The following is a 94,901-nucleotide window of genomic DNA, read 5'->3' on the forward strand; positions in this document are numbered from 1 at the left end:
TGGTGACCTACTGATTACAAGTCAGTTGCTCTACCTACTGAGCTAAGTCGGCACACTAAATTCTTTATGCTTTTGTTCGTGTTGCTACTCCCTGTTAAAGAGTGTTGACACCAACAAATCAAATTGTGGTGCCCGGAGGCGGAATCGAACCACCGACACGAGGATTTTCAATCCTCTGCTCTACCGACTGAGCTATCCGGGCAACGGAGCGCTATTAAACGGATTTTCTTCATAACCGTCAACACCTTTTTTGAAAATAATTAAAAAAAACGTTCGTTAGTTGTTTTTTTATTCAAAAGTGAGGCTTACGTTTTACCTTGGTTAAAATCTTTCTTGAATTTTGTTACTTTTTCTAAGTATCGGCGCGACTCTTTGTTTGGGTGCTTTTTAGTAAGTGCCCAGTATGCTTGGCTAGGTTGCAGCGAGTTTAGGTCTCGCATTGCTCGTTTTCTATCCTTACTGAAGGTATTGAGTACGCCACCCGTGCCGCCGTTGTATGCTGAAATCATGCTGTACTCGAGCGTTGTCGGGTGTTTTACATCTTTCAAATAACGATTTTTGAGTATGTAAAAGTATGCGGTGCCAGCATCAATGTTGTTTTCTGGATTGAATAAATACTCGGGGCTGGGCTCTCCAGGCTTGTTCTTTACTAGCTTAAACACATCTCGACCTGCGGTTTTAGGCACCACCTGCATAAGACCGTATGCATTCGCCCAACTCACCGCGTAGGGGTTGAAACTACTCTCTGTTTTGATAATCGCGTAGATCAAGTCTTCAGGAATGTCGTAACGCTGAGATGCTCGTCGAACGATATCGGCGTATTGATAACTACGCTGACTGGCGTGATCGGCCACCATTGGGATCTCAACGTAATAGGCTTTTTTAAAGTCGACTTCTTTGGTTTTTAGGTTATTAGCGATCAGGTAATCAGCGAACTGGTTAGCGCGCCAAGACCATTGGATAGGCTTTTTTTCTTGGTCTACAACTTGGTTGTAGAGGAAAGGCCTGCCTTCTAATTTGATGCTTTTGGAAGAGAATAGGTCGACATGCGCTGGATCATCTGGCGTCAAAAGCGTTGTCATGATTGCGTTTTTGAGGTGTTTTTTAGGTTCAGTCGAGGAGACCGTTTCTACCGTTATGAGGCCTTCGCTAAAGTTTACTTCTGAACGGCTCAGGTAATTATCTATGTATTTCACATAGTTACTCTTACCTGCCATTTTTACTTCACTACTGCCCCAGCGTTTTTGGATATTGCCAGAAAAGCTATTAATCAAAGCATCTAGTGCTCCGGTGTCTTTTTCAAACTGACCAGGTAGCTCTGCCAAGTTGCTTACGAATCGGTTGGTCGGTTCGTAATTAACATCATAAATGCTTTCGACAAATTCACGGCTGCAGCCCGTTAATAACATGGCTGTTAGGAAGTAACTTAGCTTTTTCATAGTTCCTCATACAAAAATGACATCGCAGCGTTAACCATGATGTCATTAAAATTTGCTTTAATAAATGTCTTATTCGCTTGGTGGAGTATAGCCATCAATTACGACATCTTTACCTTCGAAAAGGAAGTTAACCATCTCAGTTTCAAGAAGTTTACGATGCTCAGGATCCATCATGTTTAGCTTCTTTTCATTGATAAGCATAGTTTGCTTACTTTGCCATTGTCCCCAAGCTTCTTTAGACACGTTGTCAAAGATACGCTTACCTAAGTCACCTGGGTAAAGTTGAAAATCTAGGCCTTCAGCATCTTTTTGAAGGCGAGCACAAAATACAGTGCGGCTCATAGTGGTTCCTCTTATCGCGTTCGTTGATTCAAACGTCGTCGTTCAGTTCAAAGGGTAGGCTCTCAATAAGCTGCTTTACAGGAGCGGCTAGGCCAATTTCTTCCGGTTTTGATAAGTTATACCAGAGACCTTTAGTCCCTTCCATTATCAAATCTGGTTGTTTATCTAATTTCACTAATACTGGCGTGATATCTAAGTGGTAGTGACTGAAAGTGTGTCTAAACGCAATCATGGTCTTGATCGAATTGGTTTGAGTGTCTTTGATCGAGCGAAGATCTAGTTGATGTTCGATCTCTGCGTTTTCATTTTGAGGGAAACAAAACAACCCGCCCCAGATACCAGATTGAGGGCGCTGTTCGAGCCATACTTGGTTATCGTGATACAGAATCACAAACCATGTTTCTTTTACTGGCTTTTCTTTCTTGGGCTTTTTGCCTGGGAAGTCGAGCTGTCTATCGAGCTTCTTGGCCTCACACATGCTTTCAATCGGGCACAAGGTGCACTTAGGCTTGCTACGGGTACAAACCATCGCACCCATGTCCATCATTGCTTGATTGTACTTATCGACATCTTTGTTCGGAGTATGAGCTTCGGCATGTTCCCATAGCTGGTTCTCGACTTTCTTTTGCCCCGGCCAACCTTCAACGGCAAAACTTCTCGCTAGCGTTCGTTTTACATTGCCATCAAGAATCGCATGAGGAAGCTTATGAACCGATGATAAGACGGCTGCTGCTGTTGAGCGACCAATCCCCGGTAGCGCGTTCATCTCTTCGATAGACAGCGGAAATTCACCACCATATTGCTCAGCAACGATCTTGGCTGCTTTATGTAGATTGCGAGCTCGTGCGTAATAACCAAGCCCTGTCCATAAGTGGAGGACCTCATCTTGTTCGGCGTTCGCTAGGTCGATAACCGTTGGAAAGCGTTCTAAGAAGCGTTGGTAGTATGGAATCACCGTAGCAACCTGAGTCTGCTGAAGCATGATTTCAGATAGCCAAACGGTGTAGGCGGTTTTGTTTTGTTGCCAAGGCAATTCTTTACGCCCGTAGGCGTCATACCACTTTAATATGGCGGTTGCGAAAGGAGTCACGACATGCTCTATGCTTTGCTATTATTAGAAGCGAAATTGCACCACACTTAACGTTGGATGTAAAACAGACAAATTGTGTGGGAATTTATCCACGGAAAGACTTGCACCGGAGGCAATTCTTTGGATAATCCCCGCTTTGATTAATCAATGTGCAGGCAAAAATCAATGAGTGAAGTGACCACTAACGAATATACTGAAGACGGCAAACTGGTTCGTAAGATCCGTAGTTTTGTTCGCCGCGAAGGCCGCTTAACAAAAGGCCAAGAGAACGCGATGAATGAATGTTGGCCAACAATGGGTATCGACTACAACCCAGAGCTTCTTAACTGGAAAGAAGTATTTGGCAACGATAACCCGGTTGTACTAGAGATTGGCTTCGGTATGGGTGCATCACTGGTTGAAATGGCAAAGAACGCACCTGAGAAAAACTTCTTAGGTATTGAAGTTCATAGCCCAGGTGTTGGTGCGTGTTTAGGTACCGCTCGCGATGCTGGTGTAACTAACCTGCGTGTAATGTGTCACGATGCAGTAGAAGTATTCGAACACATGATTCCAGATAGCAGCCTGCATACACTGCAACTGTTCTTCCCTGACCCATGGCACAAAGCTCGCCACCATAAACGTCGTATCGTTAAGGCTGAGTTTGCAGAGATGGTTCGCGGTAAGCTTCAACTTGATACTGGTATTTTCCACATGGCAACAGACTGGGAAAACTACGCAGAACATATGATTGAAGTGATGAACGTAGCTCCAGGCTTCGAGAACATCGCTGAAGATGGTGATTACATCCCTCGTCCGGATGAGCGCCCGCTAACTAAGTTTGAAGCTCGTGGCCACCGTTTAGGTCATGGTGTTTGGGACATTAAGTTCAAGCGTACTAAGTAACTCCGAATCAAATTAAGTGAAGGGCAATCCGACTTAGGATTTAACCCCTACACTTTATGGGATTGATTAAAGCCAACATTATTGTAATGTTGGCTTTTTTGTCCTTAGGCTTTTATTTCAGTAAAGGCTTAAGGACAGAAAGTAATACCAATCACAGTAAGTAAGTGATCAGAAATAGCGTAGGAAAAAGGCTTGAGAACAAGGCAGCATTTTTCGATAAGTAGTTACTCTACAATCAAAAATTCTAACGCAGTTATCGAGCATTTTAACAAGCTAGAGTGAGCAGTTATTTACTACGATTGGTATATGTTACACCCCTACAAAAATAACAATATAGAAGTAAGCGCACATGAAACCAACTCAAGCTATTTTGGCCGAGATCTTAGACGAAGTTCGTCCTTTAATTGGACAGGGAAAGGTCGCTGATTATATCCCTGCACTGGCTCGCGTATCGAACCAGAAACTGGCGATCGCGGTATACACCAATGAAGGTGAGGTGATTAAAGCCGGTGATGCTGAAGAAGCATTTTCTGTGCAATCTATCTCTAAAGCCTTGAGCCTTACGTTAGCTATGGTGCTATACAAGCCTGAAGAGATTTGGCAACGTGTTGGCAAAGAGCCTTCTGGTCAAGCCTTTAACTCGATGATTCAGCTTGAGATGGAGCAGGGGATTCCCCGTAACCCGTTTATCAACGCGGGGGCTATTGTCGTCGCGGATCTATTACAAAGCCGCCTGTCAGCACCGAGACATCGCTTGTTGGAGTTTGTGCGCCAGTTGTCGGGCGACACTCATATCGTGTATGACAAGATAGTAGCGGCGTCAGAAATGATGCACAGCGACCGTAATGCGGCTATCGCTTACTTGATGCGTTCATTTGGTAACTTTGAAAATGATGTTATCCCTGTTCTGAATAACTATTTTCATGCCTGTGCGCTTAAAATGACGTGTGTTGATTTGGCAAAAACCTTTAGCTACTTGGCAAACAAAGGCATGTCGGTTCAAACCAAGAAAGAGATCATCACGCCAGTTCAAACCAAGCAGTTGAATGCTTTGCTTGCCACATGTGGTTTGTATGATGGTGCGGGGGAGTTTGCCTACCGTGTTGGTATGCCTGGAAAATCGGGCGTTGGTGGCGGTATTATTGCTATCGTTCCTGGTGAAATGACGATTGCCGTGTGGTCTCCAGAGCTTGATCTTTCTGGTAACTCTTTAGCGGGCACTAAAGCACTAGAGCTGCTTTCAGAGCGTATCGGTCGTTCTATTTTCTAAGAGAAAGGTGTGAGATTCGAGCACGGACTTCGTCCTATAGAACGCTTCGCCCGAGAGGGGGGGGGCTATAAAACAAAAAGGGTTGACCCTAAAGCCAACCCTTCCGCAATGCTTCTCGAATCTCTAACTATTCGTCTTCTTCTGCCATAAAGGCTTCCAGCAAATCGTTGAGGAATAGCTTCCCTTTTTCAGTGATCTGCCAGTGAGTGTTGGTTTCATTCAAGTAGCCTAGCTCTTTTGCCCATTCAATCGTTTCTTGAATCGAGTCGAAGCCAAGCCCAGTCGTATCGATGAAATCTTGCTTTGGACATGCTTCCATTAACCTAAAGCGGTTCATGAAGAACTCAAAAGGGCGATCTTCATTCGGCACTTCAAACTCGTCTGATAGATAAGGTTTCACCATGTTCTGGTATGCCGCTAGGTAGCCTCTAGGATGCTTAACCTTAGTGGTGCGAACAATGCGTCCATCTGCAAAGCTCAGCTTGCCATGAGAGCCACAGCCAATACCTAAGTAATCACCAAAGCGCCAGTAGTTGAGGTTATGTTGGCACTGATATCCCGGCTTGCTGTAGCCTGAGATTTCGTACTGTACATACCCTGCGTCTGCGAGCTTCTTATGGCCTAGGTCGAAGATATCCCAAAGGTCATCATCGTCAGGTAGCTTTGGCGTTTTGTAATAGAACATGGTGTTAGGTTCTATTGTTAGCTGATACCAAGATAAGTGCGGAGGATCGAGTTCGATCGCTTTGTCTAAATCAGCCAACGCTTGATCAATACTCTGATCGGGTAAGCCGTGCATTAAGTCTAAGTTGAAACTATTCAATCCAATCTTATGTGCTAAGTGAGCTGCGTTGACCGCTTCATCTTGACCATGAATACGCCCAAGCCTTTCCAGTTTCTCTTGCTCAAAACTTTGCACACCCACCGAGATTCGACTCACCCCTGCCTTTTGGTAACCCGCAAAACGCTCAGCTTCGATAGTTCCCGGGTTAGCTTCCATGGTGATTTCTATTTCAGGTTTGAACGGGATGCGCTGTTCAATACCTTCTAACAATCTACCAATTCCTTCAGGAGAAAACAGGCTTGGGGTACCGCCACCAATAAAGATCGAATGCAGTGGGCGAGGTGCGCCATTGAGCTGATATTTCTCAATGTCTGTATCGAGATCCTCAAGCAGTGCATTTATGTACTCTTTTTCAGGGATCTCGGCTTTCAGAGCGTGAGAGTTAAAATCACAATACGGACACTTTTGTACACACCATGGGATGTGTACATAGAGGCTAAGTGCGGGTGGTATTAGCGCTGCGTCGTGCATTACAGAGCTTGCTCCTTGAGAGTCTTAAATAATGACGCGAGGGCTTTACCACGGTGTGACAGTTGCTTCTTACGTGACGATTCAAGCTCTGCTGAGGCGCAGTTATCTTCTGGTACAAAGAACACAGGATCGTAGCCAAAGCCATTCTCACCGTGTTCTTCAGTAAGAATACGACCTTCCCATTTACCGTGACACACTAGAGGTGTTGGGTCATTCTCGTGACGCATTAGCACCAACACACAGTGGAAACGCGCAGTACGCTTTTCAGTTTCGACACCTTGCATCGCGTTTAGCAATTTTTCGATGTTCTGCTTATCGGTTGCCCCTTCACCTGAGTAACGCGCAGAGTAGATGCCCGGAGCACCATTTAAGTAATCAACTTCTAAACCTGAGTCGTCAGCAATGGCTGGCAGCCCTGTTTCTTTCGCTGCATGGCGAGCTTTGATGATGGCATTTTCAATGAAAGTCGTTCCTGTTTCAGCGACTTCTGAAACGTTAAATTCACTTTGCGCGACAACGTCAAAACCAAACTCAGACAGAATATCTGCCATCTCGCGAACTTTACCTTGGTTGCCTGTTGCTAAAACAATCTTACTCATGGGAATGTAGCTCTAAATAAGTTAATAAATGAAAAGTAAGGTTTGAGCTTACTCTTCTATATAGAATTTTTGCGTGAAACGCAGTGGACCAGTGCCTTTTAGGCCTGCGTTCACATCGATGTCGAAGGTGATGTTTTCTTCGTGAGTTACGGGGAACTCAGCAAGGTAATAAATCGCATCGCCTTCTTTGATTTCTCGAAACTTCAAAGTACGGGTGTTTCCAACGAGGTTCTTCGCTGTTCCCGTAATTTTAGCCGTTGTCGCAGGCTTGCCTAGAGAAGCCTTGTCTAACACGCTGATGTTGAGGATTGCTGAGTATCCATTTCGCTTAAGTTTGTATTGTTTAGCGACTTGCGAAGTTAAGAACGTGGAATTAAAAGCCGAGTAATGAACCTCGACATCCTTAATGTTCTTAAATTGCCCTGCTGAGCTTGGTAAGGCAACAAGAGCGGTGAGTAGTGCTGTTATCCATAAACGCATAATGACTCCAATAAATAGCAAAAAGCCATCATAGGATGGCTTTGACTTCAGTTGGGATTTGGCTTGGCGAGCATATTCGAACTTGCTTGTGCCTACCGAGCTCTCCCTTTTCTATCTTAATTTGCCCTTTTGCGACCTTAAACTGTTTCGCAAGGTATTTCGCTAAATGGGCATTGGCTTTGCCATCTACCGGTGGTGCAGTAATGGCAATTTTCAGTTCCTCACCGTGCAAGCCGACAATTTTGTCTCGGCTTGCTTTGGGTTGGATATAGAGCCTAAGAAGAATATCGTCTTCCTCGGCCCAAACCGCTTTTGGCATCGTCAAAGTACCTGATGTTTGTACTTGAATTATAGCTGATACCAAATAGGACCAATCATGTCGCCCATTAGGAAGTTCGCAAATTGCAGAACAATGAACAGAACCAGTACGCTTAGGTCGAAACCACCCATGTCCGGAAGGATACGGCGGATAGGTACTAGCATTGGTTCAGTCAGTTGATGGAACACGTACTCTATTGGGCTGCGACCTTGGCTTACCCAGCTTAGGATTGCACGGATAAGTAGAACCCAGAAGATCAAACCACCAGCCGCTTTGAGCAGAGACAGTGCACCAAAGATTAGGAAGCTAATATCGAAAACGGCAGCGCCGCCAGAGATAATCAGGTTTAGAGCAACGAACTTAAGTACACACAGCACATAAGCGAAAACAACGGTCGCCAGATCAAGGCTGCCGATTGATGGAATAACTCGGCGTAGTGGGGCAACAACCGGTTGTGTCGCTTTTACGATGAATTGTGAGAATGGGTTGTAGAAATCTGCACGTGATGCTTGTAGCCAGATACGCAAGATCACAACCATGATGTAAAGATCAAAAACGGTCGAGATCAGAAAGCTCATCGAGTTCATATTGTTTCCTTTTTCGGATTTACTTGCCGCTTAGATATAACCAGAGCGGCAAAATGCTTAAAACAGTTTTTCCATATCTTCAGCTCGAGCAACCGCCGCTTGCATGGCTTTTGCTACGATGTCTGATAGTTGATGTTCGTTAAACGTGCGCAGTGCTTCTGCGGTCGTGCCGCCTTTTGATGTCACTTGTTCACGCAGTGTTGATAATTCAGTATCTGGGTTTGCTACGACCATCTCTGCCGCGCCTAATGCAGACTGTTGCACTAGCTTACGAGCGGTTTCTTGATCAAAACCTTGGTTGATTGCTTCAGCTTGCATCGCTTCCATAAACAGGAAGAAGTAAGCCGGAGCGCTACCCGCCGCCGCAATGATATTGTTGATTCCAGACTCTTGTTCAACCCAGCTTACTTCACCAACAGCTTGCATCAGCTGAGAAGCAAAGTCTTTATCATCTTGGCTAACGGTTGAATCGGCATAAAGACCACTCATTCCTTTACCAAGCAGTGATGGCGTGTTTGGCATCACACGAACAAGGTTCAGCTGGCAGTTTAACATCTCATTGAGTCGATTCGCATTAATACCCGCGGCAATTGAGATAACCAGTTTGTTGCTGAAGTCGATATCTTGTAAGGGTTTACATACATCAGCCATCATTTGTGGCTTCACGGATAACACCACAACGTCTGCTTGCTCTGCTGCTGCAATATTATCGCTGGTGGTATTGATGCCGTATTCTTGTTCTAACGGCAGCCTTCTGGTTTCTGAAGGTGCTGTCGCAGTAATCCTTTGCGCTGGGTAACCACTCGCAACTAAGCCCGCTACAATTGAGCGAACCATGTTTCCCGCCCCAATAAAGGCGATGTTCTTATGTTCCATATATAAAATCCTGAGCGTGTCGCTGCGCGGATAAGGCGAAGCGGTATCAATACTTGTACTTGTCGTTACTTACTACGGCTATTTCGCGTAATCACGAGCGCCGAAAATAGCCGTTCCAATACGAACCATTGTGCTACCAGCCTCAACTGCTGCATCCATATCACCACTCATCCCCATCGAAAGGGTATCAATGTCTGAATACTTCGCGGCTAGCTTGTTTTTAAGCTCTGCCAGTTGAGAAAATGCATTAAGCTGAGATTGATAGTCAGATACGTTTGCAGGAATCGACATCAATCCTCTTAAGGTGAGGTTGGGTAGCGATGAAATCAACTCCGCGAGTGCAAAAACTGTCTCTTCTGAGGTTCCAGATTTGGACTCTTCACCACTGGTGTTTACCTGAATCAACACTTGCAAAGGTGGAAGTTCGCTTGGTCGTTGATCATTAAGCCTTTGTGCGATCTTATCGCGATCGACAGAATGCACCCATTGGAAGCTTTCCGCGATTGGGCGGGTTTTATTGGATTGAATTGGACCAATAAAATGCCACTCTAAATTTAGGTTAGAATGTTGTTTTGAGAAGTGTTTTACTTTATCTACACCTTCTTGAACATAGTTTTCACCAAAGGCAACTTGGCCTCCGAGTGCGGCTTCTAGAATCGCATCAATAGGTTTAGTTTTGCTGACGGCTAAAAGTTGCACGGACTCTGGAGCTCGTCCGCACTTTTGCTCAGCACTACGAATCTGTGAGGTGATTTGTTCGATATTTTGTTGAATACTACTCATAGCTGACTTTACTTAAGGGAAAATAAATGGATATCACTGAGTTACTAGATTTTAGTGTAAAGCATAACGCGTCAGATCTACATCTTTCTGCGGGTGTATCTCCAATGGTACGTATAGATGGTGAAGTAAGGAAGCTTGGAATCCCAGCTTTGAGTCATGCTGATGTGCATCGTTTGGTTTTTGAGATCATGAGCGATTCACAACGCGGCGAGTTTGAAGAAAAATTGGAAGTCGACTTCTCTTTTGAATTACCCAATGTTGGTCGCTTCCGTGTTAATGCGTTTAACCAAGCTCGTGGCTGCTCAGCGGTCTTTCGAACTATTCCCGTCGAGATCCCGACTTTAGATCAATTAGGTGCTCCTGAAATATTCGAAAGGATTGCTAACTACGAAAAAGGCTTAGTGCTCGTCACTGGTCCAACTGGCTCAGGTAAATCAACAACTCTTGCGGCGATGGTTGATTACGTAAATCGAAATCACAATAAGCATATTCTGACGATTGAAGACCCGATTGAATTCGTTCACACCAATAATAAATGCCTAGTCAACCAGCGTGAAGTTCACCGTGATACTCATAGCTTTAAAGCGGCACTGCGCAGTGCGTTACGTGAAGACCCAGACGTGATTCTGGTTGGGGAGCTTCGTGACCAAGAGACGATCAGCTTAGCGCTAACCGCAGCAGAAACAGGTCACTTGGTCTTTGGTACTCTGCACACCAGTTCTGCGGCAAAAACTATCGACCGTATTATCGATGTGTTCCCGGGTAGCGACAAAGATATGGTTCGTTCGATGTTGTCTGAATCACTACGCTCGGTGATTGCCCAGAAGCTGCTAAAGCGTGTTGGTGGTGGTCGTGTGGCGTGTCATGAAATCATGATGGCAACACCGGCGATCAGAAACTTGATTCGTGAAGATAAGGTTGCGCAGATGTACTCGATCATTCAAACGGGCGCAGCGCACGGCATGCAGACCATGGAACAAAATGCGAAGCAGCTGATGGCACAAGGCTTGGTTGATTCGGAAGAGGTCGAGAAAAAGATCGAAATTGAAACCTCAATGTTTTAATCAAGGTGGACACAATGGAATTGAATCAAATCCTTGAGGGAATGCTTTCTCAAAAGGCATCGGATCTTTATATCACGGTCGATGCGCCAATCCTGTTTCGTGTGGATGGTGAATTACGCCCCCAAGGAGAGAAGCTGAATGCGGCTCAAGTTGCTCAATTACTTGATGCGATGATGGAACAAGACCGACGTGATGAATATCAGCAAACGCGTGAGGCTAATTTTGCGATTGTGCGTGACTTTGGTCGTTTTCGTGTCAGTGCATTCTTTCAGCGAGAGCTGCCTGGAGCGGTCATTCGACGTATCGAGACTAACATCCCAACCTTTGAGCAACTAAAGCTTCCTGATGTACTACAAGACCTTTCAATCGCTAAGCGCGGACTTGTGCTGGTGGTTGGTTCAACAGGTTCTGGTAAATCGACCTCGATGGCTGCAATGACAGGCTATCGTAACACCAATCGCTCGGGGCATATTTTGACGGTTGAAGATCCGATTGAATTCGTACACGAACATAAAAAGTGCATCGTGACGCAACGTGAGGTTGGGCTCGACACCGAGAGTTACGAAGTTGCACTTAAGAACTCGTTACGCCAAGCACCAGATATGATTTTGATTGGCGAAATCCGGAGCCGTGAAACCATGGAATACGCGATGACCTTTGCTGAAACGGGTCATTTGTGTATGGCAACCTTGCACGCCAATAACGCTAACCAAGCGTTAGAACGTATTCTCCACTTGGTGCCGAAAGAACAGAAAGAGCAGTTCTTGTTTGACTTATCGATGAACTTACGTGGTGTCGTCGCTCAGCAACTCATTCGCGATAAGAATGGCAGCGGGCGTCATGGGGTATTCGAGATTCTGCTGAATAGCCCTCGTGTGTCTGACTTGATTCGTCGTGGTGAACTACACGAACTGAAAGCAACCATGGCTAAATCGAAAGAAATTGGTATGCAGACTTTTGACCAAGCTTTGTATGATTTAGTGATAGCAGGCAAGATCAGTGAAGAGGATGCGTTCCACAGTGCCGATTCTGCTAATGACTTGCGCTTAATGCTCAAAACCAGACGTGGTGATGATGACTACGGAACTGGGGTGTTGGCTGGTGTTAAAATTGATATGGGTTAGAAGCTACAGGCTTTAACGAAGAACGCCTGAGTTTAAAAACTCAGGCGTTTGAAGATACTTAATTATTATTCAGCGAACCGTGTTCTCGACGGCTGTCATCGTAATATTTGTTGCCGCTAGTGAAGCTAGAATTGGTTTTACCATCATTCATATACCCAGCACTGCTAGACCCTGTTGAGCTGCATGCTGAAATGGTTAGAGCGGCGAAGATTGCTAGAAAAATTTTCATGTGAACTCCCACTTACCTATTAATGAATTGCTTCGACATTACGTCGTAATATCATTATAGGATCACAACGGAGTTTAATCTTTGAGCTCTTAATTTTCGTTATGAATATTGTGCTTCAAACCAGCTCTCTAAAATGACGACTGCAGACTGGTTATCAACATTGCCTTTGCTTAGCGCTTTATAACCACCCATTTCAAAAAGGTCGGCTCTTGCTTCTGTGGTCGATAGTCTTTCATCATGTAGTTCAACATCGACACCAAAACGTCCTTTAAGACGGTTAGCGAACTTCTTTGCTCTGGGTGTGATGGTTGCTAAGTCTTTACCATGAAGGTCGGTAGGAAGGCCGACTACAATCAAGTTCGGTTGCCACTCCTTTATTTGCTTTTCGATGTCGTCCCAATTTGGGATACCATCTTTGGCTTTAAAAGCTTTTAGAGGACTTGCGGTGCCCGTGATTTCTTGTCCTATCGCACTGCCGATACTTTTTGTACCGTAGTCAAATGCCATAATTGTTCGTGACATGGGGTTTCCAAATTTATCTGTGTTTGAGAGTGGTTGCTGATTTGAGCTAGGCGTGACCAGCGTCTGCTGAAAGCTGAGCCGCATTTATGCCTAACATCTGTACAGCGACTTTCCAGCGGTCAGAAATCGGTGTATCGAAGATGACCTTCGGATCGGCTTCAACGGTTAACCATGAGTTCTCGGTCAGTTCGGTTTCCAGTTGTCCCGGTTCCCATCCTGCATAACCAAGTGCGACTAGATAATTCATCGGCTCATCTTCTGTGCCCAACACCATCAAGATATCTTTTGAGGTTGTTACCGAGATTTGGTCTGTCATGTTGATGCTGGATTGATAGCTGCCTTTAGGTTTGTGCAAAATAAACCCACGGTCTTCTGCGACCGGCCCACCGTTTAATACCGGCTTATCAAGACTTGCTTGATTGGATTTCGGCTGTTCAGAATCAACCTCAACTTGTTTAAGCATGCTGCCAACAGTGACATCGATAGGGGCGTTGATCATTAAGCCCATCGCACCTTCGTCGTTATGTTCACAAAGGTAAATTACCGAATTTTGAAAGTAGGGGTCTTTCATTCCGGGCATAGCAACCAGAAAGTGGTTCGTTAAATTCATAGAGCCTCCTGCCAGTGTGTTCCCAGTAAAGGAAAAAGAGCGGCGTGAAGCCGCTCATTGATTCTGTGCCGTTTGCGAATAGCTAAGGCTTTCTTTAGTTTAGGCTATTTAGCGTTAACGCGACGCTCGATTGCGTCCATTAATTTACCTGTTACCGAAATATCAAAAGCAGCTTCAATTTCACGGATACAAGTGGGGCTAGTCACGTTGATTTCTGTCAGCTTGTCACCGATAACATCAAGTCCGACAAAGATTAAGCCTTTTTCTTTTAGTGAAGGAGCTACTGCTCGTGCGATAGCCCAGTCTGTTTCACTCAACGGACGAGCTTCCCCTGTACCACCAGCAGCTAGGTTGCCTCGAGTTTCCCCTTTAGCCGGGATACGTGCTAGGCAGTAAGGCATTGGCTCACCGTCAACCACAAGAATACGCTTATCACCATTGCTGATGTCAGGAACAAAAGTCTGTGCCATTGCGTAGTTTTGACCGTGGTTCGTCAATGTTTCAATGATCACTGATACGTTTGGATCGCCTTCCTTCACGCGGAAGATTGACGCACCACCCATACCATCAAGTGGTTTAAGGATCACATCACCGTGCTTCTCACGGAACTCTTTAATCTTTTCCGCTTTACGAGTCACGATGGTTGTCGGTGTTAGTTCTGGGAACCAAGCCGTGAACAACTTCTCGTTACAGTCGCGAAGGCTTTGTGGTTTGTTTACGATCAGTGCGCCGTTCTCTTCAGCACGCTCAAGAATGTAAGTCGCGTAAATGTACTCAGTATCAAATGGAGGATCTTTACGCATTAATACTGCATCTAAATCAGATAGCGCGATTGTCTGTTCTGACTTGAATTCGTACCAACCGTTTGGATCTTCTTTTAATTCTACAACCTTAGTGTCAGCAATGGCTACGCCTTGATCTAAGTGTAGATCATCCATTTCCATGTAATGGATTTCGTAACCACGACGTTGAGCTTCAAGCATCATGGCAAAGCTAGAGTCTTTTTTGATGTTAATGGATGAAATTGGATCCATTACGATGCCAAGTTTGATCATTTTTTTCTCCTAGCCTAGATCGCCAAAACGGACTTGTAAGGCAGTAATTGCGGTTAGAGCTGCTGTCTCAGTACGAAGTACACGTGGGCCGAGTAGCGTCTCTTCAAATTTGTATTGTTCTGTCATGCCGATTTCTTCAGCTGACAAGCCACCTTCAGGACCAATCAATAGGCGCACCTTGCTGATAGGTTCTGGAAGGGTGTTAATTGAGTACTTTGCACGAGGGTGTAGGTTTAGTTTTAGTGCTTCGCTTGGTTCGCTGCACCACTCTTCAAGCTGCATAATTGGGCGAATGACTGGAACCGTATTGCGGCCACACTGTTCACACGCCGCGATAGCAATCTTTTGCCACTGTGCGAGTTTTTTCTCGAAGCGTTTTGTATCAAGCTTAACGCCACAGCGCTCTGAAATTAGAGGGGTAATGGTGTTCACACCAAGCTCAACCGATTTCTGAATCGTGAACTCCATTTTGTCGCCACGTGAAATCACTTGGCCTAAATGTAAGTCTAACGGAGATTCGCTGCTGCGCTCGATGCGTTCAGAAACATTAACGGTGACATTTTTCTTTGATACTTCGGCTATCGTCGCAGGGAATTCAGCGCCACTGCCATCAAATAGAAGAACATCTTGGCCTTCTTTCATGCGAAGGACACGACCAACATGACCCGCGGCATCTTCGCCTAAAGCGAGTGAACCTAACTGATGAATGCGTTCTGGGTGATGGATACGAGGGATTCTCATGCTGGTAAACCTATAAATATGTTCATTTGGGTGTTTTGTCTCTGCCTAACATGGATGCTTTTAGTTGAAAAAACAAGGGTAGAGCAAGAGTTTCAGGGGCAATTCTGAAACTCTTGTTTGAGATAGTAAGGAATGTTGATTGTACGAGCGAGCTTATTTACAAGCAGGGTAAACAAATGGGTTGTGATTACCTTGGATGGCATAGATTCGTTCATCACGAGTACATTCCCACTTGTCGACAGGAAATTGCTTGTTCCACGCCATCATCAGGTTGGTTTGTTGTTTAGATAGCTTGAAACCATATTCTTGGCTCATGTAAAGATAGGTACGCGCGATAGAGCCTTTTGCTCTGTCTGGCGGCATAACTTTACGCTGCTTAAAGTTGACCTGCATTTCACACTGGCCATAGCTCACGCCATCCATGCCATTCCACTGACTGAAATTGTAGTTGGAGCGATCACCGTTAACCTCACCAATGGCCGGAGTTAGGTTGTGAAGATCGGCTTCCATGGATTTGAACACTTTGTCATTGCGAGTGCAGTTCTTGCGCCCACCATCTTGCCAGCACTGACGCTGATGGCCAAATTGCCAAGCTGGAACCACATGTTCCCACTCAATTCGACTCGCTCGCTTTTGTTGTTTTCGGACTTGATAACCACAGCCATCAAGGTCGGGAATGCCTTTCTTTTTGTCCTTCCATGTAATGTCACAGCCGCAATAAAATGAAGTCGGATGGTCGAGATAAATCTTCACCGCTTCTCTTTTTGCTTTGGAAAATGAGCTCGGTGGTGCGGCGAGAACGCTTTGGGTTACCAGTAGGCCAAATACTATTGTTAAGTAAAAAGACACAGGTAGGCCAAATGCTTTGAAGGTGAGTTTTTGCATAGAAAAAGACTGATAAAAGTATGATAAACATCAGTCTAGCACTCAAATGTTAGATCTCTCTATTAGATTTGTTCTACCGAGCACATCAGCTTGTCACTAGCTTAGCTGAGTTCCCGTAAAAGCTAAGGTTTGCTGGCAAAGTTGGCAGCGGTAGGTCGATTGATTCCGAAGTACTTTGTTGTGTCGCCTGATTGATAATGGGTAAGTGGTGCACTCACATCGATATTCAAAAGTTTTCCCTTGAACTGACGCGATTTGAAAGCTGTGAGTTGTTCTGGCTGGCACGTTGAATACTTTTTCCATCACGTATTTCCACTCGTTTCCGTGAGGCCTAACACGCCCGAAAACCTGATGCGTGATCAGGTGTGCGAGCTCATGCGGCACAACCTCGTTGATGAAGGCGTCTTCATTTTCAGCGAATAGTATGTGATTGAGCTTAATTTCGTTGAGCTGAAGGTAGGCCTTTCCCGCCGCTTTGCCTCTTAACTTGAAGGTGATAATTGGGTGAGGGAATTCACGAGAGAAATGTTGATTTGCGATAGCGAGGCACTCAGCCAGTTTCTTATTTGCTCGATGTTGTTGCGGGGTGTAAGACAAACGTTGTTAACTCCAAATAAAAGGCCTCAGCGTTTAAGCTAAGGCCTCATCATAACATTGCTCGTTAATATGGCGATTATTTATAGATGGTGATTCTTCTTGATGATCTCGTGATAAGCATGCCATGTACCATAGCCAAGTAGCGGCATGGTGACGATCATTCCGATGCCGTAGGTAGCAAACCCCACCAGAATACCGGCACAAATAATACTCGCCCATACCACCATCGCAGGGATGTTCGATTTAACGGCATTAAAGCTAGTGAAAATCGCACTCATCACATCAACGCGTCTCTCCATCATTAACGGAATTGAAAATGCTGAGATGCTAAATATGAGGCTTGCGATAACAAAACCAATCACAGAGCCTGTGATTAAGAAGGGCGCAAATTCAGCCAGTGGTGCGCCTTGCACCGAAGGGTAGAGTGCGTGCAATAACGCAGCGATACGCATCCAGAATATCATCGCAACCATCAATACAATCGCAAAGGCCCACTGGTGTGTGGAGTTGCGAGTGATGGCTTTCATCGAGTGCAGTAGGCTTGCGTTGTGGCCTTTTTCTCTTTCCCAAGCTGCGTCATACAAGCCCAGAGCAAGAAACGGCCCTATTAGCATATACACTATCAAGCTTGGCATCACGACCAAGTGTGTTCCTTGCCATTGGACAAGTTGAACAATGGCGATTGCCGCTCCCATAAAGCACAAACCGTAGAATGCGCTGATTAATGGCATTCTTACTAAGTCATGCAGAGCAAGCGATAACCAATGAAAGGGTGCGGAAATACTGATTTGGTTGCAAGGAATGGTACGAGCGTAATCCTTATCGCTGACCTTGTGTTTTTTATCGTTCAGTTCGGATGGGTGCGCGGTACGAGGCATAGATCCCCCTAGTTAAATAACGTCCTAGTTATAATTCCATAAGGCTCATCGGTGTGGCTTGTGTGAGAGTTATGGTGTTGAGCTAAATTGCTCTTTGTCATCCCAGTTTTTGTTCTAGCGTGCATTTAACGAGCGTTATCAGACTGAATTAATTTAAGTTAAATGTGAGCTTGATCGCTTAGGAGTTACCTTAACTATTGTCAGTAGTGTTAGAAAACACAAATTATCAGCGGTTTTTTATACTAAGTGGTTAACGGTAAAGAAGGGCATTAGAGAAGGGGATGGCGAGTGAAAGTTTGGTAAGTACATAAAAATAAAGCCCTTACTAAGAAGTAAGGGCTTTAAAGAAACAAATCGCAGTGGCTAAATTATTTTAGACCAGCGAAGTCCGCAAGGATTGTTGCTTTGTCAGTCGCTTCCCAAGGGAACTCTTCACGACCGAAGTGACCGTATGCAGCAGTCTGCTTGTAGATAGGCTGAAGAAGGTTCAGCATTTCTTGAAGACCGTATGGACGTAGGTCGAAGTTTTGACGAACTGCTTCGATGATGATTTCGTGAGCTACTTTTTCAGTACCAAACGTTTCAACCATGATAGATGTTGGGTCAGCAACACCGATAGCGTAAGACAGTTGAATCTCACAACGGTCAGCCATGCCAGCAGCAACGATGTTTTTCGCAACGTAACGAGCCGCGTAAGCAGCAGAACGGTCAACTTTTGATGGATCTTTACCAGAGAATGCGCCGCCACCGTGACGAGCTGCGCCGCCGTAGGTATCAACGATGATCTTACGACCTGTTAGACCACAGTCACCCATTGGGCCACCGATTACGAAACGGCCTGTTGGGTTGATGAAGAAGTTAGTGTCTTTGTTGATCCACTCAGCAGGTAGTACTGGCTTGATGATCTCTTCCATTACTGCTTCACGTAGGTCAGGTGTTGTTACTGAATCGCAGTGTTGAGTCGAAAGAACAACAGCGTCGATACCAACGATCTTACCTTGGTCATATTGGAATGTTACTTGTGATTTCGCATCTGGGCGAAGGAAGTCAAGCTTACCGCTCTTACGTACTTCAGCTTGCTTCTTAACAAGAAGGTGAGAGTAAGTAATTGGAGCCGGCATTAGGATTGGTGTTTCGTTAGTCGCGTAACCAAACATGATGCCTTGGTCGCCTGCGCCTTGCTCTTTAGGGTCTTCTTTATCAACACCTTGGTTGATGTCTGGAGACTGCTTACCAATTGTGTTTAGAACAGCACAAGAGTCAGCGTCAAAGCCCATATCAGAATGAACGTAACCAATTTCACGTACTGTTTCACGAGTGATTTCTTCGATATCAACCCATGCAGACGTTGTTACTTCACCGCCAACCATAACCATGCCGGTTTTAACGTAAGTCTCACAAGCAACACGTGCTTTTGGATCTTGTTCCAAGATGGCATCAAGAACAGCATCAGAGATTTGGTCTGCAATTTTATCTGGATGGCCTTCTGAAACAGATTCAGAAGTGAATAGGTGCTTAGCCATGAGAGCTCCACTTTTAGTTTTTGGTGTAAATAGTTTATGGCGTCGCAAGCTAGGAAGCGCCGCCATTAAATACAGTATATTTTGTAGGTGTTTCTACATCTAGACGGCTATTCTAAATTCCAGCGGTCGAATTACAAGCTCTTTTTTATGATATGTCATAACTAATCGTTTGCGTATCGATCGAGATAAGCCACTGCCAAGTGATGTAAATGTTCGAAAATTGCGAAAAATGACCGTTAAAATGCCAGTAAAACGTTTGCAGTCGCAATAGTCGTTTGAGAGAATACCCGCGCTAATAAAAATGAAAACTTTAGCAATTATCTCTTTTTTAAATCGCTTATGTACTCAGGAGCAGACATGCCTTCTCGTAAAGATCTAGCCAATGCAATCCGCGCACTTAGCATGGACGGTGTTCAACAAGCAAATTCAGGCCACCCAGGCGCACCTATGGGTATGGCTGACATCGCTGAAGTTCTTTGGCGTGGCCACTTGAACCACAACCCAGCAAACCCAGAGTGGGCTGACCGCGACCGTTTTATCTTGTCTAACGGCCATGGTTCAATGTTGATTTACTCTCTGCTTCACCTTGCAGGTTACGAGCTTTCAATTGAAGACCTGAAAAACTTCCGTCAACTGCACTCTAAGACTCCAGGTCACCCAGAGTACGGTTACGCTCCTGGTATCGAGACAACGACTGGTCCTCTAGGTCAAGGCATCACGAACGCTGTTGGTATGGCAATGGCTGAGAAAGCGCTTGCTGCTCAGTTCAACAAAGAAGGCCACGACATCGTAGACCACTACACTTATGCATTCATGGGTGATGGCTGTCTGATGGAAGGTATCTCTCACGAAGCATGTTCGCTAGCAGGTACGCTTGGTCTTGGTAAGCTGGTTGCTTTCTGGGATGACAACGGTATCTCTATCGATGGTGAAGTGGAAGGTTGGTTCTCTGACGATACTCCTAAGCGTTTTGAAGCTTACGGCTGGCATGTAATCCCAGCGGTAGATGGTCACGACTCTGACGCTATCAACGCAGCGATTGAAGCGGCTAAAGCAGACCCTCGTCCAACTCTTATCTGTACTAAAACTATCATCGGTTTTGGTTCTCCAAACAAAGCAGGTACGCACGACTGTCACGGTGCTCCACTAGGCGCTGATGAAATCACAGCAACTAAAGCGGCACTGGGTTGGGAACACGGTCCTTTCGAAATCCCAGCGGATATCGCAGCTGAGTGGAATGCAAAAGAAGCAGGCGCAGCGAAAGAAGCAGCGTGGAATGCTAAATTTGACGCATACGCAGCGGCTTACCCTGAGCTAGCAGCAGAATTCAAACGTCGTACTAACGGCGAGCTTCCAGCTGAGTGGGAAGAGAAAGCAAACGCAATCATTGCTGATCTTCAAGCTAACCCAGCGAACATCGCTTCACGTAAAGCATCTCAAAACGCACTAGAAGCGTTTGGTCAAATGCTTCCAGAATTCATGGGCGGCTCTGCTGACCTTGCGCCTTCTAACCTAACTATGTGGTCTGGTTCTAAGTCTCTTGAAGCAACTGACTTCTCTGGTAACTACATCCACTACGGTGTACGTGAATTCGGTATGACGGCTATCATGAACGGTATCGCTCTGCACGGTGGTTTCGTACCATACGGCGCAACGTTCCTAATGTTCATGGAATACGCTCGTAATGCAATGCGTATGGCTGCTCTGATGAAAGTTCAGAACATCCAAGTTTACACGCATGACTCTATCGGCCTAGGCGAAGATGGTCCTACTCACCAACCGGTTGAGCAGATCGCTTCTCTACGTCTGACTCCAAACATGAGCACATGGCGCCCATGTGACCAAGTTGAATCAGCAGTTGCTTGGAAACTGGCTATTGAGCGTAAAGATGGTCCTTCATCTTTAATCTTCTCTCGTCAAAACCTTGCACAACAAGATCGTGACGCTGAGCAAGTAGCTAACATCGCTAAGGGTGGTTACATCCTGAAAGATTGTGCTGGTAAGCCAGAGCTAATCATCATTGCAACGGGTTCTGAAGTTGAGCTTGCAGTTGAAGCTGCTGCACAACTAACCGCTGAAGGTAAAGCAGTACGCGTAGTATCTATGCCTGCAACTGACGCGTTCGACAAGCAAGATGCTGAATACCGTGAGTCTGTACTTCCATCTGATGTAACTGCACGTATCGCAGTAGAAGCTGGCATCGCTGACTTCTGGTACAAGTACGTTGGTTTCGGTGGCAAGATTATCGGTATGACAACGTTCGGCGAATCTGCACCAGCAGGCGAACTATTCAAGATGTTCGGTTTCACTACTGAAAACGTAGTAAACACAGCGAAAGAGCTTCTTGCTTAATCATTGATTGCTAGCTTAGTGCTAACAATGAAATGAATAAAAAAACCGAGCACTGAGCTCGGTTTTTTGTCTCTGGGATTTGTTTCTCCTAGACTCATCTCTATAAGCAACAGATCAATCTGTCATGAACAAGCTGAGTTATTCAAGTAATGCCTTTTGGGTAGGATTCAGTTATCATCTGTTGCACGAAATTTTGGTTAGATGTACGGAACTATGCTAAAAGTCGCGATAAATGGATTTGGACGAATAGGGCGTAATGTATTGCGCGCTGTCTATGAAAGTGGCAAAAGCCAACAAATCAAAGTAGTAGCTGTCAATGAGCTTGCTCAGCCTGACGCTATGGCTCACCTATTGCAGTACGACACCAGTCACGGCCGCTTCGGTAAGAAAATCTCTAACGATCAAGAGCATATCTATGTCCATCATGGCATTGGTGCTGAAGACAAGGGTGAGTTTGATACCATTCGTATCTTACATCTTGCTGATATTGATCTGTTGCCTTGGCGTGACCTTGAGGTGGATATTGTTCTCGACTGTACCGGTGTTTATGGTTGCCGAGATGACGGCCTCGCGCACATTGCTGCAGGGGCAAAAAAGGTACTGTTTTCTCACCCAGGTGCCAATGACCTCGATAACACCATTATCTATGGTGTGAATCACGATACCATCGAAGCGGACCACCGAATCGTTTCCAATGGTTCATGCACCACCAACTGTATTGTCCCTATCATTAAGGTTCTTGATGACGCCTTTGGCATTGAGTCCGGTACGATTACGACTATTCACTCTTCAATGAATGATCAACAAGTTATCGATGCGTATCACAGCGACTTGCGTCGTACTCGAGCAGCAAGCCAATCGATCATTCCTGTCGATACCAAGTTGCATAAAGGTATTGAAAGAATCTTCCCGAAATTTTCCAACAAATTTGAAGCTATATCTGTGCGTGTGCCGACGGTAAACGTAACAGCGATGGATTTAAGTGTCACAATTAATGCAAATGTGAAAGTTAATGACGTAAATCAAACCATTGTTAATGCATCCCAGTGTACATTACACAATATAGTTGACTATACTGAAGCGCCGCTCGTTTCCATCGACTTTAATCACGATCCCCATAGCGCAATCGTTGATGGTTCACAAACGCGAGTGAGCAACGGCCACTTAGTTAAAATGCTAGTGTGGTGTGATAATGAATGGGGCTTTGCGAACCGAATGCTGGATACGGTTCTTGCAATGCAAGCTTCTGAAGGCAAGAAGTAAGACCTAGAAGCAAATGTGCGGATTATTTATTTTTTAGCTTGAAATAAATACTAAGAGTCCACATATTATTAGTAGTGAAAGAATTACCAGTTGAATAATTTATAGGCTTAGCAGGGTTGCTGAGTTTCCAAAACTTTATATTTATTTAAATTTGAGAGGACAAATCATGTCTGTGATCAAGATGACTGACCTGGAACTTGCAGGTAAACGCGTATTTATCCGTGCTGACCTAAACGTACCAGTAAAAGACGGTAAAGTAACTTCAGATGCACGTATCCTTGCATCTCTACCAACTATCAAACTTTGCCTAGAAGCTGGCGCAAAGGTAATGGTTACTTCTCACCTTGGTCGTCCTACTGAAGGCGAATACAACGAAGAGTTCTCTCTAGCTCCTGTAGTTAACTACCTAAACGACGCACTAGACTGCGAAGTTAAACTAGCTAAAGATTACGTAAACGGCCTAGAGCTAAACGCTGGTGAACTTGTTGTTCTTGAAAACGTTCGCTTTAACAAAGGCGAGAAGAAGAACGAAGAAGAACTTTCTAAGCAATACGCTGCACTATGTGACATCTTCGTAATGGATGCATTCGGTACAGCTCACCGTGCTCAAGCTTCTACACACGGCGTTGGTACTTACGCTCCTGTAGCATGTGCTGGCCCTCTTCTAGCTGCTGAGCTTGAAGCGCTTGGTAAAGCAATGGACAACCCAGCTCGCCCACTAGTGGCTATCGTTGGTGGTTCTAAAGTTTCTACTAAACTAACCGTTCTAGAATCTCTTTCTAAAATTGCTGACCAGCTTGTTGTTGGTGGTGGTATCGCGAACACATTCATCGCTGCTGAAGGTCACAACGTAGGTAAGTCTCTATACGAAGCTGACCTAGTTGAAACGGCTCAAAAGCTAATGAAAGAGTGTGCTATCCCAGTAGCAACTGACGTTGCATGTGCTAAAGCATTCGACGAAAACGCAGAAGCTGAAATCAAGCACGTTTCTGAAGTTCAAGACGACGACATGATCTTCGACCTTGGTCCAGATTCAACTGCGGCACTAGCTGAAATCATCGGCAACGCTAAAACAATCCTTTGGAACGGCCCTGTAGGCGTATTCGAATTCAAGAACTTCGAAGCGGGTACAGCTGGTATCTCTAAAGCAATCGCTGAGTCTGCAGGTTTCTCTGTAGCAGGTGGTGGTGACACGCTAGCAGCTATCGACAAGTTCGGTATCAAAGCTGACGTTTCTTACATCTCTACTGGCGGTGGCGCTTTCCTTGAATTCGTTGAAGGTAAAGTACTTCCTGCAGTAGCAATGCTTGAAGAGCGTGCTAAAGCATAATTGATTTAGAAAGGCGAGATGTGAATCTCGCCTTTTAACGTTTGCTGCATATCACACTTTTTTGCTAGAATGGCATAAGTTGTGAGCAAACGATTGCAAGTTTTTAAACTTAAGTTTTTTAATCTTAAAACGATAGAATAAATAGGACTATTTCCATGTCTAAGATCTTCGATTTTGTAAAACCTGGTGTGATTTCTGGCGATGACGTACAGAAAGTATTTGAAGTAGCAAAAGAAAACAAATTTGCTCTTCCTGCTGTAAACGTTGTTGGTACTGACTCTGTAAACGCAGTACTAGAAGCAGCTGCTAAAGTTAAAGCTCCAGTAGTTGTTCAGTTCTCTAACGGCGGCGCTGCATTCTTCGCAGGTAAAGGCGTTAAACTTGAAGGTCAAGGCGCACAAGTTCTTGGCGCTGTAGCTGGTGCAAAATACGTACACGCTGTAGCTGAAGCTTACGGTGTTCCAGTTATCCTGCACACTGACCACGCTGCTAAGAAACTTCTTCCATGGATCGACGGTCTACTAGACGCTGGTGAAGAGTTCTTCGCACAAACTGGTAAGCCTTTATTCTCTTCTCACATGCTAGACCTTTCTGAAGAGTCTCTAGAAGAGAACATCGAAACATGTGCTAAGTACCTAGAGCGCATGGCTAAAATGAACATGACAATCGAGATCGAACTTGGTTGTACTGGTGGTGAAGAAGACGGCGTTGATAACTCTGATATGGACGCATCTGAGCTTTACACTTCTCCAGAAGACGTAGCATACGCTTACGAGAAACTAATGGCTGTTAGCCCACGTTTCACTATCGCTGCATCTTTCGGTAACGTACACGGTGTTTACCAAGCTGGTAACGTTGTACTTACTCCAACTATCCTACGTGATTCTCAAGCATACTGTGCAGAGAAGTTCGGTATCGCACCTAACGCTCTAAACTTCGTATTCCACGGTGGTTCTGGTTCTTCTGAAGCAGAAATCCAAGAGTCTATCGGCTACGGTGTTATCAAAATGAACATCGATACTGATACACAGTGGGCAACTTGGGACGGTATCCGTCAGTACTCTGCTGACAACTTCGATTTCCTACAAGGTCAAATCGGCAACCCAACTGGCGAAGCTGCTCCAAACAAGAAGTACTACGATCCACGCGTATGGCTACGTGCTGGTCAAGCTTCAATGGTTGCTCGTCTAGAGAAAGCATTTGCTGACCTTAACGCTGTAGACGTACTATAATTCTTTGAATTAAGTACTCTTTAAGTTTTAAAAACCCGCTCATCGAGCGGGTTTTTTTATGTCTGATAAAAACTTGTATTAAATATGTGAAAAACCTAGCCTACGGTGAATAAATTTCGTAGTCTTTTAGTTATCGGTATTTGTGTTTATCGGTAAGTTTTAGTAATTCAAAAGCTTACATAAATATGACTTTGCAATCTGTCAAAGATAGGATATCGTGCCGAAAAACTGAACTTGGTTCAGTTTATAAAAAGGACTTGGCTTTAATTTACTTTGAACACAATGACTTAACGGTCATTAAACTGTTTATTATATTGCAGAGTAAATTAGGCTTAAGGCAGTTTAGCCCATAGCATATTATATAGAGGATGCACATTATGGCTGATAGTTCGACAGCGATTGAGACTCCACTTGTGGATGGTTTGTCTCAAGCAGAGCAGTGGTTAACAAATAATTCAGATTTATTTATCCAATATGGCGTAAATATCATTTCAGCACTGATAATTCTATTTATTGGTAACCTTATTGTTAAAGCAGTAGCGAATAGCGTGTCTAAGGTTCTTCAGAAGAAGAAAATGGACCGAGCGGTTGTGGAATTTATTCACGGCTTAGTTCGCTACCTATTGTTTGTTATTGTTTTAATTGCTGCACTAGGTCGTTTAGGTGTTCAAACGGCATCTGTAGTTGCTGTTATTGGTGCGGCTGGTTTAGCGGTAGGCTTAGCGTTACAAGGCTCACTATCTAACTTTGCTGCTGGTGTACTTATCGTTGCATTCCGTCCATTTAAGTCTGGTGACTATGTGGAAATTGGTGGTGTAGCAGGTTCAGTGGATTCAATTCAGATCTTCCAAACTGTTCTAACAACGCCAGATAACAAAATGGTAGTGGTACCAAACGGTAGCGTTATTGGTAGCCCAATTACTAACTACTCTCGTCATGACACACGTCGTATCGACCTAATGATCGGTGTTTCTTACGGCGCTGATCTGCAAAAGACCAAAGAACTTCTGACTAAGATCTGTGAATCTGACGAGCGCGTGTTGAAAGAACCAGGCGTTCAAGTTGGTGTTCACACGCTAGCGGACTCTTCAGTAAACTTTGTTGTTCGCCCATGGGTTAACACAGCAGAGTACTGGGATGTGTATTTTGACCTTATGCAAGCAATCAAAGAAGGCTTGGATAACGAAGGTATCGAAATTCCATTCCCGCAAATGGATGTACACATGAATAAAGTAGAAGCTTAATTTTTAGTTAGTTTTTATAGCTATAAGCTTTTATAAGGAAAGGCGGATAACTTAGGTTATCCGCCTTTTTTGTTGGTTTCATGAAGCTAAATAGATTTACCAGTATTGCTCAATCAGTCCATTGGTAAGCACTGCTGCAATGGCGAACATCATGGTTGCTACTGCGATATCAATGCCTTTCTTAACATTCGGTTTAGATAGCGTTGGGCCTAGCTTTGCCGCGCCCAATGACAAAGAATAAAACCAGACGAACGAAGCCAATATAGTCCCCATAGCAAACGCAATTCTGTCGTTGCCTTCAAATTGCCCACCAATGGATCCAAGAATTACTACGGTATCCAAGTAGAGGTGTGGGTTTAATACTGTTACTGCCAATGCCCCCAAAATAACGGTGCGCTTGCCACGCGCCAATATCTCACCTTTCGATTCGTCACTGGTGCGCACTTTGAATGCACTGCGTAGTGAGAGCAAACCATATACAGTCAGAAAGGCGATGCCACCTAATGTCACAGAGGTAAGTAGTAATTCATTTTGCGACAAGATCGCTCCGCCGCCAAAAATGCCTAATGAGATAAACAGAGTATCGAGCAGGCTACAAATCGTTGCTGTCGTTAAATGATGATTGCGTTTTATCCCTTGATTTAGGACGTACGCATTCTGAGCGCCAATAGGGATGATCATACTTGCCCCTAGACCAAAACCTTGTAATAAAACCCAAAAATTCATTTTAACCTCCACTTATTTAACGATATTTACGTGCTATATGGCGAAGATACTCCGACCTTTTAAATAAGTATAATTAATGATTTTAATCTATTATTAGAGTTGCTAATCTGGTGGTCGGGTAGCTTAAAAAGGAAGCAAATTGATGCGTGGATTGGATTATAAATGGATAGAAGCACTGGATGCCGTAGTAAAACAACGTAGCTTCGAAAGGGCTGCTGAGCAGTTATATATCTCCCAGTCGGCGGTATCTCAGCGCATCAAACAGTTGGAAAAGTGGTTGGCTCAGCCTGCCTTGGTGAGAGAAAGCCCACCTAGGCCTACGCCTGCAGGTAAAAAATTACTGGGCTTATATCGCCGTGTTCGTTTGTTAGAGCACGAGCTTGTGCCTGAGTTGATGAATGAAGAGGGCTCTCAGCCACTATCGATATCCATAGCGACCAACGCTGATAGTTTGGCGACATGGTTGCTACCAGCTTTGTCGGATGTGATGAAGTCTCGCCAAGTCGAGTTAAACCTAGCGATTCATGGTGAGTCGAGAACCATTGAAAAGATTAAAAGTGGTGAGGTGGCCGGTGCAATCAGTTTAGAGTCTCAAGCGATTCCTGGCTGCAGTGCCGACTATCTCGGTAGGATGGATTATGTGTGTGTGGCTAGCCCTGATTTTCATCAGCGTTACTTCGCAGAGGGCGTAAACTATGCCACCTTAAGTAAAGCGCCTGCGGTTTCCTATGATCAATACGATGATCTGCATAAGAAGTTTCTGCATGATCATTTTAACGTCCCGAGAGACAGTGTGATCAATCATACAGTCGGTAGTTCAGAAGCGTTTGTGCGCTTAGCGTTGTCGGGTGTCGCCTATTGCTTGATTCCTCGATTACAGATTATCGAGGAGCTAGAGTCTGGTGCTCTGATTGATATTACCCCTGGCTTTCTGCTCTCTTATCGCATCTATTGGCACCATTGGCAGCTTGAGAGTGGGGTATTAAAAGAGGTATCCCAAGCAATATTGAGTTTTGCTCACAATCACTTACCTCAGTAAATTGTTGGTTTTTTCAGCGTCAAAGTTCTGTTAGAAGTGCGTGCTCTGGATTGGCTAAACGATAAATTGCTCTATGATGAAAGTACATTTGTTTAGCATAGGCCATACCTAATGAAGCTTGTACCAAAGATGTTAGCAACGTCTCTTACTCTTACTGCGGCGTTGAGTGCTGTGAGTTTTCCATCATTGGCTGACTCTCCATCCTTTCCTCATATTTCAACGACAGGCTATGGTGAAGTGATCGCGACACCTGATATGGCGACATTCTCTGTGAGAGTCGTGGAATCGACGATGACTGCTGAACAGGCTAAAAATACCGTTGATAAAGTCGTGACAGGCTTTCTAAATAAGCTGCATCAAGCAGGTGTTGATGAGGCGAGTGTTCACAGCTCGAACCTGTATTTATCTCCTCAATATCATTACCCGAAAGATGGCAAACCGGAACTGGTTGGCTACCGCGCCTCACGTAATGTGACCGTTCAAGTGACTGAGCTAGCTAATCTTAATGAGTACATGGATATTGCGATTGGAGAAGGCATTAATCAGATCGACAACATCCAACTGCAAGTTCGCGACCAAGCTAAGTATCAAGAGCAAGCGCGCTTAGAAGCAATTAAAGATGCGACATCAAAAGCTAAATCATTGGCGAGTGGTTTTGAGCGCGAGTTAGGTGATGTATGGCGCGTGGATTACAACGCCCAATCTTCTCAGCCAGTACTCATGCGTTCAATGGCGATGGATGCAAGAACAGAATCGAACTCTTATGAAGACTCAACGATCACCATTCGTGATCGCGTGAACGTGATCTACCAGATCGAAGAGTAATGACAGTGCTATAGAAGGTTTTGGATCATGACGATCTAATTACCTACGATAGGCCAAATACTAAAAAGGCTCTCATTATGAGAGCCTTTTTTATGCATTTTGAGTGCGATGATTAGTGAAGAAGACGAGCACGGATTGTGCCTTCGATCTCTTTCAGTTTAAGCAGCGCTTCTTCAGAGCGGTCGGCTTCTACATCGATAACGACATAACCCATATCAGCCGCAGTCTGTAGGTATTGACCTGCGATGTTGATCCCTTCTTCAGCGAAGATGGTGTTGATCTGAGTTAGGATGCCTGGGCGGTTTTCGTGAATGTGTAATAAACGAGACGTTCCAGTATGCAGTGGCAGTGATACCTCTGGGAAGTTAACACTTGATAGCGTAGAGCCGTTATCAGAGTATTTCGCTAGCTTACCAGCCACTTCAACACCAATGTTTTCTTGTGCTTCTTGAGTTGAACCTCCCACGTGAGGCGTTAGGATCACGTTATCGAACTGCATTAATGGAGACTCAAACGGGTCTGCATTGGTTTTTGGTTCTGTTGGGAAAACATCAATCGCCGCACCTGCAAGGTGACCAGATTCCAGAGCGCCACACAGAGCAGGAATATCGACTACCGTGCCACGAGCTGCGTTGATAAAGATAGAACCAGGCTTCATGCGCTCGAACTCTTCTTTACCCATCATGTCTTTTGTTTCGTTGGTTTCAGGCACATGCAAAGAGATTACGTCACACTTGTTCAGTAATTCCGTCATGGTATGAACTTGCGTTGCGTTACCCAAAGACAGTTTGTTTTCAATGTCGTAGAAGTAAACACGCATGCCAAGGTTTTCAGCAATAATACCCAGTTGAGTACCGATGTGACCGTAGCCAATAATACCTAAACGCTTACCACGAGCTTCGTAAGAGTTGTCTGCACTCTTTTTCCAGATGCCACGGTGAGCAAGAGCGTTCTTTTCTGGGATACCGCGTAGTAGTAATAGAACCTGACCAAGAACCAGCTCAGCAACGCTTCGAGTGTTTGAGAACGGTGCGTTGAACACAGGGATACCGCGTTTTGCTGCTGCTTGAAGGTTGACTTGGTTAGTACCAATACAGAAACAACCGACGGCAACCAGCTTTTCAGCTGCATCAATAACTTCTTGGGAGATGTTAGTGCGAGAACGAATACCAATGAAGTGCGCATCTTTAACTGCTTCAAGAAGTTCATCTTCCGGTAGCGAGCCTTTGTGGTACTCAATGTTTGTGTAACCAGCGGCTTGCAGTACTTCTACAGAAGAAGGGTGAAGACCTTCTAGAAGTAGAATTTTTATTTTTTCTTTTTCCAGTGAAACTTTGGCCATTGTTCTCGTCCTTAAAATGGAAAGGTTGGGCAAATGCGGCGCACGTGCTACAAAATGGCTGAAAGGGGAACAAATTCACCACTTTGTTAGGAGACAAACGTTTTCCCTGTGCGTCTTCTGAACAATAAAGTAACAAAAAAAAAATGTTTTGGGTAAGAAAATTACGGAATAAGACATAATTTTACAGCAATAAAGCAAAAAAAACGGCGCCCTAGGGCACCGTATGTAATGAAGTAACAGAAAAACTCAATCTTCTATTATTTATTCTTCGATTTTTGCACCTTCAGGCGTGCCGGTGATAACCACATCAGCACCACGGTGAGCGAACAGACCAACCGTCACAACACCAGCGATACCATTGATGATATCTTCTAGTTGTTTCGGGTTTTCGATCGCCATGCCATACACATCTAGGATCACATTGCCGTTATCGGTTGTGCAGCCTTCGCGGTAAACTGGGTCACCACCAAGCTTAACCAGTTCACGTGCCACGTATGAACGTGCCATTGGGATTACTTCAACAGGCAGTGGAAATTTGCCCAACACATCAACTGCTTTAGTACCGTCAACAATACACACAAACTTGTCAGAGATAGCCGCTACGATTTTTTCACGAGTCAAAGCCGCACCGCCGCCTTTGATCATATCGCGTGAAGCGTTAATCTCGTCTGCGCCATCAACATAGATGTCTAGTTTAAATACATCGTTGCACTCAAATACTTTGATTTCTAGTGCTTCTAGTTTTTCAGTAGAGGCTACAGAACTTGAAACCGCACCTTTGATTTTGTCTTTCATTGTGCCAAGTGCGTCGATGAAGTGATTTACTGTAGAGCCAGTACCTACACCTACAATGCTGCCTTCTTCAACATATTGAAGTGCTGCCCAGCCCGCTGCTTTTTTCATTTCATCTTGAGTCATGCCATTCTCCTGAATAAGGTCTTGCGCTTTGAATTAATCGTTCGCGTATTGAAGTTAACGTTTATATATCGAGGTTAACGTTTGCGGCGCGATTATAGCGCTTTAATGGTTGTTTTCCCATTGCCAAGTTTTACTCGGAGTCACGATTTTAGGTAACGGAATGTCCCATTCTTCAATCGGCAGGGTATCAACATGTTGGCAATCATGAGCCAAACCAATAGGAGTTGCACCTTCGCCCGTCTCGAACCACTTCGCCAAGGTGCGATCGTAATATCCGCCGCCCATACCTAAACGATGGCCATGAGAGTCAAAGCCGACAAGGGGCGTAAGAATAAGGTCGAGTTGCTGACAAGGTTTAACCAGCATTTGATTGAGCTGAGGTTCGACAATACCGTACTTATTCAAGACCGTCGGTGTGGTTGGCGAGTAGTGCAGAAACAGCAGGTGTCCTACAGAGAAGGGGTGCAATACTGGTAAATAAGTTTGCTTACCTTGCGCCCATAACCATTCGATTAAAGGTTGGGTATCGAGTTCGCCATCGATAGAGATATAGAGGGCAATATGCTGAGCAGACTGAATCTCATCAAGCTGCATGCACTGCTTAACTAAGTCGATACCGGATTGAGTTTGTTGGTCGCCAGATAAGGCATTGCGCTTGATACGGATCTGTTTGCGAAATTCGCTGCGTGTGAGCGTCTTCATAAGAAGGGATACCCCAAAGTGCCGTTGAGAATAGATGGCCCTTGAACCAGCGAGTTCAAGGCGGATCAGCAATGATTACCGTAGGCTTCTCGGTCGGGCCGAGCATGCTCAATAGCACTCAAGTACTAACCCTTAGGGATTGCTTATCGGCTCGGGGACGTGAATCCTCTGACAAACACTCCAGGGTAAATTTTGTGTACGCTATTGCTGTCCGTGCTTAACTTTACTGAGGACATCTGAAAGTGATGTCGTGAGCTGTTCCATTCGCTCGGTCAGTGCGTTTTGTTCATCATTTGCTTCAAACTTCTTGGTTTGTAATTCGTAGCAAATATTCAGAGCTGCGATAGTCAGCAGCTTCACTTCATTGGTTACCTTAGTACGTTCAGCCATCTCTTTCAATCGATTATCAAGATCGGCCGCCGCTGCAATCAATGACTCTTCTTGCCCTGGTGGACAATTCACTCGAGTCAGTTTTCCTAATATTTCAACGTCTACCGCTTGATTACTCATGATGGATGAACTCTTTAACGCGCTATTTTAAGGCTGTTGCTCTTCGCCATTTTTTGAGAAAGAAAAAGTGCAAGTACCGATGAGGAAGCAATCTCCTCTGAGGGAGAAACTATAGGTAAACCGCTATTAAGATTCAAGCTTTTCAGAGTGACTGTTTGTAAATGAGAGCTTGAGCACACAGTAATTCAACAAATTGAACAATTGATAGTCAGTCATACTTCAATTGCTGGGGATCGATGCTTACCAGAATTGGGGTGAAGTGGTACGATTATACTATCGATATAAAGAATAACTGAGCGAGCTATCTGATGAGCGAAACTACTTTACCTGACTACCTAACGGTTGCGACTGAACTTCAATCGGCAAGTCTAGCCGTAACCCCTGCTGAGATGCACGGTTTATTGACGGGTATGTTAAGCGGAGGCTTAAGCCTTGCAGATAAAAGCTGGCAACCACTGATCTTCGATTACACCAATGAAGGCATGGGTTGGCCAGATCGCGCATTAACGCTAGCGGAAGCGACACTGAAAGTAACGACCAGTGAAATCACAGGTTCAGGCATGGAACTGTCTATGTTGCTGCCTGATGAAGACGCAAGCGCAAGCCTGTTTGACTTGGCTGATGGTGTGTCTGATTGGATTAACCATTTCATTTCTGGTCTAGGCTTGGTTGGCGCTCAATTGAACAAAGCGTCTGACAGTGCAAAAGAAGCATTAGCTGATCTAGAAGAGATGGCAAAGCTTGGCATTGACGAAGAAGATGATATGGAAGAACAAGCGCAGCTTCTAGAACACGTTATTGAGCACGTAAAAGCGTGTGCACTAACGATTCATGCTGAATTTGGTGCTCGCCCATCTGAAGATGCGGCGCCTACCATTCATTAATTCGTTGGCCGGTTTGAGGTTATGATGGCTCAGTATGATGTTGTAATTGCTGGTGGCGCAATGGCAGGGGCAACCTTAGCCCTTGCTTTGAATCACCTAAGCCAAGGTTCACTATCGATTGCGGTAGTGGAGCCTTATCAGGTTGATCATCAAGCTCACCCAGGGTTTGATTCTCGTTCGATTGCTTTGTCTTATGGCACGGTGCAGATCCTTGATTCTTTGCAGTTGTGGCAATCTATCGCTCCGGTCGCGACCCCGATTAAAGATATCCATGTTTCGGATCGCGGGCATGCCGGAATGACAGACATCTACAGTGAAGAGCTTGCTGTCGATGCGCTTGGCTACGTGGTCGAGTTAGCAGATGTGGGTCGAATCTATCAACAGAAACTTGAATCAGAAGCAGCCATTACCATGCTTTGCCCTGAGTCTGTCAGTAAAGTTGAACGTGAAGAAGCGTTGACCACGATTGAACTGACCAGTGGGCAAACAGTAACCACCAAGTTATTGGTTGCTGCTGACGGTGCAATCTCAACCTGTTGCCAACAGCTCAATATCTCATTGAGTGAGCACGACTTTGAGCAAGTTGCTGTGATTGCCAATATCGTGGTGAGTGAACCTCACCAAGGTCGCGCATTTGAGCGTTTTACCCATCATGGGCCTGTTGCTCTATTACCGATGAGTGACAACCGTTTATCGCTGGTTTGGTGTTTAAGACCAGAGCAAGCACAAAAAGTGATGACGCTAAACGACAATGAATTTCTCGAGCAATTGCAGAATGACTTTGGCTGGCGACTTGGCCGATTAGAGAAAGTCGGCAAGCGTGCGAGCTACCCTTTGATTCTTCGTCATCGACAGCAAAATATCTCTCATCGATTTGCCATTGTTGGTAATGCTGCTCAAACGCTTCACCCAATTGCGGGGCAAGGCTTTAACCTAGGTATCCGAGATGTGGCTTCCTTGGCAGAAGAGTTGTGTACCCAGCTAGATGATGTGGGTCGTTACAATGGTCTTGTTAACTTTAGAAAGCGTAGAGAACAAGACAGAGACGCAACGATCACGTTGACTTCAAGCCTAGTTCATCTGTTCTCAAACGATTTTATGACCGCTCGCATTGGGCGTAATCTTGGGTTAGCCGTAATAGATAACCTTCCACCACTTAAAGGTCCACTTTTGCGTCATACGCTTGGCCTAGTAGAAAGATAAGGTAATAAATAATGATGCAAAGTGTTGATATCGCGATTGTTGGTGGTGGCATGGTTGGCCTAGCGCTCGCTGCTGCCCTAAAAGACAGTGACTTAAGAATTGCTGTCATTGAAGGCAGAGCTCCCAGCGAAGGGCTTAGTGAGCTGCCTGACGTACGTGTATCCGCGTTGAGTCGTTCTAGTGAAGTGATTCTTCGTAACCTAGGCGCATGGCAAGGTATCGAACAAAGACGCGCTGCACCGTATCAAGCGATGGAAGTGTGGGAACAAGACAGTTTCGCTCGTATTGAGTTTGACTCGACACGCTTGGCTCAGCCTAACCTTGGCCATATCGTTGAAAACCGTGTGATTCAATTAGCGCTGCTTGATCAGGTTAAGAAGCAAGACAACGTCAGCCTGTATATGCCCGCAACGTGCAAAACGATGGCGATCGGTGAAAGTGAAGCCTGGTTAACATTGGACAATGGTCAAGCACTGACAGCTAAGTTGGTTGTTGGAGCAGACGGCGCAAACTCTTGGGTTCGTAAGCAGCAAGATATCCCATTAACACATTGGGATTACGGACACAGTGCGATTGTCGCGAACATCAAAACCACAGAGCCGCACCACAGTGTTGCTCGTCAAATATTCACACCTCAAGGTCCATTGGCATTCCTACCAATGCAACCAAGCAACATGAGCTCGATTGTTTGGTCTACGGAACCAAATCGTGCCGAGAAGCTGGTATCCATGTCGGATGCTGATTTTAATAAGCAGCTAACGGCAGAGTTCGACTCAAAGCTTGGATTATGCGAAGTGGTTGGTGACCGTTTTGCTTTCCCACTGCGCATGCGTTATGCACGTGACTTTGCGGTAGAACGTGTGGCTTTGGTTGGTGATGCTGCTCATACCATTCACCCATTAGCAGGGCAGGGCGTGAACCTTGGCCTATTAGACGCAGCAAGCTTAGCGCAAGAGCTGTTAAAGCTATGGTCTGCAGGTGAGGATATTGGCACCAAGCGTAATCTTCGCGGCTACGAGCGCTGGAGAAAGGCAGAGGCGGCGAAAATGATTGCTTCAATGCAGGGTTTTAAAGATCTGTTTGAAGGCGATAACCCAGCTAAGAAGCTGATTCGTGGTATCGGTATGAAGCTAGCGGGCCAATTACCGGGTGCGAAAGATGAGATCATGAAGCGCGCACTGGGTTTGTCAGGCAATCTTCCTGACTTAGCTAAGCGTCCTGTGACTCATCGATAATGAAATAGTGTTTTGGTGATTTATCGAATCATCATTGATACGAAACTTGGTACGAAAAAAGGGTTGGCATAATGCCAACCCTTTTTGTTTTTAATTCTGTAGATAATCAGGTCATGCGTACGCGCAGCGCAGTTTCATGATTTCACTATTTATTTCTTTCACTGTTTGAAAGTGACGTTTTTCTGCTCGGTCTGGTAGCACTAGCTTACCGTTATCAAACTCAAATTTTCCTACGCCGTAAATGTAGATTCGTCCTTTGAAAAGTCGACTTACATGTTTAGCAATCATACTCGGTGTATAGCGCTTAAACAGTCTCATTCTTAATTATCCTTATATTTACCTAGCCTGCATATTATAGAAAAACTCCGAGATAATAATTGTGATAAGCATGGAGTTATATGCAGTAGCGTTGACGTTAATTAGATATTTGTGCTGTTCTAAGCACTTTCTTCAGTAAATATCTATTTTTACGTGAGCTCCTCCCCAAAATAATACTGAGTAGTGAACTGCCATGAACTTTCCTGTTCGGTATTAAGCAGTGATAATGTTACAAGTATAAGAATAGGCGGGATTTTTTTGTTTGTGTAATCAAATTGTAAATTTCAGACAAAAAAAAAGCCCGTCTAAAACGGGCGAATAGTCACAGATGCATTACACAAAAGTGGATACTGATGTTACTCAGTGGATTCACTTACACTGATTTGCTTAATAGCTAGTCAGTAAATTTACAATAACGCAAATTTAACTTTGTGACTACTTATGCTTTTATTTTGAGTAACTATTTACTAATGGTGTGTTCTTCTTATGACGAAGTTCACACTAAAAATGTACTCAATGAAATATTCAAATGAAGTTTGCGAAGCATGATCTGATCGAAACGATCATCGACTGATGTCCGCGACGGTCGGTGCACATAGCGCCATAAGATCATTGAGATCCAACGCAACGCCAGCCATTCGATCACCCGAGCTAATGGTCACGGTCGAGTTGTTCTGAATGGAAGGATCAAAAATGATCGGCATGTGTCTCTTGAGAGCGAGCGGACCAACACTACCCACTTTAAAGCCAGTGATTGTTTCAACATCAGCGAGCGACACGCAGGTCATTCGACGGCAATTCAGTACCGAGCGTACTTTCTTGGGGTCGACAGAGCGATCGCCAGCAGTACAGGCTAAAGCATACTGGTTGCCCATATCCTTGAGCAGGATGCACTTCACCATTTGAGAGGCGTCGATGCCTCGCTCTTGTGCCGTTTCTTCAATGCTGGTGGTTGGCTTGCTTTGCATCAGCAGGCGATAATTCACCTGCTGTTGATCCAGCCATTGTGTAATCAGCGTTTCCACGTGGTTACTCATCGTCAAGGCTGTACGGCAGTGGCAGGATATTCCATGTTTGATCAGGCTGCGCGGTCAGTCGAAGCTGAACATCGTCATCAAGGTTGTTTGGAAGTACCATCAAACCAATCGCTTGGTTATCAGCAAATTGATAGACGTTTAATAGTCGGCCTGCGCCACGCCAGTTCTCACCCACGCTACGCTCTAGTTCAATTGGGTTCTCTAGAGACAATACTTCTGCTGTTGTTCCTGAAACAATACGCATCTCACGCTTGTTCATGCCACGATACTTGGCACGAGCTATCGTTTCTTGACCTGTGTAACAGCCTTTTGAAAAGCTGATACCACCAATCGCTTGCAGGTTAAGTGCTTGAGGGATGTGCTCGTTTTGCTCTGCTTTCGATAGGTTAGGCTGAGCATCAAGAATTTCATGATATTGCCAAAGTGCTTCTGATACTTTTTCTGCTGAGCTACTTGATACTAAGGTTGCAGCAACTTCTTCTGTAATAAGCAGCGCCCAACGATTGTCAGAGACTTTAACCGCTGTTCCACCAGAGATAGCACGCACGTTACCTTGGCTTTCTGAGATTGAATCAATGTACTGATCCGCAGATACGCCCATCACACCGATAACAACATCTGTCGTTTGCTCGATATCAACCTTAGAGAACACGGCGTATTTTTTGATTTCGACCAGCTCTACTTCAATCGCAGATTTAGGCTGCATGAGTGCGTAACCGCCATTGTGATGGAACAGGCGGAAGATACTCCATACCTTTCCTTTTGCATCACAGTGCGCGCCTAACGTGGATTCATCATTAGGAAGAGTGACGACATCGCACGTTACTTGACCCTGTAGGTACGACTTTTTGTCATCGCCTATCATGGTGATTGCGCTCCAGTCTGACACGTGTGTCATCATCAGTTCTGGAAGCGATTCATTTTGCGTATGAGCGAGTGGCTGAAATGTGTTTTTCCAATCCATTTTATCTTTCCTAAGAATTTTATTTGGCTCTATGTTAATCCGGTTCTGTTTCTTTGTCAGCCTAGGTTTTTTGTGAGCTTAGATAGGGACTGTGACTCACATAGTAGTTGCAGGGCGTATGACTTGTTACACTCCGAGAAAGAAAAATTATAGGTGAGGATAGCCAATGTACACTGCAGAGCAGAAAGCACGAATTAAATGGGGTTGCCGTCGCGGCATGTTAGAACTTGATGTAGTCATCATGCCATTTTTCGAAGAGTGTTTTGATTCATTGCAAGAGCAGGAACAGCGCGAGTTTGTTTCTCTATTAGAGTGTGATGACCCAGATTTGTTTACTTGGGTAATGGGACACGGACGCAGTGAAAACCTAGGCCATGCATCAATGGTTGATAAAATTGTCGCACACAACCTCAGCAAGGTTCGTTAAGCTTCAGCTTAACCCTTCGTATTCCGCATTATTTGCAAAAGGCACTATTTTTGGGTGCCTTTTGTTTTTCATCGTCCTGTCTTCTATCCCACTTGCCGCCAGCCTTTATTGCTTAGCTTTAATGATCCGTTTGTTCAAAAGCAACCATGTGATTCTAAATAGTGCCTATGGGCGTTTTGATTACAGAGAGGATGGTGATATTCGACTCAATGACCGAACTTACCGACTCAAGTTCGTTGATAGAATCTGGGCGCAGTTCTTCGTTAAATTACAGTTTGAATGTGGGTATTCGGTACTGCTTTGGCGAGACAGCTGTTGCGAGCGCGAATATCGTCATTTTCTGGCGAACTTACAACGAGCACGCTAGAGAAGCCAAACTATTCGATGAAAGAAAGTATTAGATAAAAGAAAGCGTTAGACAAAAGAAAAGGGAGCACTCGGCTCCCTTTCGTTTAATCATTTTCCGCTGACGGCTAATTCGCTAAGCACGTTTAATCAATTATTATGATTGGCGTTTCTCTGGTGTCAGAATCGTTGGGCCACTGTCTTCAGCAAGTTCAGGGTAATCCAACGTGTAGTGAAGGCCGCGGCTCTCTTTGCGTTGCATTGCACAACGAACCATTAGCTCTGCCACCTGTAGCAAGTTACGCAGTTCTAATAGGTTATTCGAAACCTTGAAGTAGCTGTAGTACTCATGAGTTTCTTGTTGCAGCATCTGAATACGACGCAATGCACGCTCTAGTCGTTTATCCGTTCGAACAATGCCCATGTAATCCCACATGAACAGGCGCAGTTCGTGCCAGTTGTGTTGAATGATAACTTCTTCATCACTGTTGGTGACTTGGCTTTCATCCCATGCTGGTAGTTCAGCGCACAGTTGAGATTGGTCGATGTTCTCAACGATATCTTTTGCTGCTGCCCATGCGTAAACCACACACTCAAGCAGTGAGTTAGAAGCCATACGGTTTGCACCATGTAAGCCGGTGTAGCTCACTTCGCCAATCGCATACAAGTTCGTTAGGTCGGTTTGACCTTGCTTATTCACCATGACACCACCACAAGTGTAGTGAGCAGCTGGCACGATAGGGATCGGCTCTTTGGTCATGTCGATGCCCAAGTCCATCAAGCGTGTATGGATCATCGGGAAGTGTGCTGTGATGAATTCTTCAGGCTTGTGGCTGATATCAACATACATACAGTCGGCACCCAGGCGCTTCATTTCGAAGTCAATTGCACGAGCAACCACATCACGTGGAGCCAGTTCACCGCGCTCATCGAAGTCCTTCATAAAGCGAGAGCCATCTGGACGACGCAAGTAAGCACCTTCACCACGCAGTGCTTCCGTTAGTAGGAAGTTACGCGCTTCTGGGTGGAATAAACACGTTGGGTGGAACTGGTTGAACTCAAGGTTTGCCACACGACAACCCGCACGCCAAGCGATAGCAATACCATCACCTGAAGAAACATCTGGGTTAGAGGTGTATTGGTAAACCTTTGAAGCGCCGCCTGTTGCTAATACAACAAATTTAGCGCGCACGGTTTCAACGTGTTCTTGGTTACGGTTCCAAATGTAGGCACCGATCACCTTGTCTTTTGAACCACCAATCTTATCTTCAGTAATCAAATCCAGCGCATTGTGGCGCTCGAAGATCTCGATATTTGGGTGGTTGTTGACGTTATCTTGTAGTGAGGTTTGCATCGCCATGCCAGTTGCATCGGCAGCGTGCAGAATCCTGCGGTGACTGTGGCCACCCTCACGAGTGAGGTGATATTTTGGTTGGCCTTCTGTACTGTTCTCATCTTTATCAAATGGAACACCACCATCAATCAGCCATTGCACACACTCTTTCGCATTTTCAGCAATGAATTGAACTGTATCTTCTTCGCATAACCCAGCCCCAGCAATTTGAGTATCCTCTACATGAGACTCAATACTGTCCGACTCATCGAACACCGCGGCGATACCACCTTGTGCGTAATACGTCGATCCTTCGCTGCGTGGTCCTTTGCTTAATACAATTACTTTTGCATGTTCTGCTACGCGTAAGGCTAATGACAAGCCTGCCGCACCACTTCCTACCACTAATACATCACACTGATGTTCACGGTTTGCGTTCATAAAACTTATTAAATCCCGGGCTATAGTCGAGTTGTCCACTCTCAATTGACTTTGTCTTGTTTTAGGAGTTTGGCTAAGACTGTTATAATCTCTCCAGAGTCATCCTTAAACGCTATGCAAAATCAATATATAGACAGCTATCTAGAAATATTTAATTGCTCAATACCATTGCTTTTGCTCAAGTTTCCCCAAATTGATAGGGATAGCTATTTTTATTACATCACATTGTGAAACAATAATGGCAAATAATTTTAAGAAAGTTGGAACTTTCGGTATTTGGCTTAGTCACAATAGTGCTCTTGTAGACGGTGGTGTCAATACTACATTTCGCATAATTAGTACCCATATCTGTGAAGGTGAGGGTTATAACAATAGGAGTACCCGCTCGAATGAACGAGCAGCTAACCGATCAAGTGTTGATTGAGCGAGTTCAGAGTGGAGATAAGCAGGCATTTAACTTACTAGTGGTTAAGTATCAAAACAAAGTTTGTAATCTTATCTCTCGATACGTGAATAATTCCGGTGATGTACCTGATGTAGCACAAGAAGCTTTTATTAAAGCTTACCGCGCGATACCTAACTTTCGTGGCGAAAGTGCCTTCTATACATGGTTATACCGAATTGCCGTGAACACCGCTAAAAATCATATCGTTGCCCAAAGCCGTAGGCCGCCAGCAACCGATGTAGATGCAGAAGATGCAGAATATTACGAAACAGGCAGCGCGTTAAAAGAAATATCGAACCCTGAGAACTTAACGCTGTCAAAAGAATTGAAACAAGTCGTTTTTGGAGCGATTGAAGCGCTACCAGAAGACTTAAAAACTGCAATGACGTTGCGTGAGCTCGAAGGTTTGAGCTACGAAGAGATTGCAGAAGTAATGGATTGCCCTGTAGGAACCGTACGTTCGCGTATTTTCCGAGCTCGTGAAGCGGTGGAAAAGAAAATTAAACCTCTTTTGCAACGCTAGAACTTGTAATAATTATGGTGAAAATAATGGCTGATAAAGAAAAGCTTTCGGCACTCATGGATGGTGAAACGATCGATAAAGCTCTCATTGTAGATCTCGAATCCGATCAAGAAAGCATGGATACCTGGCAGAGTTACCATTTAATTGGTGATGTTATGCGTGGGGATGCGCCAGAAACTCCAGAGTGGAACATTGCTAATAGTGTAGCGGCAGCGCTTGAGAACGAGCCTGCACATGGTTCAATGTCGAACCTGCACCAAGTGCATGTTGAACCTACTGTTGCTCCAATTGAAGAGCAGCCAAAACCTCAGCAAGCGAAGCGTCAGCTTCCGGCGTGGTTACAACAGTTTGGACAAGTTGCCGTGGCAGCGTGTGTTTCATTAGCTGTTGTATTAGGTGTTCAACAATATGGTGGCAGCGACCCTGCAGCACCAGAGCAGTTGCCTGTACTCCAGACGATTCCATTTGCCGGTTCTGCGGAACCAGTAAGCTTAACGCGTGACTCTGTTGAGAAACCAGCATCTGAAGCTAATTTGCAAGAGCAGCGCAAACGCGTTCATGCAATGTTAGAAGATTATGAGCTGCAGCTAAGATTAAACAGTGATGCATCGCCAATGCAAGATGCACATCTAGAATCGGACATTGAATGAAGAAAATCCTGGTCAGTGCACTGACACTGTTCAGCTTGATGTCTCCAACAGCCTTTGCAGAGGAAACCACTGCAAAGGCGTTGTTGCATCAAATGAACGAGGCCAGTCAGCATCTAAATTACGAACTCTCCTACATTTTGATAAAGAAGAGCAGTATTGAACCTCTTGTTTATCGCCATGCAGTTAACGACGACCAACAACTTGCACACCTTGTTTATCTAAGTGGCCCTGTTCGTGAAGTCATTCGACGTGGCAATGAAGTTAGCTACATCGAACCGGGTACAGAGCCATTTACGATTCAGTCTGGCAGCATGGTTGCACCTGTTATTCCGATGATTAATCGAGATATCGAATCTCTGAATCAGTACTACGATTTTGTGAAAGTTGGGCGCTCTCGTGAAGCGGGCAGCACAACTCAAGTGCTGCGTGTCGTGCCGAAAGATGGCCTTCGCTACTCTTACGTGGTTTGGGTAGACGAAAAAACGAGTCTTCCTTTGCGTGCCGACCTTTTGGATCGTGATGGCGAAGTACTTGAACAGTACCGCACTATATCTTACGTGGTGAACGATAAGATTGCTGAGGCAATGGGTGGCTTGAACCAAGCTCAATTGCCGAAAGTTTTATCATTGCCGGAAGGCTTAGTGAGTGAAACTAACTGGCAAGCGTCTTGGATTCCTGAAGGGTTTAAGTCAAAAGAGCTTAGCCGCTATCAAATGGCTGCGACCGATAAAATGGTTGAAAGTCAGCTTTTCAGTGATGGATTGTTTAGCTTTTCGGTTTATATCGCTGAAAAAGACGAGCATTCATTGAAAGGGCAGCTAGTACGTCAAGGGCGTAGAACCTTGCACAGCTTAGTGATTGGCGACAAAGAGATCTCAGTGGTTGGTGACATTCCGCCAGCAACTGCAAAACGTATCGCTCAGTCAGTTACATTCAATAAATCGGTACAAGCGCAATGATGACCGCGCTGGCGACCGTTAGCTCGGTTGAACAAAAAGGTAAGCAATACTTTGTTCAACTGAGCTGCGAACAACAAACCAGTTGCAGCAGTTGCTCTTCTCAAAAAAGTTGCGGTACGGGTATTGTGACCAAGGCTGTTGGCAATAAATCTTTGTTTTGGCAGCTTAAAACCAAGAGCTTAGTCAAAGCAGGACAAATCGTAGAAATTGGCTTTCCAGAAAAAAGCCTACTTCAATCGGCAGCCATTGTTTATCTCATCCCACTTTTCATGTTGATGATTGGTGCTGGTTTTGGACAACTCTTGTTACAACCCTTACTCCAAGGGGGCGAGGGCATTGTTATCTTAAGTGCAGCACTGTTTACTGCTGGTGGGATTGCCTTAGCGAAGCGGTTAGCCAAACCCATGGAAGACAAATCCAAGCAAGAAGTCGTCTTGATTCGAATCCTAGGTGAGTCTCTCGTCTAATTTATGATGCTTCTTGCCCTTAAATTGGGTAGAATCTGCCAACTTGATTGAAATGCCGCCACCAATGCTGACTGTAGATTGGACGCGTCGCGGCTTTCTTATTATCCCTATTCAAAGAGTTTAGTCACACCAAGCCTATGAAGCACATTCGTAATTTTTCGATTATCGCCCACATCGACCACGGTAAGTCGACCCTTTCTGACCGCTTAATCCAAGTTTGTGGAGGATTAAGTGAACGTGAGATGGCAGCTCAAGTCCTCGATTCTATGGATATAGAACGCGAGCGTGGTATTACAATTAAAGCGCAGAGTGTGACTTTAGATTACAAAGCTAAAGATGGTGAAACTTACCAACTTAACTTTATCGACACTCCTGGACACGTAGACTTCTCTTACGAAGTATCTCGTTCTCTAGCTGCTTGTGAAGGCGCACTACTTGTAGTGGATGCTGGCCAAGGTGTTGAAGCACAAACTCTAGCAAACTGTTACACAGCAATCGAAATGGAACTGGAAGTAGTGCCAATCTTGAACAAGATTGACTTACCTGCAGCTGAACCAGAACGTGTTGCTGAAGAAATCGAAGAGATCGTTGGCATCGATGCGATGGAAGCGACTCGCTGTTCTGCGAAAACAGGTTTGGGTGTTGATGATGTTCTAGAAAACATCGTAACGGCAATCCCGCCACCGGAAGGTGATCCTGAAGCGCCTCTACAAGCGTTGATCATTGACTCTTGGTTCGATAACTACCTCGGCGTAGTTTCTTTGGTTCGTATCAAAAACGGTAAGCTGAAGAAGAACGACAAGATCAAAGTAATGTCGACAGACCAAGTATGGGGTGTTGACCGTCTAGGTATCTTCACGCCTAAGCAAATCGACACGACAGAGCTAAATACTGGCGAAGTAGGTTGGGTTGTTTGTGGTATTAAAGACATCCTAGGTGCGCCAGTTGGTGATACGTTGACGCTTGCAAAAGGCGGCAGCACTGAACGTCTACCTGGTTTCCAAAAAGTGAAGCCTCAGGTATACGCAGGTCTATTCCCTGTATCATCTGATGATTACGAAAACTTCCGTGACGCGTTAGGCAAACTAAGCCTGAACGATGCATCACTGTTCTTCGAACCAGAAAGTTCAGCAGCACTTGGTTTTGGTTTCCGTTGTGGCTTCTTAGGAATGCTTCACATGGAGATCATCCAAGAGCGTCTAGAGCGTGAATACGACCTAGACCTAATCACAACTGCACCAACAGTAGTGTATGAAGTTGTAAAAACAGATAAAACAGTTCTGTACGTTGATAGCCCGGCTAAACTGCCAGCGGTTAATGACCTAGAAGAAATTCGTGAACCAATTGCACGCTGTAATATTTTGGTACCTTCGGACTACCTAGGTAACGTAATTACACTGTGTGTTGAGAAGCGTGGCGTACAAGTAGACATGGTTTACCACGGTAATCAAGTTGCTGTAACGTACGACCTTCCTATGGCAGAAGTAGTTCTAGACTTCTTCGACCGTCTGAAGTCAACGTCTCGCGGTTACGCATCATTGGATTACAACTTCCAGCGCTACGAACCATCAAACATGGTACGTGTAGACGTATTATTGAATGGCGAAACGGTTGATGCACTAGCGATCATTACGCACAAAGATATTGCTCAGTCTCGTGGTCGTCTACTGGTAGAGAAGATGAAAGAATTCATCCCTCGTCAGATGTTCGATATCGCGATTCAAGCAGCGATTGGTAACCACATCATTGCTCGTTCTACAGTGAAACAACTGCGTAAGAACGTAATCGCAAAATGTTACGGTGGTGATATCAGTCGTAAGAAGAAACTTCTTAAGAAACAAAAAGAAGGTAAGAAGCGTATGAAGCAGATCGGTAACGTTGAACTGCCTCAAGAAGCATTCTTAGCAATTCTTCATGTTGGTAAAGACTAACTTTATCCAGCATTAAACGAATAATTGAAAGTGGAAGAGTAGCTCGCTATTCTTTCACTTTCGTTATTTTTAAAGAAATGAAATTTAAGGGATATCAATGGCTAATACATTTTCGCTTATCTTAGTGATCGTAACTCTAGTGACCGGCATTGTATGGGCGTTGGAAAAGTTTGTGTGGGCGAAGAAGCGCCAGCAAAAACTTGCTGACGTTGAAGCACAATCGAATGGCCTAGACGCTGAAACCAGCGCAAAAGTTACGGCTCAGCCTTGGTGGGTTGAGAACAGTGTGTCCATTTTCCCGGTAATTGCATTTGTTTTGATCTTGCGTTCATTCATCTATGAACCGTTTCAAATCCCTTCTGGCTCGATGATGCCAACCCTTTTGGTTGGTGATTTCATCTTGGTAGAGAAGTACGCGTACGGTCTAAAAGACCCAGTATGGCGCACTCAATTGGTAGAAACAGGCAAGCCAGAACGCGGTGACTCAATCGTATTTAAGTACCCACCTCAGCCAAACATCGACTACATTAAGCGTGTTGTTGGTATGCCTGGTGACACTATTCGCTACAGCAGTCGTAAAGAGATCTGCATTCAGGCGAAGGGTACAAGTAGCTGTGAACCAGTGAAACTAAGTAATGTTGAAGAGAGCCAATTTATTCAAGATGGTGTGCCTCTGATTCAGCTGAACGAACAGCTTGGAGACGTAGAGCACCAGATTTTAGTTAACCCATTACGCCGTGATCGTGTGCAAGCATATCAGCCTCGCAATGGTGTTAACGAATGGGTCGTTCCAGAAGGCCAGTACTTTGTGATGGGTGATAACCGTGACAACAGTGCCGATAGCCGTTACTGGGGCTTTGTCCCTGAAGCAAACCTTGTTGGTAAGGCCGTTGCTATTTGGATCAGCTTCGAATTCGAACGCGGTTCAGACAGTGTACTTCCAACATGGATTCCTACTGGTGTGCGTTTTAATCGCATCGGTGGGATTCATTAATCGATCACATAACACATCGAGAGAGCATGAATTCTCCAATTGATAAACTAGAGAGAAAGATTGGCTATCAGTTTAATGATGCCGATCTTATCCACTTGGCGCTGACTCACCGCAGCGCCGCAGGTAAACATAACGAACGTCTTGAGTTTCTGGGCGATTCAATTTTAAGTTTTGTTATCGCTGATGATCTTTACCACCGTTTTCCTAAGGTAAACGAAGGTGATATGAGCCGCATGCGCGCAACATTAGTTCGTGGTCATACATTGGCAGAACTAGGTCGTGAATTCGAACTAGGAGATTACTTAAAATTAGGTCCAGGTGAGTTGAAGAGTGGCGGTTTCCGTCGTGATTCTATTCTAGCGGATGCGGTTGAAGCGATCATCGGTGCTGTCTATTTAGACAGTGATACCGAGACGGTTCGCGGCATTATTTTAAGCTGGTACCAATCTCGCCTGGATGCTATTCAGCCTGGAGTATCTCAAAAAGATCCGAAAACTCGCCTACAAGAGTTTTTGCAAGGTCGAAGAAATCCTCTACCTGTCTACACAGTGACTAATATTAAAGGTGAAGCACACAACCAAGAGTTTACGGTTGAGTGTGAAGTGGCAGGTGTGGATAAACCTGTTATCGGTAAAGGCACTAGCCGCCGCAAGGCAGAACAAGCGGCTGCTGAAACAGCATTAGAGCAACTAAGCAATGTCTGATAACAACCAAGATTTCGATATCGATGCATTCTTTTCATCTGATAGCAAAAAAACAGGCCTACCGGAAAACCAACACTGTGGCTTTATCGCTATTGTCGGTCGCCCAAATGTAGGTAAGTCGACGCTTCTGAACCATATTCTGGGTCAGAAGATTTCTATTACATCACGTAAACCACAGACGACACGCCACCGTATTATGGGCGTTGAAACTGAGGGTGATTACCAAGCGATCTTTGTTGATACTCCTGGACTTCATATTGAAGAAAAGCGTGCCATCAACCGCTTGATGAACCGTGCGGCGAACAGCTCACTGAGTGATGTAAACCTAGTATTCTTCCTTGTCGATGGTACTCACTGGACTGACGACGATGAGATGGTTCTGAACAAACTGAAGAAGACTGACTTCCCAGTTGTACTTTGCATCAACAAAGTAGATAACGTTCAAGACCGTACTAACGTGATGCAGCACATGATGGAAGTCTCTAAGAAGATGGACTTCATTGACGTTGTGCCAATCTCTGCGAAGCAAGGTAAAAACATTGATGTACTGCGTAAGCACGTACGTGCACATTTACCTAAAGCGACACACCACTTCCCTGAAGAATACGTGACTGATCGCTCGCAACGTTTTATGGCCTCTGAAATTATCCGTGAAAAGCTGATGCGCTTTACGGGTGACGAGCTACCTTACTCAGTAACGGTTGAAATCGAACGTTTCGATTACAACCCAGATAACGATGGCTTCCACATCAATGCACTGATTCTTGTTGAGCGTACAGGCCAGAAGAAAATGGTGATTGGTAAAGCGGGCGAGAAGATCAAAACGATTGGTCGTGAAGCGCGCATCGATATGGAAGAGCTATTCGGCCGTAAGGTTTACCTAGAGACTTGGGTCAAGGTTAAATCTGGCTGGGCTGATGATGAGCGTGCACTTCGCTCGTTAGGCTACATCGACGATCTATAATATATTGAACGTCACTTTCTGAGATTAAGAAAGTTGAACTGAAGATAAATCCAAGAGAGAGTGCGAACTCTCTCTTTTTGTATCTGTAATAAGGGTAAGTGATTGAGCGAAGGGTTACAGCGATGCTTTGTGTTGCACCGTCGACCATACAGTGAGTCGAGCCTGATCTTGGACGTCTTCAGCGAAGAGTTCGGTCGGGTGACGTTGATGTCTAAAGGCGCTCGCAGCAAGCGTTCTAATTTGAAAGGTGCATTACAACCTTTTACGCCGCTACTGCTTAAGTGGTCTGGTAATGGTTCGATGAAAACCTTACGCCAAGCTGAACCCATCAGCTTGGGGCTTCCTCTCGCCGGTATTAATCTGTATTCAGGCATGTACGTGAACGAGCTTATCGGTCGGGTATTGATGGCGGAAGTACCTATGCCTGCACTTTTTCACGACTATCTTCATGCTTTAACAGAGCTGGCGCATAATGATAATCCTGAGCCAGCACTGCGTCGCTTTGAGCTGGCTCTATTATCCGCTATGGGTTATGGCGTCGACTTTTTACACTGCGCGGGCACTGGTGAAGCGATCGATCCGAGCATGACTTATCGCTATCGAGAGCAGAAAGGTTTCATCGCTTCGGTGCGTCGAGACAACCTGACTTTTATGGGCGATGAACTTATCGCAATCAGTGAACGTAGGTTTATCACTAAAGAGCAGTTAAAAGCGGCAAAACGCTTTACACGCATAGCCTTAAAGCCGTATCTTGGCGGCAAACCATTAAAAAGTAGAGAGCTATTTATGCCAACAATAGCCCTCTCTAGAGCACGGAGTATTGGAAAATGAGCTCAATCCTTTTAGGCGTTAATATCGACCATATTGCAACACTACGTAATGCACGTGGTACTAAATACCCAGATCCAGTACACGCAGCTGAAATTGCTGAACGTGCGGGTGCTGACGGCATTACTGTTCACCTGCGTGAAGACCGTCGTCATATCGTTGACCGCGATGTACGTATTCTGGCTGAAACACTTCAAACTCGTATGAATTTGGAGATGGCAGTAACGGATGAGATGGTTCAAATTGCCCTCGATACTAATCCTGAGTTTGTTTGTCTGGTTCCAGAGAAGCGTGAAGAGCTAACCACTGAAGGTGGCTTGGATGTGGTTGGTCAACTTGAAAAGATCAAAGCTGCGACGGAAAAACTGTCTGCTGCTGGCATTAAGGTGTCTCTGTTTATCGATGCTGACCGTGAGCAAATCGACGCAGCAAAAGCGTGTGGCGCACCGTTCATTGAACTGCACACTGGCCATTATGCCGATGCTAAAACAGAAGAAGACCAACAAGATGAGCTGAAAAAGATTGCTGCAGGCGCAAGCTACGCGGACGATCTTGGTATCACAGTCAATGCGGGTCATGGTCTGACTTACCACAACGTCGCACCGATTGCGGCACTTCCAGAGATCTACGAGCTGAACATCGGTCACTCGATCATGGGACGTGCAGTGTTTGATGGTTTGAACAAAGCAGTTGCAGACATGAAAGCCGTGATGGAAACAGCACGCAACAACGCTTAGTTTTCTAAACCGTAAGCGACGAATTAGTAGAATTAATAGATAGAAGTTTAGTAGTAGGGTAAGCATGGCTGTTGTTGGATTAGGTACAGATATCGCAGAAATTGAGCGTGTTGAAAAGGCATTATCACGAAGTGGTGACGCTTTTGCCCAGCGTATTTTGACCGATTCTGAATTTGAAGTATTCCAGCAACTCAAGCAAAAAGGGCGTTACCTTGCAAAACGTTTTGCTGCCAAAGAAGCGGCATCTAAGGCGTTAGGCACGGGTATCGCGCTGGGTGTGACCTTTCACGACTTTGAGATTTCAAACGATGAGCATGGCAAGCCAGTTCTGAGCTTGCATAGAAAAGCGCGTGAAATCGCAGAGGCAAATGGCACAACATCGATTCATTTGACTATCTCGGATGAGCGTCACTACGCTGTGGCAACGGTGTTACTCGAATCGTAAACAGATTATCGCTACTTTATATCTAGTGCTCTAGGTACTAGACAGAAAAAAGCAGAGCTCATGAGCTCTGCTTTTTTATTGGCGGGTAAACCGTTTACTGAATATTGGTGAGTAACAAGTACCCGCTAGGTCTTAGCCGGTTTCAAGTAATGAATCGCGGTTGCTTGAACCTTGTCTAATTCATCCTGAAGCTCGAAAAGCTCCGGTTCAATGTCTTCAACAGAAGTACCTGAACGCAGCTCTTTCTCTATCGTCGCACACACCGATTTTAGTCTTGGTACGCCGCTGTACGAGCTGCTGCCATGCATCTTGTGGATGATGTGTATCAGCTCTTCAACGGGGTAGTCACTGTCTTCTATCGCTTTATCTGCTGCCTCATAAACTTCTGGAATAAAGTCTACGAGCATTTGCAGCATATCGCGTGCGAGGTCTTCTTTATTAGCGGCCTGCTTCATCGCAGCTTGCCAATCAATGATGATGTTTGTGTGCACGCTGGCTTCAGTTTCTGACACTGGACCGTTGTCGACTTCAGCAGAGACCGCTGGGTGGTCTGGATCTATTTTTTCGATGTGCTCAACCTCAGAGGTCGAGCTCCAATGAATCAGAACCTGCTGTAAAACATGCTCTTCAATAGGTTTGGTTAGGTAGTCATCCATGCCCGCTTCAAGCAGTCGGTCTCGTTCGCCAATCATTGCATGTGCGGTCACGGCAATTACAGGTGTATGCGCATTGTTCGCCAGTTTTTTGATGTTCTGACAAGCGGTCACACCGTCCATCTGTGGCATTTGAATATCCATGAAGACGATATCAAATGGCGTCTCTGTCGCTTTGTCTATCGCTTGCTGACCACTGGTACAACTGATGACGGTTTCTACTCGCTCTTTGAGCAGTGCGGTGATCAGTTTTAGGTTGGCTGGGTTGTCGTCGACCGCTAATACCGTAAGCGGAAGCTTCTCTTCTGAATGTGTTTCAATCGCTGGTGCAATCAAGGTTGGTGCCTGATTCGATACCAGAGTTTGCAGTAACTTCTTACGAGAAAGAGGCTTAGTGATGCACTGAACATCGACCTCTTTCATTAGTTGCTCACCTAACGCTAGCTCGGTACTTGGTGTACCAATAATCACGTTTTGAGCAATCTTCTTCGCACCTATCGCCCAACCACTCACGGTATCAAATTGATATTCTTGGTTGGCGGCTAGGTTAAGCAGAACGTAGTCATACGAGGTGGTCTCGTCTGGCATCACCGAACGATACGTTATCACTAAGCCTTCTTGAGTTAGGATTTGCTGAGTAATCGATGCCGCTTGCATGTTTGGCTCGATAAGCAGCAGTTGTTTGTCTTGCAGACACTGAGTCTCAATCAGCTCTGTCATCGGCATATCGGTCGTTGATAGTCTCAAGGTGAACCAGAAGGTGGAACCTTGGTGCAGACGACTGGTTAGGCTGATCTCTCCGCCCATTTGACTGACCAGTTTTTGGGTGATAACCAGACCTAAGCCTGTACCACCATAACGACGAGAGATACTTGCATCGGCTTGGCTGAAGGCTTGGAAAAGCTGAGCTTGTTGACGCTCCGAGATACCAATACCCGTATCTCGAACCATGAACTGCAGCTCGATGTTGTCTTCGCTTTGTGAGCGCAGCTCAACGCTGATATCAATGTTGCCGCGCTCGGTAAACTTAATTGAGTTACCGACTAGGTTAGTCAGGATCTGTTGAATACGCAGTGGATCGCCCACCACGCCTGGCGGTACTTTTGGATCGATCTTCAGTGTCAGCTCTAGACCTTTCTCATGAGCGTTGGTTGCTTGAAGGTTTACTACCTCTTCAAGGCTGGCTTGGAACTCAAATGGAATGTTCTCTAGCGCTAATTTACCGGCTTCAAGTTTCGAGAAGTCCAAGATATCGTTGATGATGCTAAGCAGGTTGTTTGCCGAACGTTCAATGGTTTGCAGGTAATCGGTTTGACTGTTCGATAGGTGAGTCTTGAGCATTTGACGAGTAAAGCCAATCACACCGTTCAATGGGGTTCTCAGTTCGTGAGACATATTCGCCAAGAACTCAGACTTAACACGAGCCGCTTCTTGCGCGCGTTTTTTCGCAATGTCTAACTCAACGTTTTGAATCTCTAGTTGCTCAAGGGTTTCACGCAAGTCTGATGTGGCTTGGTCGATACTGTGCTGCATCTCGACGTGATATTCTGATAGCGATACCGCCATCGCATTGATACCGTTTTTCAGTGAGTCTAGCTCACCATGCATCTTACCTTCGATACGTACATCTAGGTGACCACGACGAATTCGGTCGACCATATTTTTCATGTGCGTGATCGGTTGAGTCACATCGTGCATTAAGCGGAACGCAAACACGCCCGATAAACCAAGCCCGAGAATCAATACCAAGAAGGCAGAGAATACTTCTTGATATTGCTGCAATCGAAGTGATGACAGATCTAACTCAATCGCAATATAGCCGATCGCTTGATTGGCTTGAGATTGACCGTTGGCTGAGTTGATGTACTGGCCTTCGGCGATGATAGGCGTCCGCAGGATCAGCGTGTTATCGAGCAGATTCGATGAGCTTAAATGCGGGATCGGTTTATCTTTGGGATAGGTTAGGCTTTCAAAATCGGGGTGGAAGTTTGAGGTTACAAATAACTCATGACGTTCATCAAACACCGCGATACTGCGCACCAGCTTAGAATTCTTTCGATGCGCATAGCTAATAAGCTGACGAACAGACTCTCGACTTTCGAGCTTCATGCCTGATTCACTCGCAATCGCAAGTGGTTCAATGATGCTAGTACCAGTGTTAACCACCTGACCCTCAAGGTCTTGATAGCGGTTAAATGAGAAAAATGCACTCAATAGCAACCCAATAATCAGGGTTGGAGCTAGAGTTAAGGTAATTACACGGGCTCTTAAGCCATATCTGGTCATGTTCTTTAATTACATCGAGGTCTGGATATGGGAAAATAACGCACACAATGGCGGTTAAGTGAACGGTAAGCTTAATCAAAGCCGTGACGTTCGACAATGATTCCAAGACATAATAGTGAGTCCTGGATACCAATTACTTATTAAAAGATACATTAGGCACAAGCAATGGCACGTTTTTTCCAACCAAAAAAGAAAACTCAACTCGAGACCAAGCATCAATCGGTTTTGGTTGAACGAATGGATCACAATGGCGCTGGCATCGCTTATCAAAAGAATAAACCGGTTTTCATTGATGGCGCATTGCCCGGTGAGCAGGTGGTTATTCAACTTACTGAGAACAAAAGTAAGTTTTCGCGAGCTAAGCTCATCAAGTTATTGAAGCCGAGCGAGCAGCGTTTGAAGCCGTTTTGTAAGCACTTTAATCAGTGTGGTGGCTGTCACCTCCAACACCTTGGTTACTCTTCTCAGGTTGAGCATAAATCGCAATCTCTGACCCATCTGATGAGCCAATACCAAACGGCCAACACTGAAGTTGCACAACCTATTGTCGGTGATGAAACCGGTTATCGACGTCGCGCACGTATCAGCCTATTTGTTGATAAAAAGACACAGCAGCTTCAGTTCGGTTTCCGTAAGAAGCAAAGTAAGCAGATTGAAAATATCACCGACTGTGCCGTGCTTGATCCTCGCCTCAATGTATTGCTGCCAAAACTGAAAAATTTACTGAACACTTTCAACAACCTTACGTCTTTAGGACACGTTGAATTGGTGTTGGGCGATACTGGTCCTGTAATGGTGTTACGTCACCTTAAGCCTTTGGTTGAAAAAGATGAGCAAGCGCTGATTGCGTTAGTAAAAGAAGAAGGCGCTACGCTGTACTCGATGCCTGAAACCGATAAGTTGGTTCGCTTAGTAGGCGATGCACCTTCTTATAGTGAAACTGGCGTGACGTTACCTTTTGAGCCAAACCACTTTATCCAAGTAAACCAGAAAGTGAATCAGCAGATGGTGGCTCAAGCGATTGAGTGGCTAGAGCCTCAAGCGGATGAGCGAGTGCTCGACCTATTTTGTGGTCTCGGTAACTTCAGTTTGCCTATCGCGCAACAATCGGCGTTTGTGGTTGGTGTAGAAGGCGTTGATGAAATGGTTCAGCAAGCCACATCTAATGCAGCGTTAAACCAGTTAAGTAATACGGAATTTTACCAAGCTAACCTTGAAGAAGACTTATCTTCACAGCCTTGGGCAAAAGAGAAATTCGATAAAGTATTGCTTGACCCGGCACGTGCGGGAGCGAGTGGGATCGTTGATCAAATTTCAGCGTTAGGAGCGAAGCGTGTGGTTTATGTTTCGTGTAATCCTGCTACTCTAGCTAGAGATTCTGAGAGCTTAGAAAAACAAGGCTATCAATTAGCCAAACTGGGTATGTTGGACATGTTCCCACACACCAGTCATCTCGAATCGATGGCTCTCTTTATCAAGGCTTAGAGGCCCTTAAACAAGGCTTCAAATGAATCACAAAGGCGCAGGGAAGCCTGCGCTGATATCAATATGGTCGAACTAACTTGGAACCAGTTAGTCATATTGAATTGGGTATAAAACATAATAACTAGGAAGGCATGATGGTTGCGGTACGAAGCGCACATTTAAACCCAAGCGAACAGTTTGAGCTAGAAAGTTGGATTGCGTCACTGAATCAAGACGCAAAGACCTCGAATAAACTGATCAAAGTTTATCGTCACTGTGAAGAGCTATTAAAAGATCACGAGCAAGCATCGCTCTTGCTTTGGCGTGGCCGCGAGATGATCGAAATCTTGGTTACGCTGTCTATGGACCGTGCCACTTTAATTGCAGCGCAACTTTTCCCCGTCGTCTCAAGCGGCGTTTTTGAGCGCGAAGCGTTTGAAGAAAGCTATGGTAAAGAAACCGTAAAGTTGATCGATGGCGTTGAAGAAATGGCGGCCTTAGGCCAGTTAAACGTGACCCTTGAAGGCAGCGCTGCCTCGGGTCAAGTTGATAACGTTCGCCGTATGCTACTGGCGATGGTCGACGATTTCCGCTGCGTAGTCATCAAACTCGCTGAACGAATCTGTAACCTTATCGAGGTAAAAAAAGCGCCTGATGCTGTGCGTCGCGCGGCCGCAAAAGAGTGTTCTAACATCTACGCTCCGCTCGCTAACCGTTTAGGTATTGGTCAGCTTAAATGGGAAATCGAAGATTACGCATTCCGTTACCAACAGCCAGACACCTACAAGCAGATTGCTAAACAGCTGTCTGAACGTCGTATCGTACGTGAACAATACATTAAAGACTTCGTTGACGACTTAACGGCGGAAATGAACCGTTCAAGCATCAATGCAGAAGTCAGCGGTCGACCAAAACACATCTACAGCATCTGGCGTAAGATGCAGAAGAAAGGCTTGGACTTCGATGAGCTCTTTGACGTACGTGCGGTACGTATCATCGCCGACCAGCTCCAAGACTGCTATGCCGGCCTAGGTGTGGTTCATACCAAATACAAACATCTACCAAGTGAATTTGATGACTATGTGGCGAATCCTAAGCCAAATGGTTACCAGTCTATTCACACCGTGGTTCTGGGCCCTGAAGGCAAGACCATTGAGATTCAGATCCGTACCAAGCAAATGCACGAAGACTCTGAGTTGGGTGTCGCTGCGCACTGGAAGTACAAAGAAGGTGCTTCAAGCGGACGCAGTGGCTACGACGAGAAAATCACTTGGTTGCGTAAACTTATCGATTGGCAAGAAGAGATGTCGGATTCTGGCGAAATGCTGGATGAAGTTCGTAGCCAAGTCTTCGATGATCGCGTATATGCCTTTACACCGCGCGGTGACGTGGTCGATCTACCAATGGGTGCAACCCCACTGGACTTCGCTTACCACATCCACTCAATGGTTGGACACCGCTGTATCGGTGCCAAAGTAGCAGGCCGTATCGCACCGTTCACTCATAAATTATCGATGGGTGATCAGGTTGAAATCATTACTCAGAAAGAACCGAACCCATCACGTGATTGGCTAAACCCAACCACAGGCTTCGTTCATTCAGGTCGTGCTCGCGCGAAGATTAACGCTTGGTTCCGTGCACAAAGCCGAGAGAAGAACCTCGAAGCGGGTCGAGACATCCTTGAGGCGGAACTTGCGAAAGTGGGTGCAACCTTAAAAGATGCCGACCAATACGCTCTGAGACGCTTTAACGTCAACACGCCAGATGAGCTTTATGCTGGTATCGGCAGTGGCGACTTACGTATTAACCAAGTGGTTAATCACATTAATGCGTTGGTGAATAAGCCTACGGCGGAAGAAGAAGACAAGAAAGCGCTCGAGAAATTGCTTGAGTCGGAAAACAAGCCAGCACAACAGAGTCGTCCGAAGAAAGATGCGGTAGTGGTTGAGGGCGTTGATAACCTAATGACGCACCTAGCGCGTTGCTGTCAGCCAATCCCAGGTGATGTGATTAAAGGTTACATCACTCAAGGTCGTGGTATCTCAGTGCACCGTGCTGACTGTGAGCAGCTAGGCGAGCTTAGTATGCACGCGCCAGAACGTATCATTGATACTGTTTGGGGCAACGGCTTTGTTGGTTCATACATCCTAACGCTGCGTGTTGAAGCGCTAGAGCGTAATGGCTTGTTGAAAGACATCACCTCACTGTTCTCGAACGAAAAGATCAGCGTGACCACAATGAAGAGCCGTATCGACTATAAACGTCAGCTATCGGTAATGGATTTCGATTTGGAAGTGACCAATATTGAAATTCTGAGTCGCGTGACCAGTCGAGTTGAGCAAATCAAAGATGTGATGAGCGTAAAACGCCTAGGCTAAAATTCTCGTCATACTTGAAGCTGATGGCGTTGTTGCCTGCGCGCACTCGCTCAATCACATAGGCAAGCTATGCTCAGGAGTCTCGCTTGCTTGTCGCCTAGCCACAGTTTCAATTATTTAGAGAATTAGACAGTATCAACAAAGGTGAGTGGTTTTGGCTGCTCACCTTTTTTAGTTTTAGAAGACGTTATAAATTTAAAAATCAAAGACAGTGAATAGGAAGAAAACAATGAATCACCCGATTGAACAACTTGAACAGATTATGACTAAGCTGCGCGATCCAGAAGGTGGTTGTCCTTGGGATTTGAAACAAAATTTTGAAACAATTGTGCCGCATACTATCGAAGAAACCTACGAGGTGGTGGACGCGATTCACAACAAAGATTGGCCGAACCTACAAGAAGAACTGGGTGACCTGCTATTTCAGGTGATTTTCTACAGCCAGCTCGCGAAAGAGCAGGGACTGTTTGAGTTCTCTGATGTGGTCGATGGCATTAATGAGAAGCTAACACGCCGTCATCCGCATGTGTTTTCTGATACCGAGTTTGCGAGCGATGAAGAAATTAATGCCAACTGGGAAGCTGAAAAAGCCAAAGAAAAAGCTCAGGCAGGCAAAACTCAAGAAAGTATTCTAGACTCAATACCAAACTCTCTACCTGCGCTTTCACGTGCTACAAAGATTCAAAAACAGGTAGCGAAATATGGCTTTGATTGGGACTCTATTGGCCCAGTGGCTAATAAGGTTTTAGAGGAAGTCGATGAGGTGTTGGAAGAAGCACTCCAAGTGACGCCAAATGAAGATTTGGTTGAAGAAGAGTTGGGTGATTTGCTGTTTGCGACGGTCAATTTGGTGCGACATTTGGGTAAAAATCCAGAGTCGGCGCTCAATAAAGCCAATCTGAAGTTCTCACGTCGCTTTAAAGGGGTGGAACAAAAAGTTCGTCAGCAAGATAAAATTTTGACCGATTTTTCACTACAACAGCTTGATTCCATGTGGGATGAAGTCAAGGTGGCGGAGAAAAGATAACCAAAGCTTTTATCATGAATTGATTTGAAGCAAAAAATAAAAAATAGCAGTGTGATAGATTTCACGTTGTGGCGATAAGGGGCTTCTGGTATATTTTCATCCCGTCCAGAAGTAGTCCATTTCCCTCATTCAACCAATTTCAGGTTAAACATGACGACAAATTACATTTTTGTTACTGGCGGGGTTGTATCCTCTCTAGGTAAAGGTATTGCTGCAGCATCTCTTGCGGCTATTTTAGAAGCTCGTGGTCTTAAAGTGACTATGATGAAGCTTGACCCTTACATCAACGTTGATCCAGGCACTATGAGCCCGACTCAGCACGGTGAAGTGTTCGTTACGGAAGATGGCGCTGAAACAGACCTTGACCTTGGTCACTATGAGCGATTCATTCGCACCAAGATGACTAAGCGTAACAACTTCACTGCAGGTCGTGTTTACTCAGACGTACTCGCTAAAGAGCGTCGCGGTGATTACCTAGGTGCAACTATTCAGGTTATCCCACACATCACTAACTCTATCAAAGAGCGTGTAATTTCTGGCGCATCTGGCCACGATATCGCGATCGTTGAAGTTGGTGGAACGGTTGGTGATATCGAATCTCTACCATTCATGGAAGCGATTCGTCAGCTAGCAGTAGAACTAGGCCGTGAACGCGCAATGTTCATGCACCTTACTCTAGTGCCATACCTAGCAGCTGCGGGCGAAGTGAAAACTAAGCCAACGCAACACTCTGTAAAAGAGCTACTGTCTATTGGTATTCAGCCAGACATCTTAGTTTGTCGTTCAGACCGCAACATTCCTTCGAACGAGCGTAAGAAAATTGCTCTGTTCTGTAATGTGCAAGAAAATGCAGTTATTTCTATGCGCGATGTTGACTCTATCTACAAGATCCCTCAGCTTATTAAAGCTCAAGGCACTGATGAACTTGTATGTAAGCGTTTCGGCATCACAGCTCCAGAAGCAGACCTGTCTGAATGGGAACAAGTAATTTACGAAGAAGCTAACCCAACGGGTGAAGTGACGATTGGTATGGTTGGTAAGTACATTGAACTACCAGACGCATACAAATCAGTAAATGAAGCGCTAAAACACGCGGGCTTGAAAAATCGCCTAAGCGTTAATATTAAATACGTAGATTCACAAGACGTTGAGTCTCGTGGCGTAGAAGTTTTAGAAGGCCTAGATGCAATCCTAGTTCCTGGTGGCTTTGGTGACCGTGGTGTTGAAGGTAAGATTCTTGCTGCTCAATACGCTCGTGAAAACAAAGTACCGTACTTAGGTATCTGTCTAGGTATGCAAGTCGCACTTATCGAGTACGCTCGTAACGTTGCGAAAATGGAAGGGGCACACTCTTCTGAATTCTGTACTGAAACTAAGTACCCAGTTGTTGGTCTTATCACTGAGTGGACTGATGGCGAAGGTAAAGTTGAAGAGCGTACAGAAACATCTGACCTTGGCGGCACAATGCGTCTTGGTTCACAGCTTTGTCACCTAGCGAAAGGGACGAAAGCTTACGAATTATACGGTAGCGCGACGATCCATGAACGTCACCGTCACCGTTACGAAGTGAACAACAATCTTCGTCCACAAATCGAAAAAGCGGGCCTAAAAGTATCGGGTCTATCTGCGGACAAGAAACTGGTTGAAGTTATTGAGAACCCGAACCACCCATGGTTCGTTGCTGCTCAATTCCACCCTGAGTTCACTTCAACACCTCGCGATGGTCACCCATTGTTTGCAGGTTTCGTTAAAGCGGCTGGCGAGTTCCAGCGCGGCGAGTTAGAGAAGTAAAAAGGAATACAGGTAGCTGCGTAAGTTGTGCTGCTACCTTTAAATTTGACATTTATATATTCAACGAGAAGGAAACATTCAATGTCTAAGATCGTTAAAGTTCTAGGTCGTGAAATCATCGATTCACGTGGTAACCCAACTGTAGAAGCTGAAGTACACCTAGAAGGCGGTTTCGTAGGTATGGCTGCTGCTCCATCTGGCGCATCTACTGGTTCTCGCGAAGCTCTTGAGCTACGTGACGGCGACAAATCACGTTTCCTAGGTAAAGGTGTTCTTAAAGCTATTGAAGCTGTAAACGGCCCAATCGCTGAAGCTCTAGTTGGTACTGACGCTAAAGCACAAGCTGACGTTGACCAAATCATGCTTGACCTAGACGGTACTGATAACAAGTCTAAGTTCGGCGCGAACGCTATCCTAGCTGTATCTCTAGCTAACGCAAAAGCTGCTGCTGCTGCGAAAGGCATGCCTCTATACGAGCACATCGCTGAGCTAAACGGTACTGCTGGTCAGTTCTCTATGCCTCTACCAATGATGAACATCATCAACGGTGGTGAGCACGCAGATAACAACGTTGACATCCAAGAGTTCATGATCCAACCAGTTGGCGCTAAAACTCTTAAAGAAGGTCTACGTATCGGCGCTGAAGTATTCCACAACCTAGCTAAAGTTCTTAAGTCTAAAGGCTACAGCACTGCAGTTGGTGATGAAGGTGGTTTCGCTCCTAACCTTAAGTCTAACGCTGAAGCTCTAGAAGTTATCGCAGAAGCTGTTGCAGCTGCTGGTTACGAACTAGGTAAAGACGTTACTCTTGCTATGGACTGTGCAGCATCTGAGTTCTTCGACAAAGAAGCTGGCATCTACAACATGAAGGGCGAAGGTAAAACTTTCACTTCTGAAGAGTTCAACCACTACCTAGCTGAGCTAGCGAACAACTTCCCAATCGTTTCTATCGAAGACGGTCTTGACGAGTCAGATTGGGATGGCTTCAAGCACCAAACTGAACTTCTAGGCGACAAGCTTCAAATCGTTGGTGACGACCTGTTCGTTACAAACACTAAGATTCTTGCTGAAGGTATCGAGAAAGGCGTAGCTAACTCTATCCTTATCAAGTTTAACCAAATCGGTTCTCTAACAGAGACTCTAGCTGCTATCAAGATGGCTAAAGACGCTGGCTACACTGCAGTAATCTCTCACCGTTCTGGCGAAACTGAAGATGCAACTATCGCTGATCTAGCGGTAGGTACAGCTGCAGGTCAAATCAAAACTGGTTCTATGAGCCGTTCTGACCGTGTTGCTAAGTACAACCAACTTATCCGTATCGAAGAAGCTCTAGGTTCTAAAGCTCCTTACAACGGTCTTAAAGAAGTTAAAGGTCAATAATTCCTAGCGAATTGTTAATCTAAGCTTTTTTAAATGCCTCGCTTATGCGGGGCATTTTTTTGCCTAAAATTCGTCATTCCCTAGACTGACGAAGGAAGGCATAGGGAATCTCTTATTTACCTTTGACGCGATAGATTCCCAACTCAGTCGTTCCTCCTTCTTGGGAATGACGAGAGCAGGTGGCTTAGGAAAGGTGCGATCTCTTTGAGTTTTTTATCTGCAGTGATTTGTATTACCCGTCATTATCGAGACCGACGGAGGAGAGAGTCGGGAATCTCATTGTGGATTTCGAATAACAATAATTCCCCGACTTATTGATTCCCTGACACCACATATCTCGCACCAATAAGCTCATTATGGTATATATGTGCCTTATTCTAGTTCCTTCTTTTTCAACCGGCGAAAGGTGTTATGCGAATTTTTGCTTTAGTACTGCTCATAGTGTTTGGCTGGCTACAACACACACTGTGGCTCGGTAAAAATGGTATCTCTGATTACTACGGTGTGAACAACGAAATCCAAGTTCAACAGCAAGTAAATGAAAAGCTGCATATTCGAAATGCAGAAATGTTTGCTGAAATTGACGATCTACGCCAAGGCTTAGACGCGATAGAAGAACGCGCACGTCATGAACTTGGAATGGTCAAAGAAGGCGAAACGTTTTATCGCATCATTGGTGAGGAATCCCATTAATGTCGACTCAACTTCAAAGCGTGATTGCCGTTGTACCTGCGGCGGGCGTCGGTAGCCGAATGAAGGCAGACCGCCCTAAGCAATATCTCAAGATTCACGGCAAAACAATTTTAGAGCACACCGTTGAGAAATTACTGTCTCACCCACAAGTCGCTCAAATTGTCGTTGCGATCAGCGATGATGACCCATACTACCCTGAGCTAGCTCTCAACCTGAACCCGCAAGTGATCAGAGTGTCTGGCGGAAGCGAGCGAGCAGACTCTGTACTCTCTGCGCTAAACTATATCGCTGAGCAGCAGCTTAGTGATTGGGTAATGGTTCACGATGCGGCAAGGCCGTGTGTTCAGCTAAGTGACATCGACAAGCTAATTTCCGGTGCAATGAGCCATGATGTGGGCGCTATTTTAGCGGCTCCAGTTCGTGACACGATGAAGCGCGGTGCCCAAGGGCAGATTGAGCATACCGTTGAGCGAGCTGATTTATGGCATGCACTTACGCCGCAAATGTTCAGAGCAAAGCCTCTGTGGAATGCACTAAGCGAGGCGTTGCACCAAGGTGCTTCGATTACTGATGAAGCCTCAGCCTTTGAATGGAAAGGTTTATCGCCTGCTTTAGTGGCAGGGCGTTCAGATAATTTTAAGATTACTCAGCCTGAAGATTTAGCGCTTGCTGAGTTCTATTTAAGTCAGAATAAGGAATAATGATGATTCGTATTGGCCATGGCTTTGATGTACATAAGTTTGGTGGTGAAGGCCCGGTAATTATTGGTGGTGTAAGCATCCCTTACGAGCAAGGTCTTATTGCACACTCAGACGGTGATGTTGCCCTTCATGCGTTGTGTGACGCTCTATTAGGTGCGATTGCTGCGGGTGATATTGGTCGTCATTTCCCTGATACCGATGACGAATGGAAAGGCGCGGATAGCCGTGAACTACTGAAAGATGTTTACCGTCGAGTAAAAGAACAAGGTTACGTGATTGGTAATGCCGATATTACTATCATGGCGCAAGCTCCAAAGATGGCACCTCATATAGACTCTATGTGCCAAGCTATTGCTCAAGACCTAGAAACCAGCATTAGCAATGTGAATGTAAAAGCGACGACTACTGAGCGTTTAGGCTTTACAGGTCGCAAAGAGGGCATCGCATGTGAAGCGGTGGTCCTAATTACTAAAAGTGCGTAAGCACCAACACGAAAAGAACAGCATGTCAGATATTTTATCTTCATTGGCTTATCTAAACGGTAAACCAACTGCGAAAGCAAAACTAAAAGCAAAAGCCGAACACTTTGTCGTTAATGAAGACTTGGGTTTTGAGTTTACTGGTGAAGGCGAGCACCTAATGGTTCGTATTCGTAAAACTGGTGAAAACACGAGCTTCGTAGCAAACGAGCTGGCTAAAGCTTGCGGTGTTAAGTCGAAAGACGTGAGCTGGGCAGGTTTAAAAGACCGTCACGCGGTGACTGAGCAGTGGTTGAGTGTACACCTACCAAAAGGTGAGCCTGACTTTTCAGCTTTCTTAGCACAGTACCCAAGCATTGAGATCTTGGCGACAGCACGACACAACAAAAAGTTACGCCCGGGTGATTTAGTTGGCAACCAATTCGAGCTGACTTTGTCTGAAGTAACAGACTGTGATGATGTCGTAAAACGTTTGGAAAAAGTCGCTCAAGTCGGCGTGCCAAATTACTTCGGTGCTCAGCGTTTTGGTAATGAAGGTAACAACTTATCTGAAGCTCGTCGTTGGGGCCGTGATAACGTTCGTACTCGTAACCAGAATAAGCGCAGCTTGTACCTTTCTGCGGCTCGCTCGTGGATTTACAACCTGATCCTGTCAGACCGTATTGAGCAAGATGCGTTTGCATCGGCATTGGTTGGCGATATTGTCATGAAAGACGGCGCTCAACTAGCGGTAACTGCGGACAATATCGAAGCAGTAAACCAAGACATCGCGAATGGCGCTGCATGGGTTACTGTTGCTTTGGCTGGCGATAATGCTTTGCCAACGACTGATGAGTCTCAAGCGTTAGAGCAAAAACATCTTGATTCTGAACCTGACCTGATGGCGCTGATTCGCGGTAACCGCATGCGTCATGACCGTCGTGAAGCATCGTTAAAACCAACCGATCTAACTTGGGAAGTGAACGAAGATAATGTCACTCTTAAGTTCTCTCTAGACGCCGGTTGTTTCGCAACCGCTATCGTTCGTGAGTTGGTTGAAGAAGTACACGTAGAAAGAACCTACGAGCAATAACGATTCTGCTTGGAGCTGGGTCACTTGATATTGGAATTTAAGTGACTTGGCTTAGCATGGGAACAAAAGAAAGGATACAAGATGAAGATTTTACTTAGCAATGATGATGGTGTGCACGCTCAAGGTATTCATGAGCTGGCAAATGAGCTACGTGATCTTGCTGAAGTTATCATTGTTGCCCCTGACCGTAATCGCTCGGGTGCGTCAAATTCATTAACTTTAGAACAGCCTCTGCGTGTTCAAGAGATTGCTGAAAATACCTATTCGGTACAAGGAACACCGACTGACTGTGTGCATTTTGCGTTAAACGAACTGCTAAAGAATGATATGCCTGATCTGGTATTAACGGGCATTAATCACGGTGCTAACCTTGGTGATGACGTGCTTTATTCAGGCACGGTGGCTGCAGCAATGGAAGGGCACTTTCTAGGCGTTCAATCGGTCGCGTTTTCTCTGGTGGGAAAAAAACATTTTAAGACAGCGGCAGCGATTGCTCGTCGTATTGTCGAACAGCATTTAGCAAACCCAATCCCGACCAACCGCTTGTTGAACGTAAACGTTCCTGATTTAGCCTTAGAACAACTGTCTGGTACTCAGGTGACGCGCCTAGGTGCTCGTCATCACGCTGAAGATATGATTAAGCAAAAAGACCCGCGTGGTCACGATATCTATTGGCTTGGTCCTCCGGGCAAAGAACAAGATGCCGGTAAAGGCACCGATTTTTACGCGATTGAGCATGGCTTTGTGTCGGTAACACCGTTACAAGTTGATCTGACGGCGCATGAGTCGCTGGGTGCGATGGCAACATGGTTAGGAGAAAAGTAAGTGAGTAATCCGCAAGCTGAGCGTTTAATTACTTTTCTGATTGAAAATGGTATTCAGGATCAAAAGGTTCTTGATGCGATCTACCAACTGCCGAGAGAGAGCTTTTTATCACAGGCGATGTATCACCAAGCCTATGATAATAATGCGCTGCCTATCGGTCAGGGTCAGACAATCTCACAGCCATACATTGTTGCTAAAATGACAGAGCTACTTGAATTACAACAAGATAGCCGTGTCTTGGAGATCGGAACGGGTTCTGGTTACCAAACTGCGGTATTGGCTCAACTTGTTGATCATGTTTATTCGGTTGAAAGAATAAAGTCGCTACAATGGGATGCCAAGCGTAGGTTGAAGCAACTCGATTTCTACAATATCTCAACTAAGCACGGTGATGGTTGGCAAGGTTGGTCTTCAAAAGCCCCTTTTGATGCGATTATTGTTACCGCCGCTGCAGAGTCGATTCCTCAAGCGCTTCTGCAACAGCTGAAAGATGGCGGGCGTTTACTGATTCCAGTCGGTGATGACGAACAGCAACTATTGAAGATCGTTCGACACGGCGATGAGTTTTTATCGAGTGTTATCGAGATGGTGAGATTTGTACCTCTTGTTCCTGGTGAGCTAGCTTAATAAAAGACTAATGGTGTAGGTGGATAGAGAGTCGATGCGTTCGAAGTTGTTAAAAGGAAGTACTTTACTGCTTAGCTGTGCCCTTGTTGGGTGTGCAGCGAATTCGCCTGCGCCCGTTTCAAGCCTAAACAAGAATTACTCATCGATTGATCGTGGTAGTTATCGTGGCAGTTACTATGAAGTTAAAAAAGGCGACACCCTTTACTTCATCGCCTATGTCACCAATAAAGACGTTAAAGATCTTATCGGTTATAACAAGTTGTCTGCTCCTTACACTATCCACCCGGGGCAGAAGCTTAAGTTGTGGCGTCCCAGCTACAACGCGCCAGCGTATGGCAAGTCAACGGTAGCGGCAGCAGCAGTTGCTGCGCCTGTCGCCGCATCCACAACGTCATCTGCGGCAAGTAAACCGAAAACTACACCACAAAAGAGCAAAAACTCTAAACCAGCTCCAGCTCAAACTACCACCAAAGTGGTGAAAAAAGATCCACCAAAGAAGGTTGAACAATCTAAATCAAAGGAGTATGTTGGTTCTAAAGGTAAACAGAATGTTACACCGTCCACCAAACCAACAAGTGATAAAGTATCCAAATGGTTATGGCCAACTAAAGGGAGAGTAATCAAGAATTTCTCTGTAGGCGAACAAGGAAATAAAGGCATAGACATAGCAGGACAGCGAGGTCAGCCAATAGTATCTACTGCAGGGGGAACGGTTGTTTATTCGGGTAATGCACTACGAGGCTACGGCAATCTAGTGATTGTGAAGCACAATGATAATTACTTAAGTGCATACGCGCATAACGACCGACTACTAGTATCTGAAGGGCAAAGTGTGAAACCAGGGCAGAAGATTGCAACAATGGGAAGCTCTGGAGCCAGCAGTGTTAGGCTGCACTTTGAGATTCGTTACCAAGGTAAATCCGTTAATCCAAAACGATATTTACCTTAAATACAATATGCAAAAATTACGTATTGTATGGAGTGACATAGTCATTTAGCGACATATGAAGTTGTAATGTCATGCTAATTTCGCCAGGGGGAGGCGTTATGAGTATAAGCAATGCAGTAACCAAAGAAGAGTTCGATCTTGACCAAGCAACCACGGAACCGGAAGCTCTTGGAAAAGCAAAACGAACAATCACTAAGAAAACCGAAGCGAAAGAAGAAGTTGAAGTTACGTCTAAAAGTTTAGATGCCACTCAACTCTACTTAGGCGAAATCGGTTTCTCACCACTACTAACCGCTGAAGAAGAAGTGCTATACGCACGTCGAGCTCTACGCGGTGATGAAGCAGCACGTAAACGCATGATCGAAAGTAACCTGCGTTTGGTGGTAAAAATTTCACGTCGTTATAGCAACCGCGGCCTTGCACTTCTCGATCTAATCGAAGAAGGCAACCTAGGTTTAATTCGCGCCGTAGAGAAGTTTGATCCAGAGCGTGGCTTCCGCTTCTCAACTTACGCGACATGGTGGATTCGTCAAACCATTGAACGTGCGTTAATGAATCAGACTCGCACTATCCGTTTGCCAATCCATGTTGTGAAAGAGCTGAACATCTACCTACGTACTGCAAGAGAGCTATCACAAAAGCTTGATCATGAACCAACGGCAGAAGAAATTGCTTCTAAGCTAGATAAGCCGGTTGGTGATGTGAGCAAGATGCTTCGTCTAAACGAACGAGTGAGCTCTGTTGATACGCCAATTGGTGGTGACGGTGAGAAAGCGCTGTTGGATATTATTCCAGACATCAACAATTCAGATCCTGAGGTTTCAACTCAAGATAGCGATATCAAGAACTCGTTGATTTTCTGGCTTGATGAACTGAACCCGAAACAGAAAGAGGTGCTTGCACGTCGATTTGGACTACTGGGTTATGAACCGTCAACATTAGAAGAAGTAGGCCGCGAAATCAGCCTGACTCGTGAGCGTGTTCGTCAAATCCAAGTTGAAGGTCTTCGTCGTCTACGTGAGATTCTTATTAAGCAAGGTCTGAATATGGAAAACCTGTTCAACGTAGAAAACGACTAATTGAACAAGTGATGCTTCTCTAAATCGAAGACAAATAAAAACGCTGACTTTAAGTCAGCGTTTTTTTGTTTGTGGCTTTGGTATTTCATGCCGTCTAATCAAAATAACAGTTCGGCAATAACAAGCTACTTGGTAAGAAACTAAAGCAGCTTCTTCAAGCGGTAAAGTTCTTCTAATGCTTGGCGAGGAGTTAGATCATCAGGATCAACATTCGCTAGCGCTTGCTCCACTTCACTTGGTTCTGGGATCAGGCTCAGTTGATTTGCGATATCGACACCGCTTGGCTTCGATGTTGGCGACTCGATACTTAACGCTTCTAGTTGAGTCAGCTTCGCACGAGCATTCTTGATCACCGCTTTCGGTACGCCAGCTAAACCTGCAACCGCTAGACCGTAAGATTTACTTGCTGCACCTTCCTGAACTGCATGCATAAAGGCAATGCTGTCACCATGCTCAACCGCATCTAAGTGTACGTTTGCTAAAGTTGGAAGTTGGTTAGGCAATTCAGTTAGCTCAAAGTAGTGCGTTGCAAACAGTGTCATCGCATTGATTTGGTTGGCTAGCCACTCTGCACTTGCCCAAGCCAGGGACAGACCATCGTAAGTACTGGTACCACGACCGATTTCATCCATTAGCACTAGGCTATTTGGTGTGGCATTGTGCAGGATATTCGCCGTTTCTGTCATCTCAACCATGAAGGTTGAACGACCAGAAGCCAAATCATCGGATGCGCCAATACGGGTAAAGATACGGTCGATAGAACCAATCGTCGCGCTTTCTGCAGGAACATAACAACCGATATGAGCCATTAATGCGATGAGTGCCGTTTGGCGCATGTAGGTCGATTTACCACCCATGTTGGGACCAGTGATGATCAGCATCTTACGTTGATCATTTAGGTCGATAGGGTTAGCTATGAAAGGTTCGTCCATCACTTGTTCAACAACAGGGTGACGACCGGCCTGAATTTGTACGCCAGCAGACTCAGTCATGGTTGGACGACAGTAATCAAGGGTATCTGCACGCTCAGCCAAGTTCTGTAGAACATCAAGCTGAGATACCGAAGAGGCAATGTTTTGTAGGCGCTCTAGATACGGCAGTAGCAAGTCAAACAACTCTTCCCAAAGCTGTTTCTCGATAGCGAGCGCTTTCGACTTAGAGTTAAGTACTTTGTCTTCGTGCTCTTTTAGCTCAGGAATGATGTAACGCTCAGCGTTTTTCAGCGTTTGACGGCGAACATAGTGTGGCGGTACAAGATGGCTTTGCCCACGGCTTACCTGAATGAAGAAACCGTGTACGTTGTTGTAGCCAACTTTAAGCGTGTCGATGCCATGACGTTCACGTTCTTCTTGCTCAAGCTTATCAAGAAATTCGGTTGCGCCAGCTGCAAGGTCGCGCCATTCGTCTAACTCGGCATTGTAGCCTTCTGCAATCACACCACCGTCACGGATAACCACCGGTGGGTTCTCTTTGATTGCACGCTCAAGCAGTTCAGAAACCTCATTCACAGGAGAGGCATATTGAGCAAGTTGAGTCAGGTACGGGTGCTTAAGTTGCGTTAGCGTTTCAGCAAGCTCTGGTAAGTATTCCATCGCTTGGCGAAGTCGTGCCATATCACGAGGGCGAGCAGAGCGAAGTGCCAGTCGAGCAAGAATACGTTCGATATCACCAATCTGCTTTAAGGTTGGCTGTAACTCTGTGAATAGAGCCAAATCTTTCATCTCACCAATCGCATCTAGGCGCTGATCGAGTGCAGAGATATTGCGCATTGGTTGATGTAACCAACGCTTAAGCATGCGGCTGCCCATAGCTGTCGCAGTGTGATCAAGTACTTCGGCAAGGGTGTTATCAGTACCACCACCAAGATTTTGCGTGATCTCTAGATTGCGTCGAGTCGCAGCATCAAGGATCACCGAGTGATCTTGCTTATCCATCGTCAAAGAACGGATATGTGGAAGGGCAGTACGTTGGGTATCTTTTACGTATTGGATCAAACAACCAGCCGCACATAGGCCCAGTTTCGCACCTTCTACGCCAAAGCCAACCAGATCGCGAGTACCAAACTGCTTATTCAATTGCTGCTTAGCGGTGTCTAATTCAAATTCCCATACCGGGCGGCGGCGGTTGCCATTACGGCTTGCCATTAGATTGACAGGTTCGAAATCTTCAGGGAACAGTAGCTCACGTGGTGAGGTTCTCTGCAGTTCTGCGGCCATTGCTTCTTCGGTTTCTGGCTCGCAGAGTTGGAATCGACCGGAGGTAATATCCAGTGTCGCGTAACCAAACTTACCGTTGTGATGGTAGATGGCTGCAATCAGGTTATCAACGCGCTCAGAAAGCAATGCCTCATCGGTCACGGTACCGGGTGTAACGATACGTACAACAGCTCGCTCAACAGGGCCTTTTGAAGTTGCTGGATTACCAATCTGTTCACAAATTGCTACGGATTCACCAAGTTGTACTAACTTTGCAAGGTACCCTTCAACGGCATGGTAAGGAACACCCGCCATAGGAATAGGCTCACCGTTTGATGAACCGCGTTTAGTCAGTGAAATATCGAGGAGTTGAGAAGCTTTTTTAGCATCATCGTAGAAAAGCTCGTAGAAATCGCCCATGCGGTAGAACAGCAGAATTTCTGGGTTTTCTGCTTTCAGTTTTAGGTACTGCTGCATCATAGGTGTATGCGCTGCTTTTATGTCTTTGTTTTTAGTGGTTTCTTTTTGCATTAAGTTACTTTAAATCAATGAGTTATGAATTTATGGGATCTTCAACAAGTCCCACTAAGTATCAAAGGATTTCACTACAGCGCGATCATTAGTGTAGGTAAAAGTGTAGTTTTTTTATTTCCTATACTAGATAATACAATCGCCGCACAATATTGCGATAAGGGACCCCGATAAATGGCTGATAAGAAGAATATCAAATCTATAACGAATAAGACAATTGAGGCGCTAACGGCTAAGAAAGGTGTCTTGTCTGATACTGGAGAAAACCGAGGGCTAAGAATAGCCTGTGGAAAGACGGGCAGGAAAACTTTTACCTATCGCTATAGAAGCCCAGAGTCAGGTGGTAAACTTGTACAGATTAAGCTAGGTATCTTTCCTGATATGTCACTTGAGCAAGCTCGCATTAAGCTTCGCGAAATGAAAGCCATAAGAGAGCGGGGAATATGTCCAAAGGCTGACTTAGAAAGGCAAGAACAAGAGCGGCGTAAGTTATTAAAGACTGAGCGTGTTAATAGCATTACTCTCAAAGATGTGATCGATCATTATTTAGAAAATTATATTCAAGACAGATTTACTTCTTCTGGTGGAGTGATCTCAGGAGCTCGTAAGGCAAAAGGACAAAAAGAAGTTAGACGAACCTTGTATGTTGATATTGTCGCTCTTCTTGGAGATAGATCTGTTATGGAAGTCGGCAAAAGTGACATTACGTATTTAATTCAAGGGATCATTGATAGAGGTGCGCCAGTACAAGCAGGCTCTGTGTTACGAGAGCTATCCAGTGCCTATGAGTATGCTATTGGTATGGATTATCTCCCTGAAAACTTTGTCAATCCAGCGCTGTTGGCTATTAATAAGTTTAAGAAGAGTAAGGTTAAGCTGACTAATAATAAAGGTAAGAGAGTGTTAGACCATTCTGAGTTATCTAGATTTATCAAATGGTTGCCGAATTCGAGTTTTTCTAAAAACATAAGAGGTATTCTCCGAATGACGCTGTGGACAGGCTGTCGTACTGGAGAGGTTTGCGACTTAGAGTGGCAGCAGATTGATTTTGATAAGAACACCATTTATTTAACTGAAACAAAAAATGGTAACTCTCGTTATGTTCAGCTGCCTTCTCAAGCTGTTCAGTGGTTACGTAAATGGAAAGAGGTTAAATCATACCCTCAATCTATCTATGTTTTTTCTACTTCTAAAGGAGGTTCTCACGTAGTTCAAAAACAACTAACTCAGTATACGTGGCGAATGCGTAGAGATGGATTAATGATTGATATGCCGCTTTGGACTCCTCACGATCTACGACGAACAGTACGAACGGAATTAGCACGTATGGGATGCCCTACGGGAGTTGCTGAAGCAGTATTAGGGCATAGTGTTAAAGGCATTGAGGGAACATATAATTTGCACCGCTATGAAGCTGAGTGTCGAGAGTGGCTACAGCGCTGGGCTGATGAGTTAGACTCGATAGTAAACGTTAAGACTAATATTGTTCAGTTTCCCGAAGTGGTATAATGTCGTAGGGTAAAGGGGGAGATGCCTATATTTATCCCCTTTACCGCTATAAGTTTTAACCTTGAGGGCTGCTCTGCTCGTTGCCATTTGCATCTGACATTTAAATGGTTAATCTTCTTTCGTCTTTTTCAGACTCTTATATTCTTGCCTGATTATTTTATTGAGAGCTTGTTTGATTTTTGATGGATACTTTGATTCAGTTATACCGATAAGCATATCCCATTGCTTTTGAGAAAAGGTTAGAGTGAAGTCTTTGCACTCACTCTTGTCTAAGGAAAACTTATCTCCTATCAGTTTGAACCGATCTTCAAATTCTTCTTTCTTCGTCGTAGTATAGAGGATGTCAAGAAATGAGATAATGCAGTATTGCCTAATGGTAGGGTTTTCAACTGGCGGATAAAATCGAAGGATACTGTATTGTTTAATAAGTCTTTCGTAGGTTTTGTTAATCAGCTCACTACTATCATTTTTCATAATGCCTCGAGATGCAGGCACTTTGCCATAACATTGCTGATAGAGCCGCTTAGCTTGCGTGATGAAACGTATGTTTTCAGAACGATATGCTTCTTTTGTAAAAGCAATGGTATGGAAGTGATCAATCATTTTTTCTATAGCATTCGGGTCATTTACCGGGTCATAGTGTTCTATTGGCCTTAAGGCTTCTATGTATGGTTCATACTCCTTTTGGATCTTAGTTATTTCTTCTTTATCTTTTACTATAAGTTTGTCGACTAGCTGATCAACCAGCTCAGGATCGCAGGCTTTTCCTTCACGCTCCCTATCCTTAACAATTCTTTTCCGTTTAATATCACGCAGCTTACTTTCCCGTGTTTGGTGTCCAATAGAGTTAAATTTAGGCCAAAAAACCTGACCTATATAAATTTTTGAATAACGGTTGCTTGTTATCAGTATGTTGCTTTTTATGGATAGTTTAATTAGTGAGTAAAGAAAAAAATCCGCCCTTGTACTGTTGAGCCAAGATATATAGAAATTTGGAATTATGCATTTTTTTGCTATGTAAAGTAGGTCATTCAAGAGTGTTTGTAGCTGCTCCTTCACATCAAGACTGAAACTTCCGTTCTCTAACACTTCTGTTTCAATGTCTAGTTTTTCAGCAACAATTTCAGTGAAGTGATGCTTGAGACCGCGCTGTTGCATAACAGATAAGTCATAGCCATTTAATAGGTGATTGTTTTGTTTGAAGTATAGGTAGCTTATGTAAAAGCGAAGCTGAGTGTTATCAGCCGTATCTCGCACAAGGGTAAATCGATAGCTAGGACCTTTCATAAGTCATGCACTCTCGTAGGCATTTTCGAAAGAAATACATTATATTTTTCAGTTGGAAATTACAAATTATAGACAAGAAAAATCGAAATATTTCGGCAAGAATTTTCATTGATTGAGATGGGGTGGGCCCTATACTTGATCATGGTGCTATAAGGTTTATTTTAAGAAGTTCTACATTTTGGTGTTTTGTATTACAGTAATCTATTGTTATTTCTTCTATGAAAAATTTGTTTGAGCATGTAGTTGAGAAGTGTCGTCTTGCAAAAATTAGTACTGCTTTCTTTTGGTATAAAATCAAACTTTAAGGGAGTACGTCATCCAACTTCTCAAATAAAAACATGAAATAGAGATGATAGGAGTGAATCAGTTTGATTAGTTGATGAAGGAGCGTTATTTGAGATAACCCGGAGTGTTAAATGAGCCTATCACCTTTGTTTGTATTCAGTTGTCATCATGTAACTTGAAAGCGAAGGGGTATTTCATTCCTATAAAAATGCACCATCAGTTGTTGATTATTTGTATGCTTGTTGTTGGTTTGAATAGTGTGAAAGCCTAATTGAAACGCTTTAAACCTTGATCGGGGGAAGGAGGATATGTCTGTCTGGTTAGTATTATTACGTTAATAACTAAACATCTACCATACCTAGTACACGACTACATCATCACGTATCCCTGAGTCACACCAAGTGACTCACAGTACACCATTATAAATAACGGCATCGACCTATCTATGAACCTCAACACAGGAGTAGATAGGAATGAATGTTCGTTCTAGAAAAAACAAAAACCTTAGACTCACCATTAAGAAAACCTTTCTTGGTCATCCTATCCAGACGGCACACGGTCCACTGTACCTCGACTACTTAGAAAAAATGCACGCCACCATTGAACGAGCATTAGATGACTATCCTCGCCTCATGGCTATCCGTGTAGATTTGAGATTTCCAAAGCTAAGAGCCAATGAAGAGTGTGGCAATGTCATCACAGATTTTATCCGCTCGTTGCAGTCACAGATAGCTTACTCTGGAAAGCGAAAAAAAAGACAAGAGGGTGGTAGGGTTCATCCCTGCAAAGTTCGAAATGTTTGGGTTAGAGAGCGCTCTACCTCAATGAATGATCACTATCACTTATTACTCATGTTCAATAAGGACAGATTTAACTGGTTGGGACAAACTCAAACGCCAAATGATAATTTAGGCTCCTTTATCGTGGAGGCATGGGCGAGAGTCGTCGGTGTTGATTATGAAGAGGCAAATGGATTAGTACATTTCTCAAAGAAGAATAGTGACAGCGTGGTTATTCATCGCTTGAACCGTAACTCTGATGACTTTGACGACGCGTTTGATGAGCTATTTAAGCACATTAGTTATTTAGCCAAAGAAGACACGAAACACTTTGGTAGCGGTAGACGGAATTTCGGCCATAGTCATAAGTAGTTTAAAAATTACTGCAGTGACAGTTCCTGTGGGATTAACAACAAACCACAGGATACTAGAATGCCAAATCAGCTCAACGCTACTCAACATCACTCAGAAGCGTCTAACCACCTCACCATCACTCATGACCGAACGTTTAAAGGAATGCCACTCTACTACCACGAGGGTGGTCTTATCCTTGAGTATTTGGCGGATATCGATCAAGTACTGACTGAAGCACTAAATCAATATCCGAGACTCTTTGCTGTTCACCTCAACCTAAACCTACCGAGTCAATTCAGGGGCGATTACCTAACGGTGTTTGCCCATTTCTTTCGTACTTTAGAATCGGAGACTAATGAACTCTGTAAGGATAAATACACCAATGATACCTATCAACATCCACAAACGATGATCCGCTATATCTGGGCGAGGGAGTGTGACTCCACTAGCCAGTATCATCTTATCTTGCTTTTTGATCGAGAGCTCTTCCAAAGCTTAGGAACAGGTCGAGATAGTTGGGGGCGTTTTCTCTACAAAAAAGTAAGAAAGACATGGGATAGGGTGATGGAAGCTCATTCTAACCAACGATGCTCAGGGTTAGCGTATTCCCCTAACAATGAAGGTTTTGAGCTTTTATCCGACACAGAAACGTTCCCGTTACAGCTAAACGAGTTCTTCTATCGAATGAGTCGTCTCGCGAAGCTCACCACCAAACACGGCGATAACCGTAGTACGAGTTTTGGTTGCAGTCGTCGATAACCTAAAAAATCACACCACAAGCAGTACTTATGTCATTCAACTAGCCATAGGTACTGTCTCATGCCCCGCACTCCCCATACACCAGCAATAACCCATTCCACCACCTTTAACGATTATCCCGTGATCTACAGTGAGCACGGGTTGTATGAATCTGCCCTTACGAGTATGACCAACCTCTTTGAACAGGCACTAGAGCAGTTTGAGTTCACGTTAGTCATGCATTTGGGGCTATACCTTCCTAAAGACCACCCAGACACCGATTTAACCATCATCAATGACTACATCCACCAGCTTAAAAAGAAACTTAATACAGACTCACTCTATTGCTCGTGGCGTAAGCGAGCCGATAAATCCCCCTCACACAATTACCAAGTCATACTCTTGCTTGATTACAACCAGTACTTTGGCTCCGCTATCTGTTGGGATAAACGTAATCAATTAGCCAACCACCTTAAAGAGGCATGGCAAGAAGCTGTACAGAGCCACTACGAAGGCAAAGAGCGTTCATTGGTATTATTTAACGACCGAGGTAACTACGGCTTAGGGACGCGCTGCAAGAGTAAAAGTAGCGTAGTAAAGAACAATGTATTTCATCGCATGAGCCGTTTAGCTGAGGCATGGGAAGAAGAGCATTACTGTTTTGGCTCTAGCGAGGATTAACCCCACCGCACTTTTTTACAGCGGTGGCTTATCTCATGGGTATATACAAAATACAGGAGACCATTCCCAATGAGATTTCTAAAGTTAAAAGAAGTGATGGAGAAAACGGCTTTAAGTCGTTCAGCGATTTACCGAAAAATGAATAACGGTAACTTTCCATTATCAGTCAACCTTGGAGATAGAGCTGTTGCTTGGGTTGATGGTGAGATTGATGATTGGATGGAATCATGCTTGGGATTACGAGAGAGCCAAGAATAATCCAATTTACAGCAAACATACTGACCACATCAACAGGGAGCCATTGAGGGCTCCCTTTTCAATTAGAGAGAGAAATAAAATGAGTTTTTCAATTTACGTAGATGGCGCAGCACCAAACAATCAACACGGATGCACACAGGGTGGAATTGGTATTGCAGCCTTTAATGAGCACGGTGAACTAGAGTATCAAGATGGCATCACTATCAGACGCAGTACCACCAATGCAGAATTAGAGCTAATGGCCTTAATCGAAGGTCTAGAGTATGCGCAGGATGGCGATGTCATCTACTCAGACAGTGACTTTTGTGTGAAGGGGTATAACGGTTGGTTAGATAACTGGAAGGATAAAGGTTGGCGCAAGTCAGACAAGAAGCCAGTAAAGAACCGTCATCTATGGCAACAAATCGACGAACTGCGTTCACAGAAATACGTAGAGGTGAGAAAGGTCAAAGCCCATTCAGGTGATAAGGGTAATGACATGGCTGACCTGTTAGCCGTTGAAGCGGCAGAAGCCGAGTAAGAAGATAGAGCACAGCTTGTTGGCAAACCGCTAGCAGGCTGTGCGGTCGTATTTATGCTTTATCCCTAGGAGTGGTGATTCGTCTTTAAGGTAGCGTTAAGCGTTTTTATAGATAACATATATCTTCAGTTAGATACGTTGAGATAAACGTTACTCCTTAATGACGTGCAAGTGGCATAACTTATGACTATGACTTGAGTTGTACATGTAAATAATATAATTTTAATAAAAGCAATAGCTTAAACTCCCCACTTAGAAACGCTAGATCTATATAATTGAAAGTATGAGGGCGATTTTGCTTTAGGCCTGTGCGTTGTGACTCTTCTATATGTCGCTCCTTATGTAAGTGGATTTTCCTTGAATGATGAGTAAACAATAAGAAAATACATGGATATCAAATATTGGGATGGTGGCCTTGAACGCCACGAAATCGATGCAATTAAAAAAATTGAAAATGTGCTGAGTACCCCAAATGCGCAAAAGCAGAAAAGTGCAAATAAAGGACAGGGGTTTGAAGCCCTGCAAGTTTTAAAAAAGTCCTTTAACGAGGGCTGGAAAGGTTACGCAGGTTTTCGCTTTGTCAATAAACATAAGCAAGGCGAAATAGATTTACTGATAGTAACCCACTGCAATATTCTTATTGTTGAACTTAAACACTGGAACGGCAAACCTGTTACTTCAAATAGAGGGAAATGGTTTTGGGGTAATGAAGATAGAGGGAAATCGCCTGTTGAGGTCACTCGCAATAAAGAGTTCTTACTGAGAAATTTACTTAAACCATTTGCAGGAAAATTTAGCAACGCTAACTTCACACCACGTGTATATTCGTTAGTCGTGATGACTGGCAACAGTAACTTTTCTGGCTTAAACCAAAAAGAACTCGCTGAAACACTTAGCTTGAATGACTTTTGTAAGTTATGCACTAATCAGAAACTATTTAATGAACGCTTTGACCCTCATTCTAAGTCCGAAGTTTTGTTAAACGATGTCCCACTGCTAGAGAAAAGCTTGCTGCTAAATGATAAGAAAGTAGAAGCAAGGCCGTTATCCGTTGATGGCTGGTTAGGGCAAGAGCAGATTTTTGAGCACCCTAATGAAGTATATAAAGAGTACTTTGCTCAAAGTGAGGCCGATAAGAATGATCGTGCCATTATCCGCAGCTGGGATTTTGATAAACTATCAAATCATGATGCTAAAACCCCTGATGGACGTATAAAAATTGCTTCTCGTGAACGTGAAGTACTCACCAAAATAAAAAGAGAAAATAGAGAGTTATACGAGCATTGTGTTTCTTCACTAACAATACCGACTAAAGAGAAGATAACCTCACAATACAACGAGGTTGTTGAGCTTCCTCACGGCCATGAACGCCTTAATGATTTTATTATTACCTATGGTGAAAACTTATCCATTGATGAGCGTGTTAACCTAGTTAGGGTGTTAATCGCTCGTTTTGCAGATTTGCACCACCTACAACTCGCTCACCGAGACATTGGTAAACACAGTATTTGGTTAAGTACTGGGCAGCGCGTTGCGCTTTCAAACTTTATTTCGGCCTTTGTTCGCAAAAAAGAAACCGTGGGTGACGTTCGAGATGAGCTATCGGTATACAACCAAGCTACGCCTTCGCTAACTCCCTATCATTATGATGTTTCTCGCCTTGCAATTATTGCGTGGTCAATTCTTGAAGCCAAACGATTAACACCTGCGCTTGAAAAATCGTTAGAGGTTGACCTTTCACAATGTGATGCGTGGTATGGCGACACGTTATTAAGAGCTCTTAACGGTAAAGATTTTGCTAATGCTGGTGAGTTTTTAGATGCTTTGGTTGAACAAGAACCAAGTAAAGAAGCTGCCTTTAGCTTTTCAACGCAAGAGCTAGAGCGATTTGTTAAGGCTAGCAAAATAAGCAAATTGCACCCTGAATTAGAAGAAATTTCTGCAAACGATTCAAAAGAAGTCTTTAAAGCTGTCACTGGTGTAGTAAAAGTTTGGAATAATATTAATCCTACTGACATTAATGCTGGTCTTGGTCTTCGCACGTTATCGTTTTTAGAGCGAGTAGAAAAACTGCAAAGCCTTAATTTAAGTTTTATTCCCACCGTTGTTGATTATGGTATTACCGCACGAGATAGCTCGTTGTATTTGGTCAATGAGTGGATTGAAGGGGAAACTATAGATCCTTACCGTATGCGTAATCGCAGAAACGATATTGTGAAAAGCTTAGTTGCCCATATTGAGCATATGCACTCGTTAGGCATTGCACATGGCGACTTAAAACCGGAGAACGTTCTGGTAGATAAACATGGTGACGTTTTTATTATTGATGTTTTAGATTTTCATCATGATGCAGAAGAGTTGCTTAATACTGAATATAGCCCTGCGGATATCGATCACAGTTCAGCCTTTGAACGTGATAATTATGCAGTAATGAAAATAAGCGCAGAACTACTGGAAATTGACTGGGGAACTGAGAGCTCAAGCTTTGAATCAGTTAGCAAAGCCATTATTCACGAACTTGAAGATGTTGATTTTGGCTTTAGAGAATTAACTCGTTTTAAAGATGCTGTTTTAAACCCAGAAAAAACAGCACAACCATCGGTTGAAACGATTGATATTGAAATAGGAGGAGCAAGAGAAAGCTTTGATCCTCTAACAATATACCCTGATAACGGTAAGTTATATGTTTCGATAGAAGACAGTGATAAAAAAGCCTCGGGTTTGGTAATGAACTTTTGTGGATTAGGTGGCTTCTTTAGGCTTTTCTTCGATCAAGTAAGTTTCACTTTTGAACATGGCTTAGCTCCTAAAACAAGAGATAGTATTTATCCTAGAGATATCGAAAATGCTGTTTTAGAACTTCCTTTTGCTATTCGTATCACTCAAGGTAGAGCAAGTAATCTAGAAGCACTCAATAGACGTATTCGACAGTTTTATAGTTTCGAAAACGCAGTTAAACAATTTCAATTAAAACAGAGAAAAGTAGAGCCTCTTTCAGTTGAGCCCCCCACCGATACTATTGAGGCTGAACATAGTGTTAAGCCAATATCGACCAAAGATCTTTGGAAGGCAATTCTTAAAACAGAGACTGAATCTCATCCATATGTAGAGCTTATTGGCGAGCCAAGAACACATAAAGATGATAAAGATATCCTTATACTGTCATACGAAGCTGAAAAAGATCCACTTGATGGCTTTACCGCTAAAGATCAGGTTGAAGCAATTATCGTTAATGATGAAGAGGACTACTTTATTGGCGAAGTTAATTTATCGGCCTCAGGATTGAATAGAGTGCAGTTATCCCGCTATTCGAAGAGAGCTCACCGCTTAACTGAAGACGATATCATTTTCTTTCGCAGTAAAGCAGATAAGTCTTCTTTCAATAAACGAAAGAACGCATTAACTCGTATTCTTGAACAAGACTCAGTTGTAGAAAATTTATCCGATTACTTTGAGCCTGACTGTGACTTAGCGCCTACAGACTATGACTTAACTGTCACCGATGAAGATTTTAAACGTTATGATCGAAAAGATGATAACGGTAATGCTATTAAGCTCAATGATAAACAACGAATAGCTTTTCAAAAGCTTCTAAGGTTTGGCCCACTTTCAATGCTGCAAGGTCCCCCGGGCACAGGCAAAACCGAGTTTATTGCTGCTTTTGTTCATTACTTAATTGAAAAACAAGGCACTGAGCGAATTCTATTGGTAAGTCAGTCACATGAAGCCGTGAATACTGCTGCTGAACGAATTCGAAAACACTGTGGCCGTTTAAAAACGGAGCTTGATGTTGTGCGTTTTAGTCGAAGTGAATCAACCATTTCCCACTCATTACGTGACGCATATTCTGATAATATTGTTAGTCAAAAAGTAGAACAATTTGAAACTCAATTAAAATATCGAGTGTTGAACCTAGCTAAGTCATTAAAAGCTCCAACTGATTATTTAGAAGCCTATTTAACCTTAGATAAGCAAATACTCTCACACATTACCGAGCAACAAAGTGCATTAATAGCACTTGATGATAAAGAGATAGTAGCTAAACAGAAGAAAGAGCTTAAAAAACAAATTGGGGAAAGAAAGTCATTAATTAACAGTAGATTGCCTCAGAGTATACGTACCAACAAAGATTGGCATGATAACTTAAGAGATGTTCATGACGGCTTAATTAAAGAGTTAAATCAAGAGTATGCTATTGAGCTAAATATCTCTAGCTCAGTTCAACGACTAGTGAAATTGTCGAAAGATATGATACGAGTTATGCAATCTGGAAATGCTAATATGGATGAATTTTTGGCTCGTTCAAAACAACTGGTTGCAGGTACTTGTGTTGGTATTGGCAACTGGAATATTGATATAGCAAGTAATCAATATGACTGGATCATTATTGATGAAGCGGCTCGTTCCATTGCAAGTGAGCTAGCAATTGCGATGCAGGTTGGCAAACGAGTGCTACTAGTGGGGGACCACAAACAGTTACCTCCTCTTTATACCGATCCTCATAAGAAAGCGTTGGCGAGACATTTAGGTATTCAATCATCGAATGATATCGATGAATTAATTGAAAGTGATTTTGCTCGTGCGTTTGAAAGTGATTATGGGAAACAGGTAGGTGCGAAACTGCTTGTACAGTATCGAATGGCTCCTGCGATTGGTACTTTGGTCTCTCAGTGTTTCTATGGTGGTGAGTTAGAAAATGGTGAACGAAAGATCCCTGATATTTACCGTGATGTGCCCGAAGCATTGAGTTCAGCTACAACGTGGCTTGATACATCAAATTTAAATAAAAAAGCATCTCATCAAACAGGTTCTGGTCGAAGCATTTACAATGATGCAGAAGCTGATGCTATTGTCGATTTGCTCAAACAGGTTGATGAAAATGAAAGTTTTGTTCATTCATTACTTGAGCAAGTAAAAGAAGGTGAAGCTGCTATTGGTGTGATTTGTATGTACGCCGAACAGAAAAGGCGTATCAGACAGAAAGTTAAAAAGGCCTCTTTGTCTGATGAACTTACAAAATTATTGAAAATAGATACCGTAGATAGTTATCAGGGCAAAGAAAATCGCGTCATTATTTTATCGGTAACACGTTCAGAGCCAAAGCAAGGTTCAGGTTTTTTAAAACTACCCAACCGAATTAATGTTGGTCTTTCAAGAGCAATGGATCGTTTGGTGATTGTTGGTGATAAGAGAATGTGGCAAGGAAAGAATAGCCAATTGCCATTTGGTAAGGTTATTAAGTTTATGGAAGAAAACGCTAGTGAAGACTTGTATCGCTTTGTAGACATTACAACCAAAAAACTTAAGAAGGCGGTATAACTCTTATGGAAAATACAACGATTGAATTTAATGAAGTAGATTATATTGTGCCTACTGAAACATTTGGCATTGAATACTCTTACTTAAGTAAGCAAGGCTTTCCGTTCATAAAAGAGTTTTTGCTTAAAGCACTTTATATTTCACCGCTTTCTAAGTTTGAACTATCCTCATTTTTTGGCTTTAATCAGCGTGAATTAGCGGCTGCTATTGAGGAACCAATTAGTAAGGGTGAGGTTGCATATTCTGACGAAGGGAAGTTATTTCTAACCACACTGGCGAAAGGGTATTTTTCATCATTGGATGATAAACCTATGATCGAAAAGCCACAGTCTAGGACTTCTTCTGTTTCATTTGAACTCGCTGGGTTTAATAAAGTCAAAAATCAGCATGAAAATTGGCATACAGGCCTTCGTTTAAATGTTAATCATGAAGTGCAAAGCTTAAGTGAACAGCATGCAAGAGCGATGTTTACTAAACACTTTCAGCGGCTAGTAGAGAAAGGTGAGCTGGGGGTAATTAAGACTCATGATAACTCGTTACCTAGCCTTTATTCTGTTGATAAAGTATCTAGAAAGAAAACTATCTCTCACAGAGTTAAACGGAAATTTGAGATAGATTTAGACAGTCGTATTAAGCCTTTTTACGTTGATAAGCTTTATGAGAATGATGAGGCAATTACACAGGCTATTGCGCAAGAAACTGACAATATCAGATTAGGTAACAACTTAGATAGTATTACTGCTGCATGGGATGCTCTTGAAGATATGTCTGTTAGCCGTTTTATTAAAGGTGAGAGTATCGACTTTCGTGGAATGCTCGCGGAAATGGTAGCAGGCTCTTTTGATAAGCCGTATGAGCTTTTGGTTGGTCCATTATATGGAAATCAACCATGGAGTATTATTGAGAGCAATTTAAAGAAACTCAAGTCCCAGAAAAAGACACAAAAAACAAGAGAACTATACTGGTTTGGTGCTAATACCCGCTATTGGGGAATGAGTGAAGGCTTTAATAAAGCTAGAGATAGTCTGATTAACTATAGAGCGGATGCGAAAAATACCAATTATAAGCTGAAGGTGTATTTGCCATGTGATGATCATCAGAATGTTGAAAGGCAAGCAGGGAAAGCGTGGAAACACAAACTAGGTAGCATTGAATTCTGTGAGGGCATAAGAAATGGCTTGTTTAATGGTAACGTCGAGGTTTTACTCTTAAGTAATGAGTTTGCTGCCGTAAGTTATCACTTATCACTGCCTGATCTTAGTCCGGTTCATGTTCCTTTAGGTTTTTTTACAACTGACCAAAAATTAATCGTAAAAATAGAAAAAGTAGTTAATGAATTTCTGAAGGATTCTGTATCGCATGATAAACCAAATCTAATCGGAAAGTTTAAATAGATGTATGGTTCGGTAGAGTGTTAGATTTGATGTTGAGTACTAATGACCGGCACCTTCAAGCCTTCAAGAACGCCTCTAACTAATCAGGTCTTCTCTGAATAGAGGAGCTCAAAAAAAACGGGTAGCATTGTGCTACCCGTTTTTATGTGATTTATCGTTAGTGGTATTAGCTTCCTTCAGCAGCTTCACAGCCTTTAGGAACCGTAACCGACGATGCCTGTTTACCTGCGTTTAGGGCTGCTTTCACATCCAGCTTGTACTGAGTGCATTTGCCTACACTGACGTTAACCGCTCCCGCTTCTACCGATGGATTACCTCCAAGCGATCCACCACCTTGAGCCAAAACAAAAGGTGATGCTAGGGTAGTCAGTAGAACAAGTGTGTTTGTTGTGATGTTTTTCATTGTGTCATTCTCACTATAATTTTAAAAAGAAAGTTGGGGGGATTAGTTAGACGTTTGTTCAGCTTCAGGTGAGCACTTATTCTTATCGGAGGTTTGACCGTTAAGCTTTCCACACGCATCGGCTGTCCAATGTAGAAGCGCTCCAGCGACAAGAGTGGATTGAGGACCTTGTTTTCCATTCCAGTGTTTCTCCAGATGCGCCTTAGATATGTTTGGTGTTCCACCGAGCGCAGCGTTTGCCATTGATGAAACGCTTAGAGATGAGCTCAATGCAATCGCGATGAGTACGTATGATTTTTTCATATTCGATCCTTATTGGTGTTGATAAATAGATGAGTTGTTTTGCTTTCGGTTTAGAAGATGTAAATAAAGGTGCCAGCCGTTGACGTCACTTCAATTTCTTTCACGTTGTCTACGGTGCAGTTGTTGCTGTATCCCGTGTAGGTTTCCCCAAACTTCAATGAAACGTTTCTAGATAGCTCTGAGGCCGTGCCAGCAGGAATACGACAATTACCTCGGTTAATTACAATGTCGGTGATGACGGTGTTGTTGGTGATGGCTTGTAGGTCAAAGACTACGCTTCCCCAATGAGAGTTGGTGGAGATCGAGACTTCTATATCCGCAACGGCTTCAGGAGATTCTTCCTGCTCAGTGCATCCTGTTGCTCCAATAAACAGGGCCATCGTGGCTGCGTATCGAACCGATTGGTTTAGTCGATATTTTAGTTTGGTCATGGGTTTACTCTCCTCATTGGTGAGTGAAATTCTGGGTAACCTGCCTCTTCGTGAACCAGCATGAACTGCTCAACATTGAAGTCGACGGGATAGGTAAATGAAAATGTCGATACACTGGCCTCGTCGATGAGTGGTAAGGCAACGGTGTGTATTGGATGTTGGTCGGATAACCGAAAGAGCAGCAAGAGCGCGTCACACTGAACTGAGAGTCCCAGTGGTTCAATGAGCGTTTGCTCCTGCTGCAAAGCTTGGCTAGAGATCTTTAGCATTCGGTTGTTAAGTAATGCTTCATGGACTGACCCTAAGATTTGTTGTTGCTTGTTACTCCAGCTTCTCGTATTAGGTAGATTGAGGTGTACTTTGCTTAGCCAAAGTCGTTCTTTTGAAATGGCTGAAGCCTTATCCTGTAAGGGTTTGTCTCTCTCCGGGGACCGACCCAGTCCATAATTCAGTGCATCAGGAATAAGCGGTTTTAAGTACTTGTTGGTCAGTTGCCAATAGAGCATTTCTTGCTTATTTAGCTTCAGTAATTGCTCGGATGTTTTTCGGTAAACATGGGGCATGCTCATCGAATCACACTCCACGTTAAACACCTCCACAATGACTTCATCGAGGTAGCGTTTGATACTGCGCGTGGTGCGGTGGATATCGATTAGGGCTAACTGCTGCTGCAACTCCCTAACGGTGACCCATCGATGTTGAGGAATAAGCATCAGCGTGTGCAGCAAAGCAGATAAGCCTTCAATGCTGGTTTTATTGCTCATGGCTACTCTCTCAATACATAGCGCTCCACACCGGAGTCGGACATTTAATGTCGGGAGAATAGAGGTGGGTTCGACACATAATGTCCAACGGTTAAAGCGCCATCAATCGGCTTAGCGAAAGCGTGAGTCGATTAACATTATCGATGGTTGTTTTTATCTCTCAGCTCTGAGATGGCTACCAGTAACCCAATCAGCAGTACTACCAGAAAGCCTAAGGTCGTTAGGGTTCCAATGGCACCAAAGAAAGGGGAAAGAGAAAGTAACGTGATGAGGGCAGAGATAAGTTTGATGGTTTGTAGAAGAAGGGAAGTCATGAGTTATTGCGGGGTAAGAGTAATATCGTCGAATGCCTCCATCTCAACGTATGCGAGAAAATTACTTTCCCACAATTGATACAGCTCGATAGCCTCACGGTTATCTTTCATTGAAAACCAGCCGTGGTAGCTGGCAAAACATTGACTAGCGCGAAAGTCAAAATCTAAATTCCGCTCAAGCTCAGGGTAGTAGTTCCCCATATAAGCAAAGTCTGTGATGTACTCAATACACCATTCTCCTGTTGAAGATTGGCAAATAGACATTTCGACAGGGTGAAAGCCACCAGCATCAACACTGTAACTTTTATCACGAAAGTTAAAGACCACATGACGGCTGGTGGAGAGCGTTTCATTGTTAAGCAAATGAGCTGAGTACCGCTCATTAAGCAAGGTATACAGCTTCTTAGAAACTGGTAGGGGTAATGACGTAAAGGCTAATTGGGACATCGACAGTCCTCCTTGTTTAGGGATAAATCAGAAAGTAGGTAGGGGATTAGTTAAACGAGCTGACTAGCGAGAGTTGCACGCTATCAAAGACGTTTCGGCTTAGGTGGCGAGTTAATGCGTTCATCCAAGCAGAGAGCACCTCTTGCACTTCTGGGTGAGATAAATCCGTTGTTCCTGTATCGGGTTGATAGAACCAACGATTAGCAAGATGAAAGTACAGCTCTGGCTCTACTGAAGTACTGTTGTCATTAGGGTAAGAAAAGCTCGCAAAGAACACGATAAGCCAAGGACCTGAGCGTGACTCTCGTTTGAGCTGTATCTCTATAGGGTGCAGTCCTTGACGATGGCGGTAGTAACTCATTTGACGGCAGTTTAATACCAGTCTTTCAGCCTGTTCAGGCAGTGTGTGACCAATAAGAAGATTTTCTAGTGACGAGAGCAGTGCATCATTGATACTGATATCACCATAGTGTTGTTCAATCATAACCAGCCTCGCTCAGCAAATGAGGTGCAGATTTCGCCCGTTACGATATGGTCCAATACGCGCACATCCACCAGCGCTAAGGCATCCTTGAGTCTTTCGGTTATACGTCTATCCGCTTGTGAGGGGGTAGAGTCACCTGAAGGATGGTTGTGAGCCATAATCACTGCTGCTGCATTCACTTCCAACACCGCTTTTACTACTTCTCTTGGGTAGACACTGGCGGCATCGACGGTGCCATGAAAGAGCTCTTTAAACTCAATCAGTCGGTTTTGGTTATCCAGTAGCAGTAAAGCAAACACTTCACGTTCATAGCTGCCTAGCTTGCAGCGTACATATTCTTTAGTGGCGTTAGGACTAATTAAGGCATCACCACGTACATAGCGCGTCGCGAGTATCTCAGCCGCATGCTCTAGGATTTCATTCTCCTGATAGCGCTGTTGTTTTTGGTAATCAGAATTTTGGGTATTCATTACGGGCTCCTGTCGGATTCAATGATGGTTATTCACATTGATGACATATGCCTGAATATTTTTTGGTTTAAGGGTGAGCAAAGGGAGTATAGATGACGATAGAAACACTTGGTGAACACTTTTTATTGAGCTGCTAGCCTAACGGACTGATACCACTAAATTTTTTATTTAAGGTGTCGGGACACACTTCTTTCCTTAGTAATTGACCTATTTTTGCTAATAACTGATTATGTGAGTAGTTTGGTATTGGCTGTTAGTTCCAACTCCGTTAGCGCATTCAAATTTCACGATATCTTATGAAGCAAACTAAAAAGTTAAAAGATCCGAAATGTGTACCTGATAATATCCTTATTGAGTCAGGAGAAAGTGGTACCATTGTTTCCATTGCCCTTGGCTCAATGATCGGGAATCTGATGTTTCCCGGTTTAGGTGGCGTTGTTATTGGTGGGGCTGTTGGTGCTGTAATAGGTAAAGAATCTAGAAAGGAAAAGATTTTGGCAAAAGTCCCTGTTTTTTATAGTTTTCATTTTGGCAATGATGTCATGAGAGTTCAACAAGTACGTAATATTGGCAGTATAGAAGGCAATGCTCCGACGACGCCAAATCAATGGGAAACCTTGAAACGAACTGGTAAAAAAGCAGTGGAAAACTGGATTGATCAGAACATGAAGTATAAACGTTGTGTTGTTGTTTTGATTGGTAGTGAAACCGCCTCTAGGCCTTGGGTTGAGCATGAGATAATTAAAGCTTGGAACGATGGTAAAGCTTTACTAGGCATCCATATTCATAATCTAAAATGCCCTCGAACAGGAACAAGTAGAAAGGGTAAAAACCCATTCGATCAAATTAAATTCCAAGACGGTAGTAGCCTATCATCTGTGGTTCCTTGTTATGATCCTGACACAGTAAATGCATATAGAGATATAGCGCTAAATATGGCTAGTTGGGTCGATCATGCAATCAAGAGTAAGGCGAACTAATGGCTGAAGAATATTTAACGATCGACCCAGAGTCTGCTTCAATTCAAACTCATTTAGGTATTTTACAGGGCATCATACAACGTATGGCATCCAATAGCTCAGCTTGTAAAGCTTGGTGCGTGACATTGGTTTCCGCTGTTTTGGTTATCGTCGCAGATAAGAGCCGACCAGATTATGCTTATATTGCTATCTTACCCACGATAGTCTTCGCTGCTTTAGATGCTTATTATTTGGCTTTGGAGAAAGCCTTTCGTAACTCTTATAATGATTTCATAATTAATCTACACAACAAAACGCTTACAAAAGAAAGTTTGTACTCAGTAATACCGAAAGGGGAAATGTCCACTTTGCAATTTCAATCTCTTTTGTCGTTTTCTGTATGGGGGCTTTACTCGTCGTTGGTCCTTTTAATTTTGATCGTGAAAATTATAGCTATTGGGTAAGGTAAGCAGTTAATGGTTCAGTTCACTACGTTTAATGATCTAAAGAGTTTTAACAGAAACTTAGCGACTAATTCTCAAGTGATATTAAAGGCCGCTTACTCTAAAGGTAACAAAGATACTTTTCTATCTCATTCATCTAAGGATGCAGAATACTTGCCGGGGGTCATTGAGTTACTAGAAAAGCATGGTGCATCGGTATACTGTGACCTAGATGACGACAGGATGCCAGAAACACCTAATCCAGATACAGCGAAAATTATTAAAGGGCAGATACAAGAAAGTAAAAAACTGGTAGTTTTTGTCACGATAAATAGTAAAGATTCAAAATGGGTGCCGTGGGAGTTAGGTATTGGTGATGCCAGTTTAACAACATCAAATGTAGCTTTATTGCCTGTAGCCAATAATTCGTACGAGCAGTCATGGGCTAAGCAAGAATATCTAGGCATTTATAGGCATATTGTTTATGGTGCTTTACAAGGTGAACCTAAACCTGTTTGGATGGTTTATGACTACCGTACAAACACAGCAACTAAATTAAGCAAATGGTTCAGAGGCTAATGCCGAATCAGATAATGCCGCTAACAAATGGTCCAGATACTTTTCTAAGCCGATTGATTGCTGATTACGGTAAAAAAAGAATACCATCTAGATTGAGAGGCGATCAATTCGCCTCTCTTTATTTTATTTGCGTACCGCGAACTCACCTAAAGGCACATACCGTGCTTTGTTCTCCTCTCTGTAAAAATTTCGCTTCTTGATTTGCCATCCGTAACGAATGTATTTGGTGTCGGTTAGGTAATAGCCTTCTCCCATGGCAAAGCGCTCACGGTGTTCAACGCTTTTATCTGGATCGTTAAGAAAAGCCGTTTCAGGGTGATTCAGACATGCTTTGCGCAGCTCTGGAAATAGGTTTCGAGAGTGTTTCGACCACGCGAGAATAATAGTCTTCAACGTTTTGGTGTGAAACTCTCCTGCATACGGTTCACTGATTTCAGCGTCATAGTCCGTGAGTGTGGCAACAATCACGCCCTTTGCCCATTGTGGTACTTCTAAGGTTTCTTGAAAGGCCTCCTCCGCTTGCTGGTGTTTACGCCACGCTCTTTCCCGATCCTGTTGTTTGGCTTCTTCTTTTGCAGCTTCTTCAGCTTTAGCTTGCTCCTCGACCTGTTTAACCTGCATACGCCCTAGGTTTACGAATGAGTGGTCCAATTCATAAGTGTTTATGAGTTCGATTAACTGCTGGTGGTGTTTGTCATAAAGCCAAGGTTTATCGACATCCCCTTTATGCTGGCGGTAATAACGAGCCATGCTTAAGCAGTGTTCAGAAAAACCCTGATCATTACCACCACAGCCTAAATCTAAGCGGCATTCGTGCTGATATTCATTATCAAAGGTCACGGTTACTTTTGTTTTGTCGTACCCGCCTAATGGATTGCGTTTAGCAACCTCCAGAGCTTTCTTTTCGAACTCACTAAAGTCATAGAGTGTCTCTTCAGTGAACTCGCGAGATTCAGACCACTGAACAAGTACCGTGATCGGTTTGATTTTTTTTGCCTCTAACGTAGGTAAAGAATCATGTTGGTCTATGGATGAGCTGTTTGGTTGTGTTGTTTGCATGAGTGCTTCCTTTTTACGAATAAAATAAAAAAGACCACCTTGTTAAAAGGTGGCCTCTAGAGTGGTGGATAAACGTGTTTTTGGGTTGTTTAACGGTTTTGTTAACGGGGCTAGGAGTATTAGATAGAATGCTTCTTTACAGCGTGATAGGGCGGCTCTGAGCCATTTATCCAGCACTTGCCTTGGTAGCCATTGATGAGCTGCTGAAAGAGCCACATCTCAAAAGCAGACTTGGGTTTTATTGAGACATCAAAGCCATCGTCATCAAATCGTTGCCGTTCTTTCCAAGTTGCCTCTAAATCACTTAGCTGCGTTTTTAACTCATCTAATTGGGTTTGTTTGGATTTCTCTAATGGCGCTTTAAGCCATACCTCTAGGGTGTGGCAATACGGCATCACTCCATAGTCTTTAGCGAGGTTCAAAGTGTTACGTAATGCTCGTATCCAACCTTCTGCTTTGGTATCGCGACCATTGAGTTTGACATCTCCAGATTCAGCGGCTGCTGACCAGTCACAACCGTATTTTACGAGTAGTTGGTTGAAGGTGTTTACACCACAGAACTGCCAGCTACGTGCTCGTTTGTTTGTCTCCGTGTCAAAGAGATTACTAGAGCCAATGAGCATGTGGAGCATGAGTAGGTCATCTTCACGTAGCCTAAGTCTGTAACGTTCATACAGGGCTTGTTTGAGTTCGTTGGTACTTCGGGTGTCTGTGTGGTTGAGGCGTTCTCTGAAGAAGGTACAGGCTTGCTGAGCGACATCTTCTTTTGGTACACGCAGTGCTAGTTGTTCATAGACAATGTCATAGGACATAAGGGTTTCTCCTGTGAAAGAGTAAGGTAGTAAAATCATGGTGATACTAGAAACGAGGGGAGAGAGTGGTTATTAATTGTGCTCAGGTATTAGCGGCTACGCAGCTCGACTTGGTTGTAGACTCCCTTGGCTAAGTTAGCGATAAATTTGGATTCCCATAGCGTATATAGCTTGTCGGTGTTGGGGGCAGTCATACTCTTTAGACCAGAGTATCGAGTGGAGACTGTGGCATGAGTGAAATCGAACTCAATGTCTCGCTCAAGTGTCGGGTAAGGGTATCCATTGAAGCTAAAATCTGTGATGCAAAGGATTGAATAGAGGTTGTTAACGCCTTTCGCCAGTGCAATCTCAACAGGGTGGTAGCCTCCATGTTCAGCGGAGTAGTGCTTGTTACTGAAATGGATGGTGTGATGACCCTCTACGAGTCCTGTGTGTTTGTTTAGAACGTTGTTTAATGTATCCAGAAGAGCCAGAGAGATAGGCAAAGCTGTCTTGTTGAATGAAGTTGCGGGTAAGGGATTTCTATGCATAAGCAGCTCCTTTTTCTATCGGTGGGGTTATGCATAGTGATGAAATATATTTGAAAAGATTTGGATTCGAATGGATGGCAGGGGAGAAGGGCGTGATGCTGAATGATGAGTTATTTCGGCTAAAACAAAAATTTGTATATGAAAACGGAGTGCTGAAAGTTTGGTTTTGCGCATTGTCGACGTTCCAATTCTCCCGTATTCTCCATGTTTCAAAATGGACATAGAACTAGCGAGAGTACAGCTCGGTGGTTGCTGAAATAGTCGCGATTAAAAAGGCAGCGACATAGTTAAAGTCAGCTTAGAAAAACACTTAGAGACTAGCCTTTAAATATAGGCTCTCATCGACTTCAAAGTCGGTGGATTTTGGTGTTTAAGAGTGAAGCTCTTGAAGCCTGATACCAGAGCAAGAAGCTTAGGTTTAACTGAGTCCCTAAACACAATATGACGAACATGTGCCGACTGTTTTCACGATGTCGGTTAATAGTTGAAATGAATTGAGCAGAATATGAATAAGCAACAATTAGCGGCAAAAATCTGGGAATCAGCGAACCAGATGCGTTCAAAGATCGAAGCAAACGAATACAAAGACTACATCTTAGGTTTCATCTTTTATAAGTACCTCAGCGATCAACAGGTGCAATTTGTCACCAAAGAAGGGATGACGTCTGATGAAATCAAATCGCTAACAGAAGAAGACGCTGAAACAGTCAAATACATTCAAGATAACCTTGGCTATTTTATTGCTTACGAAAATCTGTTTTCAACGTGGGTTGATCCAACGTCCGACTTTGATGAGTCAAACGTGCGTGATGCGCTTTCTGCTTTTAGCCGTTTGATTTCCCCTACTTACAAAAAGTTGTTTGAAGGCATCTTTACTACCCTAGAAACAGGGTTGAGCAAACTTGGCGAAAGTGCGGGCAAGCGAACTAAAGCTATCAGCGACTTGCTGCACTTAATCAAAAGTATCCCTATGAACGGTCAGCAAGGCTATGACGTTCTGGGTTACATCTACGAGTACCTGATTGAAAAGTTTGCGGCTAATGCGGGTAAAAAAGCTGGGGAGTTTTATACGCCTCATGAGGTCTCGGTTCTCATGTCGCACATCGTTGCTCATGAGCTCAAAAATAAAGACACCATTGAGATTTACGATCCAACGTCCGGCTCTGGCTCACTCCTTATCAATATCGGTGAGGCTGTTGAAAAGTACGCTAAAAACAAAGACAGCATTACCTATTATGCCCAAGAGTTAAAAGCGAACACCTATAACCTAACCCGTATGAATCTCATCATGCGTGGTATTAAAGCCAGCAATATTAAAACCCGCAATGGTGATACTCTAGAAGATGATTGGCCATACTTTGATGAGAACGACCCACAAGGCACTTACGATGCTTTATACGTGGACGCCGTTGTCTCTAACCCGCCGTATTCACAGCAATGGGACCCTAGCTATAAAGATAGCGATCCTCGTTATTCACGTTTTGGTCTAGCCCCAAAAACTAAAGCCGATTTTGCCTTTCTATTGCACGATCTCTATCACCTAAAGCCCGATGGTATTATGACCATTGTATTACCTCATGGGGTGTTGTTCCGTGGTGGTGAAGAGGGGGAGATCCGCAAGCAGCTTATTGAGCAGAACCACATCGATGCCATTATTGGTTTGCCGGGTAATATCTTCTTTGGTACGGGTATTCCAACCGTGATTTTAGTACTCAAGCAAAAGCGTCAGAATACCGATGTCTTAGTTGTTGATGCGTCTAAGCACTTTATTAAAGAAGGCAAAAACAACAAGCTGCAAGCGAGTGATATTAAGCGTATTGTTGATGTTGTTATCAATCGTGAAAGTATCGATAAATTCTCGAAAGTAGTGAGTAAAGAAACTTTACGCAATAATGGTTACAACTTAAACATACCACGCTATGTGGACTCTTCAGCGGCGGCTGAAAGCTGGGATTTACACGCCACCATGTTAGGCGGTATCCCTAACAGTGAGATTGATGAACTCAATCCATATTGGCTTGCTTTCCCTGAACTACGCAGCACCTTGTTTACGGCTAAATCTTCCGCGTACAGTGAGTTGACTATAGCTAAAGACGCAGTCAATACAAGCATTAGCAGTCATCCACAGGTGGTAGCGTTTATAGCAGGTTACAAAGAAGCTTTTGCTGGGTTTGATGACGACTTAAACACCAAACTCATTAAAGGTTGGGAAGGGGTTAAACGCAATCAACAAGAGGCTTCATTAAGTGTTGAGCTATTTAACCGCCTAAGTCCTATTGCTTTAATCGATAAATATCAAGCCTATCAGCTGCTAAACAACCAATGGCAAATTATTAGCGCCGATTTAGAAATGATGCAAACCGAAGGTTTTGACGCAACGAAGCAAGTTGATCCAAATATCGTTATCAAAAAGACAAACGGCAAAGATACGGAAGTACAAGACAAAGCGGCTCCATGGAAAGGCCATATATTACCTTTTGGCTTAGTGCAAAACACTCACCTAAGCGATGACCTGGCAGCACTGGCGAAACAAGAGAATCGTTTGGCTGAAATCTCAAGCACACTTGAAGACATTTTAGAATCGCTTAGTGAAGACGATAAAGAGCTAGCTACGGTCAAAGAAAGCAAAGATGCTTTTGTCAATGCTGAAGTAGCAAAGGCAGCTAAGGCATTCTTGAAAGAGCAGAAAGACGGTAACGTTAAGTTCACAGAAGACAGTTTTGTTCTTGAAGAAAGCTACAAGGCCAAAATTATTCGTGCTAACAAACTTATCATTGAAGAAAAAGCACTGAAAAAAGCAGTGAAAGAAGCGGCAACTAAACTGCACCTTAAAACCAAAACCACCATTGAGGGATTAAGCGACGAGCAAGTGAATAACTTGCTGCATCTAAAATGGATCACACCATTGAGCAACGCGCTCGCTGCAATGCCAAGCAGTTTGATTACCCAGCTTACTAATAAGGTACAAGCCTTTGCGGATAAATACGCTGTAACCTATTCGCAAGTCGCGAGTGACATCAAAACCACTGAAGATGAATTAGCGGAAATGATGGGTGGTCTCACAGGTAATGAATTTGATATGCAGGGCCTAGCTGAATTCACTAGCTTGTTGAAGGGTG

The 94,901-nt window shown here is 44.2% G+C and carries 94 protein-coding genes, 1 tRNA gene and 1 other RNA gene; 52 read left to right on the forward strand and 44 right to left on the reverse strand.

Going from position 1 to position 94,901, the window contains the following annotated elements:
- Nucleotides 1-126 precede the first annotated feature (126 nt).
- From AB6E85_RS18775 to mutY, 4 genes are all read right to left on the reverse strand, one after another.
- Nucleotides 127-202: transfer RNA gene (locus AB6E85_RS18775), tRNA-Phe, on the reverse strand.
- Nucleotides 203-305: 103 nt separating this feature from the next.
- Nucleotides 306-1,439, reverse strand: coding sequence for a membrane-bound lytic murein transglycosylase MltC (gene mltC, locus AB6E85_RS18780; RefSeq protein WP_048615689.1), 1,134 nt, complete (start codon nt 1,437-1,439; stop codon nt 306-308).
- A 69-nt stretch (nt 1,440-1,508) separates the two neighbouring features.
- Nucleotides 1,509-1,781 (reverse strand): oxidative damage protection protein, encoded by a 273-nt coding sequence (locus tag AB6E85_RS18785; RefSeq protein WP_010435637.1) that lies wholly within the window; start codon nt 1,779-1,781, stop codon nt 1,509-1,511.
- A gap of 28 nt (nt 1,782-1,809) precedes the next feature.
- A complete protein-coding gene (mutY, locus tag AB6E85_RS18790; RefSeq protein ID WP_086774723.1) occupies nt 1,810-2,871 on the reverse strand; it encodes an A/G-specific adenine glycosylase in 1,062 nt (353 codons plus the stop codon).
- Nucleotides 2,872-3,036: 165 nt separating this feature from the next.
- Between mutY and trmB the strand changes: the two genes are divergently transcribed.
- Nucleotides 3,037-3,756 (forward strand): tRNA (guanosine(46)-N7)-methyltransferase TrmB, encoded by a 720-nt coding sequence (gene trmB / locus AB6E85_RS18795; protein ID WP_004735468.1) that lies wholly within the window; start codon nt 3,037-3,039, stop codon nt 3,754-3,756.
- A 349-nt stretch (nt 3,757-4,105) separates the two neighbouring features.
- Nucleotides 4,106-5,026 carry a glutaminase B gene (gene glsB, locus AB6E85_RS18800; protein WP_372143642.1) on the forward strand — a complete coding sequence of 307 codons (921 nt, stop codon included), beginning with the start codon at nt 4,106-4,108 and terminating at the stop codon, nt 5,024-5,026.
- A gap of 127 nt (nt 5,027-5,153) precedes the next feature.
- On the opposite strand, the gene hemW is transcribed toward glsB, so the two are convergent.
- From hemW to AB6E85_RS18835, 7 genes are all read right to left on the reverse strand, one after another.
- A complete protein-coding gene (gene hemW, locus AB6E85_RS18805) occupies nt 5,154-6,341 on the reverse strand; it encodes a radical SAM family heme chaperone HemW (protein WP_372143644.1) in 1,188 nt (395 codons plus the stop codon).
- Nucleotides 6,341-6,940, reverse strand: coding sequence for an XTP/dITP diphosphatase (locus AB6E85_RS18810; protein WP_121602937.1), 600 nt, complete (start codon nt 6,938-6,940; stop codon nt 6,341-6,343). Before AB6E85_RS18810 ends, hemW begins: the two co-directional genes overlap by 1 nt.
- Nucleotides 6,941-6,988: 48 nt before the next feature.
- Nucleotides 6,989-7,420 (reverse strand): DUF4426 domain-containing protein, encoded by a 432-nt coding sequence (locus tag AB6E85_RS18815; RefSeq protein ID WP_017062246.1) that lies wholly within the window; start codon nt 7,418-7,420, stop codon nt 6,989-6,991.
- 28 nt (nt 7,421-7,448) lie between these two features.
- The gene (gene yggU, locus AB6E85_RS18820; protein ID WP_009847703.1) at nt 7,449-7,739 is read right to left on the reverse strand and encodes a DUF167 family protein YggU; all 291 of its coding nucleotides are present in this window, start codon (nt 7,737-7,739) and stop codon (nt 7,449-7,451) included.
- Nucleotides 7,740-7,768: 29 nt separating this feature from the next.
- A complete protein-coding gene (locus tag AB6E85_RS18825; RefSeq protein WP_017067798.1) occupies nt 7,769-8,326 on the reverse strand; it encodes a YggT family protein in 558 nt (185 codons plus the stop codon).
- 57 nt (nt 8,327-8,383) lie between these two features.
- Nucleotides 8,384-9,202, reverse strand: coding sequence for a pyrroline-5-carboxylate reductase (gene proC, locus AB6E85_RS18830; RefSeq protein ID WP_372143647.1), 819 nt, complete (start codon nt 9,200-9,202; stop codon nt 8,384-8,386).
- Nucleotides 9,203-9,280: 78 nt separating this feature from the next.
- Nucleotides 9,281-9,985: a YggS family pyridoxal phosphate-dependent enzyme gene (locus AB6E85_RS18835; protein WP_372143649.1), complete on the reverse strand. Its 705-nt coding sequence runs from the start codon at nt 9,983-9,985 to the stop codon at nt 9,281-9,283.
- Between the two features lie 26 nt (nt 9,986-10,011).
- Between AB6E85_RS18835 and AB6E85_RS18840 the strand changes: the two genes are divergently transcribed.
- Entirely contained in the window at nt 10,012-11,049 is a 1,038-nt protein-coding gene (locus AB6E85_RS18840) for a type IV pilus twitching motility protein PilT (protein WP_017062242.1), read from the forward strand.
- A gap of 14 nt (nt 11,050-11,063) precedes the next feature.
- Nucleotides 11,064-12,173: a PilT/PilU family type 4a pilus ATPase gene (locus AB6E85_RS18845; protein WP_372143651.1), complete on the forward strand. Its 1,110-nt coding sequence runs from the start codon at nt 11,064-11,066 to the stop codon at nt 12,171-12,173.
- 58 nt (nt 12,174-12,231) lie between these two features.
- Here the strand turns inward: AB6E85_RS18845 and AB6E85_RS18850 are convergent, their stop codons facing one another.
- From AB6E85_RS18850 to metK, 9 genes are all read right to left on the reverse strand, one after another.
- Nucleotides 12,232-12,402 (reverse strand): hypothetical protein, encoded by a 171-nt coding sequence (locus tag AB6E85_RS18850; protein ID WP_156172492.1) that lies wholly within the window; start codon nt 12,400-12,402, stop codon nt 12,232-12,234.
- A gap of 99 nt (nt 12,403-12,501) precedes the next feature.
- Nucleotides 12,502-12,924 carry a Holliday junction resolvase RuvX gene (gene ruvX / locus AB6E85_RS18855; RefSeq protein WP_017062240.1) on the reverse strand — a complete coding sequence of 141 codons (423 nt, stop codon included), beginning with the start codon at nt 12,922-12,924 and terminating at the stop codon, nt 12,502-12,504.
- A 46-nt stretch (nt 12,925-12,970) separates the two neighbouring features.
- A complete protein-coding gene (locus tag AB6E85_RS18860) occupies nt 12,971-13,534 on the reverse strand; it encodes a YqgE/AlgH family protein (RefSeq protein ID WP_048611435.1) in 564 nt (187 codons plus the stop codon).
- A gap of 104 nt (nt 13,535-13,638) precedes the next feature.
- Complete coding sequence (gshB, locus tag AB6E85_RS18865) at nt 13,639-14,589, reverse strand: glutathione synthase (protein WP_019822368.1); 951 nt, start codon at nt 14,587-14,589, stop codon at nt 13,639-13,641.
- Between the two features lie 9 nt (nt 14,590-14,598).
- Nucleotides 14,599-15,330: a 16S rRNA (uracil(1498)-N(3))-methyltransferase gene (gene rsmE, locus AB6E85_RS18870; protein WP_048615674.1), complete on the reverse strand. Its 732-nt coding sequence runs from the start codon at nt 15,328-15,330 to the stop codon at nt 14,599-14,601.
- A 153-nt stretch (nt 15,331-15,483) separates the two neighbouring features.
- Nucleotides 15,484-16,215, reverse strand: coding sequence for an endonuclease (locus tag AB6E85_RS18875; RefSeq protein WP_017062237.1), 732 nt, complete (start codon nt 16,213-16,215; stop codon nt 15,484-15,486).
- Between the two features lie 96 nt (nt 16,216-16,311).
- Nucleotides 16,312-16,812 carry a SprT family zinc-dependent metalloprotease gene (locus tag AB6E85_RS18880; RefSeq protein ID WP_372143654.1) on the reverse strand — a complete coding sequence of 167 codons (501 nt, stop codon included), beginning with the start codon at nt 16,810-16,812 and terminating at the stop codon, nt 16,312-16,314.
- Nucleotides 16,813-16,892: 80 nt separating this feature from the next.
- Nucleotides 16,893-17,690: a DUF2189 domain-containing protein gene (locus AB6E85_RS18885; protein ID WP_017069586.1), complete on the reverse strand. Its 798-nt coding sequence runs from the start codon at nt 17,688-17,690 to the stop codon at nt 16,893-16,895.
- Between the two features lie 368 nt (nt 17,691-18,058).
- Complete coding sequence (gene metK, locus AB6E85_RS18890) at nt 18,059-19,213, reverse strand: methionine adenosyltransferase (RefSeq protein WP_050653619.1); 1,155 nt, start codon at nt 19,211-19,213, stop codon at nt 18,059-18,061.
- A 357-nt stretch (nt 19,214-19,570) separates the two neighbouring features.
- On the opposite strand from metK, the gene tkt reads away from it, so the two are divergent.
- The 5 genes from tkt (at nt 19,571) to mscS (ending at nt 26,634) form a co-directional block, all read left to right on the forward strand.
- The gene (tkt, locus tag AB6E85_RS18895; RefSeq protein ID WP_172380302.1) at nt 19,571-21,565 is read left to right on the forward strand and encodes a transketolase; all 1,995 of its coding nucleotides are present in this window, start codon (nt 19,571-19,573) and stop codon (nt 21,563-21,565) included.
- Nucleotides 21,566-21,778: 213 nt separating this feature from the next.
- The gene (gene epd, locus AB6E85_RS18900) at nt 21,779-22,828 is read left to right on the forward strand and encodes an erythrose-4-phosphate dehydrogenase (RefSeq protein ID WP_048611458.1); all 1,050 of its coding nucleotides are present in this window, start codon (nt 21,779-21,781) and stop codon (nt 22,826-22,828) included.
- 166 nt (nt 22,829-22,994) lie between these two features.
- Entirely contained in the window at nt 22,995-24,158 is a 1,164-nt protein-coding gene (locus tag AB6E85_RS18905; protein WP_372143657.1) for a phosphoglycerate kinase, read from the forward strand.
- Between the two features lie 155 nt (nt 24,159-24,313).
- Nucleotides 24,314-25,390 (forward strand): class II fructose-bisphosphate aldolase, encoded by a 1,077-nt coding sequence (fbaA, locus tag AB6E85_RS18910; protein WP_010435694.1) that lies wholly within the window; start codon nt 24,314-24,316, stop codon nt 25,388-25,390.
- A gap of 377 nt (nt 25,391-25,767) precedes the next feature.
- A complete protein-coding gene (gene mscS, locus AB6E85_RS18915; protein WP_050621008.1) occupies nt 25,768-26,634 on the forward strand; it encodes a small-conductance mechanosensitive channel MscS in 867 nt (288 codons plus the stop codon).
- Between the two features lie 96 nt (nt 26,635-26,730).
- Here the strand turns inward: mscS and AB6E85_RS18920 are convergent, their stop codons facing one another.
- Nucleotides 26,731-27,360 carry a LysE/ArgO family amino acid transporter gene (locus tag AB6E85_RS18920; RefSeq protein WP_372143659.1) on the reverse strand — a complete coding sequence of 210 codons (630 nt, stop codon included), beginning with the start codon at nt 27,358-27,360 and terminating at the stop codon, nt 26,731-26,733.
- A 142-nt stretch (nt 27,361-27,502) separates the two neighbouring features.
- Between AB6E85_RS18920 and AB6E85_RS18925 the strand changes: the two genes are divergently transcribed.
- Both AB6E85_RS18925 and AB6E85_RS18930 read left to right on the forward strand, forming a co-directional pair.
- Nucleotides 27,503-28,399, forward strand: coding sequence for a LysR family transcriptional regulator ArgP (locus tag AB6E85_RS18925; RefSeq protein WP_372143661.1), 897 nt, complete (start codon nt 27,503-27,505; stop codon nt 28,397-28,399).
- A 111-nt stretch (nt 28,400-28,510) separates the two neighbouring features.
- Nucleotides 28,511-29,224 carry an oxidative stress defense protein gene (locus AB6E85_RS18930; RefSeq protein WP_017059059.1) on the forward strand — a complete coding sequence of 238 codons (714 nt, stop codon included), beginning with the start codon at nt 28,511-28,513 and terminating at the stop codon, nt 29,222-29,224.
- A 112-nt stretch (nt 29,225-29,336) separates the two neighbouring features.
- Here AB6E85_RS18930 and serA read toward each other — a convergent pair whose 3' ends face one another.
- From serA to zapA, 5 genes are all read right to left on the reverse strand, one after another.
- A complete protein-coding gene (gene serA, locus AB6E85_RS18935) occupies nt 29,337-30,566 on the reverse strand; it encodes a phosphoglycerate dehydrogenase (RefSeq protein ID WP_017059058.1) in 1,230 nt (409 codons plus the stop codon).
- 261 nt (nt 30,567-30,827) lie between these two features.
- Nucleotides 30,828-31,484 carry a ribose-5-phosphate isomerase RpiA gene (gene rpiA, locus AB6E85_RS18940; protein WP_048605825.1) on the reverse strand — a complete coding sequence of 219 codons (657 nt, stop codon included), beginning with the start codon at nt 31,482-31,484 and terminating at the stop codon, nt 30,828-30,830.
- Nucleotides 31,485-31,586: 102 nt separating this feature from the next.
- Complete coding sequence (locus AB6E85_RS18945) at nt 31,587-32,186, reverse strand: 5-formyltetrahydrofolate cyclo-ligase (RefSeq protein WP_372143663.1); 600 nt, start codon at nt 32,184-32,186, stop codon at nt 31,587-31,589.
- A 6-nt stretch (nt 32,187-32,192) separates the two neighbouring features.
- A non-coding RNA gene (ssrS, locus tag AB6E85_RS18950) (6S RNA) lies at nt 32,193-32,376 on the reverse strand.
- 11 nt (nt 32,377-32,387) lie between these two features.
- The gene (zapA, locus tag AB6E85_RS18955) at nt 32,388-32,696 is read right to left on the reverse strand and encodes a cell division protein ZapA (protein ID WP_004735366.1); all 309 of its coding nucleotides are present in this window, start codon (nt 32,694-32,696) and stop codon (nt 32,388-32,390) included.
- 308 nt (nt 32,697-33,004) lie between these two features.
- Between zapA and AB6E85_RS18960 the strand changes: the two genes are divergently transcribed.
- The 3 genes from AB6E85_RS18960 to AB6E85_RS18970 are packed head-to-tail and all read left to right on the forward strand — an operon-like array spanning nt 33,005 to nt 36,018.
- Nucleotides 33,005-33,580 (forward strand): YecA family protein, encoded by a 576-nt coding sequence (locus AB6E85_RS18960; RefSeq protein ID WP_048605821.1) that lies wholly within the window; start codon nt 33,005-33,007, stop codon nt 33,578-33,580.
- A gap of 24 nt (nt 33,581-33,604) precedes the next feature.
- A complete protein-coding gene (gene ubiH, locus AB6E85_RS18965; RefSeq protein WP_372143727.1) occupies nt 33,605-34,783 on the forward strand; it encodes a 2-octaprenyl-6-methoxyphenyl hydroxylase in 1,179 nt (392 codons plus the stop codon).
- A gap of 11 nt (nt 34,784-34,794) precedes the next feature.
- On the forward strand, nt 34,795-36,018 hold the full coding sequence (locus AB6E85_RS18970) for an FAD-dependent 2-octaprenylphenol hydroxylase (RefSeq protein ID WP_048605817.1): 1,224 nt from the start codon (nt 34,795-34,797) through the stop codon (nt 36,016-36,018).
- A 111-nt stretch (nt 36,019-36,129) separates the two neighbouring features.
- On the opposite strand, the gene AB6E85_RS18975 is transcribed toward AB6E85_RS18970, so the two are convergent.
- The 3 genes from AB6E85_RS18975 to ygfZ form a co-directional block, all read right to left on the reverse strand.
- Nucleotides 36,130-36,336 carry a DUF1107 domain-containing protein gene (locus tag AB6E85_RS18975; RefSeq protein ID WP_009847660.1) on the reverse strand — a complete coding sequence of 69 codons (207 nt, stop codon included), beginning with the start codon at nt 36,334-36,336 and terminating at the stop codon, nt 36,130-36,132.
- 563 nt (nt 36,337-36,899) lie between these two features.
- Nucleotides 36,900-37,361, reverse strand: a complete 462-nt coding sequence (locus AB6E85_RS18980) for an aminoacyl-tRNA deacylase (RefSeq protein WP_372143729.1) — start codon at nt 37,359-37,361, stop codon at nt 36,900-36,902.
- Nucleotides 37,362-37,365: 4 nt separating this feature from the next.
- Nucleotides 37,366-38,337, reverse strand: a complete 972-nt coding sequence (ygfZ, locus tag AB6E85_RS18985) for a tRNA-modifying protein YgfZ (RefSeq protein ID WP_372143666.1) — start codon at nt 38,335-38,337, stop codon at nt 37,366-37,368.
- 166 nt (nt 38,338-38,503) lie between these two features.
- Here ygfZ and AB6E85_RS18990 point away from each other — a divergent pair, with 166 nt between their 5' ends.
- Together AB6E85_RS18990 and AB6E85_RS18995 are read left to right on the forward strand one after the other, a co-directional pair.
- Complete coding sequence (locus AB6E85_RS18990; RefSeq protein ID WP_004735374.1) at nt 38,504-38,764, forward strand: succinate dehydrogenase assembly factor 2; 261 nt, start codon at nt 38,504-38,506, stop codon at nt 38,762-38,764.
- Nucleotides 38,712-39,131 carry a protein YgfX gene (locus AB6E85_RS18995; RefSeq protein WP_372143667.1) on the forward strand — a complete coding sequence of 140 codons (420 nt, stop codon included), beginning with the start codon at nt 38,712-38,714 and terminating at the stop codon, nt 39,129-39,131. Before AB6E85_RS18990 ends, AB6E85_RS18995 begins: the two co-directional genes overlap by 53 nt.
- Nucleotides 39,132-39,266: 135 nt before the next feature.
- Here the strand turns inward: AB6E85_RS18995 and nadB are convergent, their stop codons facing one another.
- Nucleotides 39,267-40,883 carry an L-aspartate oxidase gene (gene nadB, locus AB6E85_RS19000; protein ID WP_017059049.1) on the reverse strand — a complete coding sequence of 539 codons (1,617 nt, stop codon included), beginning with the start codon at nt 40,881-40,883 and terminating at the stop codon, nt 39,267-39,269.
- Between the two features lie 389 nt (nt 40,884-41,272).
- On the opposite strand from nadB, the gene rpoE reads away from it, so the two are divergent.
- The 11 genes from rpoE (at nt 41,273) to acpS (ending at nt 50,530) form a co-directional block, all read left to right on the forward strand.
- Nucleotides 41,273-41,851, forward strand: coding sequence for an RNA polymerase sigma factor RpoE (gene rpoE, locus AB6E85_RS19005; RefSeq protein ID WP_008223963.1), 579 nt, complete (start codon nt 41,273-41,275; stop codon nt 41,849-41,851).
- Between the two features lie 26 nt (nt 41,852-41,877).
- Nucleotides 41,878-42,501, forward strand: coding sequence for an RseA family anti-sigma factor (locus tag AB6E85_RS19010; RefSeq protein WP_372143669.1), 624 nt, complete (start codon nt 41,878-41,880; stop codon nt 42,499-42,501).
- Nucleotides 42,498-43,460, forward strand: coding sequence for a sigma-E factor regulatory protein RseB (gene rseB / locus AB6E85_RS19015; RefSeq protein ID WP_048605809.1), 963 nt, complete (start codon nt 42,498-42,500; stop codon nt 43,458-43,460). Before AB6E85_RS19010 ends, rseB begins: the two co-directional genes overlap by 4 nt.
- Nucleotides 43,457-43,927 carry a SoxR reducing system RseC family protein gene (locus AB6E85_RS19020; protein ID WP_048605807.1) on the forward strand — a complete coding sequence of 157 codons (471 nt, stop codon included), beginning with the start codon at nt 43,457-43,459 and terminating at the stop codon, nt 43,925-43,927. Before rseB ends, AB6E85_RS19020 begins: the two co-directional genes overlap by 4 nt.
- 137 nt (nt 43,928-44,064) lie before the next feature.
- The gene (gene lepA, locus AB6E85_RS19025) at nt 44,065-45,858 is read left to right on the forward strand and encodes a translation elongation factor 4 (RefSeq protein ID WP_017059045.1); all 1,794 of its coding nucleotides are present in this window, start codon (nt 44,065-44,067) and stop codon (nt 45,856-45,858) included.
- Nucleotides 45,859-45,955: 97 nt separating this feature from the next.
- A complete protein-coding gene (lepB, locus tag AB6E85_RS19030; protein WP_017066013.1) occupies nt 45,956-46,852 on the forward strand; it encodes a signal peptidase I in 897 nt (298 codons plus the stop codon).
- Nucleotides 46,853-46,878: 26 nt separating this feature from the next.
- Entirely contained in the window at nt 46,879-47,556 is a 678-nt protein-coding gene (gene rnc, locus AB6E85_RS19035; protein ID WP_017059043.1) for a ribonuclease III, read from the forward strand.
- A complete protein-coding gene (gene era, locus AB6E85_RS19040; RefSeq protein ID WP_372143672.1) occupies nt 47,549-48,520 on the forward strand; it encodes a GTPase Era in 972 nt (323 codons plus the stop codon). The genes rnc and era overlap by 8 nt, the downstream gene beginning before the upstream one ends.
- 102 nt (nt 48,521-48,622) lie before the next feature.
- On the forward strand, nt 48,623-49,351 hold the full coding sequence (gene recO, locus AB6E85_RS19045; protein WP_019826299.1) for a DNA repair protein RecO: 729 nt from the start codon (nt 48,623-48,625) through the stop codon (nt 49,349-49,351).
- The gene (gene pdxJ / locus AB6E85_RS19050) at nt 49,348-50,085 is read left to right on the forward strand and encodes a pyridoxine 5'-phosphate synthase (RefSeq protein WP_048605801.1); all 738 of its coding nucleotides are present in this window, start codon (nt 49,348-49,350) and stop codon (nt 50,083-50,085) included. Before recO ends, pdxJ begins: the two co-directional genes overlap by 4 nt.
- Nucleotides 50,086-50,149: 64 nt before the next feature.
- Entirely contained in the window at nt 50,150-50,530 is a 381-nt protein-coding gene (gene acpS, locus AB6E85_RS19055; protein WP_372143675.1) for a holo-ACP synthase, read from the forward strand.
- Between the two features lie 125 nt (nt 50,531-50,655).
- Here the strand turns inward: acpS and barA are convergent, their stop codons facing one another.
- The gene (gene barA, locus AB6E85_RS19060) at nt 50,656-53,469 is read right to left on the reverse strand and encodes a two-component sensor histidine kinase BarA (protein WP_372143677.1); all 2,814 of its coding nucleotides are present in this window, start codon (nt 53,467-53,469) and stop codon (nt 50,656-50,658) included.
- 165 nt (nt 53,470-53,634) lie between these two features.
- Here barA and rlmD point away from each other — a divergent pair, with 165 nt between their 5' ends.
- From rlmD to rpoS, 13 genes are all read left to right on the forward strand, one after another.
- Nucleotides 53,635-54,954 (forward strand): 23S rRNA (uracil(1939)-C(5))-methyltransferase RlmD, encoded by a 1,320-nt coding sequence (rlmD, locus tag AB6E85_RS19065; protein WP_372143679.1) that lies wholly within the window; start codon nt 53,635-53,637, stop codon nt 54,952-54,954.
- A 134-nt stretch (nt 54,955-55,088) separates the two neighbouring features.
- On the forward strand, nt 55,089-57,311 hold the full coding sequence (gene relA / locus AB6E85_RS19070; protein WP_372143731.1) for a GTP diphosphokinase: 2,223 nt from the start codon (nt 55,089-55,091) through the stop codon (nt 57,309-57,311).
- 229 nt (nt 57,312-57,540) lie between these two features.
- Nucleotides 57,541-58,338: a nucleoside triphosphate pyrophosphohydrolase gene (gene mazG, locus AB6E85_RS19075; RefSeq protein WP_048611394.1), complete on the forward strand. Its 798-nt coding sequence runs from the start codon at nt 57,541-57,543 to the stop codon at nt 58,336-58,338.
- A gap of 150 nt (nt 58,339-58,488) precedes the next feature.
- Nucleotides 58,489-60,129: a CTP synthase gene (locus AB6E85_RS19080; RefSeq protein ID WP_048605791.1), complete on the forward strand. Its 1,641-nt coding sequence runs from the start codon at nt 58,489-58,491 to the stop codon at nt 60,127-60,129.
- A gap of 81 nt (nt 60,130-60,210) precedes the next feature.
- The gene (gene eno / locus AB6E85_RS19085) at nt 60,211-61,509 is read left to right on the forward strand and encodes a phosphopyruvate hydratase (protein WP_017059033.1); all 1,299 of its coding nucleotides are present in this window, start codon (nt 60,211-60,213) and stop codon (nt 61,507-61,509) included.
- A 411-nt stretch (nt 61,510-61,920) separates the two neighbouring features.
- Complete coding sequence (gene ftsB, locus AB6E85_RS19090; RefSeq protein WP_010435786.1) at nt 61,921-62,202, forward strand: cell division protein FtsB; 282 nt, start codon at nt 61,921-61,923, stop codon at nt 62,200-62,202.
- Nucleotides 62,202-62,903 (forward strand): 2-C-methyl-D-erythritol 4-phosphate cytidylyltransferase, encoded by a 702-nt coding sequence (ispD, locus tag AB6E85_RS19095; RefSeq protein ID WP_372143682.1) that lies wholly within the window; start codon nt 62,202-62,204, stop codon nt 62,901-62,903. Before ftsB ends, ispD begins: the two co-directional genes overlap by 1 nt.
- Before the next feature lie 2 nt (nt 62,904-62,905).
- Nucleotides 62,906-63,385, forward strand: coding sequence for a 2-C-methyl-D-erythritol 2,4-cyclodiphosphate synthase (ispF, locus tag AB6E85_RS19100; protein WP_004739053.1), 480 nt, complete (start codon nt 62,906-62,908; stop codon nt 63,383-63,385).
- Between the two features lie 22 nt (nt 63,386-63,407).
- A complete protein-coding gene (gene truD / locus AB6E85_RS19105; RefSeq protein ID WP_061040292.1) occupies nt 63,408-64,454 on the forward strand; it encodes a tRNA pseudouridine(13) synthase TruD in 1,047 nt (348 codons plus the stop codon).
- 81 nt (nt 64,455-64,535) lie between these two features.
- On the forward strand, nt 64,536-65,279 hold the full coding sequence (gene surE / locus AB6E85_RS19110) for a 5'/3'-nucleotidase SurE (protein WP_372143684.1): 744 nt from the start codon (nt 64,536-64,538) through the stop codon (nt 65,277-65,279).
- Nucleotides 65,280-65,906 (forward strand): protein-L-isoaspartate(D-aspartate) O-methyltransferase, encoded by a 627-nt coding sequence (locus tag AB6E85_RS19115; RefSeq protein WP_017059029.1) that lies wholly within the window; start codon nt 65,280-65,282, stop codon nt 65,904-65,906.
- 34 nt (nt 65,907-65,940) lie between these two features.
- Nucleotides 65,941-66,855: a murein hydrolase activator NlpD gene (gene nlpD, locus AB6E85_RS19120; protein WP_050620526.1), complete on the forward strand. Its 915-nt coding sequence runs from the start codon at nt 65,941-65,943 to the stop codon at nt 66,853-66,855.
- 98 nt (nt 66,856-66,953) lie between these two features.
- Nucleotides 66,954-67,934: an RNA polymerase sigma factor RpoS gene (rpoS, locus tag AB6E85_RS19125; RefSeq protein WP_372143686.1), complete on the forward strand. Its 981-nt coding sequence runs from the start codon at nt 66,954-66,956 to the stop codon at nt 67,932-67,934.
- A 140-nt stretch (nt 67,935-68,074) separates the two neighbouring features.
- On the opposite strand, the gene mutS is transcribed toward rpoS, so the two are convergent.
- The gene (mutS, locus tag AB6E85_RS19130) at nt 68,075-70,660 is read right to left on the reverse strand and encodes a DNA mismatch repair protein MutS (protein WP_372143688.1); all 2,586 of its coding nucleotides are present in this window, start codon (nt 70,658-70,660) and stop codon (nt 68,075-68,077) included.
- Between the two features lie 174 nt (nt 70,661-70,834).
- Between mutS and AB6E85_RS19135 the strand changes: the two genes are divergently transcribed.
- On the forward strand, nt 70,835-72,169 hold the full coding sequence (locus AB6E85_RS19135; protein WP_372143690.1) for a tyrosine-type recombinase/integrase: 1,335 nt from the start codon (nt 70,835-70,837) through the stop codon (nt 72,167-72,169).
- A gap of 108 nt (nt 72,170-72,277) precedes the next feature.
- Here the strand turns inward: AB6E85_RS19135 and AB6E85_RS19140 are convergent, their stop codons facing one another.
- On the reverse strand, nt 72,278-73,456 hold the full coding sequence (locus AB6E85_RS19140) for a hypothetical protein (protein ID WP_076655935.1): 1,179 nt from the start codon (nt 73,454-73,456) through the stop codon (nt 72,278-72,280).
- Nucleotides 73,457-74,214: 758 nt separating this feature from the next.
- On the opposite strand from AB6E85_RS19140, the gene AB6E85_RS19145 reads away from it, so the two are divergent.
- The 7 genes from AB6E85_RS19145 (at nt 74,215) to AB6E85_RS19175 (ending at nt 83,784) form a co-directional block, all read left to right on the forward strand.
- The gene (locus AB6E85_RS19145; protein WP_372143692.1) at nt 74,215-74,892 is read left to right on the forward strand and encodes an inovirus Gp2 family protein; all 678 of its coding nucleotides are present in this window, start codon (nt 74,215-74,217) and stop codon (nt 74,890-74,892) included.
- Nucleotides 74,893-74,952: 60 nt separating this feature from the next.
- Nucleotides 74,953-75,633, forward strand: a complete 681-nt coding sequence (locus AB6E85_RS19150; protein ID WP_372143694.1) for an inovirus Gp2 family protein — start codon at nt 74,953-74,955, stop codon at nt 75,631-75,633.
- A 60-nt stretch (nt 75,634-75,693) separates the two neighbouring features.
- The gene (locus AB6E85_RS19155; RefSeq protein WP_372143696.1) at nt 75,694-76,293 is read left to right on the forward strand and encodes an inovirus Gp2 family protein; all 600 of its coding nucleotides are present in this window, start codon (nt 75,694-75,696) and stop codon (nt 76,291-76,293) included.
- Between the two features lie 69 nt (nt 76,294-76,362).
- Entirely contained in the window at nt 76,363-76,551 is a 189-nt protein-coding gene (locus tag AB6E85_RS19160) for an AlpA family transcriptional regulator (protein ID WP_076655945.1), read from the forward strand.
- A gap of 79 nt (nt 76,552-76,630) precedes the next feature.
- Nucleotides 76,631-77,071 (forward strand): ribonuclease HI, encoded by a 441-nt coding sequence (locus AB6E85_RS19165; RefSeq protein ID WP_372143698.1) that lies wholly within the window; start codon nt 76,631-76,633, stop codon nt 77,069-77,071.
- A 387-nt stretch (nt 77,072-77,458) separates the two neighbouring features.
- Nucleotides 77,459-82,390 carry an AAA domain-containing protein gene (locus tag AB6E85_RS19170; RefSeq protein WP_372143700.1) on the forward strand — a complete coding sequence of 1,644 codons (4,932 nt, stop codon included), beginning with the start codon at nt 77,459-77,461 and terminating at the stop codon, nt 82,388-82,390.
- A gap of 5 nt (nt 82,391-82,395) precedes the next feature.
- Complete coding sequence (locus AB6E85_RS19175; protein ID WP_372143702.1) at nt 82,396-83,784, forward strand: hypothetical protein; 1,389 nt, start codon at nt 82,396-82,398, stop codon at nt 83,782-83,784.
- 166 nt (nt 83,785-83,950) lie between these two features.
- On the opposite strand, the gene AB6E85_RS19180 is transcribed toward AB6E85_RS19175, so the two are convergent.
- From AB6E85_RS19180 to radC, 8 genes are all read right to left on the reverse strand, one after another.
- Nucleotides 83,951-84,187, reverse strand: a complete 237-nt coding sequence (locus AB6E85_RS19180; protein ID WP_372143704.1) for a hypothetical protein — start codon at nt 84,185-84,187, stop codon at nt 83,951-83,953.
- A 42-nt stretch (nt 84,188-84,229) separates the two neighbouring features.
- A complete protein-coding gene (locus AB6E85_RS19185) occupies nt 84,230-84,490 on the reverse strand; it encodes a hypothetical protein (protein WP_372143706.1) in 261 nt (86 codons plus the stop codon).
- Between the two features lie 50 nt (nt 84,491-84,540).
- Nucleotides 84,541-84,921 (reverse strand): hypothetical protein, encoded by a 381-nt coding sequence (locus AB6E85_RS19190; protein WP_372143708.1) that lies wholly within the window; start codon nt 84,919-84,921, stop codon nt 84,541-84,543.
- Nucleotides 84,918-85,685 carry a transcriptional regulator gene (locus AB6E85_RS19195; protein WP_372143710.1) on the reverse strand — a complete coding sequence of 256 codons (768 nt, stop codon included), beginning with the start codon at nt 85,683-85,685 and terminating at the stop codon, nt 84,918-84,920. Before AB6E85_RS19195 ends, AB6E85_RS19190 begins: the two co-directional genes overlap by 4 nt.
- 137 nt (nt 85,686-85,822) lie before the next feature.
- A complete protein-coding gene (locus tag AB6E85_RS19200; RefSeq protein WP_004735711.1) occupies nt 85,823-85,999 on the reverse strand; it encodes a hypothetical protein in 177 nt (58 codons plus the stop codon).
- Nucleotides 86,000-86,002: 3 nt separating this feature from the next.
- The gene (locus AB6E85_RS19205; protein ID WP_372143712.1) at nt 86,003-86,446 is read right to left on the reverse strand and encodes a DUF2787 domain-containing protein; all 444 of its coding nucleotides are present in this window, start codon (nt 86,444-86,446) and stop codon (nt 86,003-86,005) included.
- A 46-nt stretch (nt 86,447-86,492) separates the two neighbouring features.
- A complete protein-coding gene (locus AB6E85_RS19210; RefSeq protein WP_190960480.1) occupies nt 86,493-86,930 on the reverse strand; it encodes a DUF2787 domain-containing protein in 438 nt (145 codons plus the stop codon).
- Nucleotides 86,927-87,400: a DNA repair protein RadC gene (gene radC / locus AB6E85_RS19215; RefSeq protein WP_122056154.1), complete on the reverse strand. Its 474-nt coding sequence runs from the start codon at nt 87,398-87,400 to the stop codon at nt 86,927-86,929. The genes AB6E85_RS19210 and radC overlap by 4 nt, the downstream gene beginning before the upstream one ends.
- A gap of 296 nt (nt 87,401-87,696) precedes the next feature.
- Between radC and AB6E85_RS19220 the strand changes: the two genes are divergently transcribed.
- The 3 genes from AB6E85_RS19220 to AB6E85_RS19230 are packed head-to-tail and all read left to right on the forward strand — an operon-like array spanning nt 87,697 to nt 89,381.
- Nucleotides 87,697-88,380 carry a TIR domain-containing protein gene (locus AB6E85_RS19220; protein WP_272265358.1) on the forward strand — a complete coding sequence of 228 codons (684 nt, stop codon included), beginning with the start codon at nt 87,697-87,699 and terminating at the stop codon, nt 88,378-88,380.
- Nucleotides 88,380-88,823, forward strand: coding sequence for a hypothetical protein (locus AB6E85_RS19225; RefSeq protein WP_372143715.1), 444 nt, complete (start codon nt 88,380-88,382; stop codon nt 88,821-88,823). The genes AB6E85_RS19220 and AB6E85_RS19225 overlap by 1 nt, the downstream gene beginning before the upstream one ends.
- A 12-nt stretch (nt 88,824-88,835) precedes the next feature.
- The gene (locus tag AB6E85_RS19230) at nt 88,836-89,381 is read left to right on the forward strand and encodes a toll/interleukin-1 receptor domain-containing protein (RefSeq protein WP_272265361.1); all 546 of its coding nucleotides are present in this window, start codon (nt 88,836-88,838) and stop codon (nt 89,379-89,381) included.
- Nucleotides 89,382-89,504: 123 nt separating this feature from the next.
- Here the strand turns inward: AB6E85_RS19230 and AB6E85_RS19235 are convergent, their stop codons facing one another.
- From AB6E85_RS19235 to AB6E85_RS19245, 3 genes are all read right to left on the reverse strand, one after another.
- Nucleotides 89,505-90,440 (reverse strand): LPD25 domain-containing protein, encoded by a 936-nt coding sequence (locus AB6E85_RS19235; protein WP_372143717.1) that lies wholly within the window; start codon nt 90,438-90,440, stop codon nt 89,505-89,507.
- 119 nt (nt 90,441-90,559) lie between these two features.
- Nucleotides 90,560-91,252, reverse strand: coding sequence for a hypothetical protein (locus tag AB6E85_RS19240; protein WP_372143719.1), 693 nt, complete (start codon nt 91,250-91,252; stop codon nt 90,560-90,562).
- A gap of 89 nt (nt 91,253-91,341) precedes the next feature.
- Complete coding sequence (locus AB6E85_RS19245; protein WP_372143721.1) at nt 91,342-91,782, reverse strand: DUF2787 family protein; 441 nt, start codon at nt 91,780-91,782, stop codon at nt 91,342-91,344.
- Nucleotides 91,783-92,287: 505 nt separating this feature from the next.
- On the opposite strand from AB6E85_RS19245, the gene AB6E85_RS19250 reads away from it, so the two are divergent.
- On the forward strand, nt 92,288-94,901 hold a 2,614-nt coding region (locus tag AB6E85_RS19250; protein WP_372143725.1), incomplete at its 3' end, for a type I restriction-modification system subunit M.

Origin of the sequence: Vibrio sp. 10N.247.311.51, assembly GCF_041467855.1 — a bacterium.
Lineage (GTDB): Bacteria > Pseudomonadota > Gammaproteobacteria > Enterobacterales > Vibrionaceae > Vibrio > Vibrio coralliirubri.

Coding starts and splice junctions, on each gene's coding strand:
- ubiH (WP_372143727.1), top strand. CDS start 33,605: ATGGCTCAGTATGATGTTGTAATTGCTGGTGGCGCAATGGCAGGGGCA.
- fbaA (WP_010435694.1), top strand. CDS start 24,314: ATGTCTAAGATCTTCGATTTTGTAAAACCTGGTGTGATTTCTGGCGAT.
- mazG (WP_048611394.1), top strand. CDS start 57,541: ATGAATCACCCGATTGAACAACTTGAACAGATTATGACTAAGCTGCGC.
- trmB (WP_004735468.1), top strand. CDS start 3,037: ATGAGTGAAGTGACCACTAACGAATATACTGAAGACGGCAAACTGGTT.
- AB6E85_RS18835 (WP_372143649.1), bottom strand. CDS start 9,985: ATGAGTAGTATTCAACAAAATATCGAACAAATCACCTCACAGATTCGT.
- AB6E85_RS19195 (WP_372143710.1), bottom strand. CDS start 85,685: ATGAGCAATAAAACCAGCATTGAAGGCTTATCTGCTTTGCTGCACACG.
- AB6E85_RS19155 (WP_372143696.1), top strand. CDS start 75,694: ATGCCCCGCACTCCCCATACACCAGCAATAACCCATTCCACCACCTTT.
- ftsB (WP_010435786.1), top strand. CDS start 61,921: ATGCGAATTTTTGCTTTAGTACTGCTCATAGTGTTTGGCTGGCTACAA.
- AB6E85_RS19230 (WP_272265361.1), top strand. CDS start 88,836: ATGGTTCAGTTCACTACGTTTAATGATCTAAAGAGTTTTAACAGAAAC.
- metK (WP_050653619.1), bottom strand. CDS start 19,213: ATGGCTAAGCACCTATTCACTTCTGAATCTGTTTCAGAAGGCCATCCA.
- lepB (WP_017066013.1), top strand. CDS start 45,956: ATGGCTAATACATTTTCGCTTATCTTAGTGATCGTAACTCTAGTGACC.
- AB6E85_RS19175 (WP_372143702.1), top strand. CDS start 82,396: ATGGAAAATACAACGATTGAATTTAATGAAGTAGATTATATTGTGCCT.
- AB6E85_RS18785 (WP_010435637.1), bottom strand. CDS start 1,781: ATGAGCCGCACTGTATTTTGTGCTCGCCTTCAAAAAGATGCTGAAGGC.
- ygfZ (WP_372143666.1), bottom strand. CDS start 38,337: ATGGATTGGAAAAACACATTTCAGCCACTCGCTCATACGCAAAATGAA.
- AB6E85_RS19235 (WP_372143717.1), bottom strand. CDS start 90,440: ATGCAAACAACACAACCAAACAGCTCATCCATAGACCAACATGATTCT.
- AB6E85_RS18885 (WP_017069586.1), bottom strand. CDS start 17,690: ATGCCTCGTACCGCGCACCCATCCGAACTGAACGATAAAAAACACAAG.
- AB6E85_RS19160 (WP_076655945.1), top strand. CDS start 76,363: ATGAGATTTCTAAAGTTAAAAGAAGTGATGGAGAAAACGGCTTTAAGT.
- AB6E85_RS19200 (WP_004735711.1), bottom strand. CDS start 85,999: ATGACTTCCCTTCTTCTACAAACCATCAAACTTATCTCTGCCCTCATC.
- AB6E85_RS18960 (WP_048605821.1), top strand. CDS start 33,005: ATGAGCGAAACTACTTTACCTGACTACCTAACGGTTGCGACTGAACTT.
- nadB (WP_017059049.1), bottom strand. CDS start 40,883: ATGAACGCAAACCGTGAACATCAGTGTGATGTATTAGTGGTAGGAAGT.
- ispF (WP_004739053.1), top strand. CDS start 62,906: ATGATTCGTATTGGCCATGGCTTTGATGTACATAAGTTTGGTGGTGAA.
- hemW (WP_372143644.1), bottom strand. CDS start 6,341: ATGCACGACGCAGCGCTAATACCACCCGCACTTAGCCTCTATGTACAC.
- AB6E85_RS19240 (WP_372143719.1), bottom strand. CDS start 91,252: ATGTCCTATGACATTGTCTATGAACAACTAGCACTGCGTGTACCAAAA.
- serA (WP_017059058.1), bottom strand. CDS start 30,566: ATGGCCAAAGTTTCACTGGAAAAAGAAAAAATAAAAATTCTACTTCTA.
- relA (WP_372143731.1), top strand. CDS start 55,089: ATGGTTGCGGTACGAAGCGCACATTTAAACCCAAGCGAACAGTTTGAG.
- AB6E85_RS18850 (WP_156172492.1), bottom strand. CDS start 12,402: ATGAAAATTTTTCTAGCAATCTTCGCCGCTCTAACCATTTCAGCATGC.
- lepA (WP_017059045.1), top strand. CDS start 44,065: ATGAAGCACATTCGTAATTTTTCGATTATCGCCCACATCGACCACGGT.
- rpiA (WP_048605825.1), bottom strand. CDS start 31,484: ATGACTCAAGATGAAATGAAAAAAGCAGCGGGCTGGGCAGCACTTCAA.
- radC (WP_122056154.1), bottom strand. CDS start 87,400: ATGAATACCCAAAATTCTGATTACCAAAAACAACAGCGCTATCAGGAG.
- mutS (WP_372143688.1), bottom strand. CDS start 70,660: ATGCAAAAAGAAACCACTAAAAACAAAGACATAAAAGCAGCGCATACA.
- barA (WP_372143677.1), bottom strand. CDS start 53,469: ATGACCAGATATGGCTTAAGAGCCCGTGTAATTACCTTAACTCTAGCT.
- AB6E85_RS19165 (WP_372143698.1), top strand. CDS start 76,631: ATGAGTTTTTCAATTTACGTAGATGGCGCAGCACCAAACAATCAACAC.
- ruvX (WP_017062240.1), bottom strand. CDS start 12,924: ATGTCACGAACAATTATGGCATTTGACTACGGTACAAAAAGTATCGGC.
- AB6E85_RS18930 (WP_017059059.1), top strand. CDS start 28,511: ATGAAGCTTGTACCAAAGATGTTAGCAACGTCTCTTACTCTTACTGCG.
- truD (WP_061040292.1), top strand. CDS start 63,408: ATGTCAGATATTTTATCTTCATTGGCTTATCTAAACGGTAAACCAACT.
- AB6E85_RS18925 (WP_372143661.1), top strand. CDS start 27,503: ATGCGTGGATTGGATTATAAATGGATAGAAGCACTGGATGCCGTAGTA.
- AB6E85_RS18990 (WP_004735374.1), top strand. CDS start 38,504: ATGTACACTGCAGAGCAGAAAGCACGAATTAAATGGGGTTGCCGTCGC.
- AB6E85_RS18845 (WP_372143651.1), top strand. CDS start 11,064: ATGGAATTGAATCAAATCCTTGAGGGAATGCTTTCTCAAAAGGCATCG.
- AB6E85_RS19170 (WP_372143700.1), top strand. CDS start 77,459: ATGGATATCAAATATTGGGATGGTGGCCTTGAACGCCACGAAATCGAT.
- AB6E85_RS19180 (WP_372143704.1), bottom strand. CDS start 84,187: ATGAAAAACATCACAACAAACACACTTGTTCTACTGACTACCCTAGCA.
- AB6E85_RS19150 (WP_372143694.1), top strand. CDS start 74,953: ATGCCAAATCAGCTCAACGCTACTCAACATCACTCAGAAGCGTCTAAC.
- AB6E85_RS18920 (WP_372143659.1), bottom strand. CDS start 27,360: ATGAATTTTTGGGTTTTATTACAAGGTTTTGGTCTAGGGGCAAGTATG.
- rpoS (WP_372143686.1), top strand. CDS start 66,954: ATGAGTATAAGCAATGCAGTAACCAAAGAAGAGTTCGATCTTGACCAA.
- AB6E85_RS19220 (WP_272265358.1), top strand. CDS start 87,697: ATGAAGCAAACTAAAAAGTTAAAAGATCCGAAATGTGTACCTGATAAT.
- AB6E85_RS18810 (WP_121602937.1), bottom strand. CDS start 6,940: ATGAGTAAGATTGTTTTAGCAACAGGCAACCAAGGTAAAGTTCGCGAG.
- AB6E85_RS18970 (WP_048605817.1), top strand. CDS start 34,795: ATGATGCAAAGTGTTGATATCGCGATTGTTGGTGGTGGCATGGTTGGC.
- pdxJ (WP_048605801.1), top strand. CDS start 49,348: ATGAGCTCAATCCTTTTAGGCGTTAATATCGACCATATTGCAACACTA.
- eno (WP_017059033.1), top strand. CDS start 60,211: ATGTCTAAGATCGTTAAAGTTCTAGGTCGTGAAATCATCGATTCACGT.
- AB6E85_RS18945 (WP_372143663.1), bottom strand. CDS start 32,186: ATGAAGACGCTCACACGCAGCGAATTTCGCAAACAGATCCGTATCAAG.
- ispD (WP_372143682.1), top strand. CDS start 62,202: ATGTCGACTCAACTTCAAAGCGTGATTGCCGTTGTACCTGCGGCGGGC.
- mltC (WP_048615689.1), bottom strand. CDS start 1,439: ATGAAAAAGCTAAGTTACTTCCTAACAGCCATGTTATTAACGGGCTGC.
- AB6E85_RS18840 (WP_017062242.1), top strand. CDS start 10,012: ATGGATATCACTGAGTTACTAGATTTTAGTGTAAAGCATAACGCGTCA.
- glsB (WP_372143642.1), top strand. CDS start 4,106: ATGAAACCAACTCAAGCTATTTTGGCCGAGATCTTAGACGAAGTTCGT.
- AB6E85_RS19245 (WP_372143721.1), bottom strand. CDS start 91,782: ATGCATAGAAATCCCTTACCCGCAACTTCATTCAACAAGACAGCTTTG.
- AB6E85_RS19080 (WP_048605791.1), top strand. CDS start 58,489: ATGACGACAAATTACATTTTTGTTACTGGCGGGGTTGTATCCTCTCTA.
- yggU (WP_009847703.1), bottom strand. CDS start 7,739: ATGCCAAAAGCGGTTTGGGCCGAGGAAGACGATATTCTTCTTAGGCTC.
- zapA (WP_004735366.1), bottom strand. CDS start 32,696: ATGAGTAATCAAGCGGTAGACGTTGAAATATTAGGAAAACTGACTCGA.
- AB6E85_RS19010 (WP_372143669.1), top strand. CDS start 41,878: ATGGCTGATAAAGAAAAGCTTTCGGCACTCATGGATGGTGAAACGATC.
- AB6E85_RS19135 (WP_372143690.1), top strand. CDS start 70,835: ATGGCTGATAAGAAGAATATCAAATCTATAACGAATAAGACAATTGAG.
- gshB (WP_019822368.1), bottom strand. CDS start 14,589: ATGATCAAACTTGGCATCGTAATGGATCCAATTTCATCCATTAACATC.
- AB6E85_RS19205 (WP_372143712.1), bottom strand. CDS start 86,446: ATGTCCCAATTAGCCTTTACGTCATTACCCCTACCAGTTTCTAAGAAG.
- AB6E85_RS19225 (WP_372143715.1), top strand. CDS start 88,380: ATGGCTGAAGAATATTTAACGATCGACCCAGAGTCTGCTTCAATTCAA.
- tkt (WP_172380302.1), top strand. CDS start 19,571: ATGCCTTCTCGTAAAGATCTAGCCAATGCAATCCGCGCACTTAGCATG.
- AB6E85_RS18825 (WP_017067798.1), bottom strand. CDS start 8,326: ATGAACTCGATGAGCTTTCTGATCTCGACCGTTTTTGATCTTTACATC.
- AB6E85_RS19185 (WP_372143706.1), bottom strand. CDS start 84,490: ATGAAAAAATCATACGTACTCATCGCGATTGCATTGAGCTCATCTCTA.
- era (WP_372143672.1), top strand. CDS start 47,549: ATGTCTGATAACAACCAAGATTTCGATATCGATGCATTCTTTTCATCT.
- nlpD (WP_050620526.1), top strand. CDS start 65,941: ATGCGTTCGAAGTTGTTAAAAGGAAGTACTTTACTGCTTAGCTGTGCC.
- AB6E85_RS18815 (WP_017062246.1), bottom strand. CDS start 7,420: ATGCGTTTATGGATAACAGCACTACTCACCGCTCTTGTTGCCTTACCA.
- rpoE (WP_008223963.1), top strand. CDS start 41,273: ATGAACGAGCAGCTAACCGATCAAGTGTTGATTGAGCGAGTTCAGAGT.
- mscS (WP_050621008.1), top strand. CDS start 25,768: ATGGCTGATAGTTCGACAGCGATTGAGACTCCACTTGTGGATGGTTTG.
- acpS (WP_372143675.1), top strand. CDS start 50,150: ATGGCTGTTGTTGGATTAGGTACAGATATCGCAGAAATTGAGCGTGTT.
- AB6E85_RS18875 (WP_017062237.1), bottom strand. CDS start 16,215: ATGCAAAAACTCACCTTCAAAGCATTTGGCCTACCTGTGTCTTTTTAC.
- rlmD (WP_372143679.1), top strand. CDS start 53,635: ATGGCACGTTTTTTCCAACCAAAAAAGAAAACTCAACTCGAGACCAAG.
- AB6E85_RS19140 (WP_076655935.1), bottom strand. CDS start 73,456: ATGAAAGGTCCTAGCTATCGATTTACCCTTGTGCGAGATACGGCTGAT.
- rseB (WP_048605809.1), top strand. CDS start 42,498: ATGAAGAAAATCCTGGTCAGTGCACTGACACTGTTCAGCTTGATGTCT.
- proC (WP_372143647.1), bottom strand. CDS start 9,202: ATGGAACATAAGAACATCGCCTTTATTGGGGCGGGAAACATGGTTCGC.
- AB6E85_RS19145 (WP_372143692.1), top strand. CDS start 74,215: ATGAATGTTCGTTCTAGAAAAAACAAAAACCTTAGACTCACCATTAAG.
- AB6E85_RS19020 (WP_048605807.1), top strand. CDS start 43,457: ATGATGACCGCGCTGGCGACCGTTAGCTCGGTTGAACAAAAAGGTAAG.
- surE (WP_372143684.1), top strand. CDS start 64,536: ATGAAGATTTTACTTAGCAATGATGATGGTGTGCACGCTCAAGGTATT.
- rsmE (WP_048615674.1), bottom strand. CDS start 15,330: ATGAGAATCCCTCGTATCCATCACCCAGAACGCATTCATCAGTTAGGT.
- AB6E85_RS19210 (WP_190960480.1), bottom strand. CDS start 86,930: ATGATTGAACAACACTATGGTGATATCAGTATCAATGATGCACTGCTC.
- AB6E85_RS18905 (WP_372143657.1), top strand. CDS start 22,995: ATGTCTGTGATCAAGATGACTGACCTGGAACTTGCAGGTAAACGCGTA.
- AB6E85_RS18975 (WP_009847660.1), bottom strand. CDS start 36,336: ATGAGACTGTTTAAGCGCTATACACCGAGTATGATTGCTAAACATGTA.
- rnc (WP_017059043.1), top strand. CDS start 46,879: ATGAATTCTCCAATTGATAAACTAGAGAGAAAGATTGGCTATCAGTTT.
- AB6E85_RS19190 (WP_372143708.1), bottom strand. CDS start 84,921: ATGACCAAACTAAAATATCGACTAAACCAATCGGTTCGATACGCAGCC.
- epd (WP_048611458.1), top strand. CDS start 21,779: ATGCTAAAAGTCGCGATAAATGGATTTGGACGAATAGGGCGTAATGTA.
- AB6E85_RS18995 (WP_372143667.1), top strand. CDS start 38,712: ATGCATCAATGGTTGATAAAATTGTCGCACACAACCTCAGCAAGGTTC.
- AB6E85_RS18860 (WP_048611435.1), bottom strand. CDS start 13,534: ATGAATTTAACGAACCACTTTCTGGTTGCTATGCCCGGAATGAAAGAC.